91 protein-coding genes and 4 pseudogenes (1 of these 95 running past the window's edge) are annotated in these 115,343 nt (G+C 53.5%); 47 read left to right on the forward strand and 48 right to left on the reverse strand.

Annotated features, from left to right (window positions below; translation table 11 throughout):
- The first annotated feature begins 71 nt into the window (after nt 1-71).
- From AC6I8D_RS19900 to AC6I8D_RS19915, 4 genes are all read left to right on the forward strand, one after another.
- Nucleotides 72-1,001, forward strand: a complete 930-nt coding sequence (locus AC6I8D_RS19900; RefSeq protein ID WP_031376864.1) for a RepB family plasmid replication initiator protein — start codon at nt 72-74, stop codon at nt 999-1,001.
- Between the two features lie 2,876 nt (nt 1,002-3,877).
- Nucleotides 3,878-5,077, forward strand: a complete 1,200-nt coding sequence (locus tag AC6I8D_RS19905) for an AAA family ATPase (protein ID WP_046289285.1) — start codon at nt 3,878-3,880, stop codon at nt 5,075-5,077.
- Nucleotides 5,078-5,084: 7 nt separating this feature from the next.
- Nucleotides 5,085-6,056 (forward strand): ParB family protein, encoded by a 972-nt coding sequence (locus tag AC6I8D_RS19910; protein ID WP_312757726.1) that lies wholly within the window; start codon nt 5,085-5,087, stop codon nt 6,054-6,056.
- 224 nt (nt 6,057-6,280) lie between these two features.
- Nucleotides 6,281-6,697, forward strand: a complete 417-nt coding sequence (locus tag AC6I8D_RS19915; RefSeq protein WP_497820700.1) for a hypothetical protein — start codon at nt 6,281-6,283, stop codon at nt 6,695-6,697.
- Between the two features lie 889 nt (nt 6,698-7,586).
- On the opposite strand, the gene AC6I8D_RS19920 is transcribed toward AC6I8D_RS19915, so the two are convergent.
- From AC6I8D_RS19920 to AC6I8D_RS19935, 4 genes are read right to left on the reverse strand one after another with little or no spacing between them, the layout of a single operon-like run.
- Nucleotides 7,587-8,597 carry a transketolase family protein gene (locus AC6I8D_RS19920; RefSeq protein ID WP_497820701.1) on the reverse strand — a complete coding sequence of 337 codons (1,011 nt, stop codon included), beginning with the start codon at nt 8,595-8,597 and terminating at the stop codon, nt 7,587-7,589.
- 1 nt (nt 8,598) lies between these two features.
- Nucleotides 8,599-9,441 (reverse strand): transketolase, encoded by an 843-nt coding sequence (locus tag AC6I8D_RS19925; RefSeq protein WP_312757728.1) that lies wholly within the window; start codon nt 9,439-9,441, stop codon nt 8,599-8,601.
- 12 nt (nt 9,442-9,453) lie between these two features.
- Nucleotides 9,454-10,752 (reverse strand): MFS transporter, encoded by a 1,299-nt coding sequence (locus tag AC6I8D_RS19930; RefSeq protein ID WP_312055543.1) that lies wholly within the window; start codon nt 10,750-10,752, stop codon nt 9,454-9,456.
- Nucleotides 10,753-10,804: 52 nt separating this feature from the next.
- A complete protein-coding gene (locus tag AC6I8D_RS19935; protein ID WP_497820702.1) occupies nt 10,805-11,554 on the reverse strand; it encodes an SDR family NAD(P)-dependent oxidoreductase in 750 nt (249 codons plus the stop codon).
- Nucleotides 11,555-11,751: 197 nt separating this feature from the next.
- Between AC6I8D_RS19935 and AC6I8D_RS19940 the strand changes: the two genes are divergently transcribed.
- The 4 genes from AC6I8D_RS19940 (at nt 11,752) to AC6I8D_RS19955 (ending at nt 16,741) form a co-directional block, all read left to right on the forward strand.
- Nucleotides 11,752-12,654 carry a LysR substrate-binding domain-containing protein gene (locus AC6I8D_RS19940; RefSeq protein ID WP_312055545.1) on the forward strand — a complete coding sequence of 301 codons (903 nt, stop codon included), beginning with the start codon at nt 11,752-11,754 and terminating at the stop codon, nt 12,652-12,654.
- A 219-nt stretch (nt 12,655-12,873) separates the two neighbouring features.
- A complete protein-coding gene (locus AC6I8D_RS19945) occupies nt 12,874-14,325 on the forward strand; it encodes a sugar porter family MFS transporter (protein WP_312055546.1) in 1,452 nt (483 codons plus the stop codon).
- 331 nt (nt 14,326-14,656) lie between these two features.
- A complete protein-coding gene (gene pagP / locus AC6I8D_RS19950) occupies nt 14,657-15,223 on the forward strand; it encodes a lipid IV(A) palmitoyltransferase PagP (RefSeq protein ID WP_497820703.1) in 567 nt (188 codons plus the stop codon).
- 18 nt (nt 15,224-15,241) lie between these two features.
- On the forward strand, nt 15,242-16,741 hold the full coding sequence (locus tag AC6I8D_RS19955; protein WP_497820704.1) for an alpha/beta hydrolase: 1,500 nt from the start codon (nt 15,242-15,244) through the stop codon (nt 16,739-16,741).
- A 34-nt stretch (nt 16,742-16,775) separates the two neighbouring features.
- On the opposite strand, the gene AC6I8D_RS19960 is transcribed toward AC6I8D_RS19955, so the two are convergent.
- Nucleotides 16,776-17,630, reverse strand: coding sequence for an aldo/keto reductase family oxidoreductase (locus AC6I8D_RS19960; protein WP_312055549.1), 855 nt, complete (start codon nt 17,628-17,630; stop codon nt 16,776-16,778).
- 95 nt (nt 17,631-17,725) lie between these two features.
- On the opposite strand from AC6I8D_RS19960, the gene AC6I8D_RS19965 reads away from it, so the two are divergent.
- Complete coding sequence (locus AC6I8D_RS19965; protein WP_497820705.1) at nt 17,726-18,640, forward strand: LysR substrate-binding domain-containing protein; 915 nt, start codon at nt 17,726-17,728, stop codon at nt 18,638-18,640.
- Here the strand turns inward: AC6I8D_RS19965 and AC6I8D_RS19970 are convergent.
- The 3 genes from AC6I8D_RS19970 to AC6I8D_RS19980 form a co-directional block, all read right to left on the reverse strand.
- Nucleotides 18,624-23,219: an ATP-dependent helicase gene (locus AC6I8D_RS19970; protein ID WP_497820706.1), complete on the reverse strand. Its 4,596-nt coding sequence runs from the start codon at nt 23,217-23,219 to the stop codon at nt 18,624-18,626. The two genes, AC6I8D_RS19965 and AC6I8D_RS19970, sit on opposite strands and share 17 nt — an antisense overlap.
- A gap of 115 nt (nt 23,220-23,334) precedes the next feature.
- A complete protein-coding gene (locus tag AC6I8D_RS19975; protein ID WP_497821049.1) occupies nt 23,335-24,528 on the reverse strand; it encodes an MFS transporter in 1,194 nt (397 codons plus the stop codon).
- Nucleotides 24,529-25,436: 908 nt separating this feature from the next.
- The gene (locus AC6I8D_RS19980; protein ID WP_497820707.1) at nt 25,437-26,303 is read right to left on the reverse strand and encodes an SDR family oxidoreductase; all 867 of its coding nucleotides are present in this window, start codon (nt 26,301-26,303) and stop codon (nt 25,437-25,439) included.
- Between the two features lie 107 nt (nt 26,304-26,410).
- Between AC6I8D_RS19980 and AC6I8D_RS19985 the strand changes: the two genes are divergently transcribed.
- The gene (locus AC6I8D_RS19985; protein ID WP_497820708.1) at nt 26,411-27,280 is read left to right on the forward strand and encodes a LysR family transcriptional regulator; all 870 of its coding nucleotides are present in this window, start codon (nt 26,411-26,413) and stop codon (nt 27,278-27,280) included.
- Nucleotides 27,281-27,567: 287 nt separating this feature from the next.
- Here AC6I8D_RS19985 and AC6I8D_RS19990 read toward each other — a convergent pair whose 3' ends face one another.
- On the reverse strand, nt 27,568-28,659 hold the full coding sequence (locus AC6I8D_RS19990; RefSeq protein WP_312055555.1) for a mechanosensitive ion channel family protein: 1,092 nt from the start codon (nt 28,657-28,659) through the stop codon (nt 27,568-27,570).
- A gap of 846 nt (nt 28,660-29,505) precedes the next feature.
- Between AC6I8D_RS19990 and AC6I8D_RS19995 the strand changes: the two are divergent.
- From AC6I8D_RS19995 to AC6I8D_RS20005, 3 genes and pseudogenes are all read left to right on the forward strand, one after another.
- Nucleotides 29,506-29,700, forward strand: a pseudogene (locus AC6I8D_RS19995) (winged helix-turn-helix transcriptional regulator); the annotation flags it as partial.
- A gap of 1,011 nt (nt 29,701-30,711) precedes the next feature.
- On the forward strand, nt 30,712-32,169 hold the full coding sequence (locus AC6I8D_RS20000; RefSeq protein ID WP_497820709.1) for a hypothetical protein: 1,458 nt from the start codon (nt 30,712-30,714) through the stop codon (nt 32,167-32,169).
- Between the two features lie 354 nt (nt 32,170-32,523).
- Nucleotides 32,524-32,871, forward strand: a complete 348-nt coding sequence (locus AC6I8D_RS20005) for a hypothetical protein (protein WP_497820710.1) — start codon at nt 32,524-32,526, stop codon at nt 32,869-32,871.
- 244 nt (nt 32,872-33,115) lie between these two features.
- On the opposite strand, the gene pdxR is transcribed toward AC6I8D_RS20005, so the two are convergent.
- Complete coding sequence (gene pdxR / locus AC6I8D_RS20010) at nt 33,116-34,597, reverse strand: MocR-like pyridoxine biosynthesis transcription factor PdxR (protein ID WP_312055560.1); 1,482 nt, start codon at nt 34,595-34,597, stop codon at nt 33,116-33,118.
- 102 nt (nt 34,598-34,699) lie between these two features.
- Between pdxR and puuE the strand changes: the two genes are divergently transcribed.
- The 3 genes from puuE (at nt 34,700) to AC6I8D_RS20025 (ending at nt 39,001) form a co-directional block, all read left to right on the forward strand.
- Nucleotides 34,700-35,965 (forward strand): 4-aminobutyrate transaminase, encoded by a 1,266-nt coding sequence (gene puuE / locus AC6I8D_RS20015; RefSeq protein WP_497820711.1) that lies wholly within the window; start codon nt 34,700-34,702, stop codon nt 35,963-35,965.
- 121 nt (nt 35,966-36,086) lie between these two features.
- Entirely contained in the window at nt 36,087-37,358 is a 1,272-nt protein-coding gene (locus tag AC6I8D_RS20020) for a Glu/Leu/Phe/Val family dehydrogenase (RefSeq protein ID WP_312055562.1), read from the forward strand.
- A gap of 161 nt (nt 37,359-37,519) precedes the next feature.
- Nucleotides 37,520-39,001, forward strand: a complete 1,482-nt coding sequence (locus AC6I8D_RS20025; protein ID WP_312055563.1) for an APC family permease — start codon at nt 37,520-37,522, stop codon at nt 38,999-39,001.
- 123 nt (nt 39,002-39,124) lie between these two features.
- Here AC6I8D_RS20025 and AC6I8D_RS20030 read toward each other — a convergent pair whose 3' ends face one another.
- Both AC6I8D_RS20030 and AC6I8D_RS20035 read right to left on the reverse strand, forming a co-directional pair.
- Nucleotides 39,125-39,817, reverse strand: a complete 693-nt coding sequence (locus tag AC6I8D_RS20030) for a cache domain-containing protein (RefSeq protein ID WP_497821050.1) — start codon at nt 39,815-39,817, stop codon at nt 39,125-39,127.
- Between the two features lie 24 nt (nt 39,818-39,841).
- Nucleotides 39,842-40,567, reverse strand: a complete 726-nt coding sequence (locus AC6I8D_RS20035) for a FadR/GntR family transcriptional regulator (RefSeq protein WP_312055606.1) — start codon at nt 40,565-40,567, stop codon at nt 39,842-39,844.
- Nucleotides 40,568-40,885: 318 nt separating this feature from the next.
- Between AC6I8D_RS20035 and AC6I8D_RS20040 the strand changes: the two genes are divergently transcribed.
- The 4 genes from AC6I8D_RS20040 to AC6I8D_RS20055 all read left to right on the forward strand — a co-directional run bounded on the left by AC6I8D_RS20040 (nt 40,886) and on the right by AC6I8D_RS20055 (nt 46,171).
- On the forward strand, nt 40,886-42,313 hold the full coding sequence (locus AC6I8D_RS20040) for a gamma-aminobutyraldehyde dehydrogenase (RefSeq protein ID WP_312055565.1): 1,428 nt from the start codon (nt 40,886-40,888) through the stop codon (nt 42,311-42,313).
- 8 nt (nt 42,314-42,321) lie between these two features.
- Entirely contained in the window at nt 42,322-42,795 is a 474-nt protein-coding gene (locus AC6I8D_RS20045) for an ester cyclase (RefSeq protein ID WP_312757751.1), read from the forward strand.
- A 263-nt stretch (nt 42,796-43,058) separates the two neighbouring features.
- On the forward strand, nt 43,059-44,951 hold the full coding sequence (locus AC6I8D_RS20050; RefSeq protein WP_497820712.1) for a flavin monoamine oxidase family protein: 1,893 nt from the start codon (nt 43,059-43,061) through the stop codon (nt 44,949-44,951).
- 11 nt (nt 44,952-44,962) lie between these two features.
- On the forward strand, nt 44,963-46,171 hold the full coding sequence (locus tag AC6I8D_RS20055; protein ID WP_497820713.1) for a cytochrome c: 1,209 nt from the start codon (nt 44,963-44,965) through the stop codon (nt 46,169-46,171).
- Between the two features lie 352 nt (nt 46,172-46,523).
- Here the strand turns inward: AC6I8D_RS20055 and AC6I8D_RS20060 are convergent, their stop codons facing one another.
- From AC6I8D_RS20060 to AC6I8D_RS20080, 5 genes are all read right to left on the reverse strand, one after another.
- Nucleotides 46,524-47,810, reverse strand: a complete 1,287-nt coding sequence (locus AC6I8D_RS20060) for a histidine-type phosphatase (RefSeq protein WP_497820714.1) — start codon at nt 47,808-47,810, stop codon at nt 46,524-46,526.
- A 22-nt stretch (nt 47,811-47,832) separates the two neighbouring features.
- Entirely contained in the window at nt 47,833-49,191 is a 1,359-nt protein-coding gene (locus AC6I8D_RS20065; protein ID WP_031376935.1) for an MFS transporter, read from the reverse strand.
- A gap of 108 nt (nt 49,192-49,299) precedes the next feature.
- On the reverse strand, nt 49,300-50,109 hold the full coding sequence (locus AC6I8D_RS20070) for an inositol monophosphatase family protein (protein ID WP_031376934.1): 810 nt from the start codon (nt 50,107-50,109) through the stop codon (nt 49,300-49,302).
- 129 nt (nt 50,110-50,238) lie between these two features.
- Complete coding sequence (locus AC6I8D_RS20075) at nt 50,239-51,219, reverse strand: LacI family DNA-binding transcriptional regulator (RefSeq protein WP_312055569.1); 981 nt, start codon at nt 51,217-51,219, stop codon at nt 50,239-50,241.
- Nucleotides 51,220-51,406: 187 nt separating this feature from the next.
- Nucleotides 51,407-51,808: a nuclear transport factor 2 family protein gene (locus AC6I8D_RS20080; protein ID WP_312055570.1), complete on the reverse strand. Its 402-nt coding sequence runs from the start codon at nt 51,806-51,808 to the stop codon at nt 51,407-51,409.
- A gap of 118 nt (nt 51,809-51,926) precedes the next feature.
- Between AC6I8D_RS20080 and AC6I8D_RS20085 the strand changes: the two genes are divergently transcribed.
- Nucleotides 51,927-52,154: a hypothetical protein gene (locus AC6I8D_RS20085; protein WP_497820715.1), complete on the forward strand. Its 228-nt coding sequence runs from the start codon at nt 51,927-51,929 to the stop codon at nt 52,152-52,154.
- Nucleotides 52,155-52,209: 55 nt separating this feature from the next.
- Here the strand turns inward: AC6I8D_RS20085 and AC6I8D_RS20090 are convergent, their stop codons facing one another.
- Nucleotides 52,210-52,932 carry an SDR family oxidoreductase gene (locus AC6I8D_RS20090; RefSeq protein WP_497820716.1) on the reverse strand — a complete coding sequence of 241 codons (723 nt, stop codon included), beginning with the start codon at nt 52,930-52,932 and terminating at the stop codon, nt 52,210-52,212.
- Between the two features lie 117 nt (nt 52,933-53,049).
- Here AC6I8D_RS20090 and AC6I8D_RS20095 point away from each other — a divergent pair, with 117 nt between their 5' ends.
- A complete protein-coding gene (locus AC6I8D_RS20095) occupies nt 53,050-53,970 on the forward strand; it encodes a LysR family transcriptional regulator (RefSeq protein WP_497820717.1) in 921 nt (306 codons plus the stop codon).
- Nucleotides 53,971-54,309: 339 nt separating this feature from the next.
- Here the strand turns inward: AC6I8D_RS20095 and eptA are convergent, their stop codons facing one another.
- Together eptA and AC6I8D_RS20105 are read right to left on the reverse strand one after the other, a co-directional pair.
- Nucleotides 54,310-55,950 carry a phosphoethanolamine transferase EptA gene (eptA, locus tag AC6I8D_RS20100; protein WP_497820718.1) on the reverse strand — a complete coding sequence of 547 codons (1,641 nt, stop codon included), beginning with the start codon at nt 55,948-55,950 and terminating at the stop codon, nt 54,310-54,312.
- 544 nt (nt 55,951-56,494) lie between these two features.
- Nucleotides 56,495-57,019: a VOC family protein gene (locus AC6I8D_RS20105; RefSeq protein WP_312757764.1), complete on the reverse strand. Its 525-nt coding sequence runs from the start codon at nt 57,017-57,019 to the stop codon at nt 56,495-56,497.
- Nucleotides 57,020-57,189: 170 nt separating this feature from the next.
- On the opposite strand from AC6I8D_RS20105, the gene AC6I8D_RS20110 reads away from it, so the two are divergent.
- From AC6I8D_RS20110 to AC6I8D_RS20120, 3 genes are all read left to right on the forward strand, one after another.
- A complete protein-coding gene (locus AC6I8D_RS20110; protein WP_312055575.1) occupies nt 57,190-58,119 on the forward strand; it encodes a LysR family transcriptional regulator in 930 nt (309 codons plus the stop codon).
- A 164-nt stretch (nt 58,120-58,283) separates the two neighbouring features.
- Nucleotides 58,284-59,453, forward strand: a complete 1,170-nt coding sequence (locus AC6I8D_RS20115) for an MFS transporter (protein ID WP_497820719.1) — start codon at nt 58,284-58,286, stop codon at nt 59,451-59,453.
- 216 nt (nt 59,454-59,669) lie between these two features.
- Nucleotides 59,670-60,404, forward strand: a complete 735-nt coding sequence (locus AC6I8D_RS20120; RefSeq protein ID WP_497820720.1) for a metallophosphoesterase — start codon at nt 59,670-59,672, stop codon at nt 60,402-60,404.
- A 55-nt stretch (nt 60,405-60,459) separates the two neighbouring features.
- On the opposite strand, the gene AC6I8D_RS20125 is transcribed toward AC6I8D_RS20120, so the two are convergent.
- Together AC6I8D_RS20125 and AC6I8D_RS20130 are read right to left on the reverse strand one after the other, a co-directional pair.
- Nucleotides 60,460-61,194 carry a 2-phosphosulfolactate phosphatase gene (locus AC6I8D_RS20125; protein ID WP_497820721.1) on the reverse strand — a complete coding sequence of 245 codons (735 nt, stop codon included), beginning with the start codon at nt 61,192-61,194 and terminating at the stop codon, nt 60,460-60,462.
- Nucleotides 61,195-61,311: 117 nt separating this feature from the next.
- Nucleotides 61,312-62,238, reverse strand: coding sequence for a LysR family transcriptional regulator (locus AC6I8D_RS20130; RefSeq protein ID WP_497820722.1), 927 nt, complete (start codon nt 62,236-62,238; stop codon nt 61,312-61,314).
- A gap of 182 nt (nt 62,239-62,420) precedes the next feature.
- Between AC6I8D_RS20130 and AC6I8D_RS20135 the strand changes: the two genes are divergently transcribed.
- The 3 genes from AC6I8D_RS20135 (at nt 62,421) to AC6I8D_RS20145 (ending at nt 65,920) form a co-directional block, all read left to right on the forward strand.
- Nucleotides 62,421-63,584 carry a mandelate racemase/muconate lactonizing enzyme family protein gene (locus AC6I8D_RS20135; protein ID WP_312055580.1) on the forward strand — a complete coding sequence of 388 codons (1,164 nt, stop codon included), beginning with the start codon at nt 62,421-62,423 and terminating at the stop codon, nt 63,582-63,584.
- Between the two features lie 443 nt (nt 63,585-64,027).
- Nucleotides 64,028-65,371, forward strand: a complete 1,344-nt coding sequence (locus tag AC6I8D_RS20140; RefSeq protein WP_497820723.1) for an MFS transporter — start codon at nt 64,028-64,030, stop codon at nt 65,369-65,371.
- A 237-nt stretch (nt 65,372-65,608) separates the two neighbouring features.
- Nucleotides 65,609-65,920: a cupin gene (locus tag AC6I8D_RS20145; protein WP_316553525.1), complete on the forward strand. Its 312-nt coding sequence runs from the start codon at nt 65,609-65,611 to the stop codon at nt 65,918-65,920.
- 194 nt (nt 65,921-66,114) lie between these two features.
- On the opposite strand, the pseudogene AC6I8D_RS20150 reads toward AC6I8D_RS20145, so the two are convergent.
- Nucleotides 66,115-67,060 (reverse strand): annotated as a pseudogene (locus AC6I8D_RS20150) (zinc-dependent alcohol dehydrogenase family protein).
- Between the two features lie 172 nt (nt 67,061-67,232).
- Here AC6I8D_RS20150 and AC6I8D_RS20155 point away from each other — a divergent pair.
- The 3 genes from AC6I8D_RS20155 (at nt 67,233) to AC6I8D_RS20165 (ending at nt 69,383) form a co-directional block, all read left to right on the forward strand.
- Nucleotides 67,233-68,132: a LysR family transcriptional regulator gene (locus tag AC6I8D_RS20155; RefSeq protein ID WP_497820724.1), complete on the forward strand. Its 900-nt coding sequence runs from the start codon at nt 67,233-67,235 to the stop codon at nt 68,130-68,132.
- Nucleotides 68,133-68,295: 163 nt separating this feature from the next.
- Complete coding sequence (locus AC6I8D_RS20160) at nt 68,296-68,841, forward strand: carbapenem self-resistance protein CarG family protein (RefSeq protein ID WP_312055586.1); 546 nt, start codon at nt 68,296-68,298, stop codon at nt 68,839-68,841.
- On the forward strand, nt 68,838-69,383 hold the full coding sequence (locus AC6I8D_RS20165) for an SEN1982 family lipoprotein (protein WP_497820725.1): 546 nt from the start codon (nt 68,838-68,840) through the stop codon (nt 69,381-69,383). Before AC6I8D_RS20160 ends, AC6I8D_RS20165 begins: the two co-directional genes overlap by 4 nt.
- Before the next feature lie 471 nt (nt 69,384-69,854).
- Here AC6I8D_RS20165 and AC6I8D_RS20170 read toward each other — a convergent pair whose 3' ends face one another.
- Complete coding sequence (locus AC6I8D_RS20170; RefSeq protein WP_312055588.1) at nt 69,855-70,397, reverse strand: hypothetical protein; 543 nt, start codon at nt 70,395-70,397, stop codon at nt 69,855-69,857.
- Nucleotides 70,398-70,653: 256 nt separating this feature from the next.
- Between AC6I8D_RS20170 and AC6I8D_RS20175 the strand changes: the two genes are divergently transcribed.
- Nucleotides 70,654-71,283 (forward strand): LysE family translocator, encoded by a 630-nt coding sequence (locus AC6I8D_RS20175; protein WP_497821051.1) that lies wholly within the window; start codon nt 70,654-70,656, stop codon nt 71,281-71,283.
- Between the two features lie 216 nt (nt 71,284-71,499).
- Here AC6I8D_RS20175 and AC6I8D_RS20180 read toward each other — a convergent pair whose 3' ends face one another.
- Nucleotides 71,500-72,276 carry a COG4705 family protein gene (locus tag AC6I8D_RS20180; RefSeq protein WP_312055589.1) on the reverse strand — a complete coding sequence of 259 codons (777 nt, stop codon included), beginning with the start codon at nt 72,274-72,276 and terminating at the stop codon, nt 71,500-71,502.
- Between the two features lie 308 nt (nt 72,277-72,584).
- Between AC6I8D_RS20180 and AC6I8D_RS20185 the strand changes: the two genes are divergently transcribed.
- From AC6I8D_RS20185 to AC6I8D_RS20195, 3 genes are all read left to right on the forward strand, one after another.
- A complete protein-coding gene (locus tag AC6I8D_RS20185; RefSeq protein WP_497820726.1) occupies nt 72,585-73,034 on the forward strand; it encodes a GNAT family N-acetyltransferase in 450 nt (149 codons plus the stop codon).
- 266 nt (nt 73,035-73,300) lie between these two features.
- Entirely contained in the window at nt 73,301-74,419 is a 1,119-nt protein-coding gene (locus tag AC6I8D_RS20190) for an alkene reductase (protein WP_497820727.1), read from the forward strand.
- A 16-nt stretch (nt 74,420-74,435) separates the two neighbouring features.
- Nucleotides 74,436-74,753: an ArsR/SmtB family transcription factor gene (locus tag AC6I8D_RS20195; protein ID WP_312055592.1), complete on the forward strand. Its 318-nt coding sequence runs from the start codon at nt 74,436-74,438 to the stop codon at nt 74,751-74,753.
- Nucleotides 74,754-75,022: 269 nt separating this feature from the next.
- Here the strand turns inward: AC6I8D_RS20195 and AC6I8D_RS20200 are convergent, their stop codons facing one another.
- Nucleotides 75,023-75,418, reverse strand: coding sequence for a VOC family protein (locus AC6I8D_RS20200; RefSeq protein ID WP_312757795.1), 396 nt, complete (start codon nt 75,416-75,418; stop codon nt 75,023-75,025).
- Nucleotides 75,419-75,906: 488 nt separating this feature from the next.
- The gene (locus AC6I8D_RS20205) at nt 75,907-76,305 is read right to left on the reverse strand and encodes a winged helix-turn-helix transcriptional regulator (RefSeq protein ID WP_312757797.1); all 399 of its coding nucleotides are present in this window, start codon (nt 76,303-76,305) and stop codon (nt 75,907-75,909) included.
- Between the two features lie 164 nt (nt 76,306-76,469).
- Between AC6I8D_RS20205 and AC6I8D_RS20210 the strand changes: the two genes are divergently transcribed.
- Nucleotides 76,470-77,360: an alpha/beta fold hydrolase gene (locus AC6I8D_RS20210; RefSeq protein ID WP_497820728.1), complete on the forward strand. Its 891-nt coding sequence runs from the start codon at nt 76,470-76,472 to the stop codon at nt 77,358-77,360.
- A 318-nt stretch (nt 77,361-77,678) separates the two neighbouring features.
- On the opposite strand, the gene yahO is transcribed toward AC6I8D_RS20210, so the two are convergent.
- Complete coding sequence (gene yahO, locus AC6I8D_RS20215; RefSeq protein WP_497820729.1) at nt 77,679-77,948, reverse strand: DUF1471 family periplasmic protein YahO; 270 nt, start codon at nt 77,946-77,948, stop codon at nt 77,679-77,681.
- 433 nt (nt 77,949-78,381) lie between these two features.
- Between yahO and AC6I8D_RS20220 the strand changes: the two genes are divergently transcribed.
- Entirely contained in the window at nt 78,382-79,038 is a 657-nt protein-coding gene (locus AC6I8D_RS20220) for a DUF3313 domain-containing protein (protein ID WP_312757801.1), read from the forward strand.
- 254 nt (nt 79,039-79,292) lie between these two features.
- Nucleotides 79,293-79,958, forward strand: coding sequence for a MarC family NAAT transporter (locus AC6I8D_RS20225; RefSeq protein WP_497821052.1), 666 nt, complete (start codon nt 79,293-79,295; stop codon nt 79,956-79,958).
- A gap of 126 nt (nt 79,959-80,084) precedes the next feature.
- Here AC6I8D_RS20225 and AC6I8D_RS20230 read toward each other — a convergent pair whose 3' ends face one another.
- Nucleotides 80,085-81,221: an HlyD family secretion protein gene (locus AC6I8D_RS20230; protein ID WP_497820730.1), complete on the reverse strand. Its 1,137-nt coding sequence runs from the start codon at nt 81,219-81,221 to the stop codon at nt 80,085-80,087.
- A 28-nt stretch (nt 81,222-81,249) separates the two neighbouring features.
- Complete coding sequence (locus AC6I8D_RS20235) at nt 81,250-81,540, reverse strand: DUF3302 domain-containing protein (protein WP_497820731.1); 291 nt, start codon at nt 81,538-81,540, stop codon at nt 81,250-81,252.
- A gap of 671 nt (nt 81,541-82,211) precedes the next feature.
- Here AC6I8D_RS20235 and pqiB point away from each other — a divergent pair.
- The gene (pqiB, locus tag AC6I8D_RS20240) at nt 82,212-83,828 is read left to right on the forward strand and encodes an intermembrane transport protein PqiB (RefSeq protein ID WP_497820732.1); all 1,617 of its coding nucleotides are present in this window, start codon (nt 82,212-82,214) and stop codon (nt 83,826-83,828) included.
- 57 nt (nt 83,829-83,885) lie between these two features.
- On the opposite strand, the gene AC6I8D_RS20245 is transcribed toward pqiB, so the two are convergent.
- The 7 genes and pseudogenes from AC6I8D_RS20245 to AC6I8D_RS20275 form a co-directional block, all read right to left on the reverse strand.
- On the reverse strand, nt 83,886-84,989 hold the full coding sequence (locus AC6I8D_RS20245; RefSeq protein ID WP_497820733.1) for an alkene reductase: 1,104 nt from the start codon (nt 84,987-84,989) through the stop codon (nt 83,886-83,888).
- Between the two features lie 53 nt (nt 84,990-85,042).
- Nucleotides 85,043-85,624 carry a TetR/AcrR family transcriptional regulator gene (locus AC6I8D_RS20250; RefSeq protein ID WP_497820734.1) on the reverse strand — a complete coding sequence of 194 codons (582 nt, stop codon included), beginning with the start codon at nt 85,622-85,624 and terminating at the stop codon, nt 85,043-85,045.
- Between the two features lie 48 nt (nt 85,625-85,672).
- Complete coding sequence (locus tag AC6I8D_RS20255; RefSeq protein ID WP_497820735.1) at nt 85,673-86,320, reverse strand: TetR/AcrR family transcriptional regulator; 648 nt, start codon at nt 86,318-86,320, stop codon at nt 85,673-85,675.
- Nucleotides 86,321-86,525: 205 nt separating this feature from the next.
- Nucleotides 86,526-87,857, reverse strand: coding sequence for a hypothetical protein (locus AC6I8D_RS20260; protein ID WP_497820736.1), 1,332 nt, complete (start codon nt 87,855-87,857; stop codon nt 86,526-86,528).
- A gap of 30 nt (nt 87,858-87,887) precedes the next feature.
- Nucleotides 87,888-88,871 (reverse strand): hypothetical protein, encoded by a 984-nt coding sequence (locus AC6I8D_RS20265; protein WP_497820737.1) that lies wholly within the window; start codon nt 88,869-88,871, stop codon nt 87,888-87,890.
- A 299-nt stretch (nt 88,872-89,170) separates the two neighbouring features.
- A pseudogene (locus AC6I8D_RS20270) lies at nt 89,171-90,082 on the reverse strand (YobI family P-loop NTPase); the annotation flags it as partial.
- Between the two features lie 84 nt (nt 90,083-90,166).
- Complete coding sequence (locus AC6I8D_RS20275) at nt 90,167-90,349, reverse strand: hypothetical protein (protein WP_497820738.1); 183 nt, start codon at nt 90,347-90,349, stop codon at nt 90,167-90,169.
- Nucleotides 90,350-90,483: 134 nt separating this feature from the next.
- On the opposite strand from AC6I8D_RS20275, the gene AC6I8D_RS20280 reads away from it, so the two are divergent.
- The 3 genes and pseudogenes from AC6I8D_RS20280 (at nt 90,484) to AC6I8D_RS20290 (ending at nt 92,389) form a co-directional block, all read left to right on the forward strand.
- Nucleotides 90,484-91,413 (forward strand): Rpn family recombination-promoting nuclease/putative transposase, encoded by a 930-nt coding sequence (locus AC6I8D_RS20280; protein WP_497820739.1) that lies wholly within the window; start codon nt 90,484-90,486, stop codon nt 91,411-91,413.
- A 382-nt stretch (nt 91,414-91,795) separates the two neighbouring features.
- Nucleotides 91,796-92,046, forward strand: a pseudogene (locus AC6I8D_RS20285) (Tn3 family transposase); the annotation flags it as partial.
- A gap of 100 nt (nt 92,047-92,146) precedes the next feature.
- Entirely contained in the window at nt 92,147-92,389 is a 243-nt protein-coding gene (locus AC6I8D_RS20290) for a nuclear transport factor 2 family protein (protein WP_497820740.1), read from the forward strand.
- Between the two features lie 113 nt (nt 92,390-92,502).
- Here the strand turns inward: AC6I8D_RS20290 and AC6I8D_RS20295 are convergent, their stop codons facing one another.
- The gene (locus AC6I8D_RS20295) at nt 92,503-101,100 is read right to left on the reverse strand and encodes a glycoside hydrolase family 94 protein (protein WP_497820741.1); all 8,598 of its coding nucleotides are present in this window, start codon (nt 101,098-101,100) and stop codon (nt 92,503-92,505) included.
- 306 nt (nt 101,101-101,406) lie between these two features.
- On the opposite strand from AC6I8D_RS20295, the gene AC6I8D_RS20300 reads away from it, so the two are divergent.
- The gene (locus AC6I8D_RS20300) at nt 101,407-101,562 is read left to right on the forward strand and encodes a YnfU family zinc-binding protein (RefSeq protein ID WP_312053755.1); all 156 of its coding nucleotides are present in this window, start codon (nt 101,407-101,409) and stop codon (nt 101,560-101,562) included.
- A gap of 169 nt (nt 101,563-101,731) precedes the next feature.
- Here AC6I8D_RS20300 and AC6I8D_RS20305 read toward each other — a convergent pair whose 3' ends face one another.
- The 9 genes from AC6I8D_RS20305 to AC6I8D_RS20345 form a co-directional block, all read right to left on the reverse strand.
- A complete protein-coding gene (locus AC6I8D_RS20305; RefSeq protein WP_497820742.1) occupies nt 101,732-102,004 on the reverse strand; it encodes a hypothetical protein in 273 nt (90 codons plus the stop codon).
- A 97-nt stretch (nt 102,005-102,101) separates the two neighbouring features.
- Nucleotides 102,102-102,413, reverse strand: coding sequence for a hypothetical protein (locus AC6I8D_RS20310; RefSeq protein WP_497820743.1), 312 nt, complete (start codon nt 102,411-102,413; stop codon nt 102,102-102,104).
- A gap of 1,193 nt (nt 102,414-103,606) precedes the next feature.
- Nucleotides 103,607-104,845 carry an L-fucose:H+ symporter permease gene (fucP, locus tag AC6I8D_RS20315; protein WP_497820744.1) on the reverse strand — a complete coding sequence of 413 codons (1,239 nt, stop codon included), beginning with the start codon at nt 104,843-104,845 and terminating at the stop codon, nt 103,607-103,609.
- A gap of 114 nt (nt 104,846-104,959) precedes the next feature.
- Complete coding sequence (locus tag AC6I8D_RS20320) at nt 104,960-105,304, reverse strand: L-rhamnose mutarotase (RefSeq protein WP_497820745.1); 345 nt, start codon at nt 105,302-105,304, stop codon at nt 104,960-104,962.
- Nucleotides 105,301-106,077 carry an L-fucose dehydrogenase gene (locus tag AC6I8D_RS20325; protein ID WP_312053761.1) on the reverse strand — a complete coding sequence of 259 codons (777 nt, stop codon included), beginning with the start codon at nt 106,075-106,077 and terminating at the stop codon, nt 105,301-105,303. The genes AC6I8D_RS20320 and AC6I8D_RS20325 overlap by 4 nt, the downstream gene beginning before the upstream one ends.
- On the reverse strand, nt 106,055-106,915 hold the full coding sequence (locus AC6I8D_RS20330; RefSeq protein ID WP_312757821.1) for an amidohydrolase family protein: 861 nt from the start codon (nt 106,913-106,915) through the stop codon (nt 106,055-106,057). Before AC6I8D_RS20330 ends, AC6I8D_RS20325 begins: the two co-directional genes overlap by 23 nt.
- A 19-nt stretch (nt 106,916-106,934) precedes the next feature.
- The gene (locus AC6I8D_RS20335; RefSeq protein WP_497820746.1) at nt 106,935-108,212 is read right to left on the reverse strand and encodes an L-fuconate dehydratase; all 1,278 of its coding nucleotides are present in this window, start codon (nt 108,210-108,212) and stop codon (nt 106,935-106,937) included.
- A gap of 26 nt (nt 108,213-108,238) precedes the next feature.
- Complete coding sequence (locus tag AC6I8D_RS20340; protein WP_312053766.1) at nt 108,239-109,081, reverse strand: fumarylacetoacetate hydrolase family protein; 843 nt, start codon at nt 109,079-109,081, stop codon at nt 108,239-108,241.
- A gap of 49 nt (nt 109,082-109,130) precedes the next feature.
- Nucleotides 109,131-109,871 carry an SDR family oxidoreductase gene (locus AC6I8D_RS20345; RefSeq protein WP_497820747.1) on the reverse strand — a complete coding sequence of 247 codons (741 nt, stop codon included), beginning with the start codon at nt 109,869-109,871 and terminating at the stop codon, nt 109,131-109,133.
- A gap of 223 nt (nt 109,872-110,094) precedes the next feature.
- Between AC6I8D_RS20345 and AC6I8D_RS20350 the strand changes: the two genes are divergently transcribed.
- From AC6I8D_RS20350 to AC6I8D_RS20365, 4 genes are all read left to right on the forward strand, one after another.
- Entirely contained in the window at nt 110,095-110,856 is a 762-nt protein-coding gene (locus AC6I8D_RS20350) for a FadR/GntR family transcriptional regulator (RefSeq protein WP_312757829.1), read from the forward strand.
- A 122-nt stretch (nt 110,857-110,978) separates the two neighbouring features.
- Nucleotides 110,979-111,731 carry an NAD-dependent epimerase/dehydratase family protein gene (locus tag AC6I8D_RS20355; RefSeq protein WP_312757831.1) on the forward strand — a complete coding sequence of 251 codons (753 nt, stop codon included), beginning with the start codon at nt 110,979-110,981 and terminating at the stop codon, nt 111,729-111,731.
- A 326-nt stretch (nt 111,732-112,057) separates the two neighbouring features.
- A complete protein-coding gene (locus AC6I8D_RS20360; protein ID WP_312757833.1) occupies nt 112,058-113,041 on the forward strand; it encodes a DUF1852 domain-containing protein in 984 nt (327 codons plus the stop codon).
- A gap of 27 nt (nt 113,042-113,068) precedes the next feature.
- Nucleotides 113,069-114,100, forward strand: a complete 1,032-nt coding sequence (locus tag AC6I8D_RS20365) for a methionine synthase (RefSeq protein WP_497820748.1) — start codon at nt 113,069-113,071, stop codon at nt 114,098-114,100.
- A gap of 157 nt (nt 114,101-114,257) precedes the next feature.
- Here AC6I8D_RS20365 and AC6I8D_RS20370 read toward each other — a convergent pair whose 3' ends face one another.
- Nucleotides 114,258-115,343 carry the 3' portion of a phage integrase Arm DNA-binding domain-containing protein gene (locus AC6I8D_RS20370; RefSeq protein WP_497820749.1) on the reverse strand. 42 nt of this gene lie beyond the right edge of the window, so the window shows 1,086 of its 1,128 coding nt (coding positions 43-1,128); the start codon falls outside the window, past its right edge; the stop codon is at nt 114,258-114,260.

Consider the following 115,343-nt stretch of genomic DNA (forward strand, 5'->3'; position numbering starts at 1 on the left):
TATAAACAGTGCTAATGTTCACTGTAGTCAGAAAACGATCCCTTTCATCCACAGAATGAAGATCTCAAGCCATGGCAGATAAAGACAGTGAAAACAAAGCGTTACTAGAACCTTTTCTGTCGGTGACCAAAAACAGTGGTGAAGTTATTCAGCTTCATCCCAACAAGAATAATACGGTCCAGCCTGTTGCCTTAATGCGGTTAGGATTGTTTGTTCCGACGCTGAAATCGACTGCGCGCGGTAAATCGGGTGCGATGGCTTCAACCGATGCGACCAAGGAGCTGAAAAACCTCTCGCTGGTGAAAGCCGAAGGCTATGAAAAGATTACCATCACTGGCGCGCGACTGGATATGGATAACGACTTTAAAACCTGGGCTGGCATTATCCAGTCCTTTTCGCGTTATCCGACCAAAGGCGACACGGTGACGCTGCCGTTTATCGATTTTGTGAAGATGTGTGGCATTCCTTCTGCCAACTCCTCTGCCGCGTTGCGTAAGCGACTGGATGCCTCTCTGCGTCGTATTGCGACCAACACCCTCTCTTTTGAAGGCAACGGCAAGGCGTACCATACACACCTGGTGCAGTCCGCCTATTACGACCGTGAGAAAGACATCGTTCGTATTCAGGCCGATCCTAAGCTATTTGAACTGTATAACTTCGATCACAAGGTCTTACTGCAGCTGCGGGCTATCTCACGGCTCAAGCGTAAAGAGTCAGCGCAGGCGCTTTATACTTTCCTCGAAAGTCTGCCGACCAATCCTGCACCCATCTCCCTCGCTCGTTTGCGGATGCGTCTGAACCTCGGTTCTAAAACCACCACCCAAAATCACGTAGTGCGCCGTGCAATGGAGCAGTTGAAAGAGATTGGTTACCTTGATTATTCAGAGGTGAAACGCGGCCGCTCGGTATTCTTTATCATCCACAGCCGTACGCCGAAACTTGATGGCATCAGTAATCTGGAGAGCATTGACTCGCTGGATGAGATTGAATTCGACGACTGACCTCAACATTCACTGCAATCAGTTACTGTGCGTTGCAGTGTCACTTTCAGCCGAAACGTGACACTGCGTCTTTTCCCCGTTGTTCCCTCCCGTTCACTGTAATCAGTTCCCCTGTCACTGTTTACTGCAATCAGTAACGTTCACTGTAATCAGCAAAGGTCATTCAGGTGAAACGCTACTCTTCTGAGTACATTTATAAAATCTGCCCGATAACAGTAGGTTGAAGGTTAGTGAGCGCTTGCTTTATTTTTTCCTCTCATTACCGGCCGCTGCGTTTACCCGCTTTACTGATTACAGTGAATGTTGCCATGGACTCACAGCGGTTCTGCTGATTACAGTGAACCCTTTACCTCGGTAGGTTACTGAATACAGTGAATGATAACGTCTAACTCACTGAGCAGTAAGACGATTAACTGAATCCGCATCTGAGTGCAGGCTATTACACCGACAAGCATCGCTTTTCAGGACTACCAGTGACAAAAGTGACAGGGTTGGCAAATTCACTGATTACAGTGAACGTTAAAGCCCTGTACCCCGCTGCTCTTAACCTGAGCCATACCCGCTACACATGGGGATGCCATGTTGCTTGTCGTTAGTGATGAGATGAAAAACGGTTGGAATACTGATTACAGTGAACGTTGCGCGCAGTTTGTTCTCCTGCTGGATACGCTTTGAACAAGACGCTGCTTATGGCAGCAAAGCGCGATCGTCAGGAGGAGGGTTTACTGATTACAGTGAATGGTCTGCTGATTACAGTGAATGTTTGCGGCGTTGCGGTGCCGGAGAACCCGCGCGTTAATCGGACTACTGATTACAGTGAACGTTAGATTGAGGTTCTGCGTGTGGTTAGTGGGCGGATCGGCCCTCACCCGTGGTCATCGGTTTATATAGTTGAGCGCGCTGTAACTGGCTGTAAGCCTGATTGTATCCTGCTCCGCTGCTCAGCAAACGGCAGTTAGCGCAGGGCTGCTGTTGTTTCATCGGCGTAACGCTGAAGTTCTGCATGGAGGTGTAAGGATTAACGCTTCGGCTTGAGTTTAATGCCTGAGACTGGGCACTTCGTCTAAAACGCAGCCTCATAGCATAGCCTCAAAGGCCCAGTCTCATAGCCCCAGTCTCATAGCCCAGCTTAGGCTTCACGGTTTTGCATGCATGGCACTGTCCTGCTACAGGATTTAAATCTCACGCCTCGTGACAAAGGTCCGAATTCACGTTTAAGGCTGAAATCCCGTGATTATGTCCGCCGGTTCAATGGGTAAGTCACATGGCAACGGTTTAAACTCAGATTCCAGGTCCGGTTTCTGCGCCCAGGTTCGAAGCCTCAGGCGTATGGCAAAGCTCAGGGATCTGCGCGCGGGTTGTATGCTTAAGGTTCACGGCAAAGGCCAGGTTAAGCATTCCCTGCCAGGACTGAAGGCGGACGGCAACGGTTCAATCTCAGGTCCGGGGTTCGGGTGCTGTCCGTCGGTAGGGCTTAAGGCGCGCGGCAAAGGTGCAGGATTCAACACGTCGACTCGGTGCTAAAGGTGCGCGTCAAATGCTCAGGGTTCTGCCAGCCAGTTGAGCGCCTAAGGCACGTAACAGAGGCTCAGGAATCTGCTCGCCGTCTGAGTGATTAAAGCATGCGTCTAAGGCTAAGGCTTATGCTCGCCGACTCTGTACTTAAGGCGCGCGGCAACCGTTCACCGCTCAGGTTAGGATTCAGCTCTTTTGGAGCAGATTAAACGTCAGTCGCTCCAAAGCTCAGGGCTGTACGCCGTCGCCTGAAGGCTCGCATTGGGCTGGATAGCAGATGAAGACAATCAGCACTTTTCAATGTCCGTTCAAATAAGCCGCAGTTCTGACGATGACTGTTTACTGATTACAGTGAACATTAATGCCCGGGCCTGCTTTTTTACTGATTACAGTGAATGTTGTGTTAGCAGAATAAGGCTGCGCTACTGATTATAGTGAACGTTTGACGCAATATTGGCTATTCCCCCCTGTCAGTCCCAGTGTGCGTGAGTTAGCCTGCACTCAATGATTAAACAGAACGAACAACCTTTGCTGAGATTTACTGATTACAGTGAATGATTGTCGGAATTTTCTACCGCATGAGTTACGGAGGCCATCAATTTACTGATTACAGTGAACGTTCAGGGTGTTTCGGTCCCGGTCGTGGCAGGCAGCAAGCCTCTATGGGGGGACTTTACTGATTACAGTGAACGCTCCGTTAATTGTTTCCGCAACACTGCAGTGCCGTAATGCTGAGATGCTGGGTGCTGAGGTGCTGAGGTGCTGAGGTGCTGAGGTGCTGAGGTGCTGAGGTGCTGAGGTGCTGAGGTGCTGAGATGCTGGGTGCTGAGGTGCTGAGATGCTGGGTGCTGAGGTGTGGCTCATCTTTACTGTGGTAAGCAGTTAAGAATCGCCCTCAAAAAGGGAGTAATGTTTTCTCAGTGGCAGTCGCTTACGGGCTAATTCTCTTTTAGCAGCGTCTGCGCTAACCGGAACTACTGATTACAGTGAATGTTTGAATCCCTTCCTGGTTGATATTATTGTGCCTGCTGTGCCTGCTGTGCCTGCTGTGCCCGCTCCCTGCCCTTTCCTGGCTTTATGCCCTGTTCTCTTCTTTATTGGCGACCTTAATCCTTATTACCCTGGCCACCCTTCGCCTTCTACTGATTACAGTGAATATTCTGAACCCGATTACTGATTACAGTGAACGTTCAGCTCACTTGAGAAGACTTAGCCAAAACAGTATAGCGCTGATAATGTGATGAAGCTCACCATAACCAGCCTGACTACACAAACTCGGGGTTTACGTTGAGAAGATAAATTATTGCCTCGTGTGCAGGATTTCTGTATAAAGTCATAAATCCTACATGTCTGGAGCAACTATGGCTAACGATGATAAGCAGGTAATGAAGGTGGCGCAGCGTTCAGAACGCATGCTGTTAAGCCTCACCGAGCAAATTCAGGCGCAAAAACAAGAGTTACACGAAAACACCTATTATCAGGTCTATGCCAAAGCGGCGTTAGCCAAGTTGCCTAAATTGACCCGTGCCAGTGTAGATTACGCGGTTAATGAGATGGAAGAGAGTGGCTACCAGTTTGATAAACGCGCAGCCGGTTCATCGGTAAAGTATGCGATGTCGATTCAAAACATCATCGACATTTACCACCACCGCGGTGTGCCTAAGTACCGTGACCGTCACGCTGATGCTTATACTTTGTTCGTGGGTAACCTGAAAGGCGGCGTCTCTAAGACGGTTTCCACCGTTTCGCTGGCACACGCGCTGCGCGCTCATCCCCATCTTTTATTTGAAGATTTGCGCATTCTGGTGATTGATCTCGATCCGCAGTCATCCGCCACCATGTTTTTGAATCACGAGCGTTCAGTCGGCCTGGTAGAAGCGACTGCGGCGCAGGCCATGCTGCAGAACGTAAGCCGCGATGAGCTGGTGAATGAATTCATCGTCTCATCAATCATCCCGGGTGTTGATGTACTGCCAGCGTCAATCGACGATGCCTTTATAGCCTCACGCTGGGATGAACTGTGCGCTGAGCATCTGCCAGGTCAAAACGTTCATTCAGTGCTATATGACAACGTCATAGCAAAACTGAAGAAAGATTATGACTTCATCTTTATTGATAGTGGTCCGCATCTGGACGCTTTCCTGAAGAACGCCATTGCCGCGTCAGACCTGCTGATGACGCCGGTGCCGCCTGCTCAGGTCGATTTCCATTCAACGCTGAAGTACCTGACCCGTTTACCCGAGCTGATCGGCATCATTGAAGACTCAGGTGCAACCTGCCGGCTGCAAGGCAACATCGGCTTTATGTCGAAACTCTCTAACAAGGCGGATCACAAACTGTGTCACAGCCTCGCCAAAGAAATCTTTGGTGGAGACATGCTGGACGCGGCCCTGCCCCGCCTTGACGGCTTCGAACGGTGCGGTGAGTCATTTGACACCGTGATCTCGGCAAATCCTTCAACTTATGTCGGCAGTAGTGAAGCGTTAAAAAATGCGCGCTCGGCTGCTGAGGATTTCGCTAAAGCGGTTTTTGACCGTATCGAATTTATTCGCCTGAACTGAGGTTTGTATGAGCGCAAAAAGAATTACGATTGGCAGAACCTTCAGCCAGACTCCGCTGGATAATGACAACAAGGGTGACCAGCACAGCCAGACCTTTGTGCTGGCTACCGGTAAGCGCGCACTGTTTCGCTTTGAGCGCATCGCCGCAAATGAAGTTGAAACTAAAACCTTTGTTACGATGGAAACGAACGGCCGCGACCAGGCCGGGCTGACGCCGGATTCACTGCGTGACATTATTCGCACCATAAAACTGCAACAGTTCTTCCCGGCTATCGGGATAATGCGAAACGACCGGATAGAAATCCTCGATGGTTCACGTCGTCGTGCTGCGGCAATTTATTGCAAAACCGGTCTTGATGTTCTGATCAGCGATGCAGAAATCAGCGCTGATGAGGCGCGTCGTCTGGCGCAGGATATTCAGACTGCGCGTGAACACAATCTACGTGAAGTGGGCATGCGGCTGTTAGCGCTAAAAGATGGCGGTTTGTCGCAGAAAGAGATCGCCGAGAATCAGGGTTTATCGCAGGCTAAAGTGACGCGAGCATTACAGGCGGCCAGCGTTCCGGCTGAATTGATTTCGCTGTTCCCCAACCATTCTGAGCTAACCTATCCAGACTACAAAGCGTTGTTGCAGGCTGCAGATAAACTCAGTGAATCCGGACAAACGGTTGAAGCGCTAATTGATTCAATCTCGATGGAAATTGATGTGATCTGTTCGCGTGATGGTCTGGCTGAGGATGAGCTTAAAAACCATATCCTGCGTTTGATTCGCCAGGGCAGCCAGACATTGATAAAAGAACCAGAAAAAGATAAAACGCAGGCGACAACGCTTTGGTCATTTGCTGACAAAGATCGTTTTGCCCGTAAGAAGGTTCGCGGTCGGATGTTTAGCTATGAGTTTAATCGCCAGTCGAAAGAGTTGCAGGAAGAGCTGGATAAAGTCATTGCTGAGACACTGAAAAAATATCTCTCTCGTTAATTGCTCATCGGACAATCAAGCCAGCGCTCGTCGCTGGCTTTTTTTATGTCTGCAGCCAGCAAAAATTCGCTGCGTCCTGCTCTGAAGGTGAATTTCAGGCTGAAATCGCCAGCTTTTCATTTATGAGTAATGTTGTATGTGTTTGATATATTTGAATTAAAATTGATATATGGCAGTGAAATTCAGGCTGAAATCGCCAGATTTCATTTCACACCGCCAGCGAAATGGCAGACTTCCCTGCCAAAGCCAAAGCCAAAGCCAAAGCCAAAGCCAAAGCCAAAGCCAAAGCCAAAGCCAAAGCCAAAGCCAAAGCCAAAGCCAAAGCCAAAGCCAAAGCCAAAGCCAAAGCCAAAGCCAAAGCCAAAGCCAAAGCCAAAGCCAAAGCCAAAGCCAAAGCCAAAGCCAAAGCCAAGCCAAAGCCAAAGCCAAAGCCAAAGCCAAAGCCAAAGCCAAAGCCAAAGCCAAAGCCAAAGCCAAAGCCAAAGCCAAAGCCAAAGCCAAAGCCAAAGCCAAAGCCAAAGCCAAAGCCAAAGCCAAAGCCAAAGCCAAAGCCAAAGCCAAAGCCAAAGCCGCAGATTACATTTTTTTCTGCACGTTTTTATTCAGTTTGCCAGCCCAAAACAATCACCGCTTTGCAATAAAAAAATTCAGCCAGCTGGTTCATTAGTAACCACTTAACCTTAATTTTACATTCGCTGAAACCGGTTCTGTCCCTGACAATCCGGTTACTGTAAAGGCCGCTGCCGGCAATAAATTTATACGCCAGGGGTATTTCGTTATTAAATGATTGTTTTTAATACATAAATATTATGAATTTCAGCCTGAAATCGCCACTATTTCACGCCTTAAAAGCTTGATCCTGCGCGCCCGGACGAAGCGACGAGCAAATAAAATACGCATTTTAGGTCAGCAGCGAAGCCGCGTAAGCCCAGAGAAAAAAGATACTCAGAAAATATCCCTCAGTTATCCACAGAAAAAGTGGATAACTTTTTTTGGATTAAATAACTTCACTCTCTGCCCGTTATTCTGACGATTGCCGATCGTGCATTTTGCGGCTGCTGGCTCAGTCTCATAAAACATGTTGTCATCAGGATATGTCCACCAGACCGAACAACGATATCGGTTCCTGCGCTGCAAACTGACGTTCACTGCGATCGGTAACGGTGCTTTGGATAACACTGCTCCAGCCTCGCGGCCACCTTCATTGCCGCTGCTCGCAGGCAGCAGATCGATAACTGCTCCGTTTGCTGTTTACAGTGAATAGCGTTTTTCGATTGAAAATCCGGACTCCATTGCCTGAACCGGATAAGAACAAACGCTGTTGCCCAGTGGTGCGCAGAATTCAGCTTATGCTTTGCTGTCAGAAATTCGCTGACCACTGCAATCAGTAGAGAAGGTTCGGATGAGCCCCGTTTAATCGCTTATCTCCGGCGGAACGGGGATTCAGAAATAGCGGGCTGGTGAAAATTGCAGGAAGCAGGAATCACAAAGCAGAAAAAAAAACCGGGCCAGGCCCGGTTTCGATAAAGCTTATTCCGCCAGCCAGGCGGTGATTTGCTTCACCATCGCCTCGGTAGAGATACCATAACGGTCATGCAGCGTCGGCAAAGCTCCCGCCGCCAGAAACGCATCCGGCAGTGCGATTTGCTTAAAGCGTGGCGTGACGTTGTTGCGCATCAGGACTCCGGCAATCGCCTCGCCTAAACCGCCGACCACCGAGTGATTCTCAGCAGTGATTACCAGCCGATTTGCCTCGACCGCTTCCCCCGCTTCGCGCAGGATGGTCGCTTCGTCCAGTGGCTTAATCACCGGAGAATGGACCACGCCCACCTCAATACCCTGTTTCTCCAGCGCCTCGGCAGCTTCCAGCGCCCGCATGGTCATTAAACCGCTGCTGATGATGACCGCATGCTTACCGCCACGCAGACGCTGAGCTTTACCGTGCTGATAGCGATAGTCATATTTATCCAGCACCAGCGGAACTTTACCGCGCAGCAGCCGCAGATAAACCGGACCCTGATGCTCGGCGATGGCCGGCACCACCTGGCTAATTTCCAGCGCATCACAGGGATCAATGATGGTGAGATTAGGCATCCCGCGGAAGATAGCCAAATCTTCGGTGGCCTGATGGCTGGGACCGTAACCGGTGGTCAGGCCGGGCAGCGCGCAGGCGATTTTGACGTTAAGATTTTCTTCGGCGATAGCCATACAGATAAAGTCGTAGGCCCGGCGCGAAGCAAACACCGCATAGGTAGTGACGAACGGGGTAAAGCCTTCGCGCGCCATCCCGGCCGCCGCGCTCATCAGCAATTGTTCCGCCATACCCATCTGATAGAAGCGTTCAGGAAACGCATCAGCAAACAGATGCAGGTCGGTGTACTTGCTCAGGTCAGCCGTCATTCCGACCACATCAGGCCGTTGCTGCGCCAGCGAGACCAGCGCATGTCCAAACGGTGCAGAGACCGTGGGCTGACCTTCGGCGGCGATCGACGCAATCATTGCTGAGGTTGTCAGGCGTTTTTTCTGTGGTTGTGAATTCATCTCAGACTCCTTGCTCCAGCGCGGTCAGGGCTTTATCCCACTCATCGGCATCGACCCGAATAAAGTGCGTTTTCTCACGACTCTCCAGAAAAGAGACGCCTTTACCCATCCGGGTATCGCAAATAATCACCCGGGGTTGCGGCGCCGGCCAGCTACAGGCGGCATCAAAGGCTGTCTGTAACGCTGCAATGTCATTGCCATCAACCCGCTGCGTATACCAGCCAAAGGCCTGCCAGCGATCGACGATCGGCTCGAAGGCGAGAATCTCGCTGCTGTGACCATCGGCCTGTTGGTTGTTGACGTCGATAATGGCGATCAGATTATCCAGCTGCCAGTGCGAGGCAGACATCGCCGCTTCCCAGGTCGAGCCTTCATTAAGCTCGCCATCAGAGAGCAGGTTAAAAACCCGCGCCGTCGAACCTTTCTGCTTCAGTCCGAGGCAGGCACCAACGGCGATACCCAGCCCATGACCGAGTGAGCCACCGGTGATCTCCATTCCTGGGGTATAGGCTGCCATTCCCGACATCGGTAAGCGGCTTTCATCGGTGCCGTAAGTTTCACGTTCCGTTACCGGTATCACACCCGCTTCCAGCAGCGCGGCATACAGCGCGATAGCGTAATGGCCAATCGACAGGTAGAAACGATCGCGCTGTTCCCAGTCAGGCTGGTCGGCACGATAGTTCATGGCGTGAAAATAGCTAACCGCCAGTAAATCGGCGGCACCGAGGGCCTGGCCGATATAGCCCTGTCCCTGTACCTGACCCATCAGTAAGGCGTGGCGGCGGATATTGGTGGCGCGTTGTTGCAGCGAAAGACCGGAAGATGCGTGCAGATGGTCAGTCATGTTACCCCCTGTTTAACGATTAACGTCTGCTGCCCGGATGCGCAGCACGCACAGCGCGCCACCCAACAGTACGGCAGCAATAAAATACATGCCCGTCGCGGGCGAGCCGGTTGCCGTGGTGATGGCACCTATCAGCCACGGCGAGAAGAAACCTGCCAGGTTGGCAATGCAGTTGACGGCGGCGATACCTGCGGCAGCAGAAACACCACCCAGCAGATTGGTTGGCAACATCCAGAACAGCGAAGAAGCGGAAAGAATCCCGGCGGCGGCGATACACAGCGAGAGCAGTGATAAAGAGACGCTGTGGCTCATTAAGGTCGCCAGCGACAAGCCGATAAGCCCCACCAGCATCGGGATCACCAGATGCCAGCGGCGCTCACGATGACGATCGCCACTGCGACCGGCCAGCAGCATAAAAATGATGGCGCACAGGTAGGGCAGGCTGGTCAGCAGGCCAATATGCAGCGGCTGGCTGACGCCTGAGTTTCTCACCAGGGTGGGCAACCAGAAGGTAAGGGCGTACTGGCCCATCACCACGCAAAAATAAATCAGCGCCAGCAGCCACAGGCGCTTATCTGCGACAAACGCTTTTACCGTGCTGTGACAGGCTTTCTGCTGATTATCCTCATCAAGATCGGCGCGAACCCGGCGTTTTTCCTCATCATCCAGCCAGTCCGCCTGCTCAACGCGATCTTTCAGCACCAGCAGCACCACTACACCCATTGCAATAGTTGGGATAGCCTCCAGCAGGAACATCCATTGCCAGCCTGCCCAGCCATGAAAGCCGGCAAAGGTGGCCATAATCCAGCCAGAGAGCGGGCCGCCGATCATCCCGGAGAGCGGAATGGCAATAAACCACAGCACCGTCATGCGGGCGCGTCGGTAGGAGGGGAACCAATAGGTGAGATAGAGCAGCAAGCCCGGTGCGAGGCCCGCCTCGGCGATACCCAGCAGGAAGCGCAGCAGATAGAACTGCCATGCCGTTTCAACCAGCGCGAACAGCGCCGAGATCAGGCCCCAGGTGATCATGATGCGGGCAATCCAGCGGCGAGCGCCGACCCGATGCAGGATCAGATTACTGGGAACTTCAAAAAAGAAGTAGCCGATGAAGAAGATCCCGGCGCCCAGTCCGTAGACCGTTTCGCTCAGCGACAGGTCGTCCATCATCTGTAATTTAGCGAAGCCGACATTCACGCGGTCAAGGTAGGCGCAGAGATAACACAGCATCAGCCAGGGCATTAAGCGCCAGGCAATTTTGCGATAGGTGAGATCGCGCGCAGCAGAGGCTGCGCTCAGGTTAAGCGTGGTCATGGTATTCACTCCCGGTATAAGCCCGCCGAGTGCGGGCAGGGCAGGGCGCTCGTTAGTGGATCAGCATGCCGCCGTTGACGTCCAGCGTGATGCCGGTCAGGTAACCGGAGAGATCGCTGGCGAGAAACAACGCAGCATTGGCGACATCGCTGGCTGCACCGAGGCGGCCAAGCGGAATACCGTCGATGATGGCGTGGCGGCGCTCATCCTGCAGCAGGCCGCCGGTGATGTCGGTCTGTATCAGGCCGGGAGTAATCGCATTAATACGAATCTGGTCGGGGCCAAACTCGCGCGCCATCGCTTTGGTTAAGCCCAGCACGCCGGCTTTGGCTGCGCTGTAGTGCGGACCGCCAAAAATACCGCCGCCGCGCTGCGCGGAGACGGAGGAGAGACAGACAATACTGCCGCTTTTTTGCTGCTGCATGGTGGGGATCACCGCCTGTGACATCAGCAGAGTGCCGCGCAGGTTCACATCAAGAATGCGATTGTAATCTTCCACGCTGATATCCAGCGTTTTTACCGGCTGGGTGATACCGGCATTGTTGACCAGCACATCAATGCGGCCGTAGTGCTCAAGCACCTGCTCAATCGTCCGGCGCACCGAAAGCGGATCGGTCACGTCTGCAGCCAGCCCCAGATGGCCATCACCGCACCCCAGCGCACTGGCTCTGGCCGCCTGCAGGTCTAAATCCAGTACCACGACGCGGGCACCGTGTTGAGCAAAACAGGCGGCTGTTGCACGGCCGATGCCGCGTTGAGAAGCCGCACCTGTGATAATCGCAACTTTATTTTCAAGTAACATGGTCCACTCCAGAAGAATAATTATTAGTGGTTCGGTATGCCTACCGGCAGGGTCACGATCAGAATTGATAAAGCCATCGATATTGGCAATGCAAAAAAATTCATTTGATGCTGAATGAATTTGTTGGTTTGATGCAGTTAACATTTCTGCGGTTTAAAAATGGGCATACATCACAAATTTTTGGCATGGAGAAAGAGATGGATAAGCAGGCGGACCACTTACCGTCGATTAAATCGCTGCGGGTTTTTGAGCAGGTTGCTCATTTTGGCAATGTGGCGCGCGCGGCGGAAGAATTAAGCATTACGCCTTCCGCGGCCAGTCATCAGCTGGCAAAACTGGAGCGGGAACTGGGCTGCATCCTGTTTAATCGCTCGGCAAAAGGAGTGGTGCTGACGCTGGCGGGCGAACATTACCTCAAGGAAATCAGCCCGATACTGCTGGGTCTGGCGCAGGCGACGGCGCGCATCAGCAATGAGAAAGCACGCAGCAATTTACGCATTCACTGTGCGCCCAGTTTTGGCCTGCTGTGGCTGCTGCCGCGCATCCATAAATTCCGTGACAGCTATCCCGAATTCCAGCTGACGCTCTCCTGCTCCTACGAAAATTTATCTTTCAGCCGCGATAATATTGATATTGCGGTGCGTCACGGTTTTCCGGACTGGAAGTCATTCGACATTAAAACCATCCGCCATGAAAGAATGTCGGTACTGGCTTCGCCCGATTATTTAGCCCGTCATCCGGTTACTCAGGCCGGTGATTTAATTAATCATGCATTGATATTATCGGAATCACCGCTTATTCAGTGGCCGCAGTGGTTTGCTGCTCAGCAGTTGCCCCAGCCAGATAATGAATGGCTATTTCGCTTTGACCGTTCCTATATGAGCCTGGAAGCAGCCATGCTGGGCCATGGGCTTATTTTTGAAAGTGAGTTGCTGGCGGAAGATTATTTACGCAGCGGTAAACTGGTCAGAGTTTTGCCTGAGCACTACAGCCTGCCGGTCAGCGCGCACCATCTGGTCTACCCGCGCGGATTTGCACAGTTTCCCCGCGTCAGCCACTTCCTTTGCTGGATTCAGAGCGAGCTTAACGAGTTAATATAATGTTAAATTAAGTTTCGCATCGTCACTATTCCGGCCCTGCTGCCGGTCATATTTCAGCACACCGTTTTGTAATTAAATATCCCGACAGAAAAAGCGCATTGCTAAAGCTAATTCAAAAATACCGTCTACACTTCATCTCCCAATCGGTAAATATGTTCCATTTCTATTCCGTATGAAATTTAATCAGCGGATGTTTAACTTGTTAATGGCAGGGTAATTATGAGTACGAATACACCAGATTCTGGTGAAGCGGGCGAACACGCGCCTGCCGATACGGTACGCCAGCGTATTTTTTTAGTGGTGCTGGTGGCCACTATGGGTGCGCTGGCTTTCGGTTATGACACCGGGATTATTTCGGGTGCCTTACCTTATATGACCTCACCGCCGGATCAGGGCGGATTGGGGCTTAATTCCTTCACTGAAGGGCTGGTGGCTTCCTCACTGGTGTTCGGCGCGGCTATCGGCTCGTTCCTGAGCGGCTTCTTCTCCGATCGCTTCGGGCGTCGCATCACGCTGCGCAGTCTGGCCGTGCTGTTTGTGCTTGGCTCGCTGGGCACGGCGCTGGCGCCGTCGGTCAATGTGATGGTGGCGATGCGTTTCCTGCTCGGTATCGCGGTCGGCGGGGGATCGTCTACCGTGCCGGTGTTCATCGCTGAAATTGCCGGGCCACGCCTGCGTGCGCCGCTGGTCAGCCGTAATGAGCTGATGATTGTTACCGGACAGCTGATTGCCTACGTAGCCAGTACTCTGCTGAGCTATCTGCTGCACGATGAGCATCTGTGGCGTTACATGCTGGCGATCGCCATGGTGCCGGGCCTGTTGCTGTTCATCGGGACCTTCTTTGTGCCAGCCTCGCCTCACTGGCTGGTGGCCGAAGGCCGCCTTAAAGAAGCGAAAAAAATCCTCAAATACCTGCGTGAAACGCCGCGTGAAGTGCGTCATGAAATGGCGCAGATGAAGAAGCAGGCAAGGGCGGCAGAGCGCGGACCTGATGCAAAAACCCTGATCCGCGAGAAATGGGTGATCCGTCTGATGATCATCGGTGTTGGATTGGGCTTTGTTGCCCAGTTCACCGGGGTGAATGGCTTTATGTATTACACTCCGATCATCCTTAAACAGACCGGACTGGGCACCAGCGCCTCAATTGCCGCGACCATCGGTAACGGGGTAGTTTCGGTTGTGGCCGCCATTGTCGGTATCTGGGCGGTCAGCCGCTTCCCGCGCCGGGCGATGCTGATTACCGGCCTCTGTCTGGTGATCACTTCGCAGGTTCTGCTCGGTGTGGTGATGACCTTCATCAGCCCGAGCCTGATGCAGAGCTACCTTGCCCTGGGCTGTATTCTGCTGTTCCTGTTTTGTATGCAGATGTGCATCTCGCCGGTTTACTGGCTGATGATGTCGGAACTGTTCCCGATGCAGTTGCGTGGCGTGTTAACCGGTGGTGCAGTCTCATTACAGTGGATCTTTAACGCGATAGTCGCCTTTGGCTTCCCGCCGATCATGGAATATGCCGGCAGCACCACCTTCTTCATTTTCGCTGCGATCAACGTAGGCTCGCTGATCTTTGTTATGGCGATGGTGCCTGAGACGCGCGGCAAGAGTCTGGAAGAGATTGAGTCACATATGAAAGAGAAGTTTGGCGAAAATTCTGAAGTGGCGAACGCCAGCTAATTTTTTCCGCCAGCGACACAGCAAAACCGGACTGAACCCAGTCCGGTTTTTTTTGCTCTGATGCGCGGTAGCCGCGTCATAGCTGGCCTGCACTACATATCTCCTCCGTCTGACGTTCACTGTAATCAGTAGAGCAGCACCAGTTAACATTCGCGCATCGCTGGCGATTTCAGCCTGAAATTCTGCTTGCTGGCCGATCGTCGCAGCGGATGCTGACCGGTATTACCTGGCTCAGCAGCGAAGTAAGCGAAGCATGACCGCTGACAATCTGCATCTCAGGCGCTGCGCTATACTGATTCGACATGAGCTGCGTGCGCTGAAGGGACCTGCCATGAAAACTGCCATTGCAACGGTATTGCTTACCTCGACGCTGGCCGCCGGGCCGCTTTATGCTGAAACCGCCGTTTCATCACTTTCCTCGTGGTGGGACGGCGTGACGGATGATGTCGCCACAACGTGGAATGAGCCGCAGCACACCGATCTATATCTGCCGTTTATCAGCTGGCATGCCCGCTTCATGTATGACAAAGAGAAAACTGACCACTATAACGAGATGCCGTGGGGCGGTGGCCTGGGGATTTCACGTTACAACGACAGCGGCAACTGGAGTGCGTTATATGCGATGGCGTTTAAAGACTCGCATAATAAATGGCAGCCGATTGTCGGTTATGGCTGGGAAAAAGGCTGGTATCCGGGCGCAAGTCAGGACTTCCGGTTGGGCGCGGGACTGACCGCAGGTATTACGGCGCGCGATGATTTCGGCGGATATATTCCGTTGCCGATCGTACTGCCGCTGTTCTCCGCCGGTTATAAGGCACTTAATCTGCAGTTCACCTATATTCCCGGTACCTATAACAACGGCAATGTCCTATTTGCCTGGTTCCGTTATGGATTTTAATTTCTCAGGAAAGGATGCATGAGCAGGACATTAACTATTATTGCCCGCTGGGCCAGACGCATCACCCTCGGTGCCGCGCTGCTGTTGATACTGTTGCTGATTCTTCGGGTCTATGAGGCCGGGCGCGGACCTGAATTACACCGCTGGCACACCTGGGTCCCGCATGAGTTAAGCGTCGGGCAACTCGATCACGCCAGCTACGCCGATTACCTGACGGCAGAGAACCGGCTCTTCGATGAGATGAAACGGCAGGTCAGCGACAAGCTGGAGGCGGATGAGAAAACGCCGCTCAATCGTTACTACGCCCACAGCATGATCTACCCAGAAAGCTTTGAGCGTGACTGGAACCGTTCTTACGTGCTGCGACCGGCAGGAGTACCGCGAGGTGCGGTGGTATTACTGCACGGCCTGACCGACAGTCCTTACAGCCTGCGCCATGTAGCCGAAGCCTATCAGCAGCAGGGTTATGTGGCGGTGGCGTTGCGGTTACCCGGTCACGGCACGGTCCCGGCGGGCCTGACCGATGTGGACTGGCAGGACTGGCTGGCCACCACGCGGTTAGCGGTACGCGAAGCGACCCGGCTGGCCGGTGAGAACACGCCGCTGCATCTGGTTGGATTTTCAAACGGCGGGGCACTGGCGGTCAAATACACCCTCGACACCCTGACCGATCACCATTTACGCCGCCCGCAGCAGCTGATCCTGCTGTCACCGATGATAGGAGTGACCCGCTTCGCCCGGTTTGCCGGCATCGCCGGGCTGCCTTCCATCTTTCCTGCTTTTTCCAAAACCGCCTGGCTTAATATTGTGCCGGAGTTCAATCCCTTCAAATATAACTCCTTTCCGGTACACGCGGCCCGCCAGACCTATTTACTCACCCAGGCGCTGCAAAAGCAGATTGCGCAGGAAGCGCGCAGTCAGCAGCTGGCGGATTTCCCGCCGGTGCTGACCTTTCAGTCGGTAATGGACTCGACCGTCAGCACTCCGTCGGTGATCCGCTCTCTGTATAATTATTTGCCGGATAACGGCAGTGAGCTGGTATTGTTCGATATCAATCAGGCGGTCAGCGTCAGCCCGCTGTTCCGTCACTCCTCTTACACTGCCGTTAATCAATTGCTGCCGGCTGCCCGACGTTTATATACCTCAACGGTGATTACCAACGCCTCAGCAACCTCGCTAAAAATGGTGACTAAAACCGTGCGTGCCGGTGAGACCATTGAACAGACGCAACCGCTGGCGATTAATTACCCGGCCGGTCTCTATTCGCTATCGCACGTCGCGATCCCGTTTCCGCCACAGGATGGGTTATATGGCAGTGAGCCGGCAGAAAAAAATCAGTTCGGCATCAGCTTTGGCACCCTGTCGCTGCGCGGCGAGAGTGCGGTGCTGATTGTCGGCCTCGACTCGATTATGCGTGCCACATCGAATCCGTTTTATCCCTATATGATCGACAGAATCGATCATCACATCAGCTGTAGCGATCGGCCGCAGCTGACGGAATGCCTCAGGCGCTTCTGAGGCATTCCAGCGGCAAAAAAACCGGCGAGCGGTTTCAGATGCCGTTAAGTTTTTCCATAATCTCATCGGTTAAGGTCAGACGGGCGCTGGCGAGGTTCTCCTGCAAATGCTCAGGTGAGGAGGTGCCAGGGATCAGCAGGATATTGGGCGAACGGCGCAGCAGCCAGGCGAGCGCCACCTGCATTGGCGTGGCATTCAGCGACGTGGCAACTTCATTCAGTTGGGTCGACTGCAACGGTGAGAAACCGCCCAGCGGAAAGAACGGCACGTAGGCGATCTGCTGTTGTGCCAGCTGGTCGACCAGCGCGTCATCCTGACGATTTGCCAGGTTATACATGTTTTGTACGCAGACAATCGGCGTCATGGTCTGCGCCTCGGCAATCTGCTGCTGCGTCACGTTGCTCAGACCGATATGCCGGATCAGTCCGCGCGATTGCAGTTCCAGCAATGCCGCCAGCTGCGGTTCCAGCGAACCCTCTTTGGGCTTCGCGGCATTAAACATGCTGCGCAGATTCACCACCTCGATCACATCCAGTCCCAGATGACGGAGGTTATCTTCTACCGCCTGGGTCAGCGCTTCCGGCTCCATCGCTGGCAGCCAGCCTCCTTTATCATCCCGCCGGGCACCGACTTTCGTCACAATGCACAGCTCCTGTGGGTAAGGATGCAACGCTTTTCTGATCAGCTTGTTGGTTTCGTGCGGGCCGTAAAAATCACTGGTATCAATGTGATTAACCCCTGCGGCAACGGCATCACGCAGCACCTGAATGGCCCGCGCTTCATCTTTGACCGGGCCGAAGACGCCCGGTCCAGCCAGTTGCATAGCACCGTAGCCTAAACGGTTAACGACACGATCGCCCAGCTGATACGTCATGGTGGTGTGTGACATGGAAACCTCCTGCGTGAATGTAGATTGATTGTAACGGTGATTCAGCTGTGCAACTATCCGGTGAAATCGGCACAGACTGTACGGAGTACTGCACAATGGCGGTGGATATTGCGTTGCTGGAAGCGGTGGTGGCGGTGGCGAAAGCTGGCGGGTTCCGCGAGGCGGCTCGCGTGAGCGGCAGTAACGCCTCACGCCTGAGCGAGGCGGTGCGCCGGGCAGAGCAGCAGCTCGGTATCCGGTTGTTTCATCGCACCACGCGCACGGTGGTGTTAACGGAAGCGGGCAGGGCGCTGATGGAACGCCTGCTACCGGCGATGAATGAGGTCAATGCCGCGCTGGATGCGATCAATCTTTATCGCAATACACCCGGCGGGACGCTGCGGCTGAACGTACCGGTGAGCGCCACGCGGCTGGTGTTGCCGGCGCTGATCCCGGCGTTTCTGCGGCGTTATCCCGATATTCAGCTGGAGATTGTCGCCGAAAGTAACGTTCAGGATGTGTTCCGCGACGGCTGCGATGCCGGCATTCGCTACGATGAACGGCTGGAGCAGGATGTGGTGGCGCTGCCGATTGGCCCCCGGATTCAGCGGTTTGCAGCGGCCGCCTCTGCCGATTATCTGGCTGAAAAGGGGCGTCCGACCCATCCGCGCGATCTGATCGATCATCGTTGCCTGCGCGGCCGTTACGCCAGCGGCGTGATGCCGGACTGGGAGTTCAGCCGGGATGGCACCAACCTGAGCGTGCAGGTTAGCGGGCCGCTGGTGGTGAGTGTCGGTGGCGCAGTCGATCTGGCTGTTGAGGCGGCGATGGCCGGTAGCGGCATCGTTTATCTGTTTGAAGAGTGGCTGCGACCCGCTTTTGAGAGCGGCAAACTGGAACCGTTGCTACAGCCGTGGTGGCTCAGCTTCTCCGGGCCGTGGCTTTATTACCACGATCGCCGGTTAATTCCGGCACCGTTACAGGCTTTTATCGATTTTGTTCGTGAAGATAATCTCAGCCGTACCAGCTAAATCCCTGCGGCACCCGCGAAAAGCCAGCATGGCGCAGCACGCTGAGTAACGGCGACTGCGACACCGGCTGACCGTTAACCGTTTCCAGCGTAAAGCTCAGCGATTTTTCGCGTTTCAGTGCCACCGCCAGTGCGGCGATGGCGGCATGCTGTTGCGCGTCATCATCGGTGAAAAGCAGCAGATCTTTTCCGCCCTGCGGCAGATACAGAGCCAGCTTGCCAGCGGCGATCACCACCCGCGCGCCCAGACGTCGCACCGGACGTACTCCGCTCGGATGAAGCGGCCAGCCCAGCGTCGCGCCAAACGGATTCGCCGGATCCATCGCCGCCAGCGCCACGGCTGCGGTGGTTTCCGCCGGTTGCTGCGCCAGTTCACGCAGTCGCTCAATGCTCACGGCGTCAGCGAACTGCGTGCCGCCAGCGCCGGTAATAAAGCGCCCACGCATAATCCGTCCGGCATCCTCCATACCGCGTAATACCGGCTGTAACGCGGGAAAGCCGCCTGGGATCTGTTCTGAAATCGCGCTACCACGGCTGATGACGCCATAGCGGTCGAGCATATTTTCCGCCAGCGCGAGCGCCTGTCGGGTCGGCGAGATTTCCCGGCGAGTGAGACGTGACCAGCGACCGGCAATAGTATTGACCCCGGGACCCCGCCCCGGCAGCGCGGACGGGGTGAAGCGCTGGCCGTGACGGGTCCGCAGCGTTCGCGTCGGCCGTGAACGTGTCGCGCCAGACGATCCCAGCAGTCCGCGCAACGCTATCCAGCTGTCGGTGGCGATCGCGCCCTGCCACACCAGTTGCCACAGCGCGGCATAAACCTCAGCGGACGGCGGCGATTCCGGCCCGTCGAGTTTTGCCATAATCTCGTGGGCGAACCACGCGCCGCCGTGACTGAGCGCCTCCAGGATCGCCTGCTGTAATGCTGTCAGCGGTTGTGCTGAATCGAATGGCGGCAAGGTCTCAGCGGCAAACTCGCTCAGATGCAGCGAGACCAGACCGTCGTTGTTACCCAGTGCCTTATGCCCACACCAGATCACGTCACCGCTGGCGAGTAGCTCATCAAGCATCGCTGGCTGGTAATCGCGAATGCGGGCGCGGAGGATCTGCGACTCCCACAGCGATGCCGGCAGCGCCACTCCCGCCAGCTGCTCAATCACCCGCGCCAGTCCGTCGACATCCTGGTAAACAGCCTGGGCAACGGGAGAAGGCTCACGGGTGAAGGCCGCCGCCGGATTGAGTACGCCGTGTCGCTCCAGCAGTAACGTCACCCAGGCAGTGGGAGGGACCGGGCGGGTCGCCTCGCGTGCTGATTGCAGTGAACGTAGCCGAAGCCGTTTAAAAATGTCGGATGAGACCCAGACGCTGCCAGCCGGGCTGGTTCCGCTACTCATGTGCAGCAGTTTGCCTTGTTCGCGTAACGGCTGCAGTGCGCTGTTGATCACCGCGACGCCTGCGCCATAGCGATCGGCAAGCTGCTGCGCGCTGAACTGGGCGTGGGTACGGGCATAACGGGTGATTAAATCGCGCAGCGGATCGGGCAGCGGTTGTAAAAAGGTAGCAGGCAAATTATCAGGGATGACGGTCGCAAGCGCATCGCGCAGACGGGCAGCATCTTCCACCACCGCCCAGCGCGCCTCACCGGCAAGGGTGACCGGAATGACCCGCTGTGCCGCGGTAAACTGCCGTAACGCCGCCGCCACATGTTGCCGATCGCCGTGGAAACGCGCTTCAATTTCAGCTCGCGACAGCGGGCCGAGTTCGCGCAGCAGATCGACGATGCCTTCGGCATGCTGAGCCTGATAACGTGGGTCCAGCCGCTGTAACTCCTGCTCGACCTGTCCGACAACGGCGGGAGCCAGTAAATCACCTTTATCGGTCTGACCCAGCAGTTCACCCAGCAGGTGACTGTCGAGCGCCAGTAAAGAGGCATGGCGCTCTGCCTGTGGCGCATCGCTGGCATAGATAAATTCTGCCACATAGCCAAACAGCAGCGGCGCCGCGAACGGCGAGGGAACGTCAGTTGTGACCTCAACAAACTGCACGCTTCCCTGCTGTATCTGATTCATCAGACGGTGCAGGGCGGACAAATCGTACACATCCTGCAGACACTCGCGCGCGGTCTCAATCAGGATTGGGAAATCCTGATACTGGCGAGCCACTTCCAGCAGCTGGCCGGCCCGTAAACGCTGTTGCCAGAGTGGAGATCGTTTACCCGGATTGCGTCTCGGCAGCAGTAACGCCCGGGAAGCGCATTCACGAAAGCGGGCAGCGAACAGTGCTGAGCCGCCGATGGTGTCAGAAACACGCTGCGTCAGGTTATCGGCATCAAACACAAACAGTTCCGCGCCTGGCACCCGACCTTCGCTGTCGGGAAAACGGGCAACGATGCCATCGTCGCTGGCGACCACGGACGCATCCATGCCGAGGTGCTGCTGAATACGTGCCGCAATCGCCAGCGCCCAGGGCGCATGGATGCGTTGTCCCCAAGGTGAATGCAGGATCACTCGCCAGTCACCGCTTTCATCACGGCAGCGCTCAAGCACTAAGGTGCGGTCGCTGGGAAGAACGCCGGTGGCGGCGCGCTGTTCTGCCAGTAACGACAGCAGATTGTTGACCGCATTGTCATCCAGCCCGAGTGAGCGCAGATAACGTTGTGCCTCGACGGGCGTTGCGCTATCAAGCTGACGCAAAAAAACCGCCAGGGCGGCACCCGCATCGGCAGCCCGGCCAATGCCTTCACCGCGCCAGAACGGCAGGCGTGCGGATCGACCTGGCGCTGGCACCACCACTACCTGATCGTGAGTTATCTGCTGGATCCGCCATGACGTTGCGCCGAGGGTGATGATGTCATTCACCCGCGATTCATACACCATCTCTTCATCCAGCTCGCCGACCCGGCGCGATCCTGACTGCTCTTCGCCCTCCGGCAGAATGACGTTGAACATGCCGCGATCGGGAATGGTGCCGCCGCTGGTGACGGCCAGATGCTGGGTGCCGGGCCGCGCCGTTAACAGGCCGCTTTGGCGATCCCAGACCAGGCGGGGACGCAGATGAGCGAAATCATCCGAGGGAAACTTGCCGGCCAGCATATCCAGCGTGGCGTCGAACACGCGGCGTGATAGGGTGCGGAACGGATCGGCACGCCGCACCCGTTCAAACCATTCATCCGCCTGCAATGGCTCCATAGCGACCGCTGCCAGCGTCTGCTGCGCCAGAATGTCCAGCGGGTTACGCGGCGGCGAAAGGGCATCAAGCTGACCGTTCTGCATCGACTGTACCGTCACGGCGGCGTCAAGCAGATCGCGGCGGGTACGGGGAAACAGGATACCGGTCGAGGCTCCGCCAACCTGGTGTCCGGCCCGGCCAACCCGCTGCAGCGCGCTGGCCACGGACAACGGCGCGCCGACCTGAATTACCAAATCGACCGGCCCCATATCAATGCCAAGTTCCAGGCTCGACGTCGCCACCACACAGCGCAGTTCGCCCTGTTTCAGCGCCGACTCGATTTCACTGCGCTGCTCTTTCGACACTGAACCGTGGTGGGAGCGCGCAATAACCGCAGGCGCGCTGTCGCTGCGATTCTGGCTGCCGCCGGAAAAGGAGTCATATTGCTGCGCCGGATGCGGCTGTCTTTCCGCTGGCTGCGTCGCCGCGTAGCGTTCATTCAGCCGCGCGGTCAGTTTTTCTGCCAGCCCGCGTGAGTTAGCAAACACCAGCGTGGCACGATGCGCCATGACCAGCTGCAGAATGCGTGTCTCAATGTAGGGCCAGATAGATCCGCCCGCCCCGCTATGAGGTTTCGGATCGCTGGCGATATCGGTCATGTCGGTCACCGGCACTTCAATGCTGAGATGCAAGGTGCGGCCAGCGGCGGGATTTACCACCTGGGTCGGCTGACAGCCGCCAAGGAATGCCGCCACCCGTTCGACCGGGCGTACCGTGGCGGACAGGCCAATGCGCTGAGCGGGCTGCGGCAGTAAGGCATCAAGCCGCTCAAGGCTGAGCGCCAGTTGAGAGCCGCGCTTTGATCCCGCTACCGCATGCACTTCATCTACAATCACCGTGGTGACGCCCTGCAAGGTGTCGCGGGCTTTTGAGGTCAGCATCAGAAACAGCGATTCCGGGGTTGTAATCAGAATGTCCGGCGGCCGTCGCAGCAGTTTTGCCCGCTCCGCGCTGGGCGTATCGCCGGATCGCATCCCGACCTGCAGTGTTATCTCTGGCTCGCCCTGTTGCTGACGTTCGGCAACCACACCGGCCAGCGGCACATTGAGGTTACGCTGCACATCAGCCGCCAGCGCTTTAACCGGCGATATGTACAAAATGCGGGTGGTGGTCTGGCGATCAGGCGCAGGCTGCCCGGTGCGTAACTGGAACAGCGAGTCGATTGCGGTCAGGAAGGCCGCCAGAGTTTTCCCCGAGCCGGTTGGCGCAATCACCAGACAGTGCTGACCGCTGGCAATAGCCTGCCATGCCGATTGCTGCACCGGCGTGGGTGCGTCAAAGGCGGTGGAGAACCAGCGCCGTGTGGCGGGTGAAAACAGCGCTAAAGCATCATCAGAACGGGAATCAGGCATGATATTTATGGCGTTACGCCTCGACAGCGCTCAGTGAATCAACCCGTTGAGTGTAAATGATAATCGCCGTTTGTGAATGACGCCCCGGCGGGCGGCACGTCAATCAGCCCACTCCTCAGGATTGTGCCGTGCTGGCAAATGAACCGGATCGCACCGCCAGCAGCGACACCAGCGCCAGTATCACTATCGTCATGCCATAAAGAAACGCGGTCTGGGTCAGGCCAATGTGTGGCGCGGCGATACCTGCCAGAATCGCCGGCACGGCGAAGGCGAGATAGCTTTTGATTAAAAAAGCAGAGAACAACCCGGCGCGCTGATGGCTTTCCGCCAGTTGCATAATGATCTTCAGCACATTTGAAAAGATTGAGCCAAATCCCTGTCCCGCAATAACAGTACCGAGATAGAGCAAGGCGACGCTATGCAAACCAACGCCAGTCAGCGTGACACTGACGCCAGCTATCAGCATCAGCGTACCGATTAACAGCGCTCGCGCCGGTGCTAACGACCGGAAGATAAACACTGCGGCGGTCGCACTCAGCATCAGGGTCGCCACCACGCTGCCGCCAACAAAAGGTGAAGTCAGACCGGTAGCGCTGATCACCAGCGTCGGCATTAATGAAAGATAGAATCCGCCCAGCATCCAGGTTGCAATGTTCACCGGTGCGACTTTCAACAACGGCCCGAGCGCCCGACGCGGGATCATCACCTGCGGCCGGAGTGCAGCCAGTACGCCCGGCTGGGGTGAAATGGTTTCGGGTATCAGCGGTAACAGCGCCATCGTCACCAGCATCGCCAGCAACAATAGCGCATAGAGCGTGACGGTAGGGAAGGGAGCGTAAGTGACCAGTATGCTGCCTGCCAGCGTGCCCAGCGTCATTCCCAGAAACGCGGTGACTGAGTTGAGCAACGGACCACGATGTTTATTGGCATCGATCAGAGTGGCACCAAAGGTCGGTAAGGCGATACCGGTCGCAAAGCCCTGAACCAGACGGGCGCCGATTAAAACCGCGGCAGAATCTGCACAGATAAAAATCATCAGCGCCACGCTATTAAGCGCCAGCGCCAGCAACATCAGTGGCCGACGGCCGGTATAGTCAGAGATTTTTCCCACCGTCAGCAGCGCCGCCAGTAAGGCGAACGCGTAGACGCCAAATATCACGGTGAGCAGCGACGGACTGAGATGAAACAGCGTGCGGTAGAGCGGATAAAGCGGTGTCGGGGCACTGCTGGTGGCAGAAATCAGTACCGCGCCAGTGAAGCTGAAAAGCGTCAGGCGCGCAGCAGACTGGGGGGGCAGAACGGGCTGGATGGCTGTCATGATCGATACCTTAATGCAAAGGATTAGCTTTAATCAGGTATACGGGCAGGGCGTCCTTAATGCAATATCTTTGCTTTAACCTTTCCTGCGGTGTTGTTAGCAGGATGGGATTAAACCGAATGGGGAACCCGGTTCGGAGAGGTCAATTCATAAGTAACTTTTTGAAAAATAGATGATTATATATCGTTACATTCATAAAGGCATAATCGTCAGCCGGTTTGTACGGATAACTGCGTTACAGATTCGCGGAGAATGTGTTCACTGATTACAGTGAATGAAGAGGGGGACAGGAGAAGCCAGAAACAGAGGTGAACAGGCCGTATCATTCAGTTATTTCGCTCAACTCAGACTGTCCGGGCGATCGCTAACCTGAATGTCCACGACAACAGCTTCGTTTTTGCCCTATAAGCGCGCAGGCAGGATAGTTAAGACGCTCGCATCTGCTGTTGCGACCCTATACGTTCGGCTAAAACAGCCGGTTCCTATGCGGGGGAGAGTCAGCGCAGCACTGAACGCTGACTGTACTGACTTCAGTGAACAATGAGCACCTGCAGCCATGTCTGCGTGAGTCAATCATCAGGACGCGTGCTCGCCTCAACCCGGATACGGATCATAACCCCTTCATACCGATCGATGACCATCGCAGCGGCGCTTTCAGGCGCGACTGCCGGTCTGAGCGAGGATGTCTGCTATCCAGCCCGTTAACCGTCTGAACAGGGTGAGGCTGGCGTTACACCACGTTGCCGCGCTTCGGTCGGCAAAGGATGAAAAATCGCCTCCAGCGCTACACTGGCTTTTCATCATGCCGGACAGGCGCTGAGTGGCGATGAACTATCAGGCTGTTTAACACTACGGGGCAGCCTGTCATCAGGTCTGCACCCGCAGAGTGAAGGCGTTATTTACCGGACGACGAGAGCGGTAACGAAGTCGCGATAGGAACGCAGCGGACGCCCAAGCAGCGTGACCAGACGCTCTCTGTCGCCATCCAGAGGGCGCATTCCCTCGCTGACGTAGCGCTCAGCCATCAGACGCATTTCATACGCCATCCACGCAGGCATAAACTCTGCCATGCTTGCCTCAAACGCTGCCGGATTGTCGCCGCCGTAGATGACCTGACGGCCCAGTAGATCGCGCCAGATCGCAGCAACATCTTCACCCGTCAGCGTATCAGGGCCGACAAGGTTAATGGTTTCAACCGGCAGCTTCTCGCTGGACTGGTCGCGACGCATCAGTTCAATCGCCGCAACCTCAGCGATATCCCGTGTATCCACCATTGCCAGGCCAATACTGCCAATCGGCATCGGATATACGCCGTGATTGATGATGACATCCTTAATCATCACTTCATTGTCGATGAAATAGGTCGGCCGCAAAATGGTGGCGCTAAAGTTCATCTCTTTCAGCATCCGTTCGACGCCATATTTAACAGCGAAATGAGGCACATTGACCGCAACATCGGCACCCATTACCGACAGGTAAACCACCCGTTCAACACCGCACTCACGGGCAACATTGAGTGTGATAATCGCCTGGGTATATTCATCGGCCACGACTGCATTCAGTAAAAAAATTGTTCGGATGCCGCTGAATGCCGCGCGCAGGGAATCGATATCCAGTAAATCCCCCTTAACCACCTGCACGTTGTCAGCAAAGCCCGCCTTTGCAGGGTCGCGGGCCAGGACCCGAAAATCAGCGCCACGGCGGATAAGCTGGTCAACAAGATTGCGGCCCACGCGGCCAGTCGCTCCGGTAACAAGAATTGTCATGATCGTCACTCCGTAATATTGGGTTGGTGTGAATCAACCCTACATCGATCCGTTTTGCCTGGTAAGATGCTAATATCAGGATGGTTTGTTCCATAAATGAGACACCTATGGATATTAACGCTTTAAAAGATTTTCATCTGGTTGCCGTCTGGGGCGGCATTGGCGCAGCCAGTCGCGCCAGCGGCAGGCCAAAAGCGACGCTTTCGCGCAGGCTGGCAGAGCTTGAAGAGGAATTGGGTGTCCGTCTTATTGAACGCGGCGGCCACCGGCTGAAAATCACCGAGGCGGGTGAACAGCTTCTGTCCCGCACTGCCGGACCCTTACGAGAGATTGATGAAGCGGCTGAGGCGGCGCGGCAGCACTCAGCAAACCCGTCGGGCTGCCTGCGTATTGCTGCGCCGTTACTGTTTTCGCAACTGGCGCTGGGGCGGCTTCTGGCTGAATTTCATCTTCGTTACCCGGATGTCCGGATTGAAGCCATTTCTGAGAATCGGGTAAGCGATCTGGTTGATGAGAACTTTGACGTGGCTATCCGCATCAATCCGCAGAAAAACAGTTCGCTGGTTGGCAGGTGCTTCGCCAGAGACCGGATAGTGCTGGTGGCTGCGCTTGGGCTTACCATGCCATCAGGCGATGCGGAAAATCCGGCAGCGATCCCGGCGATCGTCATGTCCACCTATACCCGCGGCGATCTCTGGACCGTCGGGGAGCGATGTTTTGCACCTCAGCCAGTGATGAGCCTTTCTTCCCTGCCGACGATCCGTGATGCCGTTATGGCCGGCGCCGGAGCGGCCATGCTGCCGCAGTCTATTGTCAGCAGTCAGCTGGAGAAAGGGGAGCTTGTTTGCTGGGGGGAGGCGGGAAGCCTGACAGAACTTTGGGTGCTGCATACTTCGCGCCGGCTCCAGAGCCCAAAGGTTAAGGTGTTTGTCGACTTTATCTGCGAGCACTATCCCACGGGCTGGTTCTGCACCTGATCCCGCCGGGTGAGATTACGCTAAGAGGCGGAGCATTCCGGCATGGCCAAAGTGCGTGTCTGGTAGGTACAGACGGGCAGGTCATCACGCTTTTGTCGATCACCAGCGAGGCACTGACAGGTTCGCTGATAAAGCTCCCGCATAACAGCCGCCGGTCATATCAATCAGGCTGGTGGCCGTCTGCTCCGGTCAGACCTGGCGTGAGGAGCAGAGCGGGGCAGTTTTGTGAGTAACAAAAGTACAGCGGCCCTGACGCTTACGCAGCTCGCTGTACCTTCCACTTTTATCTAAAACGACGGCGACTCACTCCGTTTCTCAGGAGCGGTATCGGTCAGGGAGGCTCTGACGTGAGGCAGACTCTGCGGGTAATTTTGCTGAATAAATTCAATCATCTTTTCCCGCACGTGACAGCGTAAATCAAAGGCTATCGGGGAGTTCTGCGCGGTCATCAGCATCCTGATGGTCATGGTTTTCTCGGTGGTATCGGTCACCTGAAGCACCTTAGTTTCCCGATCCCAGAGTTTGGTTTCATTCAGCACTTTTTCAAAATGCTGTCGCAGCGGTTCCAGCGGCATCGAATAATCAACATAGAGAAAAACTGAGCCTAAAATCTGGGCATTATTGCGCGTCCAGTTCTGGAATGGATTTTCTGTAAAATAGGTGATGGGTAACACCAGCCGGCGCAAATCCCAGATTCGCACCACCACATACGTCAGGTTGATCTCTTCTATCCAGCCCCATTCTTTTTCTACCACCACCGCATCGTCAATTTTGATCGGCTGCGTAAAAGCGATCTGAATACCGGCAAACAGATTGACCAGCGACTTCTGCAGGGCAAAACCGATGATAATACCGGCTACGCCAGCACCGGCGAGGATAGTGGTGCCAAATTTCCGGACGCCAGGGAAGCTGAGCAGAATCAGAGAGAGGCAGAATAACACCAGTATGACGATCACTACTTTCTTCACATAAATGATCTGCGTGCGAATTTTACGCGCACGAAGATTATTCGAAATATTGATGTCGTAGCGGATATAGAGCATATCCTGTGCCACATTGGTCAACCGGATTAACACCGAACAAAATGATAATATTATAAAAACGTTTACGGTATTAGTGATAAAGACCAGCAGATCCGGATGAATGTTAATGTAATTAATCCCTACATTGATCATCAGTAGGGGAATAAAAAGAAACATCGAACCGCGAAGGTGCTTTTCCAGAGATTTGAACAGTTTTCGGTCACGGCTCTGCCAGTAGCGAATAAACCTGAGAAGGATAAGACGTGCGAGAAAACCCAATACAAACGAGAGAGAGAAGAGTAATACAACAGGTACCCATGACGGGAGGCCAGATAACTCATCAAATATAAACGGCATTATTTTCCCTTATATTCAGTCAACAACCTTTGGCTGTCAGATAAATTTAAAAATTCAGTAACCGTTGTTTTCACGATTATCAGCCGGTAAATCACGTAACACCCCGACTTACCCGTTATTCAATTTATCAACTGACGTAACACATGAAATCTCCTGAAAATCGAATTTTATGAATAGCAACGCCGATACCGGCATCGTGCTGACGTTTGCTGCACCCGGCCAGATAACCGGGCGTCCACGCTGTGTGCCCGGCGCGATGCGACGACATGCGCAGCATTGAGTATGAACCATAGTGGCCGGGTTAACCGAAAATGGTTGCGACCGGCGTGGCTAAGATGAAACGCAGCTGTCTGGGTGGCGTCAGCCGGGCCGCTCCCGCCGCTGAGCTGATGTCATACCCGGTCTCGCAGCAGCGCCTCTGCAAACCGGCTGGCACGATGATCGCGATGGACTAAAGCAGGCGGAAGGGGCAAAGAGGGATTAATCCCGCTGATAACAGCAGGTGAGAGACCACTGTTAATCTCCTCACCATCACAAGAAGCGCACGCACGGTCGGAACCCGTGAGACGACATTGATGTCGTTTGGCTCGTCGGGTTAAGCGAACGCTGCCGTTTCTTCGAGATGATCCGACCCAAAGCTGGCAGAGTTTTTTATGCATTTCGGTCAGTTCACCGAGTCATACCGCAGCTATCCGCCCACACTCAGCCGGCGCGCTGAACAGCATCTGCACATTTTTTCAAGACGATAATGCGCGCCTGATATCAGGCAGAGAATCGCCGTCTCGGTAGAACACTAAAACGGGGAGTGAAAATGAACAGGCTTCCGCGTTAAAGCTGAATGGATATATTCAGCAGTTGAAAGATCCAAAAGCCGAACAGGTGCTATTGCGAACTGATTATAAGAAGGTGCCACCGCGTGTGGATTATTCACTGACCCCGCCTGGCAGCAGCCTCTCCGATGCCATTATCACGCTTTGCAACTGGGGTACGAAAAATGCTGAGCAAATGACAAACATCTTTGCCAGTCGCGAAAGCAAATAGAGGCATTGCAGGGAAGGGGAACAGGGCAGTTATGCAGGATAACTGCCTCAATTTATCCTGCCCGATAGCCGGAATGGCAGCACTCAGGTCGTTATTTGTTCGGGTAAATGGGGGAGCTAAAAGGTGGGCACGCTTCCGGTCAGTTTCACAGGTTTTATTGCCGGATGAATGATTAATCCGAACGTTCAGATAGCACTTTTTGCATAATATTTTTCTTTGCGAAACAATGGATTGAAATGTGCGTGTAATCGCATTCATATTTATGCTTAACAAAACTGATTAAGATCAATTTTATCCTACCCATTAAGGGTTAGATTTCGCCTCACAGGCGGCACTCACCGCTTAAAGTCACCGATGTAATCGCTTTCACTTTTTTCCCTGAGATGATTTTCCAGGTGGCTACTTTTTAGATTTTAATGGGGATTTATGGCCCGTTAATATCTGAAAAAAAATAAGACTGAAAGATTTTCAGCCGAAAAACCCTGATTCAGGTAACTGATAATGAACAAAAAAATCAATTCTGTTGCTGTTATGTTAGCTTTTTTTTCTTCGTTTAGCGCCATAGCCATCAATTATAATAACGTGAATTATCCAGCAGTTGAGTCACTACGAGCTGCATTAAATAACACTGTAAATCAGCACGCTCCTCTGGATGCTGCTCGCGCTGTTCTGGATAAGATGAATGCTGATTCAATAGAACAGGCCAAAATAACAATTGGCGATCCAGCTCCCCGTAAGCTGCTGGATCAACTGCTTCAGGACGCAACTTTACATCAAGGCATTATTCAGACACCCAGCGTTAACCCGCCAGCCGTTATCCAGCAAGACCCTCTGATTGCATCTACCCCGACTCATATTGATGAATCAGCTAATCCACATATTTCAAATCCTGACGCTGTTGCGCAAGTCACTGGTGATAATCAGGGTTGGAGTCAAAATACCGTGCGCCCTGGCTATGACGGATGGGCAGCTAACGGACAGAACGCCGGCCTGACTATCAGCGGTTCACAAATGAAAATGGATGAGGCTACCGCGCAGGCGAAGACGATTAACGAAGGTCTGCAGAATGCTGTCGCGCAAGGCGATCAGCGAAATGAAGTAAGCCGTCGTTTAAGTGCCCAGACGAAAGAGCAGATTAATCACAATCAGCGATTCAGCGGAATAGTTAATTCAAAATTTGACAGCCAGCTTCAGCAGACTGCTCTGGAAGCAAAAGCGCGTGATGAAGCTCGGAAAGGTGAAGCACTGACAAAAGCCAACCAGCAGCGCACCCGCCAGCAGATTGTGGCGGGCGGCGTGGCGGAAGTGAACGCACAGATGCAGCAGGAAGCGCGGGCGCGCGGTGAAGCGCTGACAAAGGCTAACCAGCAGCGCACCCGCCAGCAGATTGTGGCGGGCGGCGTGGCGGAAGTTAACGCACAGATGCAGCAGGAAGCGCAGGCGCGCGGTGAGGCACTGACAAAGGCTAACCAGCAGCGCACCCGCCAGCAGATTGTGGCGGGCGGCGTGGCGGAAGTTAACGCACAGATGCAGCAGGAAGCGCGGGCGCGCGGTGAGGCGCTGACAAAAGCCAACCAGCAGCGCACCCGCCAGCAGATTGTGGCGGGCGGCATGGCGGAAGTTAACGCACAGATGCAGCTGGAAGCGCAGGCGCGCGGTGAGGCACTGACAAAAGCCAATCAGCAGCGCACCCGCCAGCAGATTGTGGCGGGCGGCGTGGCGGAAGTTAACGCACAGATGCAGCAGGAAGCGCGGGCGCGCGGTGAAGCACTGGTGCAGGCAAATCATGATCGCGCTGAAGCGCAGAATGCAGCATTAAACGCCGCGCGTGCTGCCTCACTGGCGCAGCATGAATCTGAGGCCGCTCATGCATCCCAACTGGCAGCCCACATGTCGCAGGTAGCAGAGCAGGCACAGCACGAAGCCCAGCAGGCTCAGGCTGCTTTGACGTCGGCTAAATATGCCGCCGTGTCTGAAGGTCAGGCGCAGCAGGCAATGCGTGATCAGACAGCGGCTAAATATGCCGCCGTGTCTGAAGGCCAGGCGCAGCAGGCAATGCGCGATCTGACAGCGGCTAAATATGCTGCCATAAATGACAATATTCAGATTGCACACCAGCAAATTCAGGCGCTTGAAGCTGCAGCGGCCGCCAAATCATTAGCCGCTACAAAAGCTCAAGCCGAAGCTAAAGCTGCAATTGACGCGCAAAACACCTTAAACGCACCCACGGTTGGACAGTTAACACCGGTAAACAAAGTCCCGGCAATTGTCACCAATATTCCAGCCCCGGTGATTGCAAAAGTCTTCGTGGTTGAAAGTTCACACAACAACGGCGGCCAGCATAAAGGCACACATAATGAAGCCGCATCAACACGCAATAATGGCAGTAGTAATGAGCATTGTTCCGCGATGGGCGGACGAGGACAGGGCGGTCAGCGTAGTGGACACAGCGCTGCGGGTAATTTTTAGTGCCTGAATGAAAGAGGACGCTGGACCGGCAGGCTTAGAAGGGCGCCTGCCGTCTGACATCTGATTATCGTTAAGAAGATGAACGCGAAATAATAGCGAAGTCACTGTCTGCTTGTCGCGCTTCACTCTCAGCAGGATGGGAGGCTCAGGCCTCCTGGCACACAACGTTGAAGATTTCCCTGTTTAAAATTTTCAAAATTCCCGAATAACGCGACTAACTGTGAGAAACGTAACCCTGCATATCTATGGGCGTGTATAAGTGCTCATCAATGACGACCGACGAACTCATAAAGAATATTCATCCGGCTGAACCGATGAATAATTTAACTGCTGAACCTATTCTGGAAATATAAAATGAAAAGACTGATTTGTATTACGTTATTTTTAAGTGCGCTGGCTGGTTGTTCAAATAATCCGGATGCCTCAGATTATGAACTTTGGCAGGCCATGAGCGGAGACACCTTTACCAGCGGGTCTGAAGCTGCACGCATGATGCAGTCAAGACAATTGGCAGGAACTGCAACTATTTCACCCTCAGACTGCGCGGCTATTGCTCAATCAACGGCGGCAGGGTGGCAACAAAAGGCGGCTAACCTGAACGCAGCCAGTGCCAGTTATAATCAAGCCATTCAAACGAGGCCTGTTGTTCAAACAACCTGTACGCCAGCCATCAACGGAGGTTTTATTTGTAATCAGCAATAGTCTTACCCACGAAAATCCGAAAAGCAGTGCTTCCCCGACATCCTGTCAACAGGCCTGTTTATTGACTCAGGATAACAGGATAGTTGCAAGAGCTACATCTATTCTCCCTTTGCCTGTTTTTATTCCGTAGCGGATAAAGCATGACAGCAAATACACGAAAGATGTGCGTAAGTTTACTGTAAAACAGGGCAGCGATGAAAATGATACCTTTCTGTCCGACCAGCTATCCCATTTTAATCCTGCTTTAATGCGGTCCTGCGCTGGAACGTATAATTGCAAGCAGCCTGACGAAAGCAGATTCAATTTCTTTTTCATCCATATGAGCAAAACCCAATAGTAAGCCTCGCGTTGTTGCCTTGCCCACAAAGTAGCGCGATAACGGACGAACCAGTAATCCGGCATTATTGGCATCAAGGGCAATGTTGACATCATCGCTTTCAACGGGAAGCTGCAGAATAAGATGCAGACCGGCATTACTGTTGTGCTGACCTGAATAGTCATTGCCCAGGTAGTGGGTGATAAGACTCACCAGGACCTGCCGGCGGCGTCCATAAAGCTGACGCATTTTGCGGATATGTGCCGCGTAATAGCCTTCGCGGATAAATTCGGCTAAAGCGGCCTGCATCTGCAGATGACCACCCCGATAAAGCTCACTGTGCATCTTTTTAAGCGGCGCCGATATTGCTTTTGGCAGAACCACATAGCCAAGCCGGAGAGCGGGGTAGAGGGTTTTACTGAATGTACCGATATAAATGACCGGACTGTTTTCTTCCAGCCCCTGTAGCGAGGGGATAGGCTGGCCGGAGAAACGAAACTCGCTGTCATAATCATCTTCAATAATCCAGCTGCCGCTATCCCGGGCGAGGGACAAAAGCAGCTGTCTGCGGCTCAGGCTCATAACAGACCCTAAAGGATACTGATGTGAGGGGGTGACGAACATCAGCTTTGGCGCAGTTCCGGAAGTTGCCGCCGGTATCAGCCCCTGTTCGTCTACCGGCATGGGTAAAATGCCCACACCATTAATCCGCAAAATATTCTTTATTCCCCAGTAGCCCGGCTCTTCCGTCCAGGCGGTATCACCTGGATTACAAAGTGAGCGCGTTACCAGGTCAAGCGCCTGATGAATGCCTTCTGTGATGAGAATCTGATCGGGACTACAGCGCACGCCACGCGCGGTGCGAAGATAGTCGGTCAGGGCGGCTTTAAGGACGTGTGCGCCGCCAGTCGAATCATAGGTCAGATGTTCCGGAAGCGGCTGGCGCGCCTGGCGATCGTGGATTTTTTTCATCACCCGATGGGGAAAGCTGACAACATCGGGTACGCCTGGCAGAAAGGCTCCCCACTGGCGAGGACTTGCGCTCGCATGCTGAAGAAGCTCAAGGCAGCGATCGGATAGAAGAGAACGATCCTCCGCGGGTGCCTCCTCCGCGCTTAGCAGCGGTCGGGCATCGAGGTTGTCCAGCACGCTATGGGTCACAAACGTACCGTTGCCGCGATGGGTTGAAATGTAGCCTTCGGCCTGCAATTGCTCATAAACCCGCAGCACCGTGTTGCGCGACAGCTCAAGTTCTTCTGCTAAATCGCGCGTCGGTGGCATGCGGGCAGAAGGGTTGAGATTTCCCGTCAGGATTGACTCTGAGATGGCGATATAGAGCCGCTTATGCAGTTTTCCTTCTTCACACTGGGAAAATGCTTGTCTGATCACATCTCCGGCAATTGAACGCATTTGGATCCTATAAATAAAACATTCTGGCTCTCGTTAAAGGTGCCAAACGCTGACAGATTATTCATCGTATTACAAACAAATTGAAATCGATGAGGCATCAACATGAGTAATAACAATCTCCAGCAGCGTCGTCTGAGTGCGACCCCGCGCGGTGTCGGCGTGATGTGTAATTTCTTTGCGATGTCGGCAGAAAACAGCACGCTGACAGACGTTGAAGGGAATAACTATATCGATTTTGCCGCGGGTATAGCGGTGCTGAACACCGGCCATCGGCACCCACGCCTGGTTCGGGCAATGGAACAGCAGTTGCAGGCATTTACGCATACGGCGTATCAGATTGTGCCTTATGAGAGCTACGTTGCGCTGGCCGAAAAAATTAACGCAGCCGCGCCGATTACCGGTCCGCTGAAGACCGCCTTTTTTTCTACCGGGGCGGAAGCGGTTGAAAACGCGATAAAGATTGCCCGTGCCCATACCGGCCGTCCGGGCGTCATCGCCTTCAGCGGGGCGTTTCATGGTCGCACATACATGACGATGGCGCTGACCGGAAAAGTGGCGCCGTACAAAAAAGGTTTTGGTCCGTTCCCGGGTTCGGTCTACCACGTCCCTTATCCTTCTCCGCTGCATAACATCTCAACCGCAGATGCGTTGATCGCCATTGAGCGTCTGTTCAAAGCCGACATTGATGCGAGCCAGGTCGCAGCGATTATTTTCGAGCCGGTGCAGGGGGAAGGCGGCTTTAATGTCGCTCCGCCGGAGCTTATCGCGGCCATTCGCCATCTGTGCGACGAGCATGGCATTGTTATGATTGCCGATGAAGTACAAAGCGGGTTTGCCCGTACCGGTAAACTGTTCGCCATGGATCACTATGCGCATCAACCCGATCTGATGACGATGGCCAAGAGCCTGGCGGGCGGCATGCCGCTGTCAGGCGTTGTCGGTAAAGCCGACATCATGGATGCTCCATCACCAGGCGGACTGGGCGGAACCTACGCCGGCAATCCGATGGCAGTGGCTGCGGCGCATGCGGTGCTGGAGATTATTCAGGATGAAAAGCTTTGCCAGCGCGCGGATGCGCTGGGCGAACGTTTACGGGTTGCGCTGCTGGACTGCAAAGAGGCGTGCCCGCAACTGGCGCAGGTTCGCGGTCTGGGATCGATGATTGCGGCAGAGTTTTGTGATGCTGAAACCGGCGAACCCTCCGCAGCGACTGCCCAGCAGATCCAGAAAAATGCACTTGACCAGGGGTTGCTGCTGCTGACCTGTGGGCAATACGGCAACGTGATCCGCTTCCTTTACCCATTAACCATCCCCGATGACCAATTTGACACAGCGCTGAACATTCTCCGTACGGTGATAAAAAACTGATTCGCTGAAGCGCTGTCGTCACCCTCGCCGTAGTACTTAGCTCTCAGGAGCGCCGACGATAGGCATTTATCGTCGGTTTTTTTGTGCCCTAAAACTCATATTGTCTTATTCAGGAGGCTGAATGAAAACGCTGTCATTTTTAAATGATCATAAAGATTCTGCATGGAATATTTTTATTACTCAGGTGGAAAGAGTCCTTCCCCATTTAGGTGAGCTGGAATACTGGGCTAACACCCTGATGCGCCCGAAGCGGGCATTGATTGTGGATATTCCACTCGAAATGGACGACGGCAGCGTCAAACATTTTGAAGGCTACCGGGTGCAGCACAACCTGTCTCGTGGACCGGGCAAAGGTGGCGTCAGGTATCACCCGGACGTCACGCTTGAAGAAGTGATGGCGCTTTCCGCCTGGATGACGGTGAAATGTGCCGCGCTGAATCTGCCGTTTGGTGGCGCGAAAGGCGGGATCAGAGTTAATCCCGCCTCACTGACCACCAAAGAGCTTGAGCGGCTGACGCGACGTTATACCTCTGAAATCGGCCTGATAATCGGTCCTCAGCAGGATATCCCGGCACCCGATGTGGGCACCAATGCCCAGGTCATGGCGTGGATGATGGATACCTATTCAATGAATGTTGGGGCCACCACAACCGGCGTGGTCACCGGCAAACCGGTTCATCTTGGTGGATCGCTGGGACGGGTTAAGGCCACCGGAAGAGGCGTCTATGTTACCGGGTTAAGGGCTGCCGAACGACTCGGGATGTCAATCCACAATGCGCGTATTGGTGTTCAGGGATTCGGTAATGTAGGCAGCGTTGCGGCGCAATTGTTTGCCAGTAAAGGCGCGAAAATAATCGCCGTACAGGATCATTCGGCAACGCTGGTTAACGAAAACGGGATTGATGTCGACGCGTTGATTGCCTGGCAGCAGCGGAACGGTGAGATTCGCGGCTTCAGTGACGCCGGGCAGCTGGAGAGTGAGGCATTCTGGACGCTGAGTTATGAAATTGTCATTCCGGCGGCTTTGGAAGGGCAGATCACCGCCGCGCGAGCAGAGCAACTTTCCTGTCAGCTGATCCTTGAGGGCGCGAATGGACCGACTGTCCCCCAGGCTGATGACATTCTGCATGAGCGCGGTATTACGGTATTACCTGACGTGATCTGTAATGCGGGTGGCGTGACGGTTAGCTACTTTGAATGGGTTCAGGATTTCTCAAGCTTCTACTGGTCTGAAGAGGAGATCTACCAGAAACTGGACGCAATTATCCTCCGCGCATTTGACGATGTCTGGCAAAAATCAGAACAGCTTGGCGTGCCTCTTCGCACTGCCGCTTACGCAATTGCCTGTGAGCGTATTCTCTCTGCCAGAGTGGATCGCGGTATCTACCCCTGACCCTCAGCCCCGTTGCCGGGGGCTTTCCCTCACACTGAATTCCAGCCCGGTTTTAACCGTTTCTTTTAACAAAAATGTGACATAGTCAATATACATATAACTTATTATGTTTTATAAATTAGCTTTATCGCCCGAGATTACGCCACGAGAGAGAGCGACACATGGAACAGACATCCGAGAAAAATAAGCTTAATAATCAGCCGGAAAGCAAAGAGCAATTCAACCGATCCATTGGTCTGATTTCAAATTTTGCGCTCGGCTTCACCTATCTTTCCCCCTTAACCGCCGTGTATTCGCTGTTTGCTCTGGCCATTACCCTTGCCGGGCCGCCCGCGGTGTGGTGGATCCTTATCGTGGCATGTGGTCAGTTACTGGTCGCACTGGTGTTTGGTGAAATCGCGTCACAATATCCAATCACCGGCGGGCTGTATCCGTGGGCGAGACGTCTGTGGGGCAAAAAATTTGCCTGGATCACGGCGTGGATCTATTTATGGGCACTTGTTGTTACCATTACCTCGATCGCTGAGTACACCTCTACCTTTGTCGCCTCGCTCTTTCATTTTGCTCAGTCACCGCTCAACCTGCTGATGACCTCGGTTGTGCTGTTGTTGATGATGATGGGCGTGAACATGTCGGGCACCCGAAACCTTGCTCGCGTAGCTAAAATTGGCTTCTGGTGTGAAATTGTCAGCGTTATCGCGCTGGGGATTTACCTGCTGATATTCCACCGTTCTCAGCCGTTTTCAGTAATCTTTGACTCAATGGGCATAATGGCCAAAGACGGCAGCTATACCACGGCCTTCATGTCGGCGTCACTGATGGGATTGTTTATGTTCTTTGGCTTTGAAGCCTGCGGCAACGTGGCGGAGGAGGTCAAAAATCCCGGCAGAAAGATTCCGCTGGCGATGATCCTGAGTATCGTGTTTGGTGCAATCTCAGCGGTCATTTCAGTGATGGGCTATCTGCTGTCATCCCCCGACCTGGCCAGTATTGTCTCTGGCAAAATCGCCGATCCGATTCCGGTGATCCTTAATGAAGCATTGGGCAGCACCGGTGCCACGGTTTTCATTGTGATAGCCATCATCGCGATGCTGTCCTGTATTCTTTCACTGCAGGCTGCACTGAGCCGGCTAATCTTCTCTTTCTCGCGCGACAAAATGCTGCCGGGCAGTGAGTGGATGTCTAAAATCTCGAAAAACAGCGTACCGGACAATGCCATGCTGGTTAGCTGCATTCTGCCCGTCATTATTTGCGTATGGGTTTACTTTCAGCCCGATAACCTTTCCCGCATCACCGCGTTTGCGGTTATTGGCATTTACATCTCGTTCCAGCTGGTGGTGCTCGCCGCTTTACGCCAGCGCTTAAAAGGCTGGAAGCCAGCGGGGGAATGGTCACTCGGCGCGTGGGGTGTCCTGGTTAACCTGTTCGCCCTGGTTTACGGACTCTGCGGCATCTGGCTACTGGCCCAGCCTGCTGACAGCGCCGGTTTCCTTGATCGCTGGACGGTGTTAATTGGCCTGGTGGTGGTGCTGATCACCGGACTCATATACATGAGCGTCGCGAATCCGTTTGGCCGCTCAAGTGCGCCCGAAAATGATGCTATCGAATACGCCAGCAAACTGCGCGCAAAAGAGGAATTTTGATGGCCGGGTAGATAAAGCCGAAACGGGTGTATTGAAGCTGAAGCCGTCGCGTAATGCGACGGCTCTTTTCATTCTGGCGGGCTAACAACCGGTTCATTCTGAGGCGTAACGGCCGGGCACGTTCTACTGTCTGTAAAGCATTGCGTACTCGTTTCGATGAATCGGAGCCTGATGTTCAGCGTTGAACAACTCACCGATGCGCAGCCGCGGATTGGTCGAAAAAATAATACGACCTTCCAGATTCGTCAGAATGACTTTTTGACTGGCGCAGAGAGGTAACAGTTCTTCTTCTATCCGGCTGACCAGAATATCGAGTGCCGCAACGCCCAGCACCTGACCTTCAACCCGAACCGGAACCGCAGCGGTGAGGGTAAGCGAGGTATTACAGATATAGTCGACGTAGGGCCCATGTATATAGGATTTTTCTTCTGAAATGGGCGTTTTGAACCATTCAAAGGTCCGGAAATCCAGCCTTTGCTGGGTGGACTGGTCAAGGTCAAGACTGACCTGTTTCAGGCCATTATCTTTTTTATACCACCACTCCAGCACCCAATACTCCTGCACGGAATCGGTACTTTCTATGTGGCCAGCCACGCCGGTGCCTGAGCAATAGAGGTTATCGTTTAGCGTCTGTTTGATCAGGGGAAGGATCGCCAGTTTAACCGCCGGCTCAAGTAATGCCTCGGGACCATACTTGTTTTGACTGTCAAGGCAATGGCCAATCTTCTCAGCTAATAAACCGGTACTTTCGACAGTAGAATTGATGATGTCATCAACTTTTAGGATTAGCGCGCGCAGCTGCTCTGAGTGATTCATTTTCCACATTGCCTATACAGGTTATTATTCAGAATGGTAATTCATTTTCTTTTCTAATAAATATTCGGTGAAGGTATCGATAAGTGTTGAGGCGGCTTGCGCTGCCGCATTTTCTGAATGTGATGCCAGCGCATCTGTCAGAACGGCATACCGATCTATAACCTCTTTATGAATGCCCGCAGAGCGGTAAAGTACCGCCACCAGCGAAGCCCACTCAGCCTGAAGTTGCAGTTCCTGGTTTGCAAGCCTGGCGGATTGTGAACTTGCTGCAATCGCCAGCAGGCAACGCATATCTGCCTGGGTTCGTTGTTCAGGCGTGCTGGCCGCCGCCAGCAATTCGGTAAACTCCAGCAACCGCGTCATATCCTGTCCGGTCATTCTGCGTGAAGCCAGCCTGGCGCTGTGGCTGATGATAGCGCTGTGCATCTCAGCTAAATCAGACAGGTAATCGGTACTTATCCCTCTGAACGGGTTGAGATCCTTACCGGAGTGCAGAACCTTTTCGCAGACAAAACTGCCGCCGTTCCGGCCGCGCACGGTGTGGATTAAATTATTCGCCCGCAGGGTATTAAGCGCTTCCCGGATAGTGATGTGCGAAACGCCCATCATTTTTGCCAAATCAGACTCATTTGGCAGCTGTTCATGCGGTTCCAGCAGGCCGGTAACAATGGCATTTGATAGCCGCTGAACGATCTGATCCGAACGACTGGCCTGTCCGATAGGTGCGAAAATAACCGCGTGAGTAATCATAATATTCTCTGAAAGTCCCTTATGCAGGGCGCCATACTTAACATAAAGCCCCAATGCAGGGAAGCGCTGAATACCGTTCTCATTGATGACCCGGTGCGAAAAAAAACGGCCCCGGTTTGCTGATTTTTCCTCGCCTCCAGCGGCTGGCGCTAAAGACTAAACCCTTTCATCCGCATCCGGCGACGGCGGTTAGGCCAATGTAATCATTTTGTTAAAAATGAGAGCCGCTTCATGTTGTCAGGACTCTCCGATTGAACTGGAGCACAATAATATATATTACATATTATATTATATGTATTAACCAAGGCGGAGAATGTCATGCAAACCCTACAGCACTTTATCAACGGTCAGTACGTGTCAAATCAGGCGGACGATTACTTTGCGCTGATTAGCCCGGTGGATGGCGAAACCTATGCGATGTCACCCAACGGCGGACAGGCTGAAGTTGGACTTGCTTACGATGCCGCTGAACGGGCGTTTACCGTCTGGAAAAAAACCACGCCGGCTGAGCGTCAAAAAGCGCTGCTCCGTCTGGCGGATGAAATAGAAAGAAACGTCACGCGTCTGGCTGAACTGCAAAGCAAAGAAACCGGGCAGCTCAGGCACTTTATTGAAAAAGAGGAAATTGCCGCATCGTGCGATGCTATTCGCTTTTTTGCCGGCGCGGCACGCTGTCTGGAAGGCAAAGCTGCGGGTGAATACTCAGCGGGGTTTACCTCGGTGATCCGTCGGGAACCGCTGGGCATTGTCGGCCAGGTCACGCCGTGGAATTATCCCTTCATGATGGCGGTATGGAAAATTGCACCCGCTTTAGCTGCAGGGAATACGGTGGTGTTAAAACCGAGTGATACCACCCCGATTAGCACCTTATTGCTGGCGGAATTAGCCGCACCTTTCTTCCCGGCTGGCGCATTCAATGTGGTGCTGGGGAAAGCACAGACCGGCTCGCTGGTGGTATCAAATCCGGTCGCGTCGCTGGTGTCGATTACCGGTTCTGTGCGGGCGGGTCTGCAGGTAGCAGCGTCTGCTGCGGCTAATCTCACCAAATCCCATCTTGAACTGGGCGGTAAAGCGCCGGCGATTGTATTTGCCGATGCTGACGTAAATAAAGCGGTTGAAACCATTACCACCGCCGGCTTTTTTAACGCAGGACAGGATTGCACCGCGGCGACCCGTATCCTCGTTGAGGCGTCGGTCTATCAGGAATTTTTGCATCAGCTGATTACACAGACACGCAAAATAAGATTCGGCACCCCTGACGATCGTGCGGCATTGTATGGCGCGTTAAACAGTCAGGGTCAGCTTGAGCAGGTTAAAGGTTTTATTGAGCGTCTGCCGTCACACGCCAGGATTGAAATTGGCGGAAATGCCGGTAAAGGACCCGGTTTTTACTTTGAGCCGACGATTATTTCCGGCCTCAGGCAGCACGATGAAGCGATCCAGCATGAAGTCTTTGGCCCGGTAATGACTATCCAGCCTTTTACTGACGAAGCCGATGCGCTGCTTAAAGCGAATGATGTTGAATATGGTCTTGCAGCCAGCGTCTGGACTAACAGCCATAGCCGGGCACAGCGCTTTAGCATCGACCTCGACTTTGGCACCGTGTGGATCAATAACCATATTCCGTTGTGTGCGGAGATGCCGCACGGTGGATTTAAAAAATCCGGTTATGGCAAAGATTTATCCTCTTATGCTCTCGACGAATACACCCGCGTCAAACACATCATGTGCGACATTAACCATTAAGGTGAGATATGAAATTCATTAAAATCGCTGCCCTTAGTTTGATTTTTAGCGCCTCTGGCGCACTGGCGGAAGAGTCACCTCAATCGGTGATTGAACACTATATGGCAGCATGGAATGCCCATAGTGCTTCGCAGGCGTCCCGTTATCTGGCCAACGATGTGATTTATTATGATGCGGCGACCGGTTCGCCGGTAAAAGGAAAGGAGAAGGCGGAAAAAGAGGTTATTGGGGCTTTTATCCAGGCGGTTCCCGACCTGAAATGGAAAATGACCAGCCAGCCGGTTTTCAATAACGATACGATCGCTTTTCAGTGGGAGTTCTCAGGAACCAACGCGGGAGAGTGGGCAGGCAGCCCCGCCACGCACAACAAAATAAAGTTCGAAGGGGTCAGCTTTATCAAAGTCAATGAGGGGAAAATTACCTATCAGGGTGACTATTACGACTCAAAAAAATTGGATGCTGAGCTTGCAGCTGCGAATTAACCGGTCAACCCGATGACGTTCCACGGGATAACGCAGAGCAGATTTTCTCTCAACGTGGATCGGATTCAGGATGGGTATTTCTTAACTGATAAACGCATCGGGGAGATGACAGAAAAGAACATGGAAATATCACGATAAATACAGTGAGCCGAATACTGCCGATAACAGCGTGACGGCGTCGCTGCAGAAGGCGCTAAAGAGCAATGACTTCATCAGTGACCTGTTGAATGGAATGCGTTAACTTCAGGAATTAAAGGTAAAATATGTCTATCACTCGACGCGATTTTCTTAACGGTATCGCTTTGGCAATTGCGGCAGGGTTAACGCCCGTTGAGTTACTCAGAGCGGCAGGTCAGGACGCGATAACACCGTCTGATCGCTATTACCCGCCCTCACTAATGGGTTTACGAGGAAATCATCCCGGTTCGTTCGAAGGCGCGCACGCGCTGGGCCGTGAGCATCAGAAATTCGACTTCAGTTCGTTACCAGCAGAAGAAGAGTACGATCTGGTGATTGTAGGCGGAGGGATCAGCGGTCTGGCCTCCGCCTGTTTCTGGCAGCAGCTGGCAGGAAAAGAAAAAAAGATCCTTATTCTCGACAACCATGACGATTTTGGCGGTCATGCGAAGCGGAATGAATTTACCGTCGGCCAGAGCCGGATGATTGGCTATGGCGGCAGTGAATCTTTTCAATCGCCGACACATAACTTCAGTCCTGAAGTGAATAAACTGCTGGCCGACATCGGAGTGAGCGTTGTTAAAATGAAAAAAGCGTTCGATCAGAATTTTTATCCTGATCAGATGCTGAGCCGTGGCGTTTTCTTTGATAAGCGAAACTTTGGCGAAACAAAAATTGTCAGCGGCGATCCGGGACGCGCCGTCTCGGATGATATCCCGGCTGACAGACTCAATGGCCGTAAGATCGAAGACTTTATCAATGATTTTCCGTTAAACGACGCCGATAAAGCCGACTTAATTGAACTTCATGTCAGACCGAAAGATTATCTGGCAGGAATGAGCGTTGAAGAAAAAATCGCCTGGATGGATAAACACAGTTATCGCCAGTTCCTGGCTGAAAAAGTGGGGCTAAGCAACATGGCCTTACTCTATTTTCAACAGCGCACCAATGATTTCTTTGCCATAGGTATTGAAGGTATCTCCTGCAGCGATGCCCGTGTCTGTGCGTTGCCCGGCATGGAGGCCATGCATCTTCCGCCGCTGGATGAGGAATCATTGGCCGATCTTGAAGAACCCTACACTTATCATTTTCCCGATGGCAATGCGGGCTTAACACGCTTGCTGGTCAGGCATCTTATCCCTGATGCGTTACCGGGCCATACCATGGAAGATTCGGTCACTGCCGGGCTCGATTATGCGAGTCTGGACAAAAAAGAAAATAAGGCCCGCCTGCGACTGAATAGCATCGTTATTAATGCGACAAACAGCGATAACGGTGTGCTGGTGACCTATATCAATAATGGCAGGCTGCATCGTGTGCGTGGTCGCAATACGATTATGGCCGGTTATAACATGATGATTCCCTTCCTTGTGCCAGAGACGCCTGAAAAGCAAAAGGACTATCTGAGGATGAACGTCAAAGCGCCATTGGTGTATACCAACGTCGCAATCCGTAACTGGCGATCGTTTAAAGATGTGGGAATTCATGAGTTCTACTCGCCTGCTGCGCCTTACAGTCGGGTTAAACTCGATTATCCCGTCAGTATGGGGGATTACCACCATCCCCGGAATGCCGATGAACCCATGGTGGTTCATATGGTTTATGTACCGACCTATCCCGGCAGTAATCTCACTGCACGAGAGCAATTTCAACGCGGGCGCGCTTACCTGCTGGGCACCTCATTTGATACCCATGAAGCGATGATTCGTGAGCAGTTACAGGAAATGCTCGGGTCTGTCGGCTTTGATCATCAACGGGATATTGCCGGTATAACGGTTAACCGCTGGGCACACGGTTATGCCTATTACGCGAGTTCCCTGTTTGATGATATGGACAAAATGCCAGAGATTATAAAAGAAGCGCGTAAACCGATTGGGCGTATCGCTATCGCCAATTCTGATTCCGACTGGAGCGCCTACGCGCATGCTGCTATCGATCAGGCATGGCGAGCTGTTAATGAACTGGCAACGTTAGGCTAAGGAAAAATATTATGTATAAAACCATCCTGACGGGCGCTTTATTTATTTCTGCAAACAGTTTTTCCGCTACACCTGACGGCGAATATCTCTCACGTATTGCCGACTGCGCTGCCTGCCACACTAAAGAGGGCGGTGAACCTATGGCTGGCGGTAAAAAATTCCATACGCCATTGGGTGATATTTACTCAACGAATATTACGCCCGACAGTAAAGAGGGCATCGGCGCATACAGCTATGATGAGTTTGAACAGGCAGTGAGACGCGGTGTTGCGCCAGGGGGGCACTATCTCTATCCGGCAATGCCGTATCCTTCCTATTCAAAAATGACCGATGAGGATATTCATGCGCTCTATAGCTACTTTATGCATGAGGTGAAACCCTCCGGGCAAAAAAATCTATCGGCGGATATTCCCTGGCTCTTTTCGCCGCGCTGGCCGCTGCGTATCTGGAACTGGATGTTTACTGACAAACCCGCTAACACGGCGAAGACGCCCGTCGGGCCTGTTGCTGAACTTATCCAGCGTGGAAAATATCTGGTCGAAGGTCCAGGCCACTGTGGCGCCTGCCATACGCCCAGAGGCATTGCTCAGCAGGAAAAAGCCTATGACAGTAGCGATGCTGCCTATCTCAGCGGCGCGATGATAGATGGCTGGTTTGCGCCCTCCCTGAGAAATAGTACTGTTCCGGATGGAGAGCTAAAGGATTTACTTCAGAAGGGCCGGAGTAAGCATTCCGCTATTACAGGGCCTATGGCTGAGGTCGTGACACAGAGTACACAATACCTGACGAATAACGATCTCACTGCGATCACCGCGTATTTATCAAGCCTTGATAATACTGTTTCTCACGCCGGGCAAAAAGTTCCTGCTACGGTATCAGCGCATCAGCCGGAAAACAGGGCGGGAAAAACCCTCTATTTCCGATATTGCTCTACCTGTCACGGTGTTGAAGGGAAAGGAACCGACTATAACATTCCTTCGCTGATCAATAATTCATCAGTAGAAGCGGAGGATCCTGCCAATCTTATTCGCGTCATCGCTTTTGGCGCAGAAACACCGGTAACTCAGGGGAATATTCCTTACAAAATGCCCGCATATCACGGTCAATTAAACGCTCGGGAGATGCGCGACATCGTCAATTATGTAAGAGGGGAGTGGAGCGTTAATCAACAACCGGTCAAGCAACAACAAATAGAGGCGGTGATTAATAAAGGTCATTGATCCGTCAAGGGTTGCCGTTAACCGGGAGCACATCATTCCTCATCATTTATTGTCTGTCTGCTACAGACAAACGGCCCGGCTTTACCTGGCATACTAGCTTATCTGCTTTGGGCGTGGCGCGGCTCTTAACCTCACCCGGATATAAGCAATGTGGCCAGGCTGCTTAAAAGATGAATCCGGTAGCTATGCCAGCAGGGGAATGCTGAAAGTATCGCGACGTTTTTTATCCGGGCGGCAACGACGGGGAGTCAGCTATCGACGTTCAGGTTAAACTCTTTGCGGCCGGAATAAACCGCGCCAGAGGATCACAGCACGATGGGGCTTAACCTCTGGCGCGGCGGGTATTGCCTGATCAGAACGCTGTATAGTCCACTGGCGTAATGGCGTGGCGATCGAGATTTTTGCTCAACGCGCGCACGGTACTTTTCATCGGACACAGCGTGCCAACGTCCGTGACCCGGCAATATGACTGTCGCCACTCTTCACGCAGCAGCGGGTGCGCCCGATCAACGGCTTGCAGATGACGCAGATCATCCATACTCTGCGCCTGGAAATAGACGTGCATAAACCGCTCGCCGCTCTTTCTGTCACGCCAGCGTTCAAACACCAGGCTGCTTCCCGGTGGAATGTTGCCGCGCGTATAACCCGGCAGCGTCCAGCTAAAGCCCATTAGCGTTCGCACCATCGCAATGTTGGTATCGTGCGCCACCAGCAGCAGCCAGCGCGTATCCGGCAGGCTATCCGCCGTTTTATTCACCCCTTGCTCTGCACCCTGCAACATGGCGTTAAGCAGGATTGAACCGCGTTTCCGGGCGGTATACAGCACATCATTTCCGAGATCGTAATTCTCCGTCAGCAGCGGCAGGATCGCGGTGATCTGGTCAGACGATGTTATTTTTCCCCAGGCCAGCTGGCTGACGGGCAGATTCTCACTCCATCCGAGCCGCAGTGTTTCCACCATGTTGGCCAGCACGCTCAACCCGTCAATCGAGGCCTTTCCGCTTTTACCCTGCTTAATCTGCCACGGTTTCTCAAAAAATGAGCAGTCTGCCCCGGGCAGACATACCGCATTTTTAAGCGCCAGCACGGCAGGCTGCAACGCCTGCTGGCGCGCGCTTAAATCACCCGCTTTTTCCTTTACCGCGGCCAGTTGTGTTGCCGGATCGGTATTGGAAGCTGGAAACGCTTCGGTCTGGAACAGCGGGTCGTTTTCACCCGGTACGACGTGAATGGCGACGCCGCAGCCGGGAAATGCGCCGTCCACCAGCGCCTGCGCAGTGGCGCGTGTGCGCTGCAGCGGGCTGGCGCGCACAAAGAGATCCTGCGGCTGCGGGCATCCGGCGGTGAGCAGCCCCAGTTCACGATAATGCTCGCCTTCCCAGCGTCCTTTATTCACCACGGCAGCATAGCCGTGGCCAGTAAGTTCACCATCCTGGGTGCTCCAGCTTGTCCAGGCGCGATGCGTGGCAGCCTCTATATCTTTGCGGTTTCCCGGCGTCGGCGGGCGAATGCCGTGGCGACTCAGTTCGACCACTTTTTCCAGCTGATACTGTGAATCCGCGTGCGCCTGCATGGCACCTGACCACAGCGCGCCGACAATCAACAGGCGTGCGGCGGCCTGACGGGTGAGTAGCATCATAATAGCGTCCTTAATGAGGTAATTAAGATGAATAGAGGGTGCGGCGTTCACTGGCGTTCAGTCTTGCCACCATCACAGCGGTGATAAAGCACAACAGCGCAGACGCCAGACCGGCTGCAACCCAGAACAGCGACAGCGTGTGAAAGTCGTAGATCTTTTTGCCGTTCTCGATCACCGAGGTTTTATCGATGATGATACCGGTCAGAAACTCACCGAATCCTGCCCCGGCATAGCTGACAATGCCGATGGTGCCGAGTGCCGCGCCGGCCGCCTTGCGTGAAGAGATATCGACCGCCAGCAGTCCGCCGAGGAAGCAGGTCAGTGCCCCGATGGTGGCGCCGAAAATCACCATCGAAATGATATCGGTGTAGTAACTGTGTGGTGACCACAGCATCAGGGCAAACCCGCCGGTGTTCAGCAGACTGATGAATCCGGCCATGATGCTGCGGTTACGGGCGAAGAAACGGTCAGACAGGATCCCGGCCAGTATGGTGCCGACAATACCCGCAATCGCATTGACGCCAATGATGGCTGAGGCTTCAACGGTGGTATAGCCCTTGCCCTGTTGCAGAAAAAAGATGCCCCAGGAGTTCACGCCGTAGCGGTCGATATACATAAAGGCTGAGGCCAGCGCCAGCGTCCAGAGCGCCGGATTACGCAGCGCCAGCAGCTGATTTTTCAGGATTGAGCTTTTGGCCTCGTCTTCTTCCATCGGCTCATTACTGATCTGATGGATTGACGGAAAGCCGCAGCTCTGTGGGGAATCGCGCATAAACAGCAGCATCAGCACCACGCCTGCCGCGCCGAGCGCCGCGGTCGAGAGATACCCCATGTGCCAGCCGTAACCGGCAATCACCGCGGCGATCAGCATGTAAGTGATGGCCTCGCCAATATTATGTGCCGTCGACCAGATCGAATAGAACGTGCCGCGCTCTTTGGTGCCGTACCAGCGTGCCAGCGACACCGCGCACGGCCCTACGCCCATCGACTGCGCCCAGCCGTTAATGCCCCAGAAGATCGCCAGCAGCATCGCATTGGTGGTCATGCCCATCATCAGGTTCATGCCCGCGCTGAGTAACAGTCCCAGGCTCATAAAGCGCACCACATGGGCATGATCGGCGAGAAAACCGTTAACCAGCTTGCCGATGGCGTAGCTGAAAAATAGCGCCGAACCAATCATGCCGAGTTCTGAGGGGGAGATACCCAGCTCGACAAGCGCACTTTTGGCGACGGTAAACGAGAGGCGACAGACATAAAACGTCACGTACGCCAGCGTCATGGCAAGAAACGTCTGCCATCTGACAAAGCGAAAGCGTTGTGGATCAAAAGCACCGGCGCTTTGCTCAGGGCTGGTGCGGAAAAAACTGAGTAATCCAGACATCATCTTGTCTCCGATAGGCGGAGGTGCCGCTGATCGCTGTTGATCATCCATGACGGCCAGATCCCTGTTTTATGTAGAGTACAGAATCAGAAGCCCTGCCTGCCCAGGTTAGCGTAAACTTTGTTTAACCCACTGTTTTAACTGCGGATAGAGCGCGTTACTTGCCAGTAATACCGGGTTGCCGTCGGCCAGGCCGTTCGCCGCCAGGTAGTCATTTGTGGTGCCACCCGCTTCGCGCATCAAAACGATGCCCGGCAAGCCATCCCACGGATTCATATGCGGTTCGTAATAGCCGATCAGCCGTCCGGCCGCCGCCCAGGCGCTCATCAGCGCACCCGACCCATTGCGCACAAACATGCCGCCATGCTGTAACAGCGCCTCGAGGAAGGGCAGGAAATCAGCCGCTGAAACGCGATGTGACGTCCCGACACCCATCACGCCGCCCGCCACATCGCTGGCCGGGTGTGGCGTAATTCGCCGATCGTTCAGCCAGGCACCGTGCCCTTTAAGCGCGTGAAAAAGTTCATGATGGTTAGGGTCATAAACCACGCCGATCACCGGTTCGCCATCGACTACAATCGCCAGTGACAGACACCAGGTATGCAGGCCGTTGAGAAAACAGCTGGTCCCGTCGATCGGATCCACCACCCACAGCACCCGGCTGTTGCGAGCAGCCGTGCCGCTCTCTTCACCTAAAAACCCATCATCAGGAAATGCCTCGGCAATCCGCTGCTTAACGAAGGCTTCCACCTCGCGATCGGCGCGGCTTACCACGTCCTGCAGGTCAGTGCCTTTGTGGTCGGTCTGCAACTTTTCACGCTGCTGGTAGAACTCATCAGCCAGCTTTCCCCCTGACTCAGCAACACTGCAGGCGAAGCGGTAGCGCGCCAAAAGCGAATCATCTTCATGGGTAGCCATAACATCTCCTTAATGAAAATGCACACGTGTGCATTTCGTAGCAAAAAATTAGCCCCGCAGGGCAGAAAGGAGTGTGGCGATTCTGCGGAGAATAATCTGTGATTCACTCCGCATAAAATTAATTTTCCATTACGCGCTATTACGAACTATTAATTTCACCGGGACGGCGCGATGTCGGGAGGGCAGATCAAACCGGGCGATGCGCGTCACCAGCAGGTCGACCGCCTGCTGCGCCAGCCCCTCGGTATCCTGCTGAACGGTGGTGAGATTGTAAGGATCCCAGTCAGCCTGCGGAATATCATCAAAGCCGATGACCGCCGGAAGGGGAGTGTGACTGCCGAGCGAGCGCAGGCCGTCCATCGCGCCCAATGCCAGCATGTCAGTGGCGCATAACAGCGCCTGACAGTGGCTAAGCTCAATCGAGGCCGCACGACCGGCAGCGTATCCGCCGCCAGTAATAAAGCGCGCTGAAACGGATAAATCGGGAGTCAGCGAAGTTAGCGCCGAATAACGCTCGCTGGTGCTGAAATTCGAGAGATCTTCGCCAATAAAGCCAATATTACTCCATCCCTTCTGGCGACAATAATCGACCATCAGCTGCATGCCCTGCTGATTATCACTGGCGACACGATCGCAGCCGGCTAAATCCGCATGACGATTGATCAGGGTGACCGGAATTTTACGCTCCAGATACTCCTCCGCCAGCAAAAGAGGCGGTGCGCCAGAGGTAATGATGACGCCGGCAACATGATAACTCAGTAGCTGTTTAAGTGACGGGGCGAGCTGGTCAGGATCATCGGCGTTCATCAACAGCGGCATAAAGCCGTGTACCGCCAGTTGATTCACCAGCGGGGAGAGCAGTTTGCTGCGGAAAGGGTTATCGAAACCGGCGGTGATGATGCCGATGAAATTACTGCTGCCGGTGTTCATGGTTCGGGCGATGATATTGACCTGATAGCCCAGTTGCTCAGCCGCATGCATGACTTTGGCGCGCGTCTTTTCGGCAACCGACGCGCCCGGTGTAAAGGTTCTCGATACTGCCGAGCGAGAGACGCCCGCCAGCCGCGCGACATCCTCTGCCTTGACCCAGTTTTTCCCTTTTACCTTCATCCGTTCTCTTACCCTGTCAATGTGCCCTGAATGCCTGCGCCGCTAAAATGGGCTCTGAATGGATTAACCCTGGAAACAGCCGCTAAATCAATGTCGCCAGGCGCTTATAACCTTGCTGCAGGCTGGGGGGATCAGGGCCATGAGCAGTGTAGTGGCGACACAAGCAGGATGCTGCCTGGCGCAATAATTAGCATTGATGCCGCGACAAATCCACATCCCCGCCTGCTGCGGGGGTGCCCTGATGGAAAATCAGCTGCCAGCGATCGCTGTCACCGCGTACCCAGCAGGAACAACGCAGGGCAGCGAGCCTGTTTTGCGGATTGACGGTGCGGTAATTCACAATGACAGCGTCTGCTGCCGGGCGGATAAGTGAAAAATCACTGCTGACAATTACCGGCACCTCTACCGGTACATCTGCTTCGCCTGTCAGCGACGCTATCGTTTCCACCCGATCCACCATAACACCTGAGCGGGTAATTTCTCTGAATTCAGGATGGAGTATCTGTTCAAGCCATTCCCGGTCATTTCGTCTGGCAGCATGCAGGCTGCATTCCAGCGCCTTTAACTCTTCCAGCAGCGTTTCGCTCATCTGATTACCTGTTCCTGATGACAAAAAATTACCCTGACTCCCGAAAACACCGCTATACGACATGCTTGCGGTTCAGTTATGTTACTGATGACCCTCCCTTTTCCGCAGGACATCACGCATGAACGACTCAGTGCTTCTGAAAGCGTTTGTCGCAATAGCCACAATTATTTTGCTCTGGCTGGAGTTCAGGCCGCAGCAAAGAAAAATCAATCCCAACCCGACGATCGCTGTGGCTGATGCCAGCGAACGCCATGCCTGGCGTTTTACCCGATGGGGCAGCCGGATTGCGCAGATTATCTTAGGGATATATCTGCTGTGGATCACCATCAAATACCTGATCACCTGACCCGCGTTTTAGATCCGTGCGCTGCTTTTCTGCGCTCAGGTGATCCATAAATCGATCACCACGCAACCACTTTGCCAAAGCGGTCTAAGAACTGCAGGCCGGGTTTGCCGAGTCTTGAGACGAGAGTATTGACGATGTCCGGAACGGTTTCTTCAAGACTGAATACGGCATTATCTCCTCCCAGCTCCGTTCGAATCCAGCCGGGTGCCAGCAGCAGCAAAGATCGAGCCGGATGCACTTCAGCTGCGCGGGCTGCATAGCTCCGCATGTACTGATTCAACGCGGCTTTGGTACCGCGATAGACCTCTTTCCCGCCTTTGGTGTTATTAGCAATACTGCCCTGACCAGACGACATAATGCCGATCAGGCCCTGGGCGGTTACCCGATCCTGCAGCGCCTCAATGGTGCGCATTGGCGACAGTGCGTTGGTTATCATCAGCTGGGCAAATTCTTCGCTACTCACCTCAGCGATAGTGTCATCCTGATTGCGATTGGCGCTGCCGGCATTGATAAACAACACATCGAAATGCTTATCCGCCAGCCGGGTATGTAAATCAGCCAGCTGAGTCCGATCGGTTATATCCAGCTGCTCGATTGTCAGCCGGTGCGGATAGTGCCCAGACAGATTATCGAGCGCAGGGGAGCGGGCGGCTCGGATGGTGGCCGTGACCTGCCAGTCACGTCGGAGGAATTCTTCAGCCATCGCCAGGCCGATGCCTCGTGAGGCGCCAATCAGCAGGATATGCGGTGTCGCAGACGGCAACGTTGTGTCAGCCATAGTAATCACTCCGGATTTGATGAACCAAACCTGAGCTTACCGACATTTAAGGATTGCACCAGACGCGTGGTATGCAACACTCGGTTGCATCAAATGCAAACTGGCAGGGTCACTGAAATGCAGGATATCGATCTGAATTTGCTAAAGGCGCTGGATGCGTTGCTGGCCGAGCGCAGCGTCACGCATGCGGCCCAGCGGATGGGCCTGAGCGTCTCGGCAATGAGCCGCAATCTGACCCGATTGCGCGCTGTCACCGGCGATCGGTTGCTGGTCCAGGCGGGACGTCAGTTAGTGCTGACTCCGTATGCCGAGGGGCTGACTGAGCGGGTAGCGGAGATCGCCCGCAGCGCTTACGCCATCCTGCAACCGACCCGGCAGGCGTTAGATCTCGCCACGCTTGAGCGCAGCTTTACCCTCAAGGCCAACGAAGGATTTATCGATCTGATCGCCGATTCACTGATTCATCAATTGCTGAAGACGGCACCGCAGGTCCGCCTGCATTTTGTCACCAAAAGCGACAAAGATGCCCGGCCGTTACGCGAGGGAGCGGTTGATCTGGAGATTGGCGTGCTGGGTACCGATGCGCCTGAACTGATGACCCGCACCTTATTCACCGATCGCTTTGTGGGCATCTGTCGCAGCCAACATCCGCTGCTTCAGGCACCCGGCGTAACGGCTGAACGTTATGCCAGTTATCCGCACGTAGTGGTATCAAGGGAAAATAAAATCTATGGTCCGGTAGATGCTGCGCTGGCGGGCGAGGGCTTACAGCGCCAGATCCTGATGGTTGTTCCCGGCTTCGCCAACGCCATTAACATCGTACGCCAGACCGATCTTATCGGACTGGTCCCTTTATCGGCGCTGGGATGGTTGCCCGCCAGTCCACAGCGCGCCGGGCTGGCCGAATTTGCATTACCGGTTGTCACGCCCGCCATCAAAATCTCAGCTATCTGGCATCCCCGGCTGCACGCCGACCCGGCGCATCGCTGGCTGCGGGAAACCCTTGTCTCGCTATGCCAGCGCAAAGCTGGCGAATAACGGGTTCAGCCAGGGTATTCAGCGACGGGAGGGGAACAGTGGGGCAGGTTTACGGCGTTACACCGGTTGCGCGATGAGGGATTCTAACCGACCAGGATGCACTCCACCGCCTCGACTATCCGTCACGATGATAAGTGTCAGTCCGCTGAGGGCGTGTTCCCGACATCCCTTCAGCGGTCACCGCAGCGTGACGGGTTCCCGGCACGGCGATAGCGGAATGACCGCTGGCATGGATCGCAAGCGGTGAGCAAACCGAGCAGGTCATCATCGATATGCTCAGTGAAACGCGGTCTGACTGTTACCACCTCGGTGAAACAGGGCCCGATGCAATGAGCCTTATCAACCTGTTTTGCGGCACGCCGCCAGCATATCGTCGGCGGCGACGTACTCGCGCGTCTGTACGCCGGTGATACCCAGCAGGGTAGAAAACAGGTTGTCCTGAGAGTAGGCGTGCGCTGTCGCCTGCTGGCTCAGGCAGTGTCGGTCCACCGCGTAACGCTGCTGAAAGTCGGGGGAAAGCCAGATCAGCATCGGTATCCGGGTCTGCACGGCAGGCGCAATCGCATAGGGCAGGCCGTGCAGGTAGACCCCGTTTTCGCCCAGCGACTCGCCGTGGTCAGAGAGATACACCAGGCTGGTGGTGAACCGATCCTGATGCGCCTTCAGCAACTCAATCGCTTTATCGACGATGTAGTCAGCGTACAAAATGGTGTTGTCGTAGGTGTTGACCAGCTGCTGCTGCGAGCACTCCTGAATCTGTTTGGTTTCACAGGTCGGGGTGAATTTGCGAAACGCCGGTGGATAACGGTGACTATAGGTCGGCCCGTGACTGCCGATGGTATGCAGGACGATGATGCCATTGCCCTGCAGCTTGTCGATATACGCTTCCAGCCCATGAAAAAGCACCTCATCGTAACACTCGCCTTTAATGCACATGCCGGGCAGGTTCAGGGCATTAACATCCTGATTCGGCACCCGGTCGCAGGCGCCCTTACATCCCGCATCGTTCTCGTGCCATAAAACGCTCAGGCCCGCCCGCTGGATAATATCCAGCACTCCTTCCTGATGGCTGGCCAGCGCATCATCATAATGGGCGCGCGGCATGTTCGAGAACATGCAGGGGACCGAAACCGCCGTTGAGGTGCCGCATGAGGTGAAGTCAGGAAAATAGACCACCTCATCGTCAGCCAGCAGCGGATTGGTCGGCCGCGCATAACCGCCCAGCGAAAAGTTTGCGGCGCGTGAGGTTCCGCCCACCACCAGAATGGTCAGATTGCGCTTCGCACCGCCCAGCATCTGCGGAAGCTGATGCGCGTCTTCACCTATTTTCACCAGCGGCAGGTCAGCCTGATGGTGATGCTGGTAATAAGAGAGCGAGGCAGCGATGAAATTCGCCGGACTCAGGGCTTTGATCAGCTCATGATTATTGCGGATCAGCGAAGCGTAATCTTTGTAGAACAGCATCGCCACCAGCGCAATCATCACCAGCGAAGCGGCGACGTTGATCCCGCGGGCGACCAGGCTTTTCCAGCGCGGCAGCGTCCTTTTAAATCGCGGCCAGAAAGCCAGCGCAGCCATCACAAAGCCGGTGAGAAACAACACCGCTAACATTTTCGGCGTGAACAGCGCCATGCTCTCGGCCCGCGTGGTATCCACGATGCTGGTGATCATCGATCGGTCGAGCACGATGCCGTAGTGCTGAATAAAATACTGCGCCGTGGCTGCGGCGATAATAAATAGCGCGAGGATTATCCTGTCCAGCCAGAGAAAGGAGGCGAGGGTGACCACGATATTAATCACGCTGAACGCCACCAGCGGCATGCTGAGGAAGAACAGAATATTGCCGACGCTGTTCAGCGGAATTAAATCCAGCGCCTGCCGATAGAACGGGAGATTGAGAAAAAATGAGATGTAAAACGAGAACAACACAATATAGGTAACGCGTTGCAAAACGGGCTTACTGAAGTGCAGTTGAGACATAAAGGTATTCCGTGACCTGAGAAAGACTGACCGGTAAATATTCAGCTATCAGTTTATTAACATTTGTTAACTAAAATTCTGAGGCTGTAAACCCTGACGGCAAAAGTAAAATACAACGCTTACCCGTATTGCTTAATAAAACAGGTGGTTTCTTAAGAAAATCTGCATCACATTTGCCTCGGAAAGTATAAATTACCGTAAGTAAAAGTTAAGTAAATCTAAACTAAACGCCGCTATGATCCGGGATTTACTAAACGGATATGTGATGTGCGTCACGCGATAGTTCGATTGACTGGCAGGTCTGTCGCATTATTCGCCGGGGCAGGTGGTTTGCTCACAGAAACAGTCGCTTCGCTACCGCCTGATTGCGGGCATTTGCAAGCAGCCGCGGGCGATAAAAAGCGGGATCGCAACAACGGGGAGAGTGTGCTTTCAGGCGGAACGGGCGACGTAGCAAGCCCTGACGCAACAGGTCACGGGCAAGCGGGTGAAAAGCGGGCAGTTCAGCGGGGCGGGTACGCCCTGGCAGGCGCACCCGATTGTGTCAGGGTTTCCAGCGGCGCAGGGCCGTCTGATCTTCATACGGCATTTTTGAGGGCAGTGAGATCAGCTCAATCACGCTGCCCCACGGCGTGCGGCCATAGCAGAAGAAGTTGTTTTCGCCGGTCTCGGTCGGAAACATCAGCGGCTGAGGCGCGGTAAACATTTTGCCGCCGGCACCTTCAAACAGGCTGATGGCCTGGTAGATATCATCAACGTACACCGCGAAATGCTGTAACCCATAGTCGCTGGGACGCACCGGCTGACTCTGCTCCGGCCCTTTCATCTCGAATAGCTCAAGTCCTGGTCCGTGCTTCAGCGTCATCATCCTGACCGTGGTGATGCGGGTGCCGGGAAACAGGTTGAGAATACTTTCCGTCTCTTCGCCTTTCACGTCCTCATCAGAGGGTGAAACCGAGTCGTAAATCACTTCAGCGCCAAACGCCTCCGCAAAGAAACGGGTCGCTTGATCAATATCAGACACGGTGATGCCGACATGGTCCATACCGCGAACAGTCTCGACAGACATAATTTTCTCCTGGGATGTGATTAAGTGTTGAAACAGCGTGCAAAGGGGTCAATCAGTCCGGTCTGGCTGCGATGGCGGCCAGCGCCCGGGATTTATTTACCGATGGAGATAAGCCTGGTATAGAATTAAACATCGATAAACCACCTGTAAGTCGCCAATTAGTCAACTTTATGTCTACTTCTTTCACCGCTGAGTCACTGCGGGGCATTACAAACTTTGTCATTACGGCAAAATCGAGCAGCTTTACCGAAGCCGCCGAGCAGCTAGGTATTACGAAATCCGCGGTTGGTAAAAGCGTGGCAAGGCTTGAGGAGCGGCTGGGCACGCGCCTGTTTCACCGTTCAACCCGCAAACTGAGCCTGACCAGTGACGGCGAAGCCTATCTTGCAAGCTGTCTGTCGGCACTGGAGATTCTGGACTCGGCGGAGAACAGCCTCAGCCGACGTCAGGACAATCCGGCAGGCACGGTGCGTATCGACATGCCGGCATCTTTTGGCCGCAACCTGATGATGCCAGTGCTGCTGGATCTGATTAGCCGTTATCCGGCGCTGCGGCTGGCGCTGACGTTTAATGACCGGCTGATTGATCCGGTGGAAGAGGGCGTTGATCTGGTTTTGCGGCTGGGCGAACTGCAAAGCACCGATGAGCTGATCGCCCGTCGTCTGAGCCGTCAGCGTCTGATACTGTGCGCGTCGCCCGATTATCTCAGGCAGCATGGCACGCCCACCGACAGCGAGTCGCTAAAAAAACACTGCTGCATCATGGGATTGCGGCGGGGCGCCCCGCTTGCATGGCGGCTGCGTCCTGCTGGCGAACGGGAAATAAAATACGTATCGGGTAACGCACACCAGATCAGTGACGGCGATGCAATGCTGCTGGCCTGCCTCGGCGGCGCTGGGGTGGCGCAGTTTCCGGAAGCGATGGTGAACAGCCATATTGCGGCAGGCAGCCTGGTAGCGATTATGACCGATCATATGCCGGTTCCGGTTGAGCTGAATGTCGTATGGCCCCGCACCCGCCACCTGATACCTAAAGTCCGCATTATCGTCGATGAACTGCTCAAAAAAGCGGGCGAAGGGGTTTTCGGCGACCTGAGGTAGAAATTTTGTCGACGCTCAGGCGAATGCCGGGCTGTTTATCAACTCTGAGCACACGTCTATCCTGACCGTCCCGCTGCGCCTGCGCTATCTGACTGGCTTCCTCAACCGGAACCCGCGATACACAGGTCGGCTCAAACGTGAATTTTACTGACAGGATAGGTGTTATGCCATTTGCTCTGTGGGCGCTGGCGATCGGTGCATTCGGTATTGGTACTACTGAATTCATCATTGCTGGCCTTTTACCCGTTATTGCCACCGATTTTAACGTCACGATTCCGGTTGCCGGCTCGCTGGCGACCTCCTACGCGCTGGGTGTATTTGTCGGTGCGCCCGCGCTGATTATTTTCGGCTCAAAAGTCCCGCGTAAAGCGATGCTGGTCTTCCTGATGGGGCTGTTTGTGGCGGGCAATCTGGTGACGGCCTTTGCGCCGACGCTGGGCATGGCGATTCTGGGCAGAGTTATCACCTCGATGACTCACGGTGCATTTTTTGGCATCGGTTCAATTATTGCGGCTGATAGTGTGGCTCCGTCGAAGCGCGTCAGAGCCATTGCCTTTATGTTTATGGGCTTAACCGTGGCAAACCTGATTGGTGTACCGGTCGGTACCTGGCTTGGTCAGCACCTCTCGTGGCGGGATGCTTTTATAGCGATTGCGGTGATCGGCATCATTACGGTAATCGGCATTGCCCTGCTGATCCCGCATCAGCCGCGGCCAGAGAACCACAACTTTGCCGATGAGTTTAAAGCTTTCAGAAACGTCAACGTGCTGCTGGCGATGGGCATTACCGTCTTCGGGCCGGGCGCGTTCTTTACCTCGATAACCTACATCGCACCGATGATGACGGAGCTGGCGGGATACCGTGAGAGCAGCCTTAGCTGGCTGATGCTGCTGTTTGGGCTTGGTCTGTTTGTCGGTAACCAGTTGGGTGGCCGCTACGCTGACCGGGCGCTGATGCCGATGCTCTACGTGACGCTGGCTGCCCAGGCCATGGTGCTGATGGTGTTTAATTTCACCATCCATAGCCAGCTGATGTCGGCTATCTGTATATTCCTGATGGCCGCATTCGGATTCGCCACCGTTTCACCTATCCAGAAGCGGGTGATGGACAAAGCGCGGGCGGCAGGTGCCCCCACGCTGGCAGCCGCGGTTAACATCGGCCTGTTCAATCTCGGCAATGCGATGGGTGCCTGGCTGGGAGGCGCAGTGATTGCGGCCGGATTCGGTTTGCAGTCACCCAACTGGGCGGGTGCAGTGTTATCTGTGATTGCGCTGATACTGGCGGTGTTATCCGGCCTGACCGATAAAACCGCTCAGGCTGTCGGGCAACATTAAGGTGGCTGGCCGGTGGGCAATTAACCCGATTGGCTCACTGGCCAGAAGCGGTATTTTTATTGCGTGCGGTCGGGTATTGATGACATACAGCCAACGCAGTATCTGCTTAACTGGATAACAACAGAAAGCCATCATCGGCAGGGTCACGCTGCCGGGCGATACTTTTGAATGCGTTAATCCCGTCTTTAACATCTCACTAAAATCGTTGAGGTCGCTATGCTGATAGCTCAGGTTTCGGATATTCATGCTTCATCTGAAAATGATCATCTCCAGCGATTTGAGCGGGTGCTGACGTGGCTGGCTGATCTGCAGCCAGACATATTAGTGCTTACCGGTGACCTGACCGACGGCGGGTGGCGCGAAGGCTATCAGCAGATCGCTGAACGGCTGGAACGGCAGAATTATCCTTCACTCATCCTGCCGGGAAACTCCGACGATCGCCATCTGATGGCCATGATATGGGGAAGTGTGGGAAGATCTGATACGCCGACGCAAGCTTTGCACTTTAGTCATCAAGCTGGAGAGTTGAGATTAATCGGTCTGGATTCGACCGTTGATCGCCAGGATTATGGCTGCGTGACCGGGCATCTGGAATGGCTTGATAAACAACTCAACGATGCCGGGAATTCACCCGCGCTGCTGTTTATGCATCATCACGTCTTTGAATCTGGCATCCCGACCCTGGACGAATCGATGTGCAGAGGGATAGATCTGCTGGAAACGCTGATTAAAAACGCACCGGCCAGGCTACTGGCGATTGCTGCCGGGCATGTTCACCGGCCAGTTGCGGGCACGTTTGCCGGTCTTCCGGCTTATATCTGTGGCTCCGTCTGCCCGGCCAATCCTGTGTGGTTTGGAACAGAAAACATTCCCCCGGTAGCTGAACCGCCTGCCTTAATGATTCATCGCTATGTCAACAACCGGCTTACCAGCCATCATGTCTGTGTGTGACCGGCAAAGCACCTGAAAAAAAGAGGATGTAAAACCCGGCTGATCAGCCAGTCTCTTACTCCAGAGCGGAAGCATAAAAATCGCCATACAGCTGGCACGCTTGTTTAGCCGCATCCACTGCCAGACAGAGCGCAACATCCGCCTCAAACCCGCGCTGTTGCAATTCAAGCGCAGAAGCACATTCACCAAGAGGCAGCAGATTCTGTTGCTGATAATGTTGCCAGGCGGCCACCGCCGCCTGTGCTTCAGGTGAGCAATCCCGCCGTCCCAGCGCAGCGATAATGCCGCCTGCGGCGACGTAATCTTCAACAGCGGGACGAAAACTACCGTCAGGCCATCGCTCTCCACAAGGGATCATCAGAACACGGTCAAAACGGCGGCAGGCATTTGCCGTTGCGGACAGATTGCGCAAACAGCCGGTGAAAACCGGTTTTCCGCTCTCCCGCGCCCTGAACGAAATAGCCGATCCGTTAGGGGATGGCAGTACCAGCCTTTCGCCTTCGCGAATGTGTTGAATCGAAACCGGCGACAGGCTGTAACCTTCCCCGCTGAATCGCCTTTCCGGACTGGCTGCCTTTGCGCCGATTTTCATCGCATACTGGCCCGCGGAGGGGTCTTTCCACTGATAGGGATAAATGCGTGCGCCATTATCGACCGCCAGGCTGACGCAGGTTGAAAATGACATTACGTCGATAATCACCATGCAGTCCGCTTCTGCGGCTAAGTAATCGACGGCAGACAAGCCCCACTCAAGACGCACCCCGAATCGCTGCTGGCTGAACGCTTCCATTATCTTTGCTCCGTTAGCTTACCGTTCAGCTGACTCTATCATCCCACCGTTATCCGCCTCTACCGACCGCCAGATCCTTTGCCTGTTCGCACCTCAGTCAGTGGGTCGCTGTGCCGACTAAATCTGGTCATCAACAAAGATTTCCCACAGCGCCTCTACCGCGCGGGACATTCTCGCCGCTGGCCGGAACAGCCGGATGTCGATCGGTATCCACAGGGCGCTGTCTTCAGCGGCAGCAAGGCTAATCCTGCCAGCCTCAACGTCCGGGGCGGCCAGCGTTTCCGGCAGCCAGGCGATGCCATCGCCGGCTCTGACCATCGCCAGCAGCGTTGCCGCCAAATCGGCGGTAAAAGCGAACTCCATCCCCCGTCTGGCGCGGTTAACCTGGGAGGTATTTGACAGGATCCTGCCGAGGCCGGACTCGGCTGAATAGGCCAGGAAAGGGAATTTCTTCCCGCCCGTTGCCTGCCAGAGCGGCTGTCGGGTATCAGGATCGCACTTTGAATAGGGCAGTAAGGTTTCCCGTCCAAGCCGGACGCTGAGATATTTCGACTGGTCGAGATTGATGTGCATATGCGGATGGTAATAACAGAGCAGAAACTGCGCGTCGCCTTTTTCGATCATCCGCTCGCAGGCGCTCAGGGTATCAGAGAGCAGCCGGAATGAGCCAAAGCGGGCAATTTTTTCATTATTACGCATCAGCGTCGGGAAAAAAGAAAATGACAGCGAGTGGGTGGCGGAAAAGATCACGTCCGGTCTGGCTTCGCCTGCCGCGTCGATAGCTTCACTTCTCAGGGTATACAGCGCGCGGATCAGGTCGGGGATTTGCGCGACAAAGATCTCTCCGGCTCGCGTCAGGCTGACGCCACGCCGATTTCTTTCAAACAGCGGCGTGCCCAGCCACTCTTCCAGCGAGACAATTCTCCGGCTGAATGCAGGCTGTGTCACATATCGTGCAGCTGCTGCGCGCGAGAAATGGAGCGTCTGCGCCAGCGCAACGCAGTCTTCAAGCCATGTTAACTCTAAGTGATGCCTGTTTTGCATTACAGCCTGCCTTTTTGGCATTAGAACGAAGTCCGGTTACTGCTTAGGATGAATTCAGACAGCACACTTAGGCCACTGATCACCACGTTGCTGCATTATGCCCATAAACAACCGGCATGAGCCAGCGCAGGCCGCAGAGACTTAAGCGTAATCGTATTTGACTGAAAACTGCCGGAGAAAACATGCGTATCCTCGATGTTGTAGAAATAACCAAACCGATTGCTTCACCCATTCGTAACGCCTACATCGACTTCAGCAAAATGACCGCCAGCCTGGTCGCGGTGGTAACAGATGTTGAGGTAGATGGACGCCGGGTAGTGGGATACGGCTTTAACTCTAACGGCCGTTATGGTCAGGGTGGTCTGATCCGTGAACGTTTCCGCAATCGCATTCTGGAAGCCGAACCGTCCAGCCTGCTGAACGCCGGTGGCGACAACCTGGATCCGCACAAAATCTGGGATGTCATGATGAGCAACGAGAAGCCAGGCGGCCACGGCGAACGTTCTGTTGCGGTCGGCACGCTCGACATGGCGATCTGGGATGCGACCGCAAAAATTGCCAACAAGCCGCTTTTCCGTCTGCTGGCCGAAATGAAAGGCGTTGAGGCTAATCCGCGCGTATTCGTCTACGCCGCGGGTGGCTATTACTATCCCGGTAAAGACCTGAGTGCGCTGCGTCAGGAAATGCGCGGCTATCTCAATCGCGGCTACACCGTGGTGAAAATGAAGATCGGCGGTGCCTCAATTGATGAAGACCGCCGCCGGATTGAAGCCGTGCTGGACGAGATCGGCAGTGAAGGGCGGCTTGCGGTTGATGCTAATGGTCGTTTCGATCTGGAAACCGGCATTGCCTACGCCAAAATGCTGCGTGAATATCCGCTGTTCTGGTACGAAGAGGTGGGCGATCCGCTGGATTATTCTTTGCAGGCCGCGCTGTCGGAGTTCTATCCAGGCCCGATGGCGACCGGTGAAAACCTTTTCTCCCATCAGGATGCCCGTAATTTGCTGCGCTACGGTGGGATGCGGCCGGATCGCGATTATCTTCAGTTCGACTGCGCGCTCTCTTATGGCCTGGTTGAATATCTGCGCACCCTCGAAGTGCTGAAACAGTTTGGCTGGTCACCGTCACGCTGCATTCCGCACGGCGGCCATCAGATGTCCCTCAATATCGCTGCCGGTCTCGGCCTGGGAGGCAACGAAAGCTATCCGGATCTCTTCCAGCCCTACGGTGGTTTCCCGGACTCGGTGAAGGTCGAAGCGGGGCACATCACTATGCCAGAGTTGCCAGGTATCGGCTTTGAGGGCAAATCGGATCTGATTAAAGAGATGCGGGCGCTGGCGGAGTAAGTTGCGGCTTACCTGATGATATAACGCCTGCTGGTTTTACCGGCAGGCGTAGCGGGAACGGCATCTGAATCGGTCAGGTCATCAGCGCCGCAACAGGTTCGCGCTGCGGTATTTCCTGCATTATCGGGAAAGCCGCCGCCGGATTGACCCGCTGGCAGGCATGACCTGCAGGCCGCCGCCGTTAATCACGCTTGCGACGGTGTTTAACTGCGGGTGAACTGCCATCCCTACCGCTTTAGCGCAAAATTGCGGACCGGCCATTCGCGCCACGCACCGTGATTACTGAATAGTGGTGTTCTCCCATCGTAAAATTCAAACGCTCGGGCGACGGAACTATTTTGTCGTCGCAACCAAAAAATAATAAATAACAGCTGGCTGATATTTAAACGGATCTGAATTCAGTATTTCCTCCCCCTACACCTGTTCCAGACGAGGAAGTGAATATGAATGACAATGTATTCAACAGTAATACACCGATCGGAAAAAAACGCTGGACGATAATACTACCCGCCGTTTTTATTATGTATACCATCTCCTTTTTCGACCGCGTAAATATCGGCATGGCGCTGCCGCATATTGTTGCTGAACTGAAACTCACGCCGGTCGAGGCGGGCTGGCTTGGCGGCGCATTTGCCTGGGGCTACGTGGCGACGCAGTTTACGGCGGGCTGGCTGGCACTGCGTTTTGGCTCGCGACGCGTCATCGGACTGAGCCTGTTTCTGTTCGGCGCGTGTGCCATGGCAACCGGCCTGACGCGAAACTTAACAGAACTGATCGCGGTGCGCTTCTTACTTGGTCTGGCAGAGGGGCCGATTCAGGCGGCGACAGCAATGTTTCTGGCACAGTGGTTTATGAAGCGTGAACGTGGCCGGGCTTTTGGTATCTGGAACCTTAGCCTGGGGGCCGGAGCCTTTCTTGCCGGTCCGATTTCGGGCTGGATCCTGGCGCACCACGACTGGCGAATGATGATGGTGATTGAGGGCGCACCGGCATGGCTGTTCTGCATCCTGTGGTTTTATCGCATCCCCAAAAATATTCAGTCTGCCCGTTGGTTGACTCAGGAAGAAAGAGAGGTGATTCAGGCCGATCTGGCTTCCGAACAGGCTCACTACGTGAAGGAAAAGTCGGACCCCTGGTGGACTATACTGCGCATTCCTGCACTCTGGCTGATGCTGATTGGCTATTCTCTGCATAGCATGCTGGCTTACGGATTTACCCTGTGGCTGCCGACGGCGCTCAAGGGATACGGCACGCTCAGCGAATTTATGGTGGGGTTTATCAGCGGCTTACCGTTTCTGATGACCATGGCTGGCATCTGGTACATCACCCGCCGGTCGGACAAATATAATCAGGAACGCCGTCTTCACGCCGCCATTCCAACCGTGCTGTGTGGCATCGCGCTGGCGGCTGCGGCCTTTGTGCCCGCTTCGCTCTACTGGCTGCAGATCATGCTGTTTATGTTTGTCGGGCTGACGATGAAAATGCTGGTGCCGCTGGTCTACGTGCGTCTGACCGAGATTCTGCCGACCAAAAAGGCAGTACCGGCGGTGGCCTTTGTCGGTGGCTGCAGCAATTTTATTGGCCAGTTCGGCGGGCCGCTGGTGGCCGGTTATCTGAAGCATCTGGCTGGCGGAACCGATATGACGCTGGCCTGGGCGGTGCTGGGACTGTTTTCGATCATCGGTGGTGTTCTGTTCGCCATGGCGGTGGGGCGAAACGAAAACGCCTGGGATATGAAGCCAGCTTTCCGGGCTAACCGTAGCCACTCGCTGTCAGCCCATAAATAACTCCGCCGGGTCAGCGGCAAGTTGCTTTCTTAATACCTCCGGGCCGGGCCTGTAGCCAGCCCGGCATCGGGATAGTGGCTGCCTTCCCGACGCGTCGGTCGGGACAGCTGCATCAGGCGAAAGCGGACCGATGGCGGCCAGATCGGGACAGGATCGCTGCAGAAGATAGAATTATTCAATCCCGTTTGGTATTCATTGGGCTGACGCCATTCAAACAGTGCTGCCGAAGGAGAGAAGATGAATTTTTATCGCAGTAAGGAATTTACCGCTGCAAAAGCCTGGGATGCTCAACCTATTGCCAGCTTCGATAAGATCAGCGTCAAACTGCACTGGACCGATCAACCTTACCAGTGGCATATCAATGACGGCCAGGAAGTTTTTGCGGTTATGGCGGGTTGTGTTGAGATGTTCTACAAAGAAAACGGTGAAGTTAAAAGCAGGCAAATGAACGCCGGAGATATTTTTTATGCCAGCGAAGGCACCGAGCATATTGCCCATCCACAAGGCGAAGCGCGCGTGCTGGTTATTGAAAAAGAAGATTCTATCTAGTCCGGTTTATCTTCACCGCGCGCGTTATTGTTCCTGTCTGCTGCGGGCAGTAAGCGGGCTGTCACAGGTTCTCACCACCGTTGTGAAAAAGGTTAGCTGTTGAGCGATCGGACAGGTTATCAGAGTTTAACCCTGAGGTGTGCGACTGAATCTGGCAGTCAGTAAAACGGCCAGATTCTCGTCCGGCCTGGTTATCAGTCAGCCACTTTGATAACGATTTTGCCAAAAGCACCACGCGAGAGATGCTCAAAAGCCTCTACTGCCTCGTTGAAGCGGTAAACCTGTTCAATAACCGGCTTGATATTATGTTTGTTCAGGAAGGGATTCATCCGATCAAACGAGGAGCGGGGGGCAACCGCAATGCCACGGATTGTCGTCTGGCGAAAAATTAACGGCATTAAATCCAGCTGCGCCGCCTGACCGGTCAGAAACCCGACCTGAGCTATCGTTCCGGCCACTTTGGTCGCCGCAATCGACTGGTTGATGCCGTTGCCGCCGGCGACTTCCACCGTTACGTCAGCACCCTTACCCTCGGTCAGTTCCAGTACTTTGCTTTCCCATTGAGGATATTTTTTATAGTTAATGCCCTCATCCGCCCCGAGCGATTTAATCCGATCGAGGTTGGCGTCGTTGCTGGCTGTTGCAATCACACGAGCGCCGTAGGCATGCGCTATCTGAGGAGCAAAAACCGAAACGCCGCCGGTTCCCTGTACCAGAACGGTTTGTCCGGGCTGCAGGTTACCAATATCCATCGGTGAGTACCATGCCGTCAGGGCGGCAATAGAAAGGGTAGAGGCTTCCTCATCGGTCATGTTGTCTGGCGCTTTCACGGCGCTGTCCTGATGATGAATCATATATTCGGCCGACCACCGGGTAACGGCATGCCAATACACCAGGCCGGTTCATCGGCAGCCGGTTCGCCATCCAGCCAGCGGGAATAAAGATGTGAGTTAACGCGATCGCCGATGCTGAAACGGGTTACCCCCTCACCGGTTGCCACCACGGTTCCGGTCGCATCAGAGACCGGGATCAGGTTTTGAGGAACTTTATCAGCAGCTCACCCGGACCTGGAGCAGGCGTCTCATCCTCTTCGGGTTTTAAGTTTTCAAGACCAAAATCTTTTAATAACCATGCTTTGATTGCCGTCATTTCCTGTGTGTCTGTAACAGAGAGGGCAATGCCAGGCAAAGCGATTGCGGCTAAAAAACCAACAAAAAGATCATCAGTGTTACTGCAGGAGAAACAATCCGGATGGGTTATACTCTGCACTATCACAATTTTGGTCATTAGATTGCAGCGGAGTTAAAAACAAGTGCGCCCGAACATGCTTGAGCTGATGGACATTTTTGTTCAGGTGGTTGAGCTGCGCAGCTTTACCCGCGCCGCTGACGCTCTGCAGTTACATCGTCCTGCGGTCAGTAAGTCGGTGAAGCAACTGGAAGATACGCTGGGCATCAAACTGCTGCATCGCACCACGCGCAGTCTGAGTGTGACGGCCGAAGGAGAGGAAATTTATCTGCGTGCCAAAGCGCTCCTGACCGATGTCGGCGAAATGATGGCCTGTTATTCACCCAGTCAGCCGCCGCATGGCGAGCTTCGCATAGATGCGCCGCTGGCCCTGACACACAGCATCCTGATACCCAGGCTGGCGGATTTTCAGGCTTTATATCCACAGATCAACATTGTCTTAACGGCTTCAGATCGTCTGACCGATCTGATTACCGAAGGCGTTGACTGTGTCATTCGCCTCGGTGAACTGGCGGATTCAAATTTTATTTCGCGGCGTATCGGCGACCTGCAGATGGTGACCTGTGCAGCGCCGTCCTATCTGAAAACCTATGGCACCCCTAGAACGCCGGATGATCTTGCCGATCATAAGGCGGTGCATTTTTTTAGTGAACACAGCCGCGATGTCCAGGACTGGAAATTTGTGGTTAACGGTGAGGTGGTTTCACGGCGTCCGTTAGACAGTCTGCGGGTTAACAATTCAGATGTATTGTTATCCTGTGGCCTGGCAGGTCTCGGTATTCTCCAGGCACTGCGTACGGCGTTAGAGCCTTACATCGCAGCCGGCAGGCTGACGGAGGTGTTAGCGGATTACGCAACGGTGACAAAGCCGGTTTCTATTCTCTACCCTGACCGACGCTACCTGCCGCCTAAAGTCAGGGTATTCATTGACTGGCTCTCTGAGTTATTCAACCAGCGTGATTAACGTTAATAGCGAATTTACTTACCGCTAGCGGTAATATGCTGACTCACTCAGAGGACGCAACGTGGCCTGCAGCAGTCTCATCAAGCGGGACAACCGGGCAGGCAGTGCCCACGTGCAGCGCAGGTCTGGCGTTACTGGACACGGACTTCATACGGATAAGTACATGATCACACTGAGACGGACTTTTATCATCCTATCGGCTGTTTTGATAAGCCTTCCGGCTTTATCACAGGTCAATACCCGCATTGATCTGAATAGCGGTCTGAACAGCATCGATTTAAATAGCGATGGCATAGCAGACGCTGTTTTTTCCGCCACCTATGACAATAACACCTCACATCCCAGTGAAACCCTCAGCATCTTTATCAGACAGGGCGAAAACTGGTTTATCGTGCCGGTCCCGGATGACGATGGCTTTACCTGGACAGACTTAAAACTGTCTGCTTCAGCACTCAAGGTGGGTGGGATTGAACTCCATCGCGATAAAGACAAAATTTATCTTATCAGGGCGGTCAAATATGCCGAGGGCGGCGGTGACCTTACTGATAAATCCCCGGTAAAATTTTCACGCTTCAGATTAGAGGAAAATCGCAGCGATCCGGGAACATCGGTATTTTACTGGGAGTCAGCAGGACTTTACCTCACTGAACAGAATTTTGATGACGTTGATGAAGCCTTTCAGCATCTGGAGATGGAAAAGTTCCGATGAAATACAGGGCGGCAATCGGGGTTTTGCTGCTGCCACTTTGCAGTCAGGCAAGTGATGAAAAGTTATATCGTGAACTGATACAGCAATCACTGAATCAACAGCCGCTTTGTCTCGGTGAAACGCAGTGGCCGGTTGCAATAACCGTCGGCAGTAATAGCTGGATTAATGCAAAAATGGAAGCGCTTGATGATGCGGGACTGGTTACTTCCCGGATAAAAACCGGCAAGAAAATCTGGTCGCTCACCGCTTATGGCCGGGCGTCATTCACTAAACATCATGATTTATGCTATGGCAGGATGCGCGTAAGATCGATCAACAGTGTCTCGAAAAATAACCCCGACCTTATTGACGTGACCTTTACATATTATATTCAGGCGCTCCCCGACTGGGCGAAAAATAAGTCAGTACGTGTTGCCAATACGGATGTTGATAATCTGGTGATGGGAGTGGATAAGGTGCGTTATCAGGCGTTTTTTAAGCGAGATAGTCAGGGCGCTCTGCGGCTTATCGGCGAACCGGAACAGCTTGATCTGCTGTATTAGGACAGCGCCTGATATGACAGGGTTAAAATTTACCTGCGCATCGGCCGGATGCTCGCAGTGGTAAAAACGTCACGGTCTGCCGGTACTTTCAACGCTGAACCGGGCATTTGCTCGCCGATTCAGCAGCAAATTTATTTCAGCTTTCGCCTTCAGGCTGAATGCTACAGCAGGTACTCGCGCGGGGTCACGCCCGGAATAGCGCGAAAAGCAGCAGCAAAAGCGGCCGGGCAGGAGAAGCCCAGTTGCCAGGCGACCTGCCTGAGCTTCGTCAACACGGCGGAGCAGCTGCGTGCCGAAGATTACCGGGAAATGAACGAGTTGCTGTTCTGTTTTCTCGATAAACCTGAAGCCCGTTATTGCGCATCTAAAGCCTGACAGCACGCCCGGCGATCGCCATCTCCGGGCCTTTTTAGGGTAATGCGGCGGTTACGATTGGCCGCCAGCAGCATCCGGTTTCACTGCCGGGTAATGTTAGCTTCCACCGATCAGATGCTGGCAACGCTTGCTGGCATCCCAGTTGGGTTGCGGAATTTGTTTAAATTCACTAAACACCTTGCGCGGATCGGTATCTGACCTGATGGCATAATCGGCAGGAATTTCGCGTACGCCATAATTAACCGCAAAGTAGTAGCGTTTCCCGGGCTGTGAGATCACCGGAATCCACTGTATACCGGTATAAGTCGTATAAGTGGTCATATTAAACCGGGCCGGAGCGGCACTATAAATTTGCTGAACAGCGATCAGTTTACCCGGCGGCAATTTATGGGTGATGAGCTTTTGATTCATATCCCACATATCAGGGTTCAACTGATAGCGTTCCATGCGATCGTAGCAGTCTCCTTTTTTCTCATAAAAAGAGACGTATAGCATCCCGCGCTGATCTTCTCTCTGCTGAAGCACCAGAGTCGCGGCATCCGGACCGGAATAATCTTTATAATTCAACGGAAGTAAGGCAGAACAGCCTGATAACATTAACGCAGCTAGCGGTAATACCCATTTTGCAGATAACGACATAAGCGCTTTTCCCTGAACACGGAGAGGAATGTTATCGGCACGCTGTGCTTGTTGCTTTACTGATTTTGTGGGTCAGCTGGCAATCTCCATCGTCGGCGTTAACCGCAGCGCGCTGATCACACCTTCCCCAGCCCGGGAAATCATCGGATGTATCAGGTCGCGTTATCCATTAATACTAAACAAGACGGGAGGCTGGATTTTCAGGCGAGCCGGTATAAAGTGGCAACGGGCACTCCATCTGACAACCGAGGCAAACATGGCGCTTTCGCACGAGTTGATCCTGATTTACACCACTTACTTGGTCGCAACGGCCAGCCCTGGGCCGAGTAATATGGCGATTATGGGGACAGCGATGAAAAAAGGTCGCGGCGCTGCCCTGGCACTGGCAGGTGGGGTGATCGGCGGTTCCATGCTGTGGGCGCTGCTGGCGGCCTGCGGCGTGCTGACCGTGCTGGCAACCTTCGCCCAACTGCTGATCGTGTTGAAAATTGGCGGGGGGTTATATCTGCTGTGGCTTGCCTTCAAAGCGGGCAAATCGGCGCTTCGTCGACCGGACGAGGCTCAGTTTGCGCCAGGCGATGAGAAGGTTGCCTATGGCAAGCTGTTCCGTCAGGGCATCCTGATGCATATCGGTAATCCAAAAGCCATCCTCACCTGGGTTGCCATCATGTCCGTCGCGCTCAAGCCGGATGCCGCCGCTGCCGCTTTGCCGATGATCCTCTGCGGTTGTGCCGCTATTTGCGTGGCGGTGTTCTGCGGCTATGCCTTGTTGTTCTCCACCGCCGTGATGAGCGCTTTTTACCGGCGTATCCGGCGTGGGCTTGATGCGCTGTTAGCCTGCTGCTTCGCCTTTGCAGGCCTGAAGCTGGTATTAAGCCGTAACTGAAGGAGCGGGAAAGTGGCTATTGCAGCACGCCGTTTCGCCTGAACCCGGATACCACAGTGTTGGCGCTGAACGACAAGCAGGACTTCATTAAGGCGTTACAGCCTGCGCAGCGATGATACTTTCCGGCTTACACGAAATAATGAAAAAAGCCGCCATTGCTGGCGGCCGCGAATCTGTTGACACCCTATGAGCGTCGCCGGCAACACTGCCGATTTTTTATCCGTTAGCGGCAGCGGTTTTCATCGCCGGGCGCTGAGGCAGCAGCCAGAGAATCGCGATGATAATCAGCGCCAGCGTCAGTGAGGCGCTATAACGACTCAGTGCCAGGCCGCCGGATGCCACCGGCTTATCCAGCAAGTCGCCTACTACCGCGCCCAGCGGGCGGGTCAGGATAAAAGCCGCCCAGAAAAGTGCAGTCCGCGAAAGCGAGGTAAAGCGGCTGGCGGCCCAGAGAATGGCCAGTGCGCCAACAAACAGCAGAATCCCGCCGTCGTAGCCCAGATCTTCGCTATCTGCGGTCCAGTCACCTAACGCGGTGCCCAGCGTTTGAGAAAACATGATGGTAATCCAGTAGAAGCACTCTGAAATATCGTTGTTGACGGAACTCACGGCGATGGTGCCGCAGGTAATGCGCCAGATAAACAGAGAGAGAACCAGCAGCGTGCTCAGCAGCAGCGTACCGCCCAGATAACCTATTCCCAGCGAGCGATCGGCAAAGTCCGCCAGCGTGGTGCCGACCGTGGTAGTGGCCACGACGGTAAACCAGTAGATCCATTTGTTAAAGCTGTGACGTTTAATCTGCACCACAACCGCAATTAAAAAAATGATGGCGAAAATCAGAGTACCGGTGAGATAACCCAGATTCATCGACATGGTGACCGCATCGCCGCCGGTTTCACCCAGCGTGGTTGCTGCGATCTTGGTCAACCAGAAAGCCGCGGTGACGGCAGGAACTTTGCTCAGAGATAAAGAGTGTGTGGTGTTATTTTGCATCGGTTCAGGCTCCGGAAAAGCCCGAAATGGGCTAATACAGTGCGCAGGTTATCGGATTAGTCTTAAGGAAAGATTAAGCTGTCGGAATGTATCAGCGAAATTTTTCTGCTGCCGGAATCGAATTGTTTTGTGGTGAGAAGCGCATGAATTTTGAGGTGGTGGTCGCCGTGGGCGGGGAGTGGCGGGCGTGGCCGATCGGTGAAAACGACACTGTTCATCCTGTCATTTCGCAATCTCGTCGCTGACGAGTAACGCATTTTTCATTAATATCTTTTATATTGAAAAGTCGTCGAACAACAGGTATCCCTATGATCACCGTCGAAAAAGCAGACCCGTCAGCACCAGACTCGCTCGATTTGATTGAAAAGTTGTCAGCAGAGCTGGCTGCGATTACCGGCGATAGCGGTAAGCGCCATTTCACATCAGAGTCTCTACTGGGAGAGCGGTCACTATGGGTGGTGGCAAGAAACAAACAGGGCAATGCCGTTGGATGTGGGGCTATCCGACCACTCGCGAATGATATAGCTGAACTTAAGAGAATGTTTTCAGATCGAAGTTCTGCGGGTATTGGCAATTCGTTACTTACTTTTTTGGAAAGCTCGGCGAAGAGTATGGGTTATCAAGCCCTGTGGCTTGAAACCCGGCGGGTCAACCAGCGGGCAGTTGAGTTTTATAGTAAAAATGGCTACTCGGTTATTGAGAATTACGGGCCTTATATTGGCCGGGGCGAGGCGGTATGTTTCGCAAAAACGTTATAAGGCTGAGAGAGCGTTGACTCAACCAGCCTGCTGCGGCTGACTGGCCTTTAATCATGTCTGCAGCCGTGAGGCATAGAGGTCAGGCGACCGGTTACGCCGCAACGGCAACGGCAGCTTCAACGGCAACGGCAACGGCAGCTTCAACGGCAACGGCAGCTGCAATCCCCATGTCAGGCCGGGAAGAGCAAAAAGCACAGATTACACATTTACAAATTTAAATGTGTAAATATAATGTCGCCACTTTCGATATTAAAGGATTTTTAGCTATGCCGTCTCTTTTCGCTCCCCTGACGCTGGGTGATCTTCAACTCCGAAACCGTATTGCCCTGCCACCGCTGACCCGTTGCCGTAGTGAACAGCCTGGCAACATTCCCGGTGAGATGATGGTGGAGTACTATCGCCAGCGCTCTGGCGCGGGTTTTATGATCACCGAAGGCACACAGATTGAACCCCGTGGTCAGGGATATGCCTGGACGCCAGGTATCCACAGCGCAGCGCAGATTGCCGGCTGGAGAAAAGTGACTGAGGCTGTGCACCAGCAGGGCGGCACGATTTTCTGTCAGCTGTGGCACGTCGGCCGGGTATCGCATAATGAACTGCAGCCGGGCAAGCAGGCACCAGTGGCTCCTTCAGCGGTTGCAGCGAATAACGTCAGAGTCTTTATCGAAACCGGACCCGGTACCGGAATGTTAACCTCTCCCAGTATCCCTCGTGAACTCACGACTGCAGAAGTCAAAGAGCTGGTCGAACTCTATCGGCGTGCGGCGGAAAACGCCAGAGAGGCGGGTTTCGATGGCGTCGAATTGCATTCCGCCAATGGGTATCTGATTAATCAGTTTATCTCTGAGCACACCAACTTCCGCACAGATGAATACGGTGGTTCACTGGAAAATCGTCTGCGTTTCCTGCGTGAAGTGACCGAAGCGGTCAGCTCAGTATTTGGCAGCCAGCGGGTCGGCGTTCGTTTTGCACCGCTTTTTTCAAGTACTGATGAAGAGCGTGTCTATCTTGGACTGGTTGAAAGCGATCCGCACGCCACTTACATCCGTGCTGCGCAGCTGCTGGATCAGCTCGGGATTGGTTATCTTTCTATAGCCGAGGCCGACTGGGACAACAGTCCGGATATGCCTGAGAGTTTTCGCATTGCGCTGCGTGAAACCTTCCGCTCACCGATTATGTATTCTGGTCGTTATACCCGGCAAAAAGCGCAGCTGATGCTGGAAAAAGGGTGGGGAGATCTGTTTGGCTTTGGCCGAACCTTTATTGCCAATCCTGATTTGCCTGCCCGTTTTTACTCGGGCCATCCGCTTAATGATGTCGATCCTGCCTCGCTGTATGGCGGCAGTGAGAAAGGCTATACTGACTATCCGGTTTATCCATCCTGATGTTTTGCGAGGCGGCATGTCACCAGAAAATGCCCTGAAATTACTCTCCAACCCGACACGGGTGGCAGTACTTAAATGGCTAAAAAATCCTGACGAAGCGTTTGCGGGTTATTCTCAGCTCTATCCTTTCGATCAGTATGGCGTCTGTGCCAGTCTCATCCAGGACAAGGCGGGCTTATCACAGCCCGCCACGTCGTTATGCCTCAAAGCGTTGCAGAGCGCCGGCCTGTTAGAAGCCAGTAAAGTCGGCAAATGGACCTATTATCGCCGCGCCGAGCCGCGCATTCATGAAGTGACGAATGCGGTGACACAATCGCTGCAGCAGCTTTTGTAGTCTGCTTTCATCATCTGTTACTGCTGTTTATCGCTCGCCACGGGTTGGTGAGATCTATGCAGGCGCAGCGAAATGCGATGGCGGGTGGAGAAAACGTTAAGAGAGCGGGTCTGTTACGGGGAACCCGCAAAGCGGATCGGGTAACCGATAAAGACGTCTCTAATGCCTGAAAATGAGCTGCCCGGACGGCTATGCCAGTAGCCAGCGGCACAGCCGTCAGGAAAAGGGACCGGTTGCACTATTGGCGCACCCGGCAGAGCGCGTTACGCTTATTTATTCTGGTAAAGATCCCAGCGATTGCCGTAGAGATCCTCAAATACCACCACCGTCGCGTACTCCTCTTCGCGAGGCTGCTCGCAGAATTTAACGCCCTTAGCTTTCATTGCGTGATAGTCGCGCCAGAAATCATCGGTCTGAAGGAACAGGAATACTCTGCCGCCGCACTGATTGCCGATAAAGCTTTCCTGCCGCTCGTTTGAGGCGCGGGCCAGCAGAATATTGCAGTCGCTTGCCGGATTCGGTGTGACCACTACCCAGCGCTTGCCCGGCTGTGGCGTATCTTCAATCAGGGTAAAACCCAGCTTGTCGGTGTAATACTCTATCGCGCGATCGTAGTCATCAACCACGACAGCCACATATCCCATGCATCGCTTTTGCGTTCTCATTTTCTGCTCCATCAGGTATCAGGCATCGCGGCCTGGACGGTCCTTTGTAGCATAAAAAGAAATAGATGATCATCTCCTCACCATCCAACCTCTTAACGGGATAATCAATTTGTGAGACGCCTGAGTTTGCCGGACATATCATTTTGATTCTTCACCATCTCAGCCTCCCGTCATAGATGCTAACACGATGAAAAGGATCGTTAACCGGTTAAACCTCTAACTACCTGATGTGGGTTTTATTTTTGCCAGGTAAATCTCAGCCAGCTTTATAAAGAAATTCCAGTATGTTCCGCCACGACTGGCTTTCACGCTGGCCGCTACCCACTAAATATAATATCGGGTCAGAGTGAGAGGGGTTAAATTTTTAGGGCTTCAGGGTATATCGGCACCGGAGGCTCCACACAACGGGAATGTTAATTTATGAAGCAGATAAATGTGCACTGTTTTTTTGACGGGAAGTAATCAATGCTCATGTTATATACGCCATTTTATTGCTGTAAGCGACCGTTTTCATTTAACCCAACCTGGCTGGAATCATAGGCTTCCTGCGCTTTTTCAATATCATCAAGGTGGTCTATCACCCAGTCATACATGGCGCTAAACGGTTTTTGCAGAGAGCGACCATGTTCGGTAATGGTGTATTCTACTGCAACCGGAGAGGTGGCCAAAACTGTACGATTAATCAATCCGTTACGTTCCATTTTACGTAACGCCTGGGTAAGCGCTTTGTGGGTAATGCCTTCCATGCTGCGTTTCATTTCGTTAAAACGCATCGATTTTTCATTAAGTAAAGTCAGAATCATGACGCTCCATTTGTTTGCTACCTGATCGAAAAAAACACGCGCGGCGCAGTCTGCGAAAAAAACCGGATCGACGATATCTGTCATTTAAGTATCCTTGAGTATATCTACTCACTTTAAAGTGCGTAATTGATCTTAGTTGAATGTTATATACCATGCTGCTGACGTTGGTATCACTCTCTTACTCCCGACCGCATCGTCTGCTAAATAAAACGGCAGGGCAAACGTTTAGCGATTACTAAGGATCCGTTATGAATGAAAAAAAGTTTTCCCTCTCCAGGCGTAACCTGCTGGCCTTCACCAGCGCCACTGTACTGTCAGCAGCACTCAAAGCCAGTCCGGCACGCGCTGCGCCAAAAGTTTCGTCGACGGCCAGGCTTTTTTATACGGAAAAAGGGCAAGGCAAAAATATCATGGTATTACACGGCTGGACCTGTGATTCGCATGACTGGAGCTGGCAATTACCCGTGCTTGAAAGTAAATACCGTACGGTGGCGGTAGATTTACGCGGGCATGGACGATCGGAAGTCATGCCAGCAGGGCATTACACCCCGGCTGACTATGTTGCCGATATTGAATCACTGATTTTGACGCACTATCCGGGCCAAAAATTTATCCTGATTGGCCATTCAATGGGAGGGCAGATTGCAGCGCGGCTGGCGGCAAAAAGACCCGACTTAGTGAGTGCTGTTGTCTCTGTTGATGGTTCGATGGGATTTGCGGATGCACAGGCGGCCCTTTTCCAGAAAGCCACTGATGACCTGCAAAACAGCGATCCTTATCTGACCGGTCCGGCGCTATTTGAACTTTTTTACGATAAAAATACTTCGCTGGCGTTTAAACGCTGGCATGAAAGGCGCCTGCAGGGCGTGCCGCTGCAGGTGGTACGGGAATCATTCGGTCCACTGTTTCTTGGGCCGGGACAGGTGGGGGTGGGCAAAGCGAGCGAGGAGTTTTGCCGTAGCTTAACGGTTCCTGTTTATCACCTGTGTCGCGATGCCGTTCAGGCTGAGACTATGCGCAGGTGGTTTGCCAATCCAAAGTCAAAAACAGACTACTGGACCGATACCGGGCACTGGATTATGCAGGATCGCAGTGACGAGGTGAACCACGCGGTGACGGCCTGGATTGATCGACTTTGATGACAAACAGGCAAGCAGAATGCGATGCCGGACGCCGCTTATGGCACAGTCCGGACGCTTACCCTGAATGATGAATAACCGCCGCTGTTAAAAACCATGCGAGATCAACAGGAGATGACAGCAAGGCATGCCTTTCTGCAGCAAAGTACGGCCACATTTCACTCTTTTTTCAGTCAACTTTTTTCAACACGAAGCCGCTCACCAAAGGCAATAAAAATGCGCTAACCAGTGTTTCCGGTTAGCGCATTGACCACTCCTGCCGCGAACGGAGTGTTCAAAGGTTAATGCAGCCACACTGGCTTTTAAGATGCGCAGCGATCACTTTTTCTTATAGACATCCGCTGTAGCATGCATTTTATTATTGGTATTGCCCGATGTCAGGACATAAATATCGCCGCCTTTTTTATCTGCCATGCTGGACAGTTCGGCTTTGGCATCGGATGCGCTGACTTCGCCTGATGTTGACACGCTCCCGACTTTTTCATACTGGCTTTGCACTTTTTCAAAATCATTTTTGGTCATCATATCTGCCGCGAATACGTTTAACGAAAAAGTACCAGCCGCTATCACATAAATGATTTTTTTCATCAGTTGTTCTCCCGCTTTATTTAGTGTGGAATAGGTATTAATCGACTTAATAATTATATAGCCTGGACGCTATTTTTTCCCGGTGAAGGTTGTGTATTTTGTCTTTTTGTGATGAGTGTGTAATTCATCAGGGTCATTGATCTGACGGTCACGCAGGTCATTAGTTCCTGCCATAGAATTAGCCTGGTAATTATTTGTTTTTTTCACCGGGATATGTTTTTGGATGCTAAAAAGTAGTGCTTTTTAGCATCTTAATCCCTGAGGCTCGCCCAATGATTTGCATCATAGGAAAAACAGTGGTGGCGATTTTACCGGGCACGGGTACTGGTTTTTCGCCAGGGTAATAATTCATCCGTCTTTACTGATAACTGAATTATAATTAATGGTGTAAAAACTCTCCGCTGTATAAACAACCATGCTCATGGGGGCAAATATGATTATCCTGCTAAGGTTTTTCGTTATTGCTTTGTGTCTGACACTGTTGGGATGTTCATCTAAAGTGGCAGAAACCAATCAGTATTCAGGTTTTTTAAGTGATTACTCTGATTTACGCAGCATAGAAACGACATCGGGTCACCGGGTGTTGCGCTGGATGTCGCCCGATTTTCAATTAAGCAATTACAAGGATATCTATGTTTCACCGGTAGTTTATTTCCCTTCTCCCAGACCTGACAGCCGCGTAAGTGCGGCTACGCTGGAGCAAATCCGCTTATACACCGAACAGCGGCTCAAAAGCGCGGTAGGCTCTCACAAGAATCTAAGCAACCAGCCCCATGCTGGTGGATTAATGCTCAGAACGGCGATTACTGCTGTTTCTGCTGAAAATAAAGATATTCAATTTTATGAGGTGCTGCCGGTTACCGCGATTGTGGCAGGCACCATGACCATGACCGGACAGCGTTCACAAAATACCTTCCTGTTTATCGAAGCGGCGCTCATTGACGTCTCGACCAATAAACCGGTGATCAAAGTGGTGAGAAAAGCCTATGGCGGAAAAGTCTCAAATAGCGAATCTCAGATAACCAGAGATGACATCAAAAGTGCTATTGATACCATGGTTGCCGACGTGGTTGATTTTCCCGGGAAATAGAAAACGACATACGCTTTCCTATTATAATCAAGCTGATGTGGATTTTAATTACAGCGGATGTGTGCAGAAGTCTTTACTGGCAGAAGCGGGATGGTAATTAATGACGAAAGCCGCGTAACAGAGCCTGAATGAATTCTGAATTATTCATGCTCTGTTACGTCGCGGTAAAAATTCTGTTTTCCGGTCTGTAGACTGCCGATAGCGACATTCTCCGGCCCGGCACCTTATAGTTAATTCTGCAAAGGATATTGATGATGCTGGATCTGATAAAAGCTATTGGGCTGGGATTGATCGTCATTCTGCCGCTCGCCAATCCGTTAACCACGGTGGTATTGTTTTTAGGATTAAGCGGCCAGATGAACAGTGCCACCCGCAACCAGATAGCGAATAAAACCTCAGTCTATGTTTTTATTATCCTGACGGTGGCCTGGTATGCTGGTCAACTGGTGATGGATACTTTTGGTATTTCTATTCCTGGCTTGCGAATTGCGGGTGGGCTGATTGTGGCTTTTATTGGTTTCCGCATGTTGTTTCCGCAACCGGAGGAAGAGCAGGCGATGGAGGGTATAATCAACGCCGTGAAAGAGACTCAGGCAGCTAAAACAAGCATTGCTTTTGTGCCGCTCGCCATGCCCAGCACTGCCGGCCCGGGTACCATTGCGATGTTAATCAGTTCAGCGTCTACCATACGACACGTCAGTGAATTTCCGGCCTGGGTGATTATGGTGGCACCGCCGGTAATCTTTCTGCTGGTGGCAATCATTCTCTGGGCCTGTCTTCGTAGCACCGACACTATTATGCGGCTGATCGGCAAAAGCGGTATTGATGCCATTTCCCGCCTGATGGGATTTTTGCTGGTCTGTATGGGCGTGCAGTTTGTTATTAATGGCGTGCTTGAGATTGTTGCCAGCATCCGCTAACCAAGCGACGTGCTGCCCGGAATTATAACGGCGCTGGCCGTCAGCGCTGTGATGAATAGGCCTCTGTTTCTGCAAAGGCCCGCCCAGCAACCCCCTTAGCGGCGGCTTTCTGGCGCGTAGAGCCTATCAATGATCCAGATAGAGGTAGTGGAGCCAGCTGGTCATGCGCAACAGCACCTTACGCATTACCGAAACATGGGTGAAATGATCTGAATAGACCGCAGCCTGCGCAAATATGCCGTCTGGTAAGGCGTCCACGTCGGCGTTCGGATCCAGCTCAATGGTGGCCAGCACCCCATCGGTACCGGCAGCGATAGTCAGAGACTGCAGCGTCCCCTGCGCCTGGTAAGCGCCACCCGGCACCACCGGCAGGATCTGGGTTAGCTTGCCGGAAAAGACCTGACCCGGCAGGGCATTAAAAACCACTTCTGCTTCGTCACCTTTCTCCAGACGCAACAGCGAATTCTGTCTGAACTGGGCAATGATCTGCCGTTTCTGTGCGGGTATAAAAATCATCACCGGCCGTAAAGGCAGGGCGGCGGCATACGAACCTGGCCGGATCAGCACCTGAGTGACGTAGCCATCACCGGGGGCGCGTACGATGGTTTGATCAAGATTATATCGGGCTTCAGCCAGCTGCGCCCGCAGGCTGACAATCTGCGATTGCTCGCCGTTCACCACGCTGTCCAGACTGCTTTTTATCTGTGCCTGCTCAGCCACCGACCCTTTAACCAATGCATCCTGCGCATAAAAGTCTTGTCGGGCGTTATCTATATCCCTTTCTGAAAACGGATTAACTTTGGCCTTACTGCCGGCCAGATAGCGCTGGTAATCTTTAAATAATCGATCCCGTTCGGCAGAGACATGTGAGGTATTGGCAATCGCTTCGTCCAGCTGACCTTTTAATGCTTCAACATTATGGATCGTGGTCATTAAATCAGCCTGTAGTCTGTCAACCCGCGCCTGATAACGCGTATTGTCTAAGCGAAACAGCACCTCACCTTTTTGGATGCGCCGGTTCTGCTTATCCGTCACTTCAACGATCACGCCGGTTACCTGCGGGGTAATCGGAATGGCGATCACCGCTTTTTGCGCCAGCGAAGTATAGGGATGGTTGTAATTCATCAACATAATCAGGGCACCAATCAAAAAAACGCCGCCCAGTGCTGCGGTTGGCACCGTCCACTTATTTATCGGTATCCTGAAAATTTTAAAAATAGCCCAGGCAAACGCGACATAGGTGAGAATGATCAGTAGATCCATCGCCTTGTTACTCCGGCTAGGGTTAGTTTCAATTATTGAGTTGTTTTTCTAGCTCCGTCACGCGTTGCTCCAGCGCGGCATTAGTGTTCATTCCCCAGCCCCGTTCTGGTCGGTAGAGCGTCGCCCAGATCCATAGAAATGGCCATATGACATGTAACGTAAATAAGCTGACCCAGCCCGCGACATGAATAGCATCAGCGTGCGGATGGTTGCGGGACTTAGCGATGAGATAAGGGATGTCATGCAGGACAATAATGCCATAGAAAATAATGATAAACACCGCAAACAGCACGCCCAATGCAAAGTAGTTAAGAAACATAAATGCCTCGAATTAAATTTGCAGCATGATTTCAAGCATAGGCTTAATGGTGGCGCCCGGCAATATGGTCGATTTGATAAAAAATAAATAATCTTTATGAGTATGATGCAGTGGTACTGTTTTTAAATCGGTGAGGGAGGCTTGCGGTCTGTTGGTGGTGGCTATTAAATTATAACCATATGATTATAAATGCATTATCAGGTTGTTTAGAATTGCTTTTCGATGGGGATGATAAATTTTTTTCGCAAATAGCTTCATTTTAAGTGCCTTTATGATCTTATGCTGATGTTCTGTTTTTTAAATGGTTAGCCAGGTGTGACTTCAGTCGACAAAATGCAAATGCGTGTTTGTTGCTGTTCATCAGGATGGCTATACTTATTTTTCCGATAATTTAAGCGGCGAATCTTCCATGCGTAATTAGTCCTGAGTAGAATTTAATTACCCTCGCGCTGCCGTTATAACGGTTAAGTATAATAATATCATCACCAGCGACAGGATTAAGCGAATTTGTACTAACCGGGAGTGGTGTAAAATGATCGGGTGATTGTTATCGAATAATTTGAGTACGTGCACGATAATCGGATTTTAACCCTGCATCTTTTCCCGTTCGCGGCCTGATGAAGGCGGTAACTTTCAGCGGCATCGCTATTTTCATGTGGAGTCACCGTGAGATGAAAAATTCTGATGCCAGTGCTGTGACGTTAACGCCTTCACGCGGGTGGGTTATAGGAATTATTCCGCTGGTCACGTTACTGATTGCTGGCGCAATGATTGTTTATCACTTCAGCCAGCAGGGATCGCAGATCGTGCTGATTACGGCTACGGCTGAAGGGATTGACGCCGGCAAAACCCCGATTAAAAACCGCAGCGTTGTTATCGGAGAGGTAGAAACGACCGCGCTGGCGGAGGATCTTCGTCATGTGGAGATCACCGTACGTCTGCAACCCGGTATGGAGAAGTTGTTACATCGCAACAGCGTATTCTGGCTGGTTAAACCGCACAGAGGTCAGCAAGGTATAACCGGCCTCAGCACGCTGATGACCGGCGCTTATATCGCGTTAGGGCCTGGCGATGCAGGTGATCCCTTGCCGCGCTACTCGCTGCTGGATGCGCCACCGCTGGCACCGATCAATGCGCAGGGCGTCCGTGTGATTGTTAACAGCCAGAAAAAGGGGCAGCTTAATCCTGGCGATCCGGTGATGTTCAGCGGCTTTCGGGTCGGGACGGTTGAAACCAGCCACTTTAATGCTGAGCAGCGCGGCATGACCTATCGGTTGTTTATTGCAGCGCCTTACGATCGGCTGGTGACCACTAATAGCCGTTTCTGGCAGCAGAGCGGCGTTACCGTTGAGCGGTCGGCCTCAGGCCTGCGGGTTGAGTCAGACGCAATCGTCTCGCTGTTACGCGGTAGCGTCAGTTTTGCGGTTCCGTCAGGGTGGGCGCCGGGGCGGGTAGCGCGAAATAACGCCGAATACCGGCTGTTTGACGACCGGCAGAGTATTGAGCGATCTCTCTATACCCGGCAGGTTCCGTTCCTGCTGTTGTTCACCGAGTCTGTTCGCGGCCTGAAGCCGGGCGCGCCAGTTGAGTTTCGTGGAATTTGTCTCGGAACGGTCAGCAAAGTGCCTTTTGTTTTGCCGGGCAGAACGCAGAACATGGTGACAGATTATCACGTGCCGGTATTGATCAATCTTGAGCCGGACCGCTTTGTCAGAGAGATGCCGGATTTCAACCTGCTACAGAGGCTGAAGAGTGGCATAGCCCGTGGAATGCGCGCCACGCTTAAAACCAGCAGTCTGCTGTCTGGCGCGCTCTATATTGATTTGGATTTTATAACCGATGCGGCGGCTTACGGCGGGCCGGAGTTCATCGATGGCTATGAAATCATCCCAACCGCGCCCGTCGGGCTGAACCAGCTGCAACAGAAACTGGTGTCAGCGCTGGAGAAGATCAATCATCTGCCGCTGACCCCGCTGGTCTTGCAGACCAGCGCGACGCTGAAACAAAGCCAGCGCACCATGGGCGCATTACAACAAACAGTGAATGATTTAAATCAGCTAACCGCCAGCCCGGCAATGGAAACTCTGCCGGTTGAGTTGCAGCACTCATTACGTGAGCTGAACAGCAGTCTGAAAGGGCTGCAGCCGGGTTCGCTTGCCTACGATCGGCTGGTGGGCAATATGCAGCGTCTTGATCGGGTGCTGCGGGAGCTGCAATCCTTGCTGAGGTTACTGAACCGCCAGAGTAATGCCCTGGTTTCTGATGCGGCCACGCATGCTGACCGCTAACGGTGAGGCTATTTTTATCGCCGCGACCCTCGGCGGGGGGATCCCCGCCGCTCGCTATCAGTAATTGCCTTGCGGCCAGTCGGTATAACCCTTCGCTCCGCCGCCGTAATACACGTCTTTCGGCGCAATGGTCAGTTCGGCAGCGTAACGCAGGCGCTTCACCAGATCCGGATTGGAAATGAACAGGCGGCCAAAGGCGACGGCATCGATAATCCCTGCGTTACGGCGGCTGATAGCCATCTCCAGGTCGTAGTTGTTGTTACCGATAAACGGACCGGTGAACTGCGCGCTCAGCGCATCCATATCCACATCGGCAGGCACGTCGCGCGAGGTGGCCGTTGCACCTTCGACAAAGTGCAGGTAGGCCAGGTTAAAGCGGTTCAGCTGCTGGATGAGATAGCCATACATTGCCATCACGTTGCTGTCCGGCGGGGTATTTCCGGCGTCAGGCGTCACCGGCGACAGTCGGATACCGACCCGGTCATTACCCCAGATGTTAACGATGGCTTCGGTGACTTCCAGCGTCAGACGCGCCCGGTTTTCGATCGAGCCGCCGTAGCTGTCGGTACGGTGATTGGTGGAGTCCCGCAGGAACTGGTCAAGCAGGTAGCTGTTGGCTGAATGCACCTCAACGCCGTCAAAACCTGCCCGCAGGGCGTTCTCCGCTGCGTGTTTGTACTGCTCGATAATGCCGGGAATTTCTGCTGTTTCCAGCGCGCGCGGTGTAGAAACCGGCACAAAACCGTTCACGGTGTAGGTCTGGCCCTCAGCTTTAATGGCGGATGGCGCAACCGGACTTGCACCGTCAGGCTGCAGCTCGACGCTGGAAAAGCGGCCAACGTGCCACAGCTGGCAGACGATTTTTCCGCCCTGAGCGTGGACCGCGTCCGTCACTTTTTTCCAGCCTGCGACCTGCTCTTCATTCCAGATCCCCGGTGTGGCGGCATAACCACGGCCCTGAGCGGAGATATTGGTGGCTTCTGAAATAATCAGTCCGGCGCCGGCACGCTGCGCATAGTAGGTCGCATGCAGTTCATCAGGCACGCCTTCCTCACCGTAACGGCTGCGGGTAACGGGAGCCATTACAATGCGATTCGCCAGTTCAAGGCTGCCCATCGCGACGGGAGAAAATAAATCGGTACGGGTACTGTTGTCAGTCATATAAACCTCTAGATAGTTGACCGGTCGTCTAGTAAATGAGTAAAAAAAAGCGGCTACCCGAGCAGCCGCATTGTTGCCTTCATGGCTTTGCCGAAGGCGTGGTCAGGATGGTGAATTTTTGCCATCAGTGAAGCTCCCAGCCACAGCTGATAAAGTTCTTCAGCCAGCTCATCGGCATCGCTTACCGCAGACAGCGAGCCATCTTCCTGTCCCAGCCGGATACAGCCGGCGATTTTTTGCACGATCTCCTGGGTGCCGGTTGCCAGCACCTGTCGCATGCTGTCATACCGATCGCAGACTTCCGCGCCAAGCTTGACCACCAGGCATTTGCTTTCCGGCAGGTCTGCGCCCTGGGTGGTCTTCCAGAAGGCGAAGTAGCGCAGCAGCCGCTCCCGGGCCGTTCCGGCACCGCTCAGCTGATGTTCTACTTCCTGCAGGTAGTGACTGAAATAGTGCTCCAGCAGCGCCTCTGCGAACTCTTCCTTGGATTTGAAGTAGTAGTAAAATGAGCCTTTGGGAATACCGGCAGCCTGAACTATCTCGGAAAGCCCGACGGCGCTGTAGCCCTTATGCGTAATAATCGCCCGTGCCACATCAATGATGTGCTGGCGCATATCTGTCGCGTGTTTTTTCATAATGCGCCTACTCTATTTAAAAACTGACCGGTCGTCTAGTAATAGCTGTTACATTTTGTGCGATCGATTGCTGAGCGGCTGCAGCAGCCTGACGGCATGCTGGCCGATCAGTTTCAGGCTTTCAGGCGTGGCGCCGTCCTTCGCTTCAATCGACATGCCTTCCAGCAGGGTGTTCAGCACGGTAGCCAGCGCAGCGGTATTGGTTTCCGCGGGCAGCTGCTGTTCCTGCACCGCCCGGCTCAGCCGTTTTTCAAACAGATCTTTTCCCTCCTGCCTGAGAAGACTGACCGCCCTGACCACATCGGCTGATTCGGCAGAGACATTGATCGCCGCCAGAACCACCATGCAGCCACAGGGTGCCGAAGGGGAGAGCAGGATATCGGCAGCTTCACTGAAGAATCTGTCAATGGCCTCAGCGATCTCCTGGGCCTCTTCAAGCCGCGCCCAGCTTGCCTGCCAGTAAACCCGCTCGTAGTAATTTACCGCTTCCAGAAACAGGCTGGCCTTGTTGCCAAAGGCGGAATAGAGGCTGGGCGGGTTGATCTCCATTGCGGCACAAAGCTCGGCAACCGATGCCGGCTCAAAGCCTTTGCGCCAGAAAAGATCCAGCGCCTTCAGCAACGCCTTATCACGGTCAAAGCTGCGCGGCCGGCCTTTGGGCTTTTCCACGGCGTCAGGCCGATCGGGAGTTTTCATAGCGTGGCTTCCGGTTAATTGCTTGACACTTTACATAGCGATCACTATACAATGGTTACATTATTTAGTGGTCACTACAAAATAGGATCGGCAGGGTGAGGGATATGACCTGCCTGATTGGGATCTGACGTTCAGTGGAACGAAAACTCACGTTAGGCGAAGCAGACAGTGACTTTACTAGCGTACCTTTTCGCTCCATTGGCCCTCAAACCCCGTAGCGGTCAGAATCATGACGCGATTTTTTGCGGCAGATGACGTAATACTTCCCATCGTCACGGAGCGACCATTCGAAGATAAGGTTACTCTCCTGCAAAGCTAACAGAAAGGATTCAGCTTCCTTATTGTTAATTAATGTCAGGGTGGCCGTCTGCTGGCTGAATAATTTCCTGTATTCAGTTTCGTCTAACTGAGACACCATGTCTGCAATATCAGCCCTACCGATATTTTTGTACATGAGTAGCCTGATTATCAGGCTTATTTTCTGACTATCGTCAGGTGATAGTTTGATCATGCCTATAATCACATCGCTGGATGGTTTTAAATAATCCAGGTATTGCTCGCTGTAACCAGTATTATATTCAACCAATAATGAAGCCTTTTCCTTTACGCTGAAATCAGCCGAACTGCATATCTCTGTCAGCAATTCTTCAAGGACGGCATCGTCCTCATTAGCACGAAGATAAAAATCCGTATCACTGAGAAACTCATCTTTGAACTGCGTAAACCAGCTTAGGAAAGTTCTGCGCTCAGAATCGTCGGTTAGTGTGCCGAATAGGCCTGTTGCTTTTTTAAACGATTCAGGGCTTAAACTGACTCTTTTATTTTCTACAATCCGCCGGAAATTACTGAAACTCAGCCTTTCATCCCAGCATTCTGCATTCATATATAAAGACTTTAAAACTGCCGCATAAGCACGGTCACTGAGTTCATCATTGCAGATGACTTTCCTGTACAGAATTTCATATTTATCACCGTCAGTCAGTTCAACATGCTGGCCGCTCAAGGTTAGTGCGTGCTTCTCAATATAACCGGTCAGGACGGACATGTTACACTCTTCATACATATAGGCGAGCAGAGACGTCCACCCCGGCTCAACATGACCATACTGGTAGAACAGATCGTGCCAGGAAAGCCCCTCAGTCTCCACGTCGACATTTTCTTTGAAAAGGTCAAGATCTGGCACGGTAAATGGCATCTTTTCCAGGATCTCAACCTTCACCTCACTACTCAGGGAAGGGTGCAGCAGCAGACTGACGGTTGTTTCGCTGTCTTCGTCTGATCCGATGAATATCTCACGGGCAAAAACGTCAATATTTGAATCAATATGTGTTTTTACATTTTCCAGTTTATAATCAGCTACCAGTGAGAGTGGGTGGGCATCCACTTTCTCACAGGTGACGTCATCATCCTGAGTAAGCCCGGCAACTACAGTTCTGAAAGAGGCTTTATTGAAGCGGTACATTTCATTATCAGCGATAAAGCGCAAAGCCATGCGCTCAACATTAGTCACGGGCAGGGTAATATCATCGTAAACCACATCGAGTATTTTTATATTTCTCAGAAACGGTTAAAGCGTATCCGGGTCAAGTTGTGATATCAGTTGATAGCCTTTTTCTTCAACAAACTGCCTGTAATGCTCTGTATTGTCAGACACGCCAGCGTCAACAAATGCAATCATATTTATGATGATATTTATTTGTATTGCATCTGATTCTCTTCCATCCAGAAGGGTCAGCATTCGGTCCAGATAACGATTTCCCCCCAAAGCCAGAGAAATAAATTCTGAAAACGAATCTGGCTGGGTGAATTTTTCGTTCAGTACACTGAATACAGAGATAACCGAGTCGGCATTTTTTTCGAAGATCTTCGAAATCATCCCTGACAAATAGCGATCATGAAGGGGATTTTTATTTTTCATCATATAAGTGACAAGTTGATGATGAACGGCCCCTTCGCGGTAAATGTAGCTCTGAGCAGCTAGCTCAGAGATAACTTCTTTTTCATCATCGAGCGTAAAACTGTTATTTACATTTTCACAGTTCGTTAAACGACCCACTGCTTTGATATAGTCATTATCGTTAACAGAAATAGCGCCTTCATGAAAGATCGAACGAAACATCATGTAATCCTGCATGATGTACTCATTTGTCAGCAGATAGTACAGAACCTCAAAACCACCACGACGAAAACCACTTTGAATCGCTTCCAGTTGCTGCTTATCAATAATATCTGGATCATTACATTTATCAATGTATTCCTGAGCTATTTTTTTAAATTCCTCCTCGCCTATCTTGCTGATTAAATCAGCGAGAGTGATGGCGTTCCTTATTCTTATTTTTTCTTTGATCTCACTGAGTTCAGTTGCTGTTTTTTTGTACTCCTGATCTCTATCAGAAGAAATCAGCTTTGTTCTTTCTTTATACTCATTAATGACATTTCTGACGTCAATCTGAAAACCATTAAATCTATTATAACCATGCTCATCGTACCCAACATAAAGCATTGATCCAAGGCTGAAGAAACCAAGGAAGCTACTTTCGTCATTATGCATGTCAGCGGCGCTAAACACTTTTCTATTGTAGACTCTAGAATCATGATTCGTAAAATATAATCCCGACCATAACTCCTGGGGTAAAAACGGCAAATAATTTCCATTCGCACGTCAGCAGCGGATGATGCTTTTTCTTTTTTTAACTGCTCAAGCCTGGCGTAAAGTTTGTCTCTTTTATCATCCAGAGATATAAAGTATTTCTCATGGAGTTTTCTGCGTCGATAGTCATTCACAATCGAATATAGCACCCCTGCTTTTTTATCAGTTAAATTGTAATCCTGTGAGTAAATATTCTTGTAAAAGATAATGGCGAATATTTTGGCTTCATTTTTATTTTCATCAACTATTTTTCTGAATAAGTTAAACTCATTAGCCATATTCTGTAGAGATCGCATGTCGCTGATGTAGAGAGACAGCTGTTTAAGAAGTACGTCATGCGCAGCCGGAAAGCCTTTAAGTTTGTTTTTCAGATATGTATAGGCGTTACATGCATCCAGTACAGGGACAACCGGAAGGATGAAATCAAAGAACCTGTTCCGGATATCAGAGCCAGGAAATATATCATCCCGGCATGCGTAGACAAATCTCACTGGTTCAACCTTCAGATTATTGTTAACTAACTGATTTATTGTTATTAACTTTACAAAAACTTCCGTATTGTCGAGTCTGTCTGAGTCATCAGATACAACTGTTTTATTCTTTGAGCGGGAAAAGAAATAGACGATTTCATCGAGGCAGTTGTTCAGAAATGAAGATAACTCCTGCTGAGTTAAATTTGCACTCGCCTGAAGGAAAGCTATTTTATTTAACTTCAATTTTTTATCAAAAACACCTGCCTTTGAGGCCGCGCGGACGATACAGAATAGCGTCAGTACGGCCAGCGTGATACTGCACCATAAGCGTTCGGGATAGGCATTGTTGACGTAAGAAATTATTGAGTCACTGGCACCAAAGGAAGATAATACTTTCTTAGGAAAGATACACAGTGTTAATAAGAAGGCCGGTAGCAGTCTAGTGACAGAGGTTGCAAACAGAGTAAGGACATGTTTTGCATCTCTGCTTTGAATTCTGTCGATCCGTGAATCAGGCAGGTTATCTTTATTTACTTTATAGAGAATCTGCTGAAGAATGGTTAATTCAACTTCAGCATTTTCTGGTGGCTCACCCTCTCTCTTTCCTGAAATTGAAAAATGTGCCAGAGAATGATTTATGTAATTTTTTTAGTCGGCTGACAAGATATGACAGTATGAGCGTACTTTTACCCGCCCCACAAGGCCCGGTGACGGCGATGTTTTTTACATCTTTTTTGAGAATGCGAAGTCCAGTGCTTTGAAATATTCATTCATTCGCACATCATTACTTACCTTTAGCGTCAGCGTATCGTAGCCGTCCTTATTATGATTTTCTTCGCTACGATGATCGTGTCCTTCCGATTTAAATATATTAAAACCCCCTTTCAAACGTTCAGGTATTTTCATTTTCATTCCTGTTTTCTGGCAGTTGATCTTCACGCTTTTACAAAAAAACTGTCGAAATAGCCTCCATTCCGAGGCTAATTCAGCGGACATTCATGGTAATATTGACAGAGGTAATATACACAGGCTATCAGCCAATGAAAAAGAAGAATAACACCCCCACGCCCCATGATGCCGCATTCAGGCAGTTTCTTACCCAACCCGAAGTTGCCCGGGATTTTATGGAACTACACCTTCCCGCAGAGCTGCGCGATATCTGCGATCTCAGCACACTAAAGCTGGAATCCGGCTCGTTCGTCGAGGATGACCTACGACAGTATTTCAGCGACGTGCTCTACAGCCTGAAAACCACAGCCGGTGAGGGTTATGTTCACGTGCTCATCGAGCATCAGTCCTCACCCGACAAACATATGGCCTTTCGCCTGATGCGCTATGCCGTGGCTGCCATGCAACGGCACCTTGAGGCGGGGCATAAAAAATTGCCACTGGTGATACCGGTGCTGTTTTACACAGGTAAACGCAGCCCGTATCCGTACTCCACCCGGTGGCTGGATGAGTTTGACGACCCGGACCTGGCAGGCAGGCTCTACAACCCGGCTTTCCCGCTGGTTGACGTTACCGTCATTCCGGATGATGAAATCGCTGGCCACCGCAGCATGGCTGCCCTTACTCTTCTGCAGAAGCACATTCATCAGCGGGACCTGGCCGAACTGACCGACCGGCTGGTGCCCATTCTGCTGGCTGGCTATTTGTCTTCATCCCAGGTGATATCGCTGGTACACTATATTGTACAGGCAGGCGAATCAGCCGACGCCGAAGCCTTTGTTCGCGACCTGGCACAGCGTGTGCCGCAACACGGAGACGCACTTATGACCATCGCACAACAGCTCGAACAGAAGGGCATCCAGAAGGGTATCCAGTTAGGCAGGCAGGAAGGCCGAAATGAAGGCATGCTGGAAGGCAAGCTGGAAGTTGCACGTACCATGCTGCAGAACGGTCTTGACCGCATCACCGTCATGAAAATGACCGGCCTGACCGAAGACGACCTGGCACAAATCCGCCACTGACTTATTTAGTAGCCTCTCCGGCCACGCTGCTGAGCCGCCATGTGCAGCCGCCCGGAAAGCCACTGTGCAGCCGCCCGGACTCGCACAGGCCATTCAGCACCGTCTGTAACATCACGGGCTTCAGCACGATTTCGTCGGAATGAGGCCGCCAGTGTGCTCTGTTAGCAGCCTCCCCTCAGTGTACCCGGAACAGCCTGAAAGCCCGCGGTGAAAGCCCCGAATGCAGTTTCGCCCTGAGCATCTGCAGTATCGCTTTACGCCCCCTCATTCACTCCTTTGTTTCAGACATCCACTGTAGCCAGTAGACGTCGCTATTCCGGACCGCTGAAACTCTCCTCTGCTGCACCTGTTTTACCTGGATTTGATAATAGACCGATATACCGATAATCAGCTGGCAGCTCAGGGGCTGGTCACTGACGCCGTCGTGTATGGAAAACTATTTATATGCAGGCAGCTCAGGATCATCTCCGGGCGCAGGGTGAAACACTGAATGATGAAGATATCGCACGTCTTTCCCAGCTTTGCCACGGACATATCAATATGCCCGGCCATTATTCTTTCACGCTGGCAGAACGGGTAACTAAAGGAGATCTGAGACCATTAAAAGCGGCGTCAGAGGAAGAAAATGTTTAGCGTGAGTTTCCGTTCCACTGAGCGTCAGCCCCTGGTCCTGACATCAAAGCAATGGGTTATCTGAACAGATAGTCGCATCATTAAAACGAAGTTGAAAAAGATGACTGACACCCCCTGCCTGCAGGACTACAACGCTATTCTGGATGTGCTGAATCAGTACAACGAAGACGGGAAGCAGGCTTCAGTTGTTCGCGTCGACATTGTCGGAACGGCCGCCAGCGCCCGCATCGATACCGATGACATATCGGGTTTTCGCTTTACTGATTTTTTCAGTCTGCTGAAGATTAACGGGCGCTGGAGCGTGGTCAGCAAGATTTATCACACCCACGCCGCCGCTTGCTGAAACGGGCAGACAGCGCAGCGGCGTAAATTAGCCAGCTACTGCGCGCCAGGCTCAGCCGTCGACGCGATCGCTGGCGGCTGCACCTGCGCACCGCCGTGACTATCCGCCGGCCTTTATTCAGGCCCTTTCTGCTCCAGCCTCGCCAGCTGAACCACCACCAGATGCGCTCCCGGCTGGCTCTCCAGCACTATTTCATCGCCTTCACAGGGTGCGCCATCCAGCCACAGCTGATAACTGCCATCACCGCGTGACACGGTGATGTTATAGCTGCTCTCTCCTTTACGGTAGACCACTTTTACTTCGCGCCATCCACTGGGAAGCTGGGGACGAAGCGAGAGAGAGTTGCCGCGTCGAATGATCCCCAGCAGGCTTTCGGTAATCAACTGGTAGGCCCAGCCGGAAGAGCCGGTGTACCACGTCCAGCCACCGCGCCCGCTGTGGCCCTCCGCCGCATAGACATCCGCAGCCATTACGTAGGGCTCGACTTTGTAAATCGCCGAGCGCTGCCGGTCGCTGCTGTGATTAACCGGATTAATCATCGAGAACAGCGACCAGGCACGTTCGGTTTCGCCCCGTGCCGCAAAGGCCATAATCGCCCACAGCGCACCGTGTGTGTATTGCCCGCCATTTTCGCGCACCCCGGGCAAATAGCCGCGAATGTAGCCCGGATTGGGGCCGGCGCCATCGAAGGGCGGCGTCAGCAGTTTAATCAGCCCGTTCTGCTGATCGACCAGCTGCCGGAACAGCGCATCCATCGCAGACTGGCTTTTGGCGGCTTCACCCGCCCCGGACAATACCGACCAGCTCTGGGCTATGGCGTCGATGCGGCATTCGGGATCGGCATGCGAGCCAAGCGTCTGGCCATTATCAAAGAATCCGCGCAGATACCATTCGCCATCCCAGGCCGCAGCGTTGAGCGCGGTTTTAAGATCCTGCGCATGACGCTGACACAGCCCGGCGGTCTGGCTGTCGCCGACCCGAACCGCCAGCGCGGCGAAACGGGTCAGCACTGTATAAAGGAAAAAGCCGAGCCAGACACTTTCCCCTTTGCCGGCGATCCCGACCGTGCTCATGCCATCATTCCAGTCGCCAGATCCCATCAGAGGTAAGCCGTGCTGACCAAACCGCAGGCCGTGTTTCACCGCACGAACCGCGTGCTGCCACAGGGTTTCGCTGACCTTGCTGAGGCCAGGCAGCTCATACACCGATTCTTCGTCCGCTGTCAGTAAGCGGCCTTCGAGATAACTGACCGGCTGCGACAGCAGCGTCATATCCTCTGTCGCCCGCACGTAGTGGCACAGCGCAAAGGGCAGCCAGAGATAGTCGTCGGAGCAGCGTGTTCTGACGCCACGGCCGCCAGGCGGATGCCACCAGTGCTGAACGTCGCCCTCAATAAACTGCCGCGAGGCGCACAGCAACAGCTGATCGCGCAGGCGCTGCGGTGCCGCATGGGTCAGCGCCAGCGTATCCTGCAGCTGATCGCGAAAACCGTACGCCCCGCCGGACTGGTAATAACCGCTGCGCGCCAGTAAGCGACTGGCCAGCGTCTGATACAGCAGCCAGCCGTTAGCCAGCAAATCCACCGCCGGTTCAGGCGTCTGAATCTGCACTTTAGTCAGCACGCTTTGCCAGTAGCGTTTTACCTTTGCCAGCTCATTGCTAGCCTGCCCGGCTGACAGCAGCTGTTGCATCAGCGTGATTGCTGCCGCTTCATCCTCACCCACGCCGAGTGCAAAAACAAAGCTGCGGCTGTCGCCGTCTATCAGCGTAGCCAACGTCTGCAGCGCGGCACAGGGATCCAGTCCGGCACCGGTATTGCCCGACAGGCCGCGAAAAGTCATCATTGCTGGCTGCCGGGTGCTGCCGTTACGGCCAAGGCACTCCAGTCGGTTGCCGCTATGGGCAATCTGCGTGCCGGTGACAGCGAAAAAAGCGCTGCGCGCTGAACCGGCGCTGTTATAGAAGTTTTTAGCCAGCACCGCACTGCCGCTATCCAGCGTGGCGACCGACGTCACCACGTGCATGGCCGATCGGCTCGCCAGTTCGCCCAGTACCCATTCGACGTAGCCGGTGATCGACAAATTACGGGTTCGTCCCGACTGGTTACTCAGCGTCAGCAGAGATAGCCTGACCGGCGCCTTTTCGGCCATAAATACCGTTAAGCTGCTGCTGATGCCGTGCCCGGTGTGCTCAAAACAGCTGTAGCCGAAGCCGTGTCGGGTCAGATAATCCCCTTTTCCGCGCATCGGCAGAGGCGTGGGCGACCAGACATCGCCGCTCTCTTCATCGCGTAAGTAGAGCGCTTCACCGCTGCTATCACTCACCGGATCGTTGTGCCACGGCGTCAGGCGATATTCATGCGCGTTTTCATACCAGCTATAGGCCTGGCCACTTTCAGAGATGACGCTGCCTGACTGGCTGTTAGCCAGCACGTTACTCCACGGCGCAGGCGTCTGCTGCTGGTCAGAAAGAATGATCTGATATTCATCGCCGTCGGCGCTAAAGCCGCCGCGACCGTTGAAAAACTGCAGGCCATCGGTAGCAAAGCGTACTGCCGCCGGTTCAGCTGCTTTGCGGGTGGCGGTAAACGGATAAGCGGGCGGCGTGCGCAGCGGTTTCAGCAGCGCGCTGAGCTGGTCGTCAAGGCTGCCATCACGGCCTTCCAGCACCACAGACGCCACGCTCAGCAGCAGTTGCTGCTCTTCCGCACTAAAACTTTCACACTTACGAAGAAAGATACCGCCGGGTTTATCCATCTGTTGTCGCTCTTCGCCAGCCGGGATCAGGGTGGTGAGCTGATTGAACAGGTTCTGCTGATAGCCGCCCCGGTCGCAGTTCATGATCACCAGGTCGACCGTCAGTCCTTTCTGACGCCAGTACTGATGCGCCTGAATCACCGAGCTAATCAAATCCAGCTGGTCGATATTCTCAATACGGACCAGCAGAATCGGCAGATCGCCTGAGATCGCATGACGCCATAAGGATTCCTGACCCAGACGGTTCTGCAGCAGATTGTTGAGATCGCCACGCATCTCGGCGGACGGGAACAGCAGCGCACTGGCCAGCTGATTAAACAGGCCGGTATCTTCAGTGCGGATATTCAACTGACGCAGTGCAACCTGACTGTGTGACCACGCCAGCTCGAACACCCGATCGGCGCTGATATGGTTACGGTATTTCTCAATCAGCGCAATCGTGGTGTCGCGAGCCGGCGTCACGCCATAAAGCATATCAATGGTGACCGCTTCACCGGCTTTAAGATCGACGGTCTGGCGAATCGACAGCAGCGGGTCCAGTACCGCACCCTGATGACCGGTCAGTTCACCGCCGGGCAGCAACGCCTGTGGCCTGGCGGGGGTGTTGCCGCGCCCGAGGAAGCGGGCCCGGTCGGTTTCATAGGAGGTTTCACGGTCGGTATTGCCATGAATCGCCATCGCATGAAACATCCACGCCGTCACTTCCTGCTCTTCGCGGGGCCGGCGATGGGCCAGGATCGCTTCCAGCCCAGGTAAGATTTCAGTCTGTATGAAAAGGTTACTGAAGGCCGGATGGGCCATATCGCTGGCGGCCGGTGCCAGCACCACTTCGGCATAGCTGGTGATATCGAACCGGCGCGGCTGACGGGAACGGTTAGTCACCGTTATCCGACGAATCTCAACATCGTCTTCGGGTGAGACCACGATATGCGTATGGATGCCGAAGGTGGTGCCCGCTGCGTCAAACTCAATCCCGGCATCATTGAATCGGGCTTTATAGCCAGGCCGCTCACTGCAGGTGGGCTGATAGCTGTGGCTGATGACATCGCCGGAATGCTGGTCAGTAACATAGCAGAAAGTGCCGTACTGGTTGCGGGTGCTGTCTGCCCGCCAGCGGGTCAGCGCCAGCCCCTTCCACAGGCTGTAGCCCGCACCGGAATGGGTCACCATCAGATGATAATTGGCGTTGGAAAGCAGCTGAAGCTGTGGCTGGCGCGGATCGGCCCCACTGAACTCACGCTGGTCAGGCACGCTGCGCTGCAGTTTGTTATCGACAGTCTCGTCGAAGCTGCGGCGCGGGGTGTACAGCTCGATATCATCCGGCACTTTCTCCTGCAGCAGCAGGCGCGATGACTGGAACAGTGCGCTGGACATAAAACGCGCCACCATCGGCGCGCCCAGCAGCAGGTGCGACAGCGCCAGAAATCCCATCGCCTGATGATGCGCCATATAGGATTTGACGGCGGTAAAGGGCTGGCCGGGCGCCAGCCGATCGGCAGTGAAATCCAGCGCCTCGTAGTAGCCATATTCACCCTTAGCGCCCATCGCTTTCAGCCTGAGCAGATTATCGGTCGCTTCCTGCGGCAGTACCATTAGCGCCAGCAGCGTGGCGTAAGGCGCAACCACCAGGTCATCATTCAGGCCGCGTTTCAACCCTAATTCCGGAGTGCCAAAAGCCCGGTACTGATAGTTATGATTCACGTCAAAGGCGGCATACCCGGATTCCGACACGCCCCACGACGTCCCGGTGCTTTTCGCTGAACTGATCTGCTGCCTGACTGCGGCCAACGCCATCTTTTCCAGCAGCGTATCGGGGTAAACCGGCATCACCAGATGCGGCATCAGATATTCAAACATCGAGCCGCTCCACGACATCACGGCGGGCTGATTATCCAGCCGGGTAAATAAGCGACCCAGCACAAACCAGCTTTTGACTGGCAGCTGGTTGGCGGAGATAGCGAAATAGTGGGTCAGCCGCACTTCTGACGGGAACAGGTCATATTTACTGGCGTCGAGCAGACCGCTGTCGATGTTGTAGCCGACGCTGAGCAACGAGGTGGCCGGAACGTATAAGAAGCGGAAGTCCATGCTGGCGTGATCGCAAAGACGACCATCCAGTTCCAGCAGCGCGGCCATCCGCTCACGGGCGGCCCACACTACCGGATCGCTCTGTAGTCGGGTTAATTCAGGGCGATGCTGACTTAATTCTGCCAGCCACAATAGGGAGGGTATCTCCGCAGGGAAGAGGGTCTGCGGCGTGACCCAGCTGAAAAAGCGACGCCACTCCTGAGCAAAATCGTCCAGCTGCTGGTGAAACAGTGCCGGCCAGTTGATGCGGCCTGTCGGTTGATAGCGCTGTTGTACCTCGGCGCTCAGCGGCAGCAATGCCTCCAGTTCAGAAAACAGGCTCGCGGGTGAAACGTGCGTCATCGCCATTAATCGGGTGTCGATGTGCGTCAGCAGGTTGTGCTGACTGCCCCCCAGCTGCGTTTTGACCAGCGCTAAGGTATCCCGCAGACCGTTCAGCATGCGCGCCGGGGCGATCACCGGCTGATATTTCCACTGCGCCAGTCCGGCCTGCAGCGTGAGCAGGTGAGCCGCCATGTTGCCACTGTCCACGCTGGAAACATAGCGCGGATTAAGTGGCTGGAGCGTCTGCGTGTCATACCAGTTATACAGATGGCCCCGGAAATGCTCCATCCGATCCAGCGTGTCGAGGGTGGCAAGCGATCGCCTGATCACCTGATCCTGACTGACGTAGCCAAAATCCCATGCGGTCAGATTGGCCAGCAGCGACAGTCCGATATTGGTGGGTGAGGTGCGGTGCGCGATCCGCATCTGCGGGATTTCCTGCAGATTATCCGGTGGCAGATGGTTATTTTCATCACCGGCAAACTCACTGAACCACGCCCAGGTTTCACGGGCGGTGCGGCGCAGAAAACCCTGTTGTGCGGCTGACAGCGCGATCCGCTGCGGCGCAGCAGGCTGGCTCATGCGGCTCAGCAGCGCCGGGGTGATGGTCCAGAGTAATCCCAGTGCCAGAGCCAGATGGATCAACGACGGCATCGACAGTGCGGTCAGCAGCACCAGCGCCACGCCTGCCAGTGGGTTAATCCACATGCTGCGGTAAAAATGACCTAAATCGCAGGCGACTGAGGGGATTGTCGAGGCGCTCTTCCACTCGTTAAGGTAGCGATGGCTGATGTTCAGACGCCACAGGGTGACGATGATCGCTTTCAGCGACCAGTAGCTTTCATGCGGCAGCACGGCCAGCGCCAGCCCGGCACGGGAGATGCGGTTAAACGCATCGGTAAACAGGAGCTGCAGATGCTGACGCCAGGCGCGTTTTTTACTTTTCGTCACCCCATCAACGATCAGCGCTGGCACGCCAGGCAGCAGCAGAAACAGCATAATGCCGGCGGCCCAGAAGGCCGGGTTCGGCACCAGGGTACAGAGCATAAACACCAGCGTCAGCAGGGCTGGCGCGACCAGGCTGCGGCGCAGGTTATCGATTAACTTCCAGCGGGAAAGCGGGCTGAGCGGGTTTTTCTGCCGCTGACCATCTTCCAGCCGGACCTGCGGCCGCAGCCAGTTCAGCAGCTGCCAGTCGCCCCTTACCCAGCGAAACCGCCGGGCGACGTCACTCAGATAATTTGCCGGATATTGCTCATAGAGCACCACGTTACTGACCACGCCGGAGCGGGCGTAACAGCCTTCCAGCAGATCGTGACTTAGCACCAGGTTTTCCGGGCAGGTATTACGGGTGGCACGCGAAAAAGCCGCCACATCGTAAATGCCCTTGCCGACAAACGATCCTTCGCCAAACAGATCCTGATAAATATCCGAGGAGAGCGAGGAGTAAGCATCATTACCCGGCACGCTGCTGCACAGCCTGGCATAGCGGCCCTGACCCTGGACCGGGATCTCCTCGGCCAGTCGCGGCTGAAGGATGGCATAACCCTCAACCACCCGGTTTAACTGCGTATCGAACACCGGCGCATTAAGCGGATGCGCCATCACGCCGATCAGTTTATGCGCGGTCTCGCGCGGCAGGATGGTATCGCTGTCGAGCGTAATCACATATCTGACCCCGTGCAGCTGCGCCTGGGTCGCTCCCGCCGTCACGCTGAAGCGATTATCTTCTCCCTGCAGCCAGCGATTCAGCGCATGGATTTTGCCGCGTTTACGTTCATATCCCATCCAGACGCCCTGCGAAATATTATGGGTGCGGTCACGGTGCAGCAGGGAAAAAAGCGCGCTTTCAGCGGCACTGCCGCCGTAGCGACGATTCAGCGCGTCGGTTTTCAGAACCGCATAACGGATCAGCGCTGCATCATGAACATGATTCTGTTCTGCGCTGTCGGTAAAGTCGGTCAGTAAAGCAAAGTTGATATTCGGTAGGGCGTTTCCGAGATAACAGATCTCCAGTGAGCGAAGCAGCGCGTCGGTAGCCTCGTTGCTGCTCAGCAGGCAGGGGATCACCACCAGCGTCCGATGGTGCGGCGGTATCGCCCTGGCATAATCAAGACGCGGCAGCGGCAGCGGATGGCGGGTTCGGGTGGTGAGTTCGCTCAGCAACTGTAACGCCAGCTGACTGCAGACAACCAGGGTCGGCAGCGCCAGCAACCAGAGTAGCGGCCCGATACCAGCCTGCTGGGTGCTGACCAGCATTTCGGCGCTAAACGCGATGGTCAGCAATAACAGGCTGCCCAGCCAGGAGAGTAAAGGTGTCTGGCTGAGATGCTGGCGGCTCTTATTCAGCCAGCTGACGTTAACCTGAAGCTGCTGTTCAAGTTGCAGATAGCCTTTATCCAGCAGGAAATAGCCGACATGCTGCTGTCGCAGGGGAAGACCCGGCTGTCTGGCCAGATCCAGCACCGCCTGGGCCACCGCCCGCTCATCGAACCGACTGTGGCGGGCCAGACGCTCAATAACGTGACGGTAGTCATCACGACTGTCAAAGTGCATCAGAGGATAAGTCCCGGCCGGGTCCTGCTGGAGTATACGTTCAACCTGGCTGACCGACTCAACAAAGGCCTGCCAGTCAATCTCGCCCAGCTGGCGCAGGCCGGTGATACTGTTGCTGACCGACAGCTGACTCAATGCCAGCTGGCGGTTGAACTGTTCAATCACTTCTGAGGTTTTACGCCCGCTGTTTTCAAGTTGCTGCTCAACCCAGGTTAAAGCGAGCGTATTGTTCTGGCCGCTTAACCGGCGTTCAAGTTCCGCCACGAAAGCACCGGAAATCTGCGGGTTCTGACGGGCCATATCGGCGATGACGAGGATCACTTTTGAGGTATCTTTGGCGGCAGTGGCAAGGATATCGGTGATCCACTCTTCTGCTTTGATGCGCTCCTGATGCACTCTGGCCACCTCCGCCGCAATCCGGGCCAGATTGTTAATCAGCGCAAAGCGCAACATGGCGGGCATTGCCCACAGTTCGCCGAGCAGCAGCGGGGTGACACGTTGATAGGCGGTGATGAAGGGGTGCAGCACGCTGGTTTCAAGTCGGCCATCGCTGTGCTTGATCATCTCTTCGGCGATGGCCTGGATACGCAGGTAATGCGCCGACTGCGCCAGCATCGGCAATCCTTTACCGAATTTTGCCGGTAACAGATGCCGTACCAGGCGGATTTGCTCTTCGATAATGTAGAAATTATCCAGCAGCCAGACGGCAGCCGGCGTCTGGCTGCGTTTATCGCCCTCGCTCAGGATTTCAGCGCTTTGCGTCAGTGACAGCTCGTTATCCGCCAGTTGCTGTAGCAGCCGGTAGGACCATTTACCGCCCGACAGCTTATGTGTTTTTGCTAATTTCTCGCCGTAGTTACCCATTTGTTCCGCAGAAAAGAGTTCGGGCCGCTGGGCCTGATAAATGCCTTCTGGCGGAAACAACGGGAAATGATCGGATGGCAATTCGCTGTCCCGACTGAACCACGTCGTCAGATTTATTTTCACATTCATTTCCTTGCGCTTGCGCAGCTGCTGGATCCGGAATAAAGAAAGGATGATAAACAGGAAGCCGGAAGAAGGAGCCAGAGGTGATAGCAGATCCCGATAGGTTAATTGTAGTCTTTTTTGCGTCCCCGGTCCCAATGTAAATAAATGGCCGTTGCTGTTGTCAGTAATGATTAAATAAAAGTAAAAAAATAAACGGCAGGATTTCCCGGGTGTTAACTTTATTTAACCGCTGGTGTGGTTATATAAAAAGCTAATTATTTCGCGCTGTGCTACGCTGGCTGCCCCACCTCAGAGGATACGGACATGACCTGGTTAAGCTTTCTTTTCGACGCGTTGCACAACAACGAAACGAATACACAGTGTCCGGAGTGTAAGAAATTCTCCAGGCAGTTGATCGCGAAAAAGAACAAAGGTCAGGCTGTGTTGTGTCCGCACTGTAAGTCGCTGTTCATTATCTGACATGATTTCAAAAAGCCGCGGCTTGTGACGGCTTGCTCAATCGGACGGCAACCCCGCGTTGCTGCCCGCTGGATGGGTTGTTTTATTTTTTATATTTTTCAATAGAATCATCACTTTAGTTGGCAGCTTTTCTGACGCAACTCACTGAGTCTTAATCATCTCATACGGGTTAACGCTCATATTCAATGAAGTATCGGTCAGATTCACGCTTTTCCACGAACTCGAATGGCGCAGGCGTAATGACATGCTGACCCGACCGCCAGACATCATTAATTCTTTCAATTGTGTCACCCTCCTGTAGCGGAAACGTTGTGCTGACGCGTAACACCGCGGTGCGGCCATTTTCAAAATCGACCTCGTACAGTGCAATATTTCTGGCGGGAAGAATCGTTCTTGCGTGAATTATTTTGCCGTGCAGTTCACTACAGGCTGATTTTTTCATGATAAACCTCTTATCTATTCATGTGCTTAATCCGCAGCAGAAAGATTTATTTCTTCTCTGCTTTTTTTTGGCATCAATTAATCGGGCTGATATAAATTTATCCGTAACGATAAATATAGCCATTCTGGCAGAAATAAATGAGAGCTTCAGCGTAGCCTGAATGATTAAAAGATGGGTGAAAAAGCAGGGTTTTAAAATAATGTGATCCGTGCCCCAGATTAATGCAAAGAACCGCGGCCACAAATAAAATAAACCAGCGTTCAGGCTCAACATTTACTGGCTGCACGCATTGATTATCTGCCCGCGCCAGCCGTTCGGGCATTATGCTACGCCTTTGCGCCGTATTTATCGCCAGCGGCAGGTAGCCAGCTGTAACCGCAATTAATACAGCCACGCCATGAAGACGCATACCTGATGAGACTCCAGCGGGCGTGGCTAAATTAAAACTACTGCTCCGGGTGCCTCCCGGTGGGCTATCAGGGGTCAAAACAGCCCGTGACAGATGACACACAACGAATGACTCGTCAGACCCTTTACACCCCGCCGCGCAGGGGGATTAGCAGCAACGCTGGCACCATAGCACTTAACAATACTGGTTAATATTTAATCTTTTTTCTTTCAGAATAGCGCACGGTTGTCGCAGGAAAACGGTAAACATCTGGTTTCAGACTGAAAGGATACAATCCGTTATTTTCCGGCTGCTTAATACCGACTCCCGCAGGTGCCGCGCGAAGTACGCGGCGTAACGGCGCGTGCTGTGAGTACTGATGCCTTTGCGTTCTATCTGCCGTCGCCAGCTGAACGGGCAGAATGCGACAAACCTGTAGCATCGTGCCGCGCCAGTGATGTTGGCTAAGCTGCGGCTTGCACTATGACAATGCTCCAGGCGAAGCCGCAGTTTGCCTCGCGCCTTTGTCATGGCGAAGCCGCTACTTTTGCCACTGGCCAGGCTAAGCTGCAAATCAAAGCCGTCAGCAATCCGTCCCGGGAACCGGACGCTATGCCACCTTGCTGTCGTTCAATTTAATAGCGAGCTAGATTGTGATATTTTAATATATTGCGCACTATTTACTGCTGCGCTTTATGTGTTAGATTAGCGCTAACGATGGTTAAGCGACCCTCGGAGAAAGCACGTTTATTTGCCCTGGCTGCTGCTGGCCGGGCTTTTTTTTGTCCTGAATCCGGCAACCGGACGACAGTCGGTGTGTGCGCAGAGTGGCGAATAAAGAGCTCTGCGACGCTGTCAGCCGCGCCTTCTCAGCCCGCTACGACAAGCCAGCCTCAACGAGGACAGCGCGTAAAGCTTCCCGCACTTCACCCTCTCTTCTTCAGGTTTTGCCAGGGCCGCCGATCCTGACTCCACCGTGACCTGATTCAGGACGCGATTGTCATAACGGCTACGACGTCTGAGTTGTTGAACAGGGGAGAATCGGGGATGAGCATCGCCAGCAAAGGCGAATCATTACAGCAAAGGCGAAGCATTAGCCGGGAGAAAAGATAAGTGAACTGCGGCAGATTCATGCCGCTCTCTGTTAAAAAATGAGCCGGAGTGAACCGACAATATGCATGTTCACTCCGTTGTTTTATCCCGCGTTGAGCGACTTAGCTCCCGGCGCTGGCTCTTTGCTTAAGCGCATACACCAATACCACTGCGAAACAGATCATCGGCAGCGCGTAGGAAACGGCGGTGGTGTAATGATCGGCGATAGCGCCCATCATATAGGGCATCACCGCGCCCCCGACAATCGCCATGATCATCACTGAACTGGCCCGTTTGGTTTGCTTGCCCATATTCTTCACCCCCATGGCAAAAAGGGTCGGGAACATGATCGACATAAAGAAGAATATCGCCACCAGGGCAATCACTGAGACATTGTCGATACCGGCAACCACCACGGCGCACAGCACGATATTGATAATGGCATAAGCCACCAGCAGGGTAGCCGGGCGGATAAAACCCATCAGCCAGGTACTGAAGAAACGGCCAACCATAAAGCTGATCATGCCCACCGACAGCAGATAAGAGGCATTCTGATTCGACAGCGTATGCCAGTGCTCGGTGGTGTAGTTGATAAAGAAAGCGCCAACCCCAACCTGGGCGGCGACGTAAAAGAACTGGGCAATCACGCCGCCGGTAAAATGGCCATGCTGCCATAATCCTTTCGTAATGCCCTGGTCTGCATCAGTGCTCTGCTCACGAATATCCGGCAACTTCGTCCGTCCGAAGAGGAAGGCAATCAGCAGCACTAAAAAAGCAATCGCGACGTAGGTGGTTTTCACTGACGAGAGCCCGTCAGCGGTGGTGCTTTGTGTGGCGGAAAAGAACAGCGAGCCGCCAATCACCGGACCAATAAACTGCCCTAAGCCGTTAAACGACTGTGACAGATTCAGACGGCGTTCTGCGCCAGCCGGGTCGCCCAGCACGGTTGCAAACGGGTTAGCGGCGGTTTCGAGACATCCCAGCCCGAGGGCGATCACAAACAGCGCCAATAGAAACAGGCTAAAGCTGCCCGCCGAGGCGGCCGGAACAAACAGCAATGCGCCCACTGCGTAGAGGCATAAACCGACCAGGATGCCGGCTTTATAGCCGAAGCGATCCATAAAAAAACCAGCCGGCAGGGCAATAATAAAATAGGCACCGAAATAGGCGGCCTGTAACAGCCCGGACTGCGCCTTATTCACGTGTAACACCTCCTGGAAATGCTTATTCAGCACATCCAGCAGCCCGTAGGATAATCCCCACAGGAAAAACAGCGTGGTGACCAGAATAAACGCCAGACGGAAGCCGGAGGTGGTTTTGCGCTCCGCATAGGCCGTAGCAGCAGTTTTATTGGCGAACATAGTGTATTCCTCAGTATCTGGTGGTGACTGCAGGAGTAGGGTCAGCCCGGATGGCTGGTTTTTTTATGTCAGATAACCTGAAAAACGGTCAGCTCTCTGGAATAACCAGAGGCACTACGGCTGTTCTGTCAGTGAAAAAATGCGCGTCATTGCTACCCACTTTTCCCCCGCAGGAGTCCAGGGGGTGGGGCGCTGATATCTCCACATCAGGGCTTCCCATTCGCAGACTTTCGGATCCTCAAGGCTGCGACGTTCGAATAGCGCGGGGTCAAAGTCGTCCGTGGTTTCGATCACCATCATCAGCCGGTTACCCAGCCGGTAAATTTCCATCCCGGCAATGCCGTAGCGACGCAGGTGCGCGGTAATCTCCGGCCAGATCTGCTGGTGATAGCGTTGATACTCTGCAATAAGACGCGGATCGTCGCTGAGATCCAACGCCTGGCAAAAGCGGCGCGTCATGTCAACGCCCGATCAAGGTGGGTGTAACCGCCATCGACGGTCAGCCACTGTCCTGTGGTGTGCGACGCGCGCGAAGAGAGCAGGAAGACCACCGTATTGGCGATCTCCTGCGGCGTGGTCATGCGCTGCCCCAGCGGAATATGTGAGGTGATTTTTTGCAGTTTCTCTTCATGCCGATCGAAGCTTTGGATCCAGCGCGCATAGAGTGGCGTCATCACTTCAGCCGGGATAACCGCATTGACGCGGATACCCTCGTCCAGCAGGGCCGCCGCCCATTCACGGGTCAGCGCCAGAATGCCGCCTTTGGCCGAGGCATAGCCGCTGGTATTACCCTGACCGGTTAACGCGGTTTTCGAACTGATATTCACGATCGCGCCCCGGCTGGCACGCAGCGCGTTCAGGCACAGGTGCGCCATCAGGTAGTAGTGAATCAGATTCTGTTCGAGCGACTGCACAAAGGCGGCGCGTCCGGCATCCAGACCCACGTTGTCATTGGCACCGGCGTTGTTCACCAGGCCGTCAATCGAGGGATAACGGCTCAGGATCTGATCCAGCGCGGCCTTGCAGCTCGCTTCGTCGCGCAGTTCGGCGAGCACAAAGCTGGCCTGTGGCGAGAGTTGTTGCAGCTTATGCATCAGCTCATTGGCCGGTTCGGTGTTGCTGACGATCACCGGAATAGCCCCTTCTTCGGCCAGCGTCAGTGAGATTGCCTCACCAATGCCGGAACCGCCGCCGGTGACGATTACCACTTTATTTTGCAGATAGAGATTCATCGTGTGTGTCCTGTAATCGGTAGAGAGAGCAGGCATTGCCGCCATAAATGGCTGCCTGTTCGGCGGCACTGAGTGTTGCTATCGCCGGTTGCCAGAGTTGCCAGGGATTTTCATCGGGGCTGGCCAACAGCGAGACCGGCCAGTCAGAGCCGAACAGCAGTCGTTCGCTGCCGAAAATCTCCAGTGCGGCATCGAAAAAAGGCAGCAAATCGTCGGCTGACAGTCCCACCGGGCGTGGCTCAGTCAGCAGGCCGGAGAGCTTACAGCTGACATGTTTCAACGCTTTCAGCGGCGCAATCTGCTGCTGCCAGTGGCTGGCCCCCAGCGTCAGATCGGGCTTGCCGAAGTGATCGAGCACCAGAAAATGCTGGTCATGGCGCTGCGCGAACTCAACGGCTTCGGCCAGATGGTGATGCGTCACCAGCAGTTCATAGAGATATTCCCGCTGCTGAAGCTGGCGAATTCCGGCATTGATGGCCGGATCGGCCAGCCACTGCGCCGGATAAGGCTCGTCCTGGACCGGATGACGAAAACCGCGCAACAACGGATGGGCTAGCGCCTCCAGCTGTCGCGGCAGATCGCCGTCGCGCAGATCGATCCAGCCGGTGACCGCCGCGACATAATCGGTCTGGTCTGCAATATCCAGCAGCCAGCGGGTTTCCTCCAGGCTGCATCGCGCCTGCACCAGCACCGTTTTCTGCACCTCGTGGCGGCGCAGCAGTGGACGCAGCGTTTCCGGCAAAAAATCCTGTTTCAGCACTGCCATGTCATCGTTGATCCAGCGGTAATCCTGCGCTGTGTAGCGCCAGAAATGCTGGTGGCTGTCGACTCGCATCATCGGCATTCTCCTTTGCGTCTCAGGCGTGGTAGCGATATTTATCGATCGATGCCTGATGCATTTCGATGGAGAAGCCAGGTGATTTGGGCGGCATATAGGCGGCACCGCGGATCTCGCAGGGATCGACAAAATGCTCATGGAGGTGGTCAACGTATTCGATAACCCGGCCTTCATGGGTTCCGGCGATGCAGAGATAATCGATCATCGAAAGGTGCTGCACGTACTCGCATAACCCGACTCCACCAGCATGCGGGCAGACCGGCAGGTTGTATTTGGCCGCCATCAGCATCACCGCCAGCACTTCGTTGATGCCGCCCATGCGGCAGGCGTCAATCTGCACCACATCAATCGCTTCGCGCATGATGAACTGCTTAAACATGATGCGGTTCTGGCACATCTCGCCGGTGGCGACCTTGACCGGCGCGACACCCTGACGAATGGTGCGATGGCCTTCGATATCATCCGGACTGGTCGGTTCTTCGATAAACCAGGGATCGGCAAACGCCAGCGCATTCACCCACGGAATGGCATCGCGGGTTTCCCACACCTGATTGGCGTCGATCATCAGCTTGCGGTCCGGACCGATCACTTCGCGGGCAATCCGCACCCGGCGAATGTCATCTTCCAGGTCACGTCCGACTTTCAGCTTCAGGTAATCGAAGCCGGCATCGACCGCCTGCTGACACAAACGGCGCAGCTTGTCGTCGGGATAGCCCAGCCAGCCGGCCGAGGTGGTGTAGCAGGGGTAACCTTCCGCCAGCAGTTTTTCAAGGCGCTGTGCTTTGTTGTCTGCACGCTGTTGCAGCAGCGTCAGCGCCTCCTGCGGAGTGATGCAGTCGGTGATGTAGCGAAAATCAATGCAGCGCACCAGCTCTTCCGGCGTCATATCCGCCACCAGCTGCCATACCGGTTTGCCGACCGCTTTACTCCATAAATCCCATACCGCATTCACTACGGCACCGGTCGCCAGATGGATAGCGCCTTTGTCCGGCCCAATCCAGCGCAGCTGGCTGTCGCTGGTGAAATCCCGCCAGAATTTTCCCATATCGGCAGTAATATCCGCCAGTCGGCGGCCAACGATCAGATGCTGCAGTGCGCCGATCGCGGCACAGCAGATTTCGTTACCACGCCCGATGGTGAAGGTCAGGCCGTGGCCCTGCAGCGTCGGATGGTCGGTTTCCAGAATCACATACGCCGCGGAGTAGTCGGGATCCGGGTTCATCGCATCCGAACCGTCCATCGTCAGCGACGTCGGGAAGCGCACATCCTCTACACGTAAAGCCGTAATCGTCGTCATCGAAAATTCCTTCCGCTGTAATGAGGCTATGCCTGTACCGTCTTTTGACGCTGTTCACCCAGTCCTTCAATCCCAAGGTGCATAACCTGACCGGCTTTCAGATACAGCGGCGGTTTTTGTCCCAGACCGACGCCCGGCGGAGTACCGGTAGAGATGATGTCGCCGGGTTGCAGGCTCATAAAACGGCTGAGATAACTGATGATTTCGGGAATGCGGAAAATCATGGTGCGGGTATTACCGTTCTGATAACGCCGGCCATCCACTTCCAGCCACAGGTTTAGCTGATGCGGATCGGGAATTTCATCGGCGGTAACCAGCCACGGACCAATCGGACCAAAGGTGTCGCAGCCTTTGCCTTTGTCCCAGGTTCCGCCGCGCTCAATCTGAAATTCCCGTTCAGAGACGTCGTTGATCACGCAGTAACCGGCGACGTGTGCCATGGCATCGGCTTCGCTGATATAGCGGCCGCCGGTGCCGATCACCACGCCCAGCTCAACTTCCCAGTCGGTTTTCACCGAATCACGCGGGATTTCGACGTCATCGTTCGGGCCGACAATGGCGCTGGTCCATTTACTGAAGACCACCGGTTCTTTCGGGATTTCAGCTCCGGTCTCGGCCGCGTGATCGGCGTAGTTCAGGCCGATACAGATAAATTTCCCGCTTCTGGCGACGCATGCGCCCAGACGGGGTTCACCGCTCACCAGCGGCAGGCTGTGCGGATCGAGCTGGCGCAATGCGTTCAGCGTCGCCGGTTGCAGGGCATCGCCGTCGATGTCGGCGACGTGAGCAGTGAGATCGCGCAGTCTTCCGTTGCTGTCCAGCAGCCCGGGGCGTTCGGAACCTGGGTTGCCGTAACGTAGTAGTTTCATCGATCACTATCCTTCTGTGAAATGTCAGGGAAGCAGAGCGGCTGCGGGATCAGTTACTCCAGCCGCCGTCAATAATCTGTACCGTGCCAGTGGTGTAGGAACTGGCATCAGAGGCAAGATAGAGCGCCAGCTGGGCGATCTCGTCGGTTTTACCCATCCGGCCAATCGGCTGACGGGCAACAAACGCCGCATAAACGTCGGCTTCGCTGCGTCCTTCGGCCAGTGCCTGGGCGGTAATGCGCTGGCGCAGGGAAGGCGATTCCACCGTGCCGGGGCAAATCGCATTACAGCGGATGCCACGGGTGACGTAATCTGCTGCCACCGAACGGGTCAGGCCAATCACTGCCGCTTTTGAGGCGCTGTAGGCAAAGCGGTTTGGCACGCCTTTGATACTGGAGGCGACCGACGACATGTTGATCACCGAGCCGTAATTGCGCTCCAGCATCGCTGGCAGAAAAGCGCGGATCATGCGGAACATCGCGGTGATATTGAGATCCAGCGCGAACTGCCATTCGCTTTCGCTGCAGCTGATTATGTCGCCGCTGTGAACCACACCGGCGCAGTTAAACAGCACATCGAGCGGACCGGTGGTTTCTGCCAGCGCGGCGATCGCCTGAGGATCGGTGACGTCGAGCCGCTGCGCTGTGATTCCCGGTATCTGCTGTAACGCGCTGATATTGATATCGGTGGCAATCACCTCTGCACCTTCACGGGCAAACAGGGCTGCGGTGGTGAAACCAATGCCTTGTCCAGCGGCGGTAATCAGTACTTTTTTCCCTGCCAGGTTCATGGTGACTCCCAATCAACGATCATTTTATAGGTCTAATGGTCAGGCCATTAGGGGTGAAAAAAAAGCGTTAAAACCAGTGCTTTTTGCTAAGATGTCCAGCAAGCTTCTGCTTAAAACGCCATTTCGGTTAACCAATTTTTTACATGCATAAAACAAAGCAGCAAGATTTTTGTCTGGAAAATGCTAGCTGAATCACTTAATGAGAATTGACCTCAGGTGTCCGATGCCGATAAAAAGATTAGAAAACCCAAGGATTTACAGGCAGATAGCTGACCAGCTAAAAACATTAATTGATAATAAAGAGTTTCCACCCGGCAGCCGACTGCCAGCCGAGCGTGAATTAGCCAGTCTGCTGCAGGTCAGCCGCGCGTCGGTGCGGGAAGCATTGATCGCGCTTGAAGTGATTGGGCTGGTGGATGTGCGGGTCGGTAACGGCGTGATTGTACGTCAGCCGCCAGCTCAACCGGCTGCGCCTTCTCAGGAACCGGTGATGTCGCAGGCGGGCCGCAATCAGTGGGCCGACGTTGATGATGAGCTGAACATTGAACTGGACTTTACCGCTGAGCTGCCGCCATTTTCGCTGTTACAGACCCGCCGGTTGATCGAACCCGAAACGGCTGCGCTGGCGGCAAGAAACGCCACTGATGAAGAACTTGCTGCGATCAGGCAGGCATATGAGCAAAATTGCTACGATAATCGCAATGGTTCGGCGACCCACCCTGGCGATCGTCTGTTCCATATCCGCATTGCTCAGGCCAGTGGAAATCCCGCCTATGCATTTATCATCGGCCATCTGCTGGGCCACCGTTACGGCACTATGTTCCGCAGCTTGCAGCTACACTACACTCCACAGGACATGCCGCACCGTTCTGAGATTGAACATCTCGCCATTCTGAATGCGCTGGAAGCGCGTGACAGCCGTGCCGCGAAGAAGGCAATGAAGGAGCATCTGGATGCGGTGATTAAGATTTTCGGCCAGGGGTGATACAGCGCGTGCCGCGACCGCGCGGTTGGGTTATCCGCGTTAGCTGTCGCAGCAGGTCAGCGTCACAATTTTTAATCTGCATTTGATCACCATCCGATACCATTAATCAGGGAACAGAGAGAATGCCAGACCGCAAAAAGATCCTGCTCACCGGTGCCAGTGGCCGGATTGGCCGCACCTGCTTCAGCGCTTTGAGTGAAGCCTATGAGTTCATCCTGACCGACCTGAAACTGCCGGATTATGAAATCGCGACGCCGCATCAGTTTATCGCCGCCGATCTTTCACTGCCGGGCGCGGCGGCAACGCTGCTGGCCACCGCGCAGCCTGATACCATCGTCCACCTGGCCGGTATCCCGCATGCCGATGCCACCTTCGAACAGCTGCTGCCTGCCAATATCCTTGCCGTCACCTGGCTGCTTGAAGCCGCTGCCGCCACTGCCTGTCGTCGTTTTGTTTTTGCCAGCAGCGCCCAGACCATTGAGGGTTATCCGGTTGATGTACAGATCCAGCCAGCGATGGCGGTTGCGCCGGCTAATCTGTACGGCGTCACCAAGTGTTTCGGTGAGGCGCTCTGCTCTTTTTATGCCAGTCAGCGCGGGCTTTCCTGTATCGCGCTCAGAATCGGGGCTTTTGAACCACCACAGGCCGGCGTGCTGAAAAATGCCCGCGACTACAGCGCCTGGCTGAGTCCGCAGGATGCGGTCAGGCTGCTAACCTGTGCGATTGAGGCGGAAAATATCAGCTTCTTTATCGGCTATGGAATTTCAGATAATCGGTTTAAGCGCTTTGACCTCACCGCGACCCGGGAAGTGCTGGGTTATCAACCGGTGGATGACGCCTTCCGGCAATTCGGCACGGCATCGCTAAACTTCTGACGGAATATTTCTCATTACGTCTAACTGCGTTGAAATCGCGGGCCCGTGTCTGAGGGAAGGATGAACAGACAGAGACGACATTGATGCGGGCAGGGCTGATGCCCGCCATCGCGGTAACACCTCATCTTCATCCTGTTAACCGAACATGAACATCTCTCATGTTCGGTGAAATTAAATCACTTTTTTTCACTCTCCGTCTGAGGCATAAAGGATGCATTGTTAATATCAATTGATAATATGAAGATTCGCCAGCGCTGCCCGGTTTCTCTCCGCAAAATATTGCGAATCTCATATTTTATATCAGACGATCAGGGTGCCAGATTGCGATGAATAATGCGTTTACATTTACTCTTAAAAGTCTGCGTTTCGACGAGAACTATAATCCGTCTGAAAATACGCGCATCACCACTAATTTTGCCAACTTAGCGCGGGGTGAAAAGCGTCAGGATAATTTACGCAACGCGCTGGTCATGATTGATAACCGTTTTAACTCGCTGGCGAACTGGGATAACCCGAAAGGTGACCGTTATTCGGTAGAGCTGGAAATCATCTCGGTTGAGTTGGCGATCAATGCGCAAGGCCGTGCGGATGCTTTCCCGGTGATTGAAGTTTTAAAAACGCATATTATTGATCATCACACCCAGCAGCGCATTGAAGGCATTGTCGGCAATAACTTCTCATCGTATGTGCGTGATTATGATTTCAGCGTGGTGTTGCCCGCCCACAATAAGAACAGAACTGAATTCAGCACGCCGGAAAATTATGGCGTGCTGCATGGAAATATCTTCAAAAGCTTCGTTAACTCAGCGGCCTATAAAGAGAAATTCAGTAAATCGCCGGTGATATGCCTGAGCGTCTCCAGTAAAAATACCTATCACCGCACCGGCAATCATCATCCGGTGCTGGGTGATGAATATGCCCAGAATGAAACCTCGCTGACCGATGACTATTTCGCGAAGATGGGCCTGCGGGCGCGTTATTTCATGCCGCGTAACAGCGTTGCGCCGCTGGCTTTTTATTTCCAGGGTGATCTGCTGCATGATTACAGCAACCTCGAACTGATTAGCACCATCAGCACCATGGAAACGTTTCAGAAAATATACCGGCCTGAAATTTACAATGCCAATTCAGCAGCGGGAAATGTCTATCAGCCCAGCCTGACGCATCAGGATTATTCATTAACGCGCATTGTTTACGATCGCGAAGAGCGCAGCCAGCTGGCCGTTGAACAGGGTAAATTTACGGAAGAACTTTTCATTAAGCCCTGGCAGACGCTTCTTGAACAATGGTTTGCCCAGCCCGTTGTTTGAACCCTCTAAATAAAAAGGTTATTTATTATGAACACATTATTACCGACATCGACTGCTGGCAGTTTACCTAAACCTTCATGGCTGGCCCAACCTGAAACCCTGTGGTCGCCGTGGAAATTGCAGGGTGATGAATTAGCTGAGGGCAAACTTGATGCGCTGCGTATCAGCCTGGCAGATCAGCTGCACTCAGGCATCGATATTGTCAGTGATGGTGAGCAAACACGTCAGCATTTTGTCACCACTTTTATTGAACACCTCAGCGGTGTCGACTTTGAAAAACGTCAGATCGTCAAAATCCGCGATCGTTATGATGCGAGCGTGCCTTCAGTAGTCGGTGAGGTTGCCCGCCTGAAGCCGGTATTTGTTGAAGACGCCCGGTTTTTGCGTCAGCTGACCCGCCAGCCGATCAAATGGGCGCTGCCCGGCCCGATGACGATGATTGATACGCTTTATGACGGTCACTACAAAAGCCGTGAAAAACTCGCCTGGGAATTTGCCAAAATCCTCAACCAGGAAGCCAGAGAATTAGAGGCGGCCGGCGTCAATATCATCCAGTTTGATGAACCCGCCTTTAACGTCTTCTTCGATGAAGTCAACGACTGGGGCATTGCCGCGTTAGAACGAGCCGTTGAAGGGCTTAAATGTGAAACGGCTGTCCACATTTGTTATGGCTACGGTATCAAAGCCAACACCGACTGGAAGAAGACGCTCGGCACCGAGTGGCGGCAGTATGAAGAGGTGTTCCCTAAGCTGCAGAAATCAGCCATCGACATCATTTCGCTGGAGTGTCAGAACTCACGCGTGCCGATGGATCTGATTGAGCTGATTCGCGGTAAAAAGGTGATGGTGGGGGCAATTGACGTGGCAACTAACGCCGTTGAAACCGCTGAAGAGGTCGCCAGTACCCTGCGTAAAGCGCTGCAATTCGTTGATGCAGATAAACTTTATCCGTCGACCAACTGCGGCATGGTGCCGCTATCCCGTCAGGTTGCCAGCGGCAAACTGGCCGCGTTAAGCGCGGGTGCTGACATCGTGCGCCGGGAAATTCTCGGCAAATAATCCCCTTTCTGCACATCTGAAAAGGCTCAGTCCGGACCGTTTAATCCGGCCGGTTTTCGGAGATCTTCCGGACTGAGTTCATCTGGATCTGCGCCGTTTTAGCGGCTGTAAAAAGGGTCTTCTGCAAAACCCCTGCAAAACTCTTCTGCAAAACGGATTATTTTTTAACCACCAGATGCTTCCATCCCTGGTCACGATCGTCGTTATATTTATCTGTCATCTCCTGTCTTTTATGACCCAGCAGCGTACGTGTATCGACACCCTGTTTCCGGTAAAGCCGTTCTGACAGCGAACGCTGTTCATGGAAGGTTGGTGCTGCGCCTGTTTCCCATTTAAGGCCCGTTGCCTGACGAGCAGCCATGAAATGGGTCCGGAGGGTGTGTGACGTTATCGGGTCGCCTCTTTCAGATGATCCGCTTCTCCTCGTGTGATGCAGGATATAAGGGCTCAGAATATTATCGCGGCACCGGTTTAAGACCTCTTCCAGGCTCAGCCCGAGAACTTCACAGCGTAGGGATAGTGGAATAGCAATTCGCGCACCGGTTTTTTCCTGCTGTACATGAAGATAGCCGTCCCAGATATCTGAAAACTTCATTTTTGTTATATCGCTGATGCGCTGGCCGGTTAGTAATGCCAGCAGCATGGCACGCTGCAGATAAGCAGGATATGTCCCGCAGTCATATATTTTCTGCCAGGTTTCTATATCGAGCCGGGTACGTCTGATTCTGACTTTGGGTGCGCGGGTTAAAAGTGCAGGGTTAAATTCGGGGCTGACTTCCCCGGCTCTCTGGGATTCTTTGAAAAAATCCACAGCAATATTCCGAATAGCCTGTGCCATGGTGGATTTACCCTGCTCAATATAATGCTCAAGAATATTACTGATATCTTTTACCGAAACTTCATCCATATATTTCAATCCCAGCTCCCTAACGAGGACTCTGGTAACTGTTTTCCGGCTCCTGACTGTGGGCGTTTTTATTTCGCCGTTTTCAAAGCGCCTCTCCTGTATTCGAAGGTACTTTTCAGCCCAGCAGGAAACCGTTATTTTTCCGGCAACATCATCAGCAATGTGGCGACGCACTTGTAGCAAATTCTGCAGCCGGCTCTGCGCTAACCGGATATTGGCTTCAGTGGCGATTTGACGGGCTTCATTTTCATCTGTGCCGAGTCCATGAAACTTGCCGGTGACAGGGTGTTTATAACGCCAGTAAACACGCTTGGTGCGCGAATCCAGATAACATGA

The organism is Pantoea sp. X-Soil-MYKO-1785, assembly GCF_059730675.1.

Excerpts from the sequence above, each read along its gene's own strand:
- AC6I8D_RS19900 (WP_031376864.1), top strand. The coding sequence starts at position 72 with ATGGCAGATAAAGACAGTGAAAACAAAGCGTTACTAGAACCTTTTCTG.
- AC6I8D_RS19905 (WP_046289285.1), top strand. The coding sequence starts at position 3,878 with ATGGCTAACGATGATAAGCAGGTAATGAAGGTGGCGCAGCGTTCAGAA.
- AC6I8D_RS19910 (WP_312757726.1), top strand. The coding sequence starts at position 5,085 with ATGAGCGCAAAAAGAATTACGATTGGCAGAACCTTCAGCCAGACTCCG.
- AC6I8D_RS19915 (WP_497820700.1), top strand. The coding sequence starts at position 6,281 with ATGGCAGACTTCCCTGCCAAAGCCAAAGCCAAAGCCAAAGCCAAAGCC.
- AC6I8D_RS19920 (WP_497820701.1), bottom strand. The coding sequence starts at position 8,597 with ATGAATTCACAACCACAGAAAAAACGCCTGACAACCTCAGCAATGATT.
- AC6I8D_RS19925 (WP_312757728.1), bottom strand. The coding sequence starts at position 9,441 with ATGACTGACCATCTGCACGCATCTTCCGGTCTTTCGCTGCAACAACGC.
- AC6I8D_RS19930 (WP_312055543.1), bottom strand. The coding sequence starts at position 10,752 with ATGACCACGCTTAACCTGAGCGCAGCCTCTGCTGCGCGCGATCTCACC.
- AC6I8D_RS19935 (WP_497820702.1), bottom strand. The coding sequence starts at position 11,554 with ATGTTACTTGAAAATAAAGTTGCGATTATCACAGGTGCGGCTTCTCAA.
- AC6I8D_RS19940 (WP_312055545.1), top strand. The coding sequence starts at position 11,752 with ATGGATAAGCAGGCGGACCACTTACCGTCGATTAAATCGCTGCGGGTT.
- AC6I8D_RS19945 (WP_312055546.1), top strand. The coding sequence starts at position 12,874 with ATGAGTACGAATACACCAGATTCTGGTGAAGCGGGCGAACACGCGCCT.
- pagP (WP_497820703.1), top strand. The coding sequence starts at position 14,657 with ATGAAAACTGCCATTGCAACGGTATTGCTTACCTCGACGCTGGCCGCC.
- AC6I8D_RS19955 (WP_497820704.1), top strand. The coding sequence starts at position 15,242 with ATGAGCAGGACATTAACTATTATTGCCCGCTGGGCCAGACGCATCACC.
- AC6I8D_RS19960 (WP_312055549.1), bottom strand. The coding sequence starts at position 17,630 with ATGTCACACACCACCATGACGTATCAGCTGGGCGATCGTGTCGTTAAC.
- AC6I8D_RS19965 (WP_497820705.1), top strand. The coding sequence starts at position 17,726 with ATGGCGGTGGATATTGCGTTGCTGGAAGCGGTGGTGGCGGTGGCGAAA.
- AC6I8D_RS19970 (WP_497820706.1), bottom strand. The coding sequence starts at position 23,219 with ATGCCTGATTCCCGTTCTGATGATGCTTTAGCGCTGTTTTCACCCGCC.
- AC6I8D_RS19980 (WP_497820707.1), bottom strand. The coding sequence starts at position 26,303 with ATGACAATTCTTGTTACCGGAGCGACTGGCCGCGTGGGCCGCAATCTT.
- AC6I8D_RS19985 (WP_497820708.1), top strand. The coding sequence starts at position 26,411 with ATGGATATTAACGCTTTAAAAGATTTTCATCTGGTTGCCGTCTGGGGC.
- AC6I8D_RS19990 (WP_312055555.1), bottom strand. The coding sequence starts at position 28,659 with ATGCCGTTTATATTTGATGAGTTATCTGGCCTCCCGTCATGGGTACCT.
- AC6I8D_RS20000 (WP_497820709.1), top strand. The coding sequence starts at position 30,712 with ATGAAAATGGATGAGGCTACCGCGCAGGCGAAGACGATTAACGAAGGT.
- AC6I8D_RS20005 (WP_497820710.1), top strand. The coding sequence starts at position 32,524 with ATGAAAAGACTGATTTGTATTACGTTATTTTTAAGTGCGCTGGCTGGT.
- pdxR (WP_312055560.1), bottom strand. The coding sequence starts at position 34,597 with ATGCGTTCAATTGCCGGAGATGTGATCAGACAAGCATTTTCCCAGTGT.
- puuE (WP_497820711.1), top strand. The coding sequence starts at position 34,700 with ATGAGTAATAACAATCTCCAGCAGCGTCGTCTGAGTGCGACCCCGCGC.
- AC6I8D_RS20020 (WP_312055562.1), top strand. The coding sequence starts at position 36,087 with ATGAAAACGCTGTCATTTTTAAATGATCATAAAGATTCTGCATGGAAT.
- AC6I8D_RS20025 (WP_312055563.1), top strand. The coding sequence starts at position 37,520 with ATGGAACAGACATCCGAGAAAAATAAGCTTAATAATCAGCCGGAAAGC.
- AC6I8D_RS20030 (WP_497821050.1), bottom strand. The coding sequence starts at position 39,817 with ATGAATCACTCAGAGCAGCTGCGCGCGCTAATCCTAAAAGTTGATGAC.
- AC6I8D_RS20035 (WP_312055606.1), bottom strand. The coding sequence starts at position 40,567 with ATGATTACTCACGCGGTTATTTTCGCACCTATCGGACAGGCCAGTCGT.
- AC6I8D_RS20040 (WP_312055565.1), top strand. The coding sequence starts at position 40,886 with ATGCAAACCCTACAGCACTTTATCAACGGTCAGTACGTGTCAAATCAG.
- AC6I8D_RS20045 (WP_312757751.1), top strand. The coding sequence starts at position 42,322 with ATGAAATTCATTAAAATCGCTGCCCTTAGTTTGATTTTTAGCGCCTCT.
- AC6I8D_RS20050 (WP_497820712.1), top strand. The coding sequence starts at position 43,059 with ATGTCTATCACTCGACGCGATTTTCTTAACGGTATCGCTTTGGCAATT.
- AC6I8D_RS20055 (WP_497820713.1), top strand. The coding sequence starts at position 44,963 with ATGTATAAAACCATCCTGACGGGCGCTTTATTTATTTCTGCAAACAGT.
- AC6I8D_RS20060 (WP_497820714.1), bottom strand. The coding sequence starts at position 47,810 with ATGATGCTACTCACCCGTCAGGCCGCCGCACGCCTGTTGATTGTCGGC.
- AC6I8D_RS20065 (WP_031376935.1), bottom strand. The coding sequence starts at position 49,191 with ATGTCTGGATTACTCAGTTTTTTCCGCACCAGCCCTGAGCAAAGCGCC.
- AC6I8D_RS20070 (WP_031376934.1), bottom strand. The coding sequence starts at position 50,109 with ATGGCTACCCATGAAGATGATTCGCTTTTGGCGCGCTACCGCTTCGCC.
- AC6I8D_RS20075 (WP_312055569.1), bottom strand. The coding sequence starts at position 51,219 with ATGAAGGTAAAAGGGAAAAACTGGGTCAAGGCAGAGGATGTCGCGCGG.
- AC6I8D_RS20080 (WP_312055570.1), bottom strand. The coding sequence starts at position 51,808 with ATGAGCGAAACGCTGCTGGAAGAGTTAAAGGCGCTGGAATGCAGCCTG.
- AC6I8D_RS20085 (WP_497820715.1), top strand. The coding sequence starts at position 51,927 with ATGAACGACTCAGTGCTTCTGAAAGCGTTTGTCGCAATAGCCACAATT.
- AC6I8D_RS20090 (WP_497820716.1), bottom strand. The coding sequence starts at position 52,932 with ATGGCTGACACAACGTTGCCGTCTGCGACACCGCATATCCTGCTGATT.
- AC6I8D_RS20095 (WP_497820717.1), top strand. The coding sequence starts at position 53,050 with ATGCAGGATATCGATCTGAATTTGCTAAAGGCGCTGGATGCGTTGCTG.
- eptA (WP_497820718.1), bottom strand. The coding sequence starts at position 55,950 with ATGTCTCAACTGCACTTCAGTAAGCCCGTTTTGCAACGCGTTACCTAT.
- AC6I8D_RS20105 (WP_312757764.1), bottom strand. The coding sequence starts at position 57,019 with ATGTCTGTCGAGACTGTTCGCGGTATGGACCATGTCGGCATCACCGTG.
- AC6I8D_RS20110 (WP_312055575.1), top strand. The coding sequence starts at position 57,190 with ATGTCTACTTCTTTCACCGCTGAGTCACTGCGGGGCATTACAAACTTT.
- AC6I8D_RS20115 (WP_497820719.1), top strand. The coding sequence starts at position 58,284 with ATGCCATTTGCTCTGTGGGCGCTGGCGATCGGTGCATTCGGTATTGGT.
- AC6I8D_RS20120 (WP_497820720.1), top strand. The coding sequence starts at position 59,670 with ATGCTGATAGCTCAGGTTTCGGATATTCATGCTTCATCTGAAAATGAT.
- AC6I8D_RS20125 (WP_497820721.1), bottom strand. The coding sequence starts at position 61,194 with ATGGAAGCGTTCAGCCAGCAGCGATTCGGGGTGCGTCTTGAGTGGGGC.
- AC6I8D_RS20130 (WP_497820722.1), bottom strand. The coding sequence starts at position 62,238 with ATGCAAAACAGGCATCACTTAGAGTTAACATGGCTTGAAGACTGCGTT.
- AC6I8D_RS20135 (WP_312055580.1), top strand. The coding sequence starts at position 62,421 with ATGCGTATCCTCGATGTTGTAGAAATAACCAAACCGATTGCTTCACCC.
- AC6I8D_RS20140 (WP_497820723.1), top strand. The coding sequence starts at position 64,028 with ATGAATGACAATGTATTCAACAGTAATACACCGATCGGAAAAAAACGC.
- AC6I8D_RS20145 (WP_316553525.1), top strand. The coding sequence starts at position 65,609 with ATGAATTTTTATCGCAGTAAGGAATTTACCGCTGCAAAAGCCTGGGAT.
- AC6I8D_RS20160 (WP_312055586.1), top strand. The coding sequence starts at position 68,296 with ATGATCACACTGAGACGGACTTTTATCATCCTATCGGCTGTTTTGATA.
- AC6I8D_RS20165 (WP_497820725.1), top strand. The coding sequence starts at position 68,838 with ATGAAATACAGGGCGGCAATCGGGGTTTTGCTGCTGCCACTTTGCAGT.
- AC6I8D_RS20170 (WP_312055588.1), bottom strand. The coding sequence starts at position 70,397 with ATGTCGTTATCTGCAAAATGGGTATTACCGCTAGCTGCGTTAATGTTA.
- AC6I8D_RS20175 (WP_497821051.1), top strand. The coding sequence starts at position 70,654 with ATGGCGCTTTCGCACGAGTTGATCCTGATTTACACCACTTACTTGGTC.
- AC6I8D_RS20180 (WP_312055589.1), bottom strand. The coding sequence starts at position 72,276 with ATGCAAAATAACACCACACACTCTTTATCTCTGAGCAAAGTTCCTGCC.
- AC6I8D_RS20185 (WP_497820726.1), top strand. The coding sequence starts at position 72,585 with ATGATCACCGTCGAAAAAGCAGACCCGTCAGCACCAGACTCGCTCGAT.
- AC6I8D_RS20190 (WP_497820727.1), top strand. The coding sequence starts at position 73,301 with ATGCCGTCTCTTTTCGCTCCCCTGACGCTGGGTGATCTTCAACTCCGA.
- AC6I8D_RS20195 (WP_312055592.1), top strand. The coding sequence starts at position 74,436 with ATGTCACCAGAAAATGCCCTGAAATTACTCTCCAACCCGACACGGGTG.
- AC6I8D_RS20200 (WP_312757795.1), bottom strand. The coding sequence starts at position 75,418 with ATGAGAACGCAAAAGCGATGCATGGGATATGTGGCTGTCGTGGTTGAT.
- AC6I8D_RS20205 (WP_312757797.1), bottom strand. The coding sequence starts at position 76,305 with ATGACAGATATCGTCGATCCGGTTTTTTTCGCAGACTGCGCCGCGCGT.
- AC6I8D_RS20210 (WP_497820728.1), top strand. The coding sequence starts at position 76,470 with ATGAATGAAAAAAAGTTTTCCCTCTCCAGGCGTAACCTGCTGGCCTTC.
- yahO (WP_497820729.1), bottom strand. The coding sequence starts at position 77,948 with ATGAAAAAAATCATTTATGTGATAGCGGCTGGTACTTTTTCGTTAAAC.
- AC6I8D_RS20220 (WP_312757801.1), top strand. The coding sequence starts at position 78,382 with ATGATTATCCTGCTAAGGTTTTTCGTTATTGCTTTGTGTCTGACACTG.
- AC6I8D_RS20225 (WP_497821052.1), top strand. The coding sequence starts at position 79,293 with ATGCTGGATCTGATAAAAGCTATTGGGCTGGGATTGATCGTCATTCTG.
- AC6I8D_RS20230 (WP_497820730.1), bottom strand. The coding sequence starts at position 81,221 with ATGGATCTACTGATCATTCTCACCTATGTCGCGTTTGCCTGGGCTATT.
- AC6I8D_RS20235 (WP_497820731.1), bottom strand. The coding sequence starts at position 81,540 with ATGTTTCTTAACTACTTTGCATTGGGCGTGCTGTTTGCGGTGTTTATC.
- pqiB (WP_497820732.1), top strand. The coding sequence starts at position 82,212 with ATGAAAAATTCTGATGCCAGTGCTGTGACGTTAACGCCTTCACGCGGG.
- AC6I8D_RS20245 (WP_497820733.1), bottom strand. The coding sequence starts at position 84,989 with ATGACTGACAACAGTACCCGTACCGATTTATTTTCTCCCGTCGCGATG.
- AC6I8D_RS20250 (WP_497820734.1), bottom strand. The coding sequence starts at position 85,624 with ATGAAAAAACACGCGACAGATATGCGCCAGCACATCATTGATGTGGCA.
- AC6I8D_RS20255 (WP_497820735.1), bottom strand. The coding sequence starts at position 86,320 with ATGAAAACTCCCGATCGGCCTGACGCCGTGGAAAAGCCCAAAGGCCGG.
- AC6I8D_RS20265 (WP_497820737.1), bottom strand. The coding sequence starts at position 88,871 with ATGCATAATGACGAAAGTAGCTTCCTTGGTTTCTTCAGCCTTGGATCA.
- AC6I8D_RS20275 (WP_497820738.1), bottom strand. The coding sequence starts at position 90,349 with ATGAAAATACCTGAACGTTTGAAAGGGGGTTTTAATATATTTAAATCG.
- AC6I8D_RS20280 (WP_497820739.1), top strand. The coding sequence starts at position 90,484 with ATGAAAAAGAAGAATAACACCCCCACGCCCCATGATGCCGCATTCAGG.
- AC6I8D_RS20290 (WP_497820740.1), top strand. The coding sequence starts at position 92,147 with ATGACTGACACCCCCTGCCTGCAGGACTACAACGCTATTCTGGATGTG.
- AC6I8D_RS20300 (WP_312053755.1), top strand. The coding sequence starts at position 101,407 with ATGACCTGGTTAAGCTTTCTTTTCGACGCGTTGCACAACAACGAAACG.
- AC6I8D_RS20305 (WP_497820742.1), bottom strand. The coding sequence starts at position 102,004 with ATGAAAAAATCAGCCTGTAGTGAACTGCACGGCAAAATAATTCACGCA.
- AC6I8D_RS20310 (WP_497820743.1), bottom strand. The coding sequence starts at position 102,413 with ATGCGTCTTCATGGCGTGGCTGTATTAATTGCGGTTACAGCTGGCTAC.
- fucP (WP_497820744.1), bottom strand. The coding sequence starts at position 104,845 with ATGTTCGCCAATAAAACTGCTGCTACGGCCTATGCGGAGCGCAAAACC.
- AC6I8D_RS20320 (WP_497820745.1), bottom strand. The coding sequence starts at position 105,304 with ATGACGCGCCGCTTTTGCCAGGCGTTGGATCTCAGCGACGATCCGCGT.
- AC6I8D_RS20325 (WP_312053761.1), bottom strand. The coding sequence starts at position 106,077 with ATGAATCTCTATCTGCAAAATAAAGTGGTAATCGTCACCGGCGGCGGT.
- AC6I8D_RS20330 (WP_312757821.1), bottom strand. The coding sequence starts at position 106,915 with ATGATGCGAGTCGACAGCCACCAGCATTTCTGGCGCTACACAGCGCAG.
- AC6I8D_RS20335 (WP_497820746.1), bottom strand. The coding sequence starts at position 108,212 with ATGACGACGATTACGGCTTTACGTGTAGAGGATGTGCGCTTCCCGACG.
- AC6I8D_RS20340 (WP_312053766.1), bottom strand. The coding sequence starts at position 109,081 with ATGAAACTACTACGTTACGGCAACCCAGGTTCCGAACGCCCCGGGCTG.
- AC6I8D_RS20345 (WP_497820747.1), bottom strand. The coding sequence starts at position 109,871 with ATGAACCTGGCAGGGAAAAAAGTACTGATTACCGCCGCTGGACAAGGC.
- AC6I8D_RS20350 (WP_312757829.1), top strand. The coding sequence starts at position 110,095 with ATGCCGATAAAAAGATTAGAAAACCCAAGGATTTACAGGCAGATAGCT.
- AC6I8D_RS20355 (WP_312757831.1), top strand. The coding sequence starts at position 110,979 with ATGCCAGACCGCAAAAAGATCCTGCTCACCGGTGCCAGTGGCCGGATT.
- AC6I8D_RS20360 (WP_312757833.1), top strand. The coding sequence starts at position 112,058 with ATGAATAATGCGTTTACATTTACTCTTAAAAGTCTGCGTTTCGACGAG.
- AC6I8D_RS20365 (WP_497820748.1), top strand. The coding sequence starts at position 113,069 with ATGAACACATTATTACCGACATCGACTGCTGGCAGTTTACCTAAACCT.